General features: G+C 61.4%; 109 protein-coding genes, 2 tRNA genes and 2 pseudogenes. 51 read left to right on the forward strand and 62 right to left on the reverse strand.

The window, feature by feature from the left end; all coding sequences use genetic code 11:
- Window positions 1–147: 147 nt before the first annotated feature.
- From K7B09_RS05780 to K7B09_RS05790, 3 genes are all read right to left on the reverse strand, one after another.
- Window positions 148–528: a VOC family protein gene (locus K7B09_RS05780; RefSeq protein WP_223627781.1), complete on the reverse strand. Its 381-nt coding sequence runs from the start codon at window positions 526–528 to the stop codon at window positions 148–150.
- 91 nt (window positions 529–619) lie between these two features.
- Window positions 620–1,231 (reverse strand): FmdE family protein, encoded by a 612-nt coding sequence (locus K7B09_RS05785; RefSeq protein ID WP_223627783.1) that lies wholly within the window; start codon window positions 1,229–1,231, stop codon window positions 620–622.
- A 3-nt stretch (window positions 1,232–1,234) separates the two neighbouring features.
- Window positions 1,235–1,501, reverse strand: coding sequence for a DUF2249 domain-containing protein (locus K7B09_RS05790; protein ID WP_223627785.1), 267 nt, complete (start codon window positions 1,499–1,501; stop codon window positions 1,235–1,237).
- A gap of 254 nt (window positions 1,502–1,755) precedes the next feature.
- Between K7B09_RS05790 and K7B09_RS05795 the strand changes: the two genes are divergently transcribed.
- The 4 genes from K7B09_RS05795 (at window position 1,756) to K7B09_RS05810 (ending at window position 8,076) form a co-directional block, all read left to right on the forward strand.
- Complete coding sequence (locus tag K7B09_RS05795) at window positions 1,756–2,760, forward strand: class I fructose-bisphosphate aldolase (protein ID WP_223627787.1); 1,005 nt, start codon at window positions 1,756–1,758, stop codon at window positions 2,758–2,760.
- 161 nt (window positions 2,761–2,921) lie between these two features.
- The gene (locus K7B09_RS05800) at window positions 2,922–4,004 is read left to right on the forward strand and encodes an efflux RND transporter periplasmic adaptor subunit (protein ID WP_223627789.1); all 1,083 of its coding nucleotides are present in this window, start codon (window positions 2,922–2,924) and stop codon (window positions 4,002–4,004) included.
- A gap of 3 nt (window positions 4,005–4,007) precedes the next feature.
- Window positions 4,008–7,142: an efflux RND transporter permease subunit gene (locus K7B09_RS05805; protein WP_223627791.1), complete on the forward strand. Its 3,135-nt coding sequence runs from the start codon at window positions 4,008–4,010 to the stop codon at window positions 7,140–7,142.
- Complete coding sequence (locus tag K7B09_RS05810) at window positions 7,135–8,076, forward strand: TrmH family RNA methyltransferase (protein ID WP_223627792.1); 942 nt, start codon at window positions 7,135–7,137, stop codon at window positions 8,074–8,076. Before K7B09_RS05805 ends, K7B09_RS05810 begins: the two co-directional genes overlap by 8 nt.
- A 43-nt stretch (window positions 8,077–8,119) precedes the next feature.
- On the opposite strand, the gene K7B09_RS05815 is transcribed toward K7B09_RS05810, so the two are convergent.
- From K7B09_RS05815 to K7B09_RS05830, 4 genes are all read right to left on the reverse strand, one after another.
- Complete coding sequence (locus K7B09_RS05815) at window positions 8,120–9,535, reverse strand: M28 family peptidase (RefSeq protein WP_425507844.1); 1,416 nt, start codon at window positions 9,533–9,535, stop codon at window positions 8,120–8,122.
- A 68-nt stretch (window positions 9,536–9,603) separates the two neighbouring features.
- Complete coding sequence (gene mscL / locus K7B09_RS05820; protein ID WP_223627794.1) at window positions 9,604–10,017, reverse strand: large-conductance mechanosensitive channel protein MscL; 414 nt, start codon at window positions 10,015–10,017, stop codon at window positions 9,604–9,606.
- Window positions 10,018–10,049: 32 nt separating this feature from the next.
- Complete coding sequence (locus K7B09_RS05825; RefSeq protein WP_223627796.1) at window positions 10,050–10,775, reverse strand: fumarylacetoacetate hydrolase family protein; 726 nt, start codon at window positions 10,773–10,775, stop codon at window positions 10,050–10,052.
- Window positions 10,775–11,059 (reverse strand): hypothetical protein, encoded by a 285-nt coding sequence (locus K7B09_RS05830; protein ID WP_223627798.1) that lies wholly within the window; start codon window positions 11,057–11,059, stop codon window positions 10,775–10,777. Before K7B09_RS05830 ends, K7B09_RS05825 begins: the two co-directional genes overlap by 1 nt.
- Before the next feature lie 73 nt (window positions 11,060–11,132).
- On the opposite strand from K7B09_RS05830, the gene K7B09_RS05835 reads away from it, so the two are divergent.
- Window positions 11,133–11,501, forward strand: coding sequence for a Rieske (2Fe-2S) protein (locus K7B09_RS05835; RefSeq protein WP_374349073.1), 369 nt, complete (start codon window positions 11,133–11,135; stop codon window positions 11,499–11,501).
- Here the strand turns inward: K7B09_RS05835 and K7B09_RS05840 are convergent.
- Complete coding sequence (locus K7B09_RS05840) at window positions 11,498–13,336, reverse strand: SLC13 family permease (protein ID WP_223627800.1); 1,839 nt, start codon at window positions 13,334–13,336, stop codon at window positions 11,498–11,500. The two genes, K7B09_RS05835 and K7B09_RS05840, sit on opposite strands and share 4 nt — an antisense overlap.
- Window positions 13,337–13,375: 39 nt before the next feature.
- Entirely contained in the window at window positions 13,376–14,110 is a 735-nt protein-coding gene (trmB, locus tag K7B09_RS05845; RefSeq protein ID WP_223627802.1) for a tRNA (guanosine(46)-N7)-methyltransferase TrmB, read from the reverse strand.
- Between the two features lie 204 nt (window positions 14,111–14,314).
- On the opposite strand from trmB, the gene K7B09_RS05850 reads away from it, so the two are divergent.
- The 3 genes from K7B09_RS05850 (at window position 14,315) to aceE (ending at window position 19,413) form a co-directional block, all read left to right on the forward strand.
- Entirely contained in the window at window positions 14,315–16,249 is a 1,935-nt protein-coding gene (locus K7B09_RS05850; RefSeq protein ID WP_223627804.1) for an autotransporter domain-containing protein, read from the forward strand.
- A 70-nt stretch (window positions 16,250–16,319) separates the two neighbouring features.
- A tRNA-Gly gene (locus tag K7B09_RS05855) sits at window positions 16,320–16,393 on the forward strand.
- Window positions 16,394–16,725: 332 nt separating this feature from the next.
- On the forward strand, window positions 16,726–19,413 hold the full coding sequence (aceE, locus tag K7B09_RS05860; protein ID WP_223627806.1) for a pyruvate dehydrogenase (acetyl-transferring), homodimeric type: 2,688 nt from the start codon (window positions 16,726–16,728) through the stop codon (window positions 19,411–19,413).
- Between the two features lie 101 nt (window positions 19,414–19,514).
- Here aceE and K7B09_RS05865 read toward each other — a convergent pair whose 3' ends face one another.
- A complete protein-coding gene (locus tag K7B09_RS05865; RefSeq protein ID WP_223627808.1) occupies window positions 19,515–23,897 on the reverse strand; it encodes an EAL domain-containing protein in 4,383 nt (1,460 codons plus the stop codon).
- A gap of 220 nt (window positions 23,898–24,117) precedes the next feature.
- Between K7B09_RS05865 and K7B09_RS05870 the strand changes: the two genes are divergently transcribed.
- Window positions 24,118–25,401 carry an ATP-binding protein gene (locus tag K7B09_RS05870; RefSeq protein WP_223627810.1) on the forward strand — a complete coding sequence of 428 codons (1,284 nt, stop codon included), beginning with the start codon at window positions 24,118–24,120 and terminating at the stop codon, window positions 25,399–25,401.
- Window positions 25,402–25,420: 19 nt separating this feature from the next.
- On the forward strand, window positions 25,421–25,942 hold the full coding sequence (locus tag K7B09_RS05875; RefSeq protein WP_223627812.1) for a response regulator: 522 nt from the start codon (window positions 25,421–25,423) through the stop codon (window positions 25,940–25,942).
- 14 nt (window positions 25,943–25,956) lie between these two features.
- Here the strand turns inward: K7B09_RS05875 and aroB are convergent, their stop codons facing one another.
- Together aroB and K7B09_RS05885 are read right to left on the reverse strand one after the other, a co-directional pair.
- Window positions 25,957–27,051, reverse strand: a complete 1,095-nt coding sequence (aroB, locus tag K7B09_RS05880) for a 3-dehydroquinate synthase (RefSeq protein ID WP_223627814.1) — start codon at window positions 27,049–27,051, stop codon at window positions 25,957–25,959.
- Entirely contained in the window at window positions 27,048–27,578 is a 531-nt protein-coding gene (locus K7B09_RS05885; protein ID WP_223627816.1) for a shikimate kinase, read from the reverse strand. The genes aroB and K7B09_RS05885 overlap by 4 nt, the downstream gene beginning before the upstream one ends.
- A gap of 55 nt (window positions 27,579–27,633) precedes the next feature.
- On the opposite strand from K7B09_RS05885, the gene pdxH reads away from it, so the two are divergent.
- A complete protein-coding gene (gene pdxH, locus K7B09_RS05890) occupies window positions 27,634–28,230 on the forward strand; it encodes a pyridoxamine 5'-phosphate oxidase (RefSeq protein ID WP_223627818.1) in 597 nt (198 codons plus the stop codon).
- 63 nt (window positions 28,231–28,293) lie between these two features.
- On the opposite strand, the gene K7B09_RS05895 is transcribed toward pdxH, so the two are convergent.
- From K7B09_RS05895 to K7B09_RS05905, 3 genes are read right to left on the reverse strand one after another with little or no spacing between them, the layout of a single operon-like run.
- Window positions 28,294–28,779 (reverse strand): DUF4426 domain-containing protein, encoded by a 486-nt coding sequence (locus K7B09_RS05895; RefSeq protein WP_223627820.1) that lies wholly within the window; start codon window positions 28,777–28,779, stop codon window positions 28,294–28,296.
- Between the two features lie 16 nt (window positions 28,780–28,795).
- Window positions 28,796–29,617 carry a pyrroline-5-carboxylate reductase gene (proC, locus tag K7B09_RS05900; protein WP_223627822.1) on the reverse strand — a complete coding sequence of 274 codons (822 nt, stop codon included), beginning with the start codon at window positions 29,615–29,617 and terminating at the stop codon, window positions 28,796–28,798.
- Window positions 29,614–30,270 carry a YggS family pyridoxal phosphate-dependent enzyme gene (locus K7B09_RS05905; protein WP_223628696.1) on the reverse strand — a complete coding sequence of 219 codons (657 nt, stop codon included), beginning with the start codon at window positions 30,268–30,270 and terminating at the stop codon, window positions 29,614–29,616. Before K7B09_RS05905 ends, proC begins: the two co-directional genes overlap by 4 nt.
- Before the next feature lie 195 nt (window positions 30,271–30,465).
- Here K7B09_RS05905 and K7B09_RS05910 point away from each other — a divergent pair, with 195 nt between their 5' ends.
- From K7B09_RS05910 to K7B09_RS05930, 5 genes are all read left to right on the forward strand, one after another.
- The gene (locus tag K7B09_RS05910; RefSeq protein ID WP_223627824.1) at window positions 30,466–31,503 is read left to right on the forward strand and encodes a type IV pilus twitching motility protein PilT; all 1,038 of its coding nucleotides are present in this window, start codon (window positions 30,466–30,468) and stop codon (window positions 31,501–31,503) included.
- 23 nt (window positions 31,504–31,526) lie between these two features.
- A complete protein-coding gene (locus K7B09_RS05915; RefSeq protein WP_223627826.1) occupies window positions 31,527–32,657 on the forward strand; it encodes a PilT/PilU family type 4a pilus ATPase in 1,131 nt (376 codons plus the stop codon).
- A 40-nt stretch (window positions 32,658–32,697) separates the two neighbouring features.
- Window positions 32,698–33,264, forward strand: a complete 567-nt coding sequence (locus tag K7B09_RS05920) for a YqgE/AlgH family protein (RefSeq protein ID WP_223627829.1) — start codon at window positions 32,698–32,700, stop codon at window positions 33,262–33,264.
- Window positions 33,261–33,749, forward strand: coding sequence for a Holliday junction resolvase RuvX (gene ruvX / locus K7B09_RS05925; RefSeq protein ID WP_223627830.1), 489 nt, complete (start codon window positions 33,261–33,263; stop codon window positions 33,747–33,749). Before K7B09_RS05920 ends, ruvX begins: the two co-directional genes overlap by 4 nt.
- Window positions 33,750–33,853: 104 nt before the next feature.
- Window positions 33,854–34,795 (forward strand): aspartate carbamoyltransferase catalytic subunit, encoded by a 942-nt coding sequence (locus tag K7B09_RS05930; RefSeq protein WP_223627832.1) that lies wholly within the window; start codon window positions 33,854–33,856, stop codon window positions 34,793–34,795.
- Here K7B09_RS05930 and mgtE read toward each other — a convergent pair.
- The 13 genes from mgtE to K7B09_RS05995 all read right to left on the reverse strand — a co-directional run bounded on the left by mgtE (window position 34,779) and on the right by K7B09_RS05995 (window position 45,832).
- Complete coding sequence (gene mgtE, locus K7B09_RS05935; RefSeq protein WP_223627834.1) at window positions 34,779–36,140, reverse strand: magnesium transporter; 1,362 nt, start codon at window positions 36,138–36,140, stop codon at window positions 34,779–34,781. The two genes, K7B09_RS05930 and mgtE, sit on opposite strands and share 17 nt — an antisense overlap.
- 134 nt (window positions 36,141–36,274) lie before the next feature.
- Window positions 36,275–37,996, reverse strand: a complete 1,722-nt coding sequence (ptsP, locus tag K7B09_RS05940; RefSeq protein WP_223627836.1) for a phosphoenolpyruvate--protein phosphotransferase — start codon at window positions 37,994–37,996, stop codon at window positions 36,275–36,277.
- The gene (locus tag K7B09_RS05945) at window positions 37,996–38,265 is read right to left on the reverse strand and encodes an HPr family phosphocarrier protein (protein ID WP_223627838.1); all 270 of its coding nucleotides are present in this window, start codon (window positions 38,263–38,265) and stop codon (window positions 37,996–37,998) included. The genes ptsP and K7B09_RS05945 overlap by 1 nt, the downstream gene beginning before the upstream one ends.
- Window positions 38,266–38,301: 36 nt before the next feature.
- Window positions 38,302–38,694 carry a PTS sugar transporter subunit IIA gene (locus K7B09_RS05950; RefSeq protein WP_223627840.1) on the reverse strand — a complete coding sequence of 131 codons (393 nt, stop codon included), beginning with the start codon at window positions 38,692–38,694 and terminating at the stop codon, window positions 38,302–38,304.
- A 56-nt stretch (window positions 38,695–38,750) separates the two neighbouring features.
- Window positions 38,751–39,617, reverse strand: a complete 867-nt coding sequence (rapZ, locus tag K7B09_RS05955; protein WP_223627842.1) for an RNase adapter RapZ — start codon at window positions 39,615–39,617, stop codon at window positions 38,751–38,753.
- On the reverse strand, window positions 39,614–40,570 hold the full coding sequence (gene hprK, locus K7B09_RS05960; RefSeq protein WP_223627844.1) for an HPr(Ser) kinase/phosphatase: 957 nt from the start codon (window positions 40,568–40,570) through the stop codon (window positions 39,614–39,616). Before hprK ends, rapZ begins: the two co-directional genes overlap by 4 nt.
- A gap of 31 nt (window positions 40,571–40,601) precedes the next feature.
- Window positions 40,602–40,928, reverse strand: coding sequence for a ribosome hibernation-promoting factor, HPF/YfiA family (gene hpf / locus K7B09_RS05965; protein WP_223627846.1), 327 nt, complete (start codon window positions 40,926–40,928; stop codon window positions 40,602–40,604).
- Between the two features lie 59 nt (window positions 40,929–40,987).
- Window positions 40,988–42,415, reverse strand: a complete 1,428-nt coding sequence (locus K7B09_RS05970; protein WP_223628699.1) for an RNA polymerase factor sigma-54 — start codon at window positions 42,413–42,415, stop codon at window positions 40,988–40,990.
- An 83-nt stretch (window positions 42,416–42,498) separates the two neighbouring features.
- Window positions 42,499–43,218 carry an LPS export ABC transporter ATP-binding protein gene (gene lptB, locus K7B09_RS05975; protein ID WP_223627848.1) on the reverse strand — a complete coding sequence of 240 codons (720 nt, stop codon included), beginning with the start codon at window positions 43,216–43,218 and terminating at the stop codon, window positions 42,499–42,501.
- Complete coding sequence (gene lptA / locus K7B09_RS05980; protein WP_223627850.1) at window positions 43,218–43,751, reverse strand: lipopolysaccharide transport periplasmic protein LptA; 534 nt, start codon at window positions 43,749–43,751, stop codon at window positions 43,218–43,220. Before lptA ends, lptB begins: the two co-directional genes overlap by 1 nt.
- Complete coding sequence (lptC, locus tag K7B09_RS05985) at window positions 43,735–44,289, reverse strand: LPS export ABC transporter periplasmic protein LptC (protein WP_223627852.1); 555 nt, start codon at window positions 44,287–44,289, stop codon at window positions 43,735–43,737. Before lptC ends, lptA begins: the two co-directional genes overlap by 17 nt.
- Entirely contained in the window at window positions 44,286–44,834 is a 549-nt protein-coding gene (locus tag K7B09_RS05990) for a KdsC family phosphatase (protein WP_223627854.1), read from the reverse strand. Before K7B09_RS05990 ends, lptC begins: the two co-directional genes overlap by 4 nt.
- Window positions 44,834–45,832, reverse strand: coding sequence for a KpsF/GutQ family sugar-phosphate isomerase (locus K7B09_RS05995; protein WP_288969072.1), 999 nt, complete (start codon window positions 45,830–45,832; stop codon window positions 44,834–44,836). Before K7B09_RS05995 ends, K7B09_RS05990 begins: the two co-directional genes overlap by 1 nt.
- Window positions 45,833–45,886: 54 nt before the next feature.
- Between K7B09_RS05995 and K7B09_RS06000 the strand changes: the two genes are divergently transcribed.
- Both K7B09_RS06000 and murA read left to right on the forward strand, forming a co-directional pair.
- Complete coding sequence (locus K7B09_RS06000; protein ID WP_223627856.1) at window positions 45,887–46,120, forward strand: BolA family protein; 234 nt, start codon at window positions 45,887–45,889, stop codon at window positions 46,118–46,120.
- Complete coding sequence (gene murA / locus K7B09_RS06005) at window positions 46,120–47,376, forward strand: UDP-N-acetylglucosamine 1-carboxyvinyltransferase (protein ID WP_223627858.1); 1,257 nt, start codon at window positions 46,120–46,122, stop codon at window positions 47,374–47,376. Before K7B09_RS06000 ends, murA begins: the two co-directional genes overlap by 1 nt.
- 60 nt (window positions 47,377–47,436) lie before the next feature.
- Here the strand turns inward: murA and rlmM are convergent, their stop codons facing one another.
- The 3 genes from rlmM to K7B09_RS06020 are packed head-to-tail and all read right to left on the reverse strand — an operon-like array spanning window position 47,437 to window position 50,811.
- Window positions 47,437–48,501 carry a 23S rRNA (cytidine(2498)-2'-O)-methyltransferase RlmM gene (gene rlmM, locus K7B09_RS06010; RefSeq protein WP_223628703.1) on the reverse strand — a complete coding sequence of 355 codons (1,065 nt, stop codon included), beginning with the start codon at window positions 48,499–48,501 and terminating at the stop codon, window positions 47,437–47,439.
- Window positions 48,497–49,060, reverse strand: a complete 564-nt coding sequence (locus K7B09_RS06015; RefSeq protein WP_223628705.1) for a deaminase — start codon at window positions 49,058–49,060, stop codon at window positions 48,497–48,499. Before K7B09_RS06015 ends, rlmM begins: the two co-directional genes overlap by 5 nt.
- Before the next feature lie 11 nt (window positions 49,061–49,071).
- A complete protein-coding gene (locus K7B09_RS06020; RefSeq protein WP_223627860.1) occupies window positions 49,072–50,811 on the reverse strand; it encodes a glutamine--tRNA ligase/YqeY domain fusion protein in 1,740 nt (579 codons plus the stop codon).
- A gap of 92 nt (window positions 50,812–50,903) precedes the next feature.
- Here K7B09_RS06020 and K7B09_RS06025 point away from each other — a divergent pair, with 92 nt between their 5' ends.
- Both K7B09_RS06025 and K7B09_RS06030 read left to right on the forward strand, forming a co-directional pair.
- Window positions 50,904–51,167: a putative signal transducing protein gene (locus tag K7B09_RS06025; RefSeq protein ID WP_223627863.1), complete on the forward strand. Its 264-nt coding sequence runs from the start codon at window positions 50,904–50,906 to the stop codon at window positions 51,165–51,167.
- Window positions 51,164–52,081: a DMT family transporter gene (locus K7B09_RS06030; protein WP_223627865.1), complete on the forward strand. Its 918-nt coding sequence runs from the start codon at window positions 51,164–51,166 to the stop codon at window positions 52,079–52,081. The genes K7B09_RS06025 and K7B09_RS06030 overlap by 4 nt, the downstream gene beginning before the upstream one ends.
- A gap of 6 nt (window positions 52,082–52,087) precedes the next feature.
- On the opposite strand, the gene K7B09_RS06035 is transcribed toward K7B09_RS06030, so the two are convergent.
- The 6 genes from K7B09_RS06035 to ahpC all read right to left on the reverse strand — a co-directional run bounded on the left by K7B09_RS06035 (window position 52,088) and on the right by ahpC (window position 57,373).
- The gene (locus K7B09_RS06035; protein WP_223627867.1) at window positions 52,088–52,483 is read right to left on the reverse strand and encodes a hypothetical protein; all 396 of its coding nucleotides are present in this window, start codon (window positions 52,481–52,483) and stop codon (window positions 52,088–52,090) included.
- Window positions 52,480–53,466, reverse strand: coding sequence for a CapA family protein (locus tag K7B09_RS06040; RefSeq protein ID WP_223627869.1), 987 nt, complete (start codon window positions 53,464–53,466; stop codon window positions 52,480–52,482). The genes K7B09_RS06035 and K7B09_RS06040 overlap by 4 nt, the downstream gene beginning before the upstream one ends.
- Before the next feature lie 42 nt (window positions 53,467–53,508).
- A complete protein-coding gene (locus tag K7B09_RS06045) occupies window positions 53,509–54,156 on the reverse strand; it encodes a hypothetical protein (RefSeq protein ID WP_223627871.1) in 648 nt (215 codons plus the stop codon).
- 15 nt (window positions 54,157–54,171) lie between these two features.
- Window positions 54,172–55,077 carry a LysR substrate-binding domain-containing protein gene (locus K7B09_RS06050; protein ID WP_223627873.1) on the reverse strand — a complete coding sequence of 302 codons (906 nt, stop codon included), beginning with the start codon at window positions 55,075–55,077 and terminating at the stop codon, window positions 54,172–54,174.
- A 1-nt stretch (window position 55,078) separates the two neighbouring features.
- Window positions 55,079–56,665, reverse strand: a complete 1,587-nt coding sequence (gene ahpF, locus K7B09_RS06055; protein ID WP_223627875.1) for an alkyl hydroperoxide reductase subunit F — start codon at window positions 56,663–56,665, stop codon at window positions 55,079–55,081.
- A gap of 144 nt (window positions 56,666–56,809) precedes the next feature.
- Window positions 56,810–57,373 carry an alkyl hydroperoxide reductase subunit C gene (gene ahpC, locus K7B09_RS06060; RefSeq protein WP_223627877.1) on the reverse strand — a complete coding sequence of 188 codons (564 nt, stop codon included), beginning with the start codon at window positions 57,371–57,373 and terminating at the stop codon, window positions 56,810–56,812.
- Between the two features lie 165 nt (window positions 57,374–57,538).
- Here ahpC and prmC point away from each other — a divergent pair, with 165 nt between their 5' ends.
- The 4 genes from prmC (at window position 57,539) to K7B09_RS06080 (ending at window position 60,753) form a co-directional block, all read left to right on the forward strand.
- Window positions 57,539–58,369: a peptide chain release factor N(5)-glutamine methyltransferase gene (gene prmC, locus K7B09_RS06065; RefSeq protein ID WP_223627879.1), complete on the forward strand. Its 831-nt coding sequence runs from the start codon at window positions 57,539–57,541 to the stop codon at window positions 58,367–58,369.
- 132 nt (window positions 58,370–58,501) lie between these two features.
- Entirely contained in the window at window positions 58,502–59,446 is a 945-nt protein-coding gene (gene pip, locus K7B09_RS06070; RefSeq protein WP_223627881.1) for a prolyl aminopeptidase, read from the forward strand.
- Window positions 59,447–59,503: 57 nt separating this feature from the next.
- Entirely contained in the window at window positions 59,504–60,211 is a 708-nt protein-coding gene (tsaB, locus tag K7B09_RS06075; RefSeq protein ID WP_223627883.1) for a tRNA (adenosine(37)-N6)-threonylcarbamoyltransferase complex dimerization subunit type 1 TsaB, read from the forward strand.
- Between the two features lie 50 nt (window positions 60,212–60,261).
- Window positions 60,262–60,753 (forward strand): hypothetical protein, encoded by a 492-nt coding sequence (locus K7B09_RS06080; protein ID WP_223627885.1) that lies wholly within the window; start codon window positions 60,262–60,264, stop codon window positions 60,751–60,753.
- A gap of 37 nt (window positions 60,754–60,790) precedes the next feature.
- On the opposite strand, the gene K7B09_RS06085 is transcribed toward K7B09_RS06080, so the two are convergent.
- Window positions 60,791–61,678, reverse strand: a complete 888-nt coding sequence (locus K7B09_RS06085) for an energy transducer TonB (protein ID WP_223627887.1) — start codon at window positions 61,676–61,678, stop codon at window positions 60,791–60,793.
- Window positions 61,678–62,640 (reverse strand): glutathione synthase, encoded by a 963-nt coding sequence (gene gshB, locus K7B09_RS06090; protein ID WP_223627889.1) that lies wholly within the window; start codon window positions 62,638–62,640, stop codon window positions 61,678–61,680. Before gshB ends, K7B09_RS06085 begins: the two co-directional genes overlap by 1 nt.
- 157 nt (window positions 62,641–62,797) lie before the next feature.
- Between gshB and pilG the strand changes: the two genes are divergently transcribed.
- From pilG to K7B09_RS13295, 5 genes and pseudogenes are all read left to right on the forward strand, one after another.
- On the forward strand, window positions 62,798–63,199 hold the full coding sequence (gene pilG / locus K7B09_RS06095; RefSeq protein WP_223627891.1) for a twitching motility response regulator PilG: 402 nt from the start codon (window positions 62,798–62,800) through the stop codon (window positions 63,197–63,199).
- Window positions 63,200–63,219: 20 nt separating this feature from the next.
- Window positions 63,220–63,585, forward strand: a complete 366-nt coding sequence (locus tag K7B09_RS06100) for a response regulator transcription factor (RefSeq protein WP_223627893.1) — start codon at window positions 63,220–63,222, stop codon at window positions 63,583–63,585.
- Window positions 63,586–63,956: 371 nt separating this feature from the next.
- Window positions 63,957–64,502, forward strand: coding sequence for a chemotaxis protein CheW (locus K7B09_RS06105; RefSeq protein ID WP_223628708.1), 546 nt, complete (start codon window positions 63,957–63,959; stop codon window positions 64,500–64,502).
- A gap of 33 nt (window positions 64,503–64,535) precedes the next feature.
- Complete coding sequence (locus K7B09_RS06110) at window positions 64,536–66,551, forward strand: methyl-accepting chemotaxis protein (protein WP_223627896.1); 2,016 nt, start codon at window positions 64,536–64,538, stop codon at window positions 66,549–66,551.
- Between the two features lie 1,528 nt (window positions 66,552–68,079).
- Window positions 68,080–68,361 (forward strand): annotated as a pseudogene (locus tag K7B09_RS13295) (Hpt domain-containing protein); the annotation flags it as partial.
- A gap of 616 nt (window positions 68,362–68,977) precedes the next feature.
- Here the strand turns inward: K7B09_RS13295 and K7B09_RS13300 are convergent.
- Window positions 68,978–70,009, reverse strand: coding sequence for a pentapeptide repeat-containing protein (locus K7B09_RS13300; RefSeq protein ID WP_425507849.1), 1,032 nt, complete (start codon window positions 70,007–70,009; stop codon window positions 68,978–68,980).
- A gap of 77 nt (window positions 70,010–70,086) precedes the next feature.
- Here K7B09_RS13300 and K7B09_RS13305 point away from each other — a divergent pair.
- The 3 genes and pseudogenes from K7B09_RS13305 to K7B09_RS06135 all read left to right on the forward strand — a co-directional run.
- A pseudogene (locus K7B09_RS13305) lies at window positions 70,087–72,441 on the forward strand (response regulator); the annotation flags it as partial.
- Window positions 72,438–73,412, forward strand: coding sequence for a chemotaxis protein CheB (locus K7B09_RS06130; protein ID WP_223627898.1), 975 nt, complete (start codon window positions 72,438–72,440; stop codon window positions 73,410–73,412). The pseudogene K7B09_RS13305 and the gene K7B09_RS06130, both read left to right, overlap by 4 nt.
- Before the next feature lie 8 nt (window positions 73,413–73,420).
- Window positions 73,421–73,891: a chemotaxis protein CheW gene (locus K7B09_RS06135; protein ID WP_223627900.1), complete on the forward strand. Its 471-nt coding sequence runs from the start codon at window positions 73,421–73,423 to the stop codon at window positions 73,889–73,891.
- Between the two features lie 41 nt (window positions 73,892–73,932).
- Here the strand turns inward: K7B09_RS06135 and K7B09_RS06140 are convergent, their stop codons facing one another.
- Window positions 73,933–74,664 (reverse strand): 16S rRNA (uracil(1498)-N(3))-methyltransferase, encoded by a 732-nt coding sequence (locus K7B09_RS06140; protein WP_223627902.1) that lies wholly within the window; start codon window positions 74,662–74,664, stop codon window positions 73,933–73,935.
- A gap of 58 nt (window positions 74,665–74,722) precedes the next feature.
- Window positions 74,723–76,123, reverse strand: coding sequence for an adenosylmethionine--8-amino-7-oxononanoate transaminase (gene bioA / locus K7B09_RS06145; RefSeq protein WP_223627904.1), 1,401 nt, complete (start codon window positions 76,121–76,123; stop codon window positions 74,723–74,725).
- A 29-nt stretch (window positions 76,124–76,152) separates the two neighbouring features.
- Between bioA and nudE the strand changes: the two genes are divergently transcribed.
- From nudE to K7B09_RS06165, 4 genes are read left to right on the forward strand one after another with little or no spacing between them, the layout of a single operon-like run.
- Window positions 76,153–76,701 (forward strand): ADP compounds hydrolase NudE, encoded by a 549-nt coding sequence (gene nudE, locus K7B09_RS06150; protein WP_223627906.1) that lies wholly within the window; start codon window positions 76,153–76,155, stop codon window positions 76,699–76,701.
- Complete coding sequence (gene cysQ / locus K7B09_RS06155) at window positions 76,698–77,489, forward strand: 3'(2'),5'-bisphosphate nucleotidase CysQ (protein WP_223627908.1); 792 nt, start codon at window positions 76,698–76,700, stop codon at window positions 77,487–77,489. Before nudE ends, cysQ begins: the two co-directional genes overlap by 4 nt.
- Window positions 77,486–78,301, forward strand: a complete 816-nt coding sequence (gene mazG, locus K7B09_RS06160) for a nucleoside triphosphate pyrophosphohydrolase (RefSeq protein ID WP_223627910.1) — start codon at window positions 77,486–77,488, stop codon at window positions 78,299–78,301. Before cysQ ends, mazG begins: the two co-directional genes overlap by 4 nt.
- 54 nt (window positions 78,302–78,355) lie before the next feature.
- Window positions 78,356–78,556: a hypothetical protein gene (locus K7B09_RS06165; RefSeq protein ID WP_223627913.1), complete on the forward strand. Its 201-nt coding sequence runs from the start codon at window positions 78,356–78,358 to the stop codon at window positions 78,554–78,556.
- 18 nt (window positions 78,557–78,574) lie between these two features.
- Here K7B09_RS06165 and K7B09_RS06170 read toward each other — a convergent pair whose 3' ends face one another.
- Together K7B09_RS06170 and K7B09_RS06175 are read right to left on the reverse strand one after the other, a co-directional pair.
- A complete protein-coding gene (locus K7B09_RS06170; RefSeq protein ID WP_223627915.1) occupies window positions 78,575–78,985 on the reverse strand; it encodes a hypothetical protein in 411 nt (136 codons plus the stop codon).
- Window positions 78,986–79,058: 73 nt separating this feature from the next.
- Window positions 79,059–79,400 carry a DMT family protein gene (locus K7B09_RS06175; RefSeq protein WP_223627917.1) on the reverse strand — a complete coding sequence of 114 codons (342 nt, stop codon included), beginning with the start codon at window positions 79,398–79,400 and terminating at the stop codon, window positions 79,059–79,061.
- 110 nt (window positions 79,401–79,510) lie between these two features.
- On the opposite strand from K7B09_RS06175, the gene K7B09_RS06180 reads away from it, so the two are divergent.
- The 13 genes from K7B09_RS06180 to K7B09_RS06240 all read left to right on the forward strand — a co-directional run bounded on the left by K7B09_RS06180 (window position 79,511) and on the right by K7B09_RS06240 (window position 91,622).
- Entirely contained in the window at window positions 79,511–80,212 is a 702-nt protein-coding gene (locus tag K7B09_RS06180; RefSeq protein ID WP_223627920.1) for a response regulator transcription factor, read from the forward strand.
- A gap of 9 nt (window positions 80,213–80,221) precedes the next feature.
- On the forward strand, window positions 80,222–80,935 hold the full coding sequence (locus K7B09_RS06185) for a sensor histidine kinase (protein ID WP_223627923.1): 714 nt from the start codon (window positions 80,222–80,224) through the stop codon (window positions 80,933–80,935).
- Between the two features lie 112 nt (window positions 80,936–81,047).
- Window positions 81,048–82,607 (forward strand): efflux RND transporter periplasmic adaptor subunit, encoded by a 1,560-nt coding sequence (locus K7B09_RS06190; RefSeq protein WP_223627925.1) that lies wholly within the window; start codon window positions 81,048–81,050, stop codon window positions 82,605–82,607.
- Window positions 82,607–83,311, forward strand: a complete 705-nt coding sequence (locus K7B09_RS06195) for an ABC transporter ATP-binding protein (protein WP_223627927.1) — start codon at window positions 82,607–82,609, stop codon at window positions 83,309–83,311. Before K7B09_RS06190 ends, K7B09_RS06195 begins: the two co-directional genes overlap by 1 nt.
- Window positions 83,308–84,543: an ABC transporter permease gene (locus K7B09_RS06200; RefSeq protein ID WP_223627929.1), complete on the forward strand. Its 1,236-nt coding sequence runs from the start codon at window positions 83,308–83,310 to the stop codon at window positions 84,541–84,543. Before K7B09_RS06195 ends, K7B09_RS06200 begins: the two co-directional genes overlap by 4 nt.
- A gap of 137 nt (window positions 84,544–84,680) precedes the next feature.
- Window positions 84,681–85,067, forward strand: a complete 387-nt coding sequence (locus K7B09_RS06205; protein WP_223627931.1) for a diacylglycerol kinase — start codon at window positions 84,681–84,683, stop codon at window positions 85,065–85,067.
- Between the two features lie 15 nt (window positions 85,068–85,082).
- The gene (locus tag K7B09_RS06210) at window positions 85,083–85,832 is read left to right on the forward strand and encodes a TerC family protein (RefSeq protein WP_223627933.1); all 750 of its coding nucleotides are present in this window, start codon (window positions 85,083–85,085) and stop codon (window positions 85,830–85,832) included.
- 38 nt (window positions 85,833–85,870) lie between these two features.
- The gene (gene lgt, locus K7B09_RS06215; RefSeq protein WP_223627936.1) at window positions 85,871–86,752 is read left to right on the forward strand and encodes a prolipoprotein diacylglyceryl transferase; all 882 of its coding nucleotides are present in this window, start codon (window positions 85,871–85,873) and stop codon (window positions 86,750–86,752) included.
- A complete protein-coding gene (locus K7B09_RS06220) occupies window positions 86,752–87,546 on the forward strand; it encodes a thymidylate synthase (RefSeq protein WP_223627938.1) in 795 nt (264 codons plus the stop codon). Before lgt ends, K7B09_RS06220 begins: the two co-directional genes overlap by 1 nt.
- Window positions 87,547–87,591: 45 nt before the next feature.
- On the forward strand, window positions 87,592–88,623 hold the full coding sequence (locus K7B09_RS06225) for a glycosyltransferase family 2 protein (protein ID WP_223627940.1): 1,032 nt from the start codon (window positions 87,592–87,594) through the stop codon (window positions 88,621–88,623).
- The gene (locus K7B09_RS06230; RefSeq protein WP_223627942.1) at window positions 88,620–90,194 is read left to right on the forward strand and encodes an ArnT family glycosyltransferase; all 1,575 of its coding nucleotides are present in this window, start codon (window positions 88,620–88,622) and stop codon (window positions 90,192–90,194) included. Before K7B09_RS06225 ends, K7B09_RS06230 begins: the two co-directional genes overlap by 4 nt.
- The gene (locus tag K7B09_RS06235) at window positions 90,191–91,051 is read left to right on the forward strand and encodes a ChbG/HpnK family deacetylase (RefSeq protein WP_223627944.1); all 861 of its coding nucleotides are present in this window, start codon (window positions 90,191–90,193) and stop codon (window positions 91,049–91,051) included. Before K7B09_RS06230 ends, K7B09_RS06235 begins: the two co-directional genes overlap by 4 nt.
- A 73-nt stretch (window positions 91,052–91,124) precedes the next feature.
- A complete protein-coding gene (locus tag K7B09_RS06240) occupies window positions 91,125–91,622 on the forward strand; it encodes a dihydrofolate reductase (RefSeq protein WP_223627946.1) in 498 nt (165 codons plus the stop codon).
- Between the two features lie 149 nt (window positions 91,623–91,771).
- On the opposite strand, the gene K7B09_RS06245 is transcribed toward K7B09_RS06240, so the two are convergent.
- Genes K7B09_RS06245 through K7B09_RS06290 form a run of 10 tightly spaced genes read right to left on the reverse strand, consistent with a single transcriptional unit; the run spans window position 91,772 to window position 101,063 of the window.
- A complete protein-coding gene (locus K7B09_RS06245) occupies window positions 91,772–92,665 on the reverse strand; it encodes a symmetrical bis(5'-nucleosyl)-tetraphosphatase (RefSeq protein WP_223627948.1) in 894 nt (297 codons plus the stop codon).
- Between the two features lies 1 nt (window position 92,666).
- A complete protein-coding gene (apaG, locus tag K7B09_RS06250) occupies window positions 92,667–93,047 on the reverse strand; it encodes a Co2+/Mg2+ efflux protein ApaG (protein WP_223627950.1) in 381 nt (126 codons plus the stop codon).
- Window positions 93,048–93,102: 55 nt separating this feature from the next.
- On the reverse strand, window positions 93,103–93,909 hold the full coding sequence (rsmA, locus tag K7B09_RS06255) for a 16S rRNA (adenine(1518)-N(6)/adenine(1519)-N(6))-dimethyltransferase RsmA (RefSeq protein WP_223627952.1): 807 nt from the start codon (window positions 93,907–93,909) through the stop codon (window positions 93,103–93,105).
- The gene (locus K7B09_RS06260; protein WP_223627954.1) at window positions 93,906–94,244 is read right to left on the reverse strand and encodes a tRNA-binding protein; all 339 of its coding nucleotides are present in this window, start codon (window positions 94,242–94,244) and stop codon (window positions 93,906–93,908) included. Before K7B09_RS06260 ends, rsmA begins: the two co-directional genes overlap by 4 nt.
- Window positions 94,244–95,218 (reverse strand): 4-hydroxythreonine-4-phosphate dehydrogenase PdxA, encoded by a 975-nt coding sequence (gene pdxA, locus K7B09_RS06265; protein WP_223627956.1) that lies wholly within the window; start codon window positions 95,216–95,218, stop codon window positions 94,244–94,246. Before pdxA ends, K7B09_RS06260 begins: the two co-directional genes overlap by 1 nt.
- 5 nt (window positions 95,219–95,223) lie before the next feature.
- Window positions 95,224–96,648, reverse strand: coding sequence for a peptidylprolyl isomerase (locus K7B09_RS06270; RefSeq protein WP_223627958.1), 1,425 nt, complete (start codon window positions 96,646–96,648; stop codon window positions 95,224–95,226).
- Window positions 96,645–98,945, reverse strand: coding sequence for an LPS assembly protein LptD (gene lptD, locus K7B09_RS06275; protein ID WP_223627960.1), 2,301 nt, complete (start codon window positions 98,943–98,945; stop codon window positions 96,645–96,647). The genes K7B09_RS06270 and lptD overlap by 4 nt, the downstream gene beginning before the upstream one ends.
- A 53-nt stretch (window positions 98,946–98,998) precedes the next feature.
- Window positions 98,999–99,910: a histone deacetylase family protein gene (locus K7B09_RS06280; RefSeq protein WP_223628716.1), complete on the reverse strand. Its 912-nt coding sequence runs from the start codon at window positions 99,908–99,910 to the stop codon at window positions 98,999–99,001.
- A gap of 32 nt (window positions 99,911–99,942) precedes the next feature.
- Entirely contained in the window at window positions 99,943–100,494 is a 552-nt protein-coding gene (locus tag K7B09_RS06285; protein WP_223627962.1) for a cob(I)yrinic acid a,c-diamide adenosyltransferase, read from the reverse strand.
- Window positions 100,494–101,063, reverse strand: coding sequence for a DUF6580 family putative transport protein (locus K7B09_RS06290; protein WP_223627964.1), 570 nt, complete (start codon window positions 101,061–101,063; stop codon window positions 100,494–100,496). The genes K7B09_RS06285 and K7B09_RS06290 overlap by 1 nt, the downstream gene beginning before the upstream one ends.
- A gap of 42 nt (window positions 101,064–101,105) precedes the next feature.
- On the opposite strand from K7B09_RS06290, the gene ubiH reads away from it, so the two are divergent.
- Together ubiH and K7B09_RS06300 are read left to right on the forward strand one after the other, a co-directional pair.
- Window positions 101,106–102,338, forward strand: coding sequence for a 2-octaprenyl-6-methoxyphenyl hydroxylase (ubiH, locus tag K7B09_RS06295; RefSeq protein ID WP_223627966.1), 1,233 nt, complete (start codon window positions 101,106–101,108; stop codon window positions 102,336–102,338).
- On the forward strand, window positions 102,335–103,537 hold the full coding sequence (locus tag K7B09_RS06300) for an FAD-dependent oxidoreductase (RefSeq protein WP_223627968.1): 1,203 nt from the start codon (window positions 102,335–102,337) through the stop codon (window positions 103,535–103,537). Before ubiH ends, K7B09_RS06300 begins: the two co-directional genes overlap by 4 nt.
- Window positions 103,538–103,630: 93 nt before the next feature.
- Here the strand turns inward: K7B09_RS06300 and K7B09_RS06305 are convergent, their stop codons facing one another.
- From K7B09_RS06305 to K7B09_RS06340, 8 genes are all read right to left on the reverse strand, one after another.
- Window positions 103,631–105,034 carry a M48 family metalloprotease gene (locus K7B09_RS06305; protein ID WP_223627970.1) on the reverse strand — a complete coding sequence of 468 codons (1,404 nt, stop codon included), beginning with the start codon at window positions 105,032–105,034 and terminating at the stop codon, window positions 103,631–103,633.
- Complete coding sequence (locus K7B09_RS06310) at window positions 105,031–106,899, reverse strand: CHASE2 domain-containing protein (RefSeq protein WP_223627972.1); 1,869 nt, start codon at window positions 106,897–106,899, stop codon at window positions 105,031–105,033. Before K7B09_RS06310 ends, K7B09_RS06305 begins: the two co-directional genes overlap by 4 nt.
- A gap of 141 nt (window positions 106,900–107,040) precedes the next feature.
- On the reverse strand, window positions 107,041–108,273 hold the full coding sequence (locus K7B09_RS06315) for a cysteine desulfurase (RefSeq protein ID WP_223627975.1): 1,233 nt from the start codon (window positions 108,271–108,273) through the stop codon (window positions 107,041–107,043).
- Entirely contained in the window at window positions 108,270–109,511 is a 1,242-nt protein-coding gene (gene sufD / locus K7B09_RS06320) for a Fe-S cluster assembly protein SufD (RefSeq protein WP_223627977.1), read from the reverse strand. The genes K7B09_RS06315 and sufD overlap by 4 nt, the downstream gene beginning before the upstream one ends.
- A gap of 1 nt (window position 109,512) precedes the next feature.
- The gene (gene sufC / locus K7B09_RS06325) at window positions 109,513–110,277 is read right to left on the reverse strand and encodes a Fe-S cluster assembly ATPase SufC (protein WP_223627979.1); all 765 of its coding nucleotides are present in this window, start codon (window positions 110,275–110,277) and stop codon (window positions 109,513–109,515) included.
- Between the two features lie 54 nt (window positions 110,278–110,331).
- Window positions 110,332–111,777: a Fe-S cluster assembly protein SufB gene (gene sufB, locus K7B09_RS06330; RefSeq protein WP_223627981.1), complete on the reverse strand. Its 1,446-nt coding sequence runs from the start codon at window positions 111,775–111,777 to the stop codon at window positions 110,332–110,334.
- A 9-nt stretch (window positions 111,778–111,786) separates the two neighbouring features.
- Window positions 111,787–112,236: an SUF system Fe-S cluster assembly regulator gene (locus K7B09_RS06335; RefSeq protein WP_223627983.1), complete on the reverse strand. Its 450-nt coding sequence runs from the start codon at window positions 112,234–112,236 to the stop codon at window positions 111,787–111,789.
- A 171-nt stretch (window positions 112,237–112,407) separates the two neighbouring features.
- Window positions 112,408–112,500 (reverse strand) — tRNA-Ser (locus K7B09_RS06340).
- Between the last annotated feature and the right edge of the window lie 57 nt (window positions 112,501–112,557).

The raw sequence follows: 112,557 nt of genomic DNA on the forward strand, positions 1-112,557 counted from the left end.
ACAACCGCATCCGCATGCACTCGGCCCTGGGCTACCGGACACCGATGCAGGCGGAGTGGGATTACCAAACCGTCAGGACTGTATCCTGACTACCTGTCTGTGGAATGCGGGGCAGTCCATACCGTCCCCTTTTGCTGCGTTTGCGGGCTATTGCCCGCTTGGCGGCTCCCAGAGCTCCACTTTATTGCCTTCCGGGTCGATCACCCAGCCGAATTTTCCAAATTCGGACGACTCCGAATCGCCCAGCACATTGCAGCCCTCCGTGCGCAATGCGGCGAGTAATGCATCGAGGTCGGCAACCCTGAGGTTCAGCATGAAGGGCGCAGGGCTGGGATCCATTTTGTCCGTGCCCATGTCAAACAGGCTCCAGATAGTCATGCCTGGGGCACTGTCGGGGCCACCCCAATGGAAAATGGCACCCCCCCAATCGGTCACGTCAAAGCCAAGGTGGTCGCGGTACCACGCACTCAGTGCTTTCGGGTCTTTTGACTTGATGAAAATGCCGCCAATGCCGGTAGCGCGTTGCATGAATGTCTCCTGGCCGGAAGGCTTGCTCTGCTGATGGATGCATGAGTGTAGCCGTACCGTAAAGCAGCGTTGGCGTGGACGCCCCCCCCCGCTAGCGGCGCACCACCTTGATTACGCGGGCATCCTCCGCATGTTGCAGCAACAACTTGCGCACGCGGTCTTGCCACACCGAGGCAAAGGCGGCACGCTCAGCGTCAGTGGCATCTGCGGCCAAGGCTCGCCCCATCAGCATCCGCATCTGCGGCGCAGGCGATACGCTGGAGAGATCCATCGAGACATACACTGTATCGCCCGTATCACTGCGACAAAAACCAGCGATGCAGGATAAGTCGTTACTGCCGTAGCGCAGCAGGCCATGCCGCGCATGGTGCCCTCCAATCCCGTGAAATCCGTTATTGCCCGCAGCACCCGTGAGCAAAGTGAACACCTGCGCGATAACGCCGGTGGTACCTTCCTCTTCTGCCATGCTCATCGTTACCACCACACTGCCACGCTCTGGCACTGCATCGGGATACAGCGCGCGCAGGGCGGCGCGCGCCATCAGATACGCACCGGCCACCGTGGGGCAGGAATGCCCGGCCAAGCGCACCGCATCGGCGTAGCCATATTCAATCAAGCCACCTTCCGCAGCACCTAATAATTCCGCCAATGGATCGCGCAGGACGATTCCTGGTGCCGCGGAAAAAAAGGCGGGTAGCGCCATGACTTACTCCTCAGGCAAACCAACGATGCGGAAGTCGATCACTACGCCTGCTTGCTCACGCTGGCGATATTCAACGGTGACATGCTCGCCAAAGCGCTGCTGGATTTGGCCCAGCAACGGGATGGGGTCATGGTCGTTGATGAAGCGCATGGTTTCGCCATTACGCAGCGCCCCCAATGCGCCAAAGATGGCGGAATGCCGAAACCGACGGGCGACTCCGCGTGCATCGAATACATGCACATTCGGGGCTGGATCAAGTTGAAAAGACATCGCTGCTGACTCCTGTTTGCAACTACAACGCCATGCTACGCAACCCCAATCCCGCTGCCCTGACCCATGTCAAGGCGGCGCATGACCTTTGAAATTGGTCGCAGGCGTCATTGCTGGCAGCTGGCAGGCGTCCAGGCGCGAGCCATGCGAGCCATGACGTGGCAATCAGCGCGTACCCGGCATGCGTGGGGAAGTTGCAAGCGCAGCCCGGCTATAATTGGCGGATAACTCCAACCGCCAGCAGAGCCTACGCCATGAGTATCGAACAACTTGCCGAAACCGCCCGTGCCATGGTTGCCCCGGGCAAGGGCATCATTGCCATTGATGAGTCTTCCGCTACCTGCAAGAAGCGCTTTGAGGGTGTGGGCATCGAGTGCACGGAAGACACCCGCCGCGCCTACCGCGAGCTGCTGCTGACTGCGCCGGGCGCCAACCAGTACCTGTCCGGCGCGATCCTGTTTGACGAAACCATCCGCCAATCAACCAAGAGTGGGGTGCCGTTTGCCAAGTACATGCTGGACAACGGCATGATCCCCGGCATCAAGGTGGACAAGGGCACGGTGCCGCTGGCCGGCTTCCCCGGCGAACTGGTGACGGAAGGCCTGGACGGCCTGCGTGACCGCCTGAAGGAGTACTACAAGCTGGGCGCGCGGTTTGCCAAGTGGCGCGCGGTGATTACCATCGGCGACGACATCCCTTCCGGTACCTGCATCGAGGCCAACAGCCATGCGCTGGCCCGCTATGCCGCGCTGTGCCAGGAGTGCGGTCTGGTGCCGATGGTGGAGCCGGAAGTGTTGATGGATGGCGATCACGACATCGGCACCTGCTATGAAGTGACTGAAGTGGTGCTGCGTTCGCTGTTTGATGCGCTGTACAACCAGAGCGTGATGCTGGAAGGCACCATCCTCAAGGCCTCGATGGTGGTCCCGGGCAAGGCGTGCGATGAGCAGGCCAGCGTCGAGGAAGTGGCCGAATCCACGTTGATGTGTTTGAAGTCGGCGGTGCCGGCAATTTTGCCGGGCATCGTGTTCCTGTCGGGCGGCCAGAACGACCACGATGCCACCGCGCATCTGGACGCGATGAACAAGATGGGCCCGAACCCGTGGCCGCTGTCGTTCAGCTATGGTCGTGCGATGCAGCAGGCCGCGCTGAAGCTGTGGGCCACCGACATGGCCGGCAACTACGCCAAGGCACAGGCGACGGTGTTCGAACGCGCCAAGGCCAATGGCTTGGCTGCATTGGGACAGTGGCAGGGCTGATCGCCTCGCGCCATCGCCGTGAAATCGAGCGCCAGCCGAGTGCTGGCGTTCGTCTTTGTGGCGAAGCTTGACCGACGTCGTGGTTTGCCCCCCAGCCGATGGCACAGGAAGACGGTCATCCTCGCCAGTTAAAATCGGCAACCCCACGCTTGAGTCCCCCCATGTCACAGCGGTTCACTGGTCATTTCTGGGCTGCCTTGGTGGCCATGCTGATGCTCACGGCATGTGGCAAGCAAGACAAGCCCGGCAGTAGCGGCCCCGGCGGTGGGCGTGGCAATCAACCGGTACCCGTGGTGGTAAGCACGATTGCCTTGCAGGACTGGAACGACAACTTGCAAGCGCTGGGCACGGTGCGTGCGCACGAGGCCGTCACGGTCACCGCCAAGGTCAGCGAAACCGTGCAGCAGGTGCATTTCGAAAGCGGGCAGGACGTTGCCAAAGGCGCGCCGCTGGTGACTTTGAGTGGGCAACAGCAAGACGCGTTGTTGGCCTCGGCGCAGGCGCAACTGAAAGATGCCGAAGCACAATTGCAGCGGCTCACCCAATTGGGCGGTCAGCAATTGGTGGCACGTTCCGCGGTGGATACCGCCCGCGCTACCCGCGACGCGGCGCGTGCGCAGGTGGGCCAGATTCGCGCCAATCTGAGTGACCGGGTGATTCGTGCACCGTTTGCCGGTGTGTTGGGCATTCGCCAGGTCAGCCCGGGCGCGTTGGTGACACCGGGCACGGTGATCGCCACGCTAGATGATATTTCGCGCGTGTATGTGGATTTCCCGGTGCCGGAAACCGAGCTGGCGGACGTGGCGCCAGCGCAGGCGTTGACGGGTACTGCCGGGGCGTATCCCGGAAAACGTTTTGATGGCCGCGTGCAGACGGTGGCGGCGCGACTGGATGCCGGCTCGCGTTCGGCCACCGTGCGCGGCGAGTTTGCCAACCCCGAGCGCTTGCTGAAGCCCGGCATGCTGGTACGCGTGGCTTTGCTGCGCAGTACCCGCAAAGCCTTGGTGGTGCCCGAATTGGCGGTGCAGCAAATTGGCAACGAGACGTTTGTGTGGCGAGTAAAGGGTGATGGCACGGTGGAGAAGGCGGATGTGGTGGTGGGTGGCCGCATTCCCGGTCAGGTGATGCTGACCAGCGGCATTCAAGCAGGCGACAGCATCGTCACCGAAGGCACCGGCAAATTGCAGCCGGGAGCGAAGGTGGCTGCAGGTGCTGCACCCATGGCCGATGATGCGAAGCACTGAGCCATGAATCTGTCCGATCTTTCGATCAAGCGCCCGGTGCTGGCGGTGGTGATGAGCCTGCTGCTGATCGTGCTGGGGGTGATGTCGTTCCTGCGCCTGACCTTGCGTGAGTTGCCGGCCATCGACCCGCCCATCGTGTCGGTGCAGGTGGACTATCCCGGCGCTTCGGCGGGGGTGGTGGAGACCCGCATCACCAAGCCGCTGGAAGACGCACTGGCCGGCATCGAAGGCATCAACACGATTGATTCCAACAGCCAGAACGGCAGCTCGCGGATCAGTATCGAGTTCTATGCCTCGCGCGATATTGAAGCTGCGGCCAACGATGTGCGCAACGCAGTCAGCCGCGTGTCCGACCGCATTCCAACCGAGGCCACGCCACCTGAAATCAGCAAGGTGGAAGCCGATTCCGATGCGATTATCTGGCTGAATCTGCGCTCCACCACGATGGATCAAATGCAGATGTCGGATTACGCACAGCGTTATCTGGTGGATCGGTTTTCCAGTCTGCAAGGCGTGGCGCGGGTGTTTCTGGGCGGTAGCCAGCAATACGCCATGCGCGTATGGCTGGATGGCGACAAGTTGGCGGCGCGGGGGTTGACCGCCAGCGATGTGGAAAATGCGTTACGCCTTGAAAACGTGGAGCTGGGTGCGGGCCGGATTGAATCCACCAATCGCGATTTCATTTTGCGCGTGGCGCGTGACTACACCACCCCCGAGGCCTTCGCACGGATGCCGCTGGGCAAGGGCAGTGATGGGTATGTGGTGACGTTGGGGGATGTGGCGAAGGTGGCGTTGGAGTCCACCGAACGGCGCGCCTACTACCACAGCAATGGCGAACCGGCGATGGGCATCGGCATCGTCAAGACTTCCACCGCCAATAGTCTGGAAGTGGCGAAAGAAGCGATTGCAGAGGGCGACAAGATTCGCGCATCACTGCCCAAAGGCACTGATATTTATGTCGCCTACGACAGCACCACCTTCATTTCGGCGGCGGTGGAGCGGGTGTATGAAACCCTGATCGAAGCCATCGTGCTGGTGCTGGTGGTGATCTGGTTGTTCCTGGGCAGCGTGCGTGCGGCAATGATCCCGGCGGTCACCGTGCCGGTGTGCGTGATCGCCTCGTTCATCGCGCTGTATGCATTCGGGTTTTCGATCAACCTGCTCACCTTGCTGGCCTTGGTGCTGTGCATTGGTCTGGTGGTGGACGATGCCATCGTGGTGGTGGAAAACATCCAGCGCCGGGTGGACTTGGGTGAGCCGGCATTGGTTGCCGCACGGCGTGGCACCAAGCAAGTGGCATTCGCGGTGTTGGCCACCACGGCGGTGTTGATCGCGGTGTTTTTGCCGGTGGGATTTTTGCAGGGCAATACCGGGCGGCTATTTCGCGAATTGTCGGTGGCATTGGCGGCGGCGGTGGCCATTTCTGCCTTCGTGGCATTGACGCTAACCCCGATGATGGCCAGCAAATTGCTGCGTCCGCATACCGGCCCACATGCGGTGCATGAAAACAAGGTGAGCGAGTGGTTGAATGCCCGGTTCCAGCGGCTGGCCGGTGGCTACCGCGGCGTACTGGGGCGCAATGTGCATCGGGTCTGGCTGTTTGCCGGCCTGCTGCTGGCAGCGGTCATTGCGCTGGTGGCCTTGTTCAAATTGCTGCCCACCGAATTGGCACCGTCGGAAGATCGCGGGTCCTTCCAATTGATGATGGAAGGTCCGGAAGGCGCGGGCTTTGATTACACCGTGGGGCAGATGAAAAAAGTCGAAGCCATTTTGGCCAAAGACATCGGCCCCGATAAAACCATCCTGCGCGCCAACCCACGGGTGCCGGGCAGTTTCGGGGCCAGCGAAGAAATGCATACCGGGCGGGCCATGGTGTTTTTGCAGCCCTGGGATAAGCGCAGCAAAAGTACGGTGGAACTGGCGGCCGAGTTGGAAAAGAAATTTGCCGGGCTTGCCGGGGTGAAAGTACGCACGCAGGCCGGTGGTGGGCTGGTGCGCACGCGCGGGCAACCATTCCAATTGGTCCTGGGTGGGCCCGATTACAAAGAGCTGGCCGGCTGGCGCGACATCATGCTGGCCAAGATGGCAGGCAATCCCGGGTTCATGGGGCCGGATTCGGATTACAAGGAAACCCGGCCGCAGATGCGGGTGGTGATCGACCGTGCGCGTGCGGCGGATCTGGGCGTCTCCGCCACCGACATCGGCCATGCACTGTCCACCATGATGGGCGGCATCCGCGTGACGACCTTTGTCGATAACGGCGAGGAATACGACGTCAAGCTGCAAGCCGACCGCAAAGGCCGTGACTCGGTGGCGGCGCTGGATGCCTTGCAGGTACGCGGGCGCGGCGGCGTGTTGGTGCCGCTATCGAATTTGGTGACGCTGAAAGAAGTGGCCGAACCGGGCACCTTGAACCGCTTCAACCGCCTGCGCTCGATTACCTTGAGTGCGCGTCTGGCGCAGGGCTATCCGCTGGGCGAAGCGGTGGCGTGGGCGCAAAAAACCGCACGCGAAAGCCTGCCGGACTACGCGCAAATCAGCTGGAAAGGCGAATCGCGTGAGTTGCAGCAATCCGGCGGCGAGGTACTGGTGACCTTCGCGCTGGCGCTGTTGATTGTGTATCTGGCGTTGGCGGCGCAATTTGAAAGCTTCCTGCATCCACTGGTCATCATGCTGACCGTGCCGCTGGGTGTGCTGGGCGCATTGATCGGGTTGTGGGTCACCAAGGGCACGGTCAATTTGTTCTCGCAAATCGGCATCGTGATGTTGGTGGGCTTGGCGGCGAAAAACGGCATCCTGATAGTGGAATTTGCCAACCAATTGCGCGATGAAGGCCGCAGCATCCACGATGCGATTGTCGAGGCTGCCGCCACTCGCCTGCGCCCGATTTTGATGACATCGATTGCCACCGTGATGGGCGCAGTGCCGCTGGTGATTTTTGGTGGCCCGGGCTCGGCCAGCCGTGCCACGATTGGCATTGTGGTGATCTTCGGGGTGTCGTTCTCGACCCTGTTATCGCTATTCGTGGTGCCGGCGTTCTATGCGCTGCTGGCCAAATACACGCATTCGCCGGAACAACTTGCGCATACTTTGGAAAAACTGGAAGCGGAAACCCCGCAGGCAGGCGGTCATGCGTGATCACGATGGCAATTCCCCGTGGGGTTCCGGCTCCAAAGCGCGGGGCCCGAAAGCGCACAGCCCGCGCGCAACGGGTGAGGGCGCACCGCGCCCCTATCCTCCCAGAGAGGGTACGCCACGCCCTTATTCGCCACGCCACGCCCCCGCACGCGCCGCCGCGCCGCAGGAGGATGCAGTACCCGCACACTCCGCACGTGAGCGCCGTGATGCCGAGCTGCGCCTGTATGGCATGAACGCCGTGCAAGCGGTGTTTGCGCGCCGCCCGCAGGCATTGCGCAAGTTGTATTTGAGTGAGGCCCGCATTCCGCAGTTGCAGCCACTGTTGAAGTGGTGCGTGGCCAACCGCGTGGGCTATCGGGTGGTGGACGATGGCGATTTGCAGAAGCTTGCCGCCAGCGCGCACCACGAGGGCGTGGTTGCGGAAGTGCTGCGCGAGGAGCCGCTGCCGTTGTCGAGCTGGCTGCGCGATCTGCCGGCGGGGCCGCAATGTGCGCTATGGCTCGATGGTGTGGGCAATCCGCATAATTTTGGCGCGATCTTGCGTAGCGCGGCGCATTTTGGGGTCAGCGCCATGTTGCTGCCCAAGCACGCCACCTTGTCCCTGTCCGGCGCGGCGGCGCGGGTGGCCGAAGGCGGTGCGGAAACGCTGCCGATGGTGCGGCTGGGGCGCGAGGACAATAGTCTTGCGCAATTGCACGCCGCCGGGTTTCAGTTGGCGGCCACCGTGGTGCGCGGTGGCAGCGATGTGTTCAACATCACCCTGCCGCAGCGCTTGATTTATGTGCTGGGCGCGGAAGCGGTGGGCATGTCGCCGGAACTGGCGGCGGCCTGTGACTTGCGGGTGTCGATCCCCGGCAGCGGCGCGGTGGAAAGCCTCAATGTCGCTTCTGCCACCGCAGTGCTGTTAGCGCAGTGGGCGAGCCGCAACCGATAATTCGAAGTGGAAACGGGGCTGTGATTGGCCCCGTTTTGTAGCCTCACTTCTGCGCCGTCTCCGGCGCTTTCAGCGCGCTACCGAAATCCCCCTCGGCATCGGCGGCCAGGTAGGCAAACGCGACATAGGCGGCCACGTTTTGTGCCAATTCAGCCGGGTCGATTTTGTCCAGCGTGTCGTCCGGGGTGTGGTGATAGTCGAAGTATTTGCTGGCATCTTGCGCCAGCCCGGCGCAGGCCATGCCGATGGCATTGAACGGGGAGGTATCGGGGCCGCAGCCTTCGGTGTCTTCGCGATGGGCAATGCCCAGTGGCGCGAGGACTTGCGCAATCCGTGCCACGGCCGGCTTGGCGTAATCGGGCACCTTGGCATTGAAGGCGTAGATGCGGCCAGCGCCCAGATCACTTTCTGCGCCAATCTGGTGCCGGGTGATTTGCGCCTTGTGCGCATCCGCATAGGCGCGGCCACCAAACAGGCCCTGTTCTTCATTGGCAAACGCAATCACGCGAATGCTGCGCGCCGGGCGCTGCGCTTTGGGCAATTGGCCAATCAAATGACCGGCGGCCATGCTGATGCCGACGCCGGCACCGTCATCAATCGCGCCGGTGCCAAGATCCCAGGAATCCAGATGGCCGCCAATCACCACCACCTCATCCGGCTTGCTGCGCCCGGTGATTTCGCCGATCACGTTTTGCGAGGTGTACTCGCCATTCCAGCCGCAATCCAACGCCAGCCTCACGCGGATGCTGCCCAGTGCAGTCAGGCGCGCCAGTTGGTCGGCATCGGGCAACGACAGCGCCGCCATCGGGATCGGCGTAATGCCCGGCTGGAAGCGGCTGATCCCGGTGTGCGGATTGCGATGTGAGTCGGTGCCGGCCGAGCGCATCAGATAACCCATCGCACCGGCTTTGGCGGCGGCGGAAGGGCCTGCGCCACGCACATGCGAGCCCAGCCCATAGCCTTCTCCGGTTTGGCTGCGTGGCATGTGCACATCGACAAACGCAATTTTGCCGGCCAGCGAGCCCGGCGCTGCTTTTTCCAGCGCGTCCAGCGACTCAAAGCGCACCACCTCGGCCTCGACCGTACCGCCGGGACTGCCACCCAGGGCGGTCACCGCCAGTGCCTGCGCATGATCGCCGATGATGTGTGCCGATTCACTGCGGCGCTCCCATTTGGGGAACGTCACCGGCTCGGTCCACACCTTGTCATAACCCAATTGCTTGAACTTGGCCTTGGCCCATTCGACTGCGCGGGCATCGGCGGGGCTGCCGGCCATGCGTGGGCCGACTTCGGTGGTCAGCGATTCGGTGACTTGCCAGCCAGTGCGGTCGGTCAGGGCGGCATCGCGCAGTTGCGCCGCTTTGGCCAGTGCCGCATCGCTGATGCGAGTGGGTTGCTTGGCAGCCAGTGGCATGGACACCAGCACGGCGAGGGCGGCGGCAAGAACAGTGACGCGCATCGGCACACTCCGGAAACAGGAAACCCCGAGTCTAGGCCCGGGGCTTGCTGGAGTTCCTGTGCCGAAAGTTATTTTTTCAGCGCATCGCGGATTTCACGCAGCAACAGCACATCTTCCGATGGCTCAGCGGGCGCGGCTGGCGCGGCTTCTGGTTGTTTGTGCAGCTTGTTGATGACTTTCACCACCATGAAAATGGCGAACGCGACGATCACAAATTGCAGGAGTGCGTTGATGAACTCGCCATACGCCAGCATCACGGCGGGCACTTCCTTGCCGGCGGCATCCACGCTGGCAGCTTTCAGTACGACAGCCAATTTGGAAAAATCCACGCCGCCAATCAGCAGCCCAATTGGCGGCATGATGACCTTATCGACCAGGGCGGTGACGATCTTGCCAAATGCACCACCGATCACCACGCCCACCGCGAGGTCGATCACGTTGCCACGCATGGCAAATTCTTTGAATTCGGTGAGCATTCCCATTTGCGATTCCTTCTGTATGTATGGATGCAGCGCTAGTACGCAGGCGGTGCAATCTTGCCGTGAACATTCAGCGTATCACCGATGCGCGCATCGAATTCATCACCGGGTTGCAGTGCCGCCACGCCAGCAGGGGTGCCCATGAAGATCAGATCGCCGGCGCAGAGGGCGTAGAGTTTGGAGAGTTCGTGCAGGATCTCGGGTACATCCCAAATCAATTGATCCAAGGTGGAGGCTTGCCGGCGCACACCGTTGACATCCAGCGTGATCGGCAACGTGTCCAGCGCATCCAGCTCGGCCGCAGGCAACAGTGCACTGATCGGCGCGGAGTGATCAAAACCCTTGCCGGTATCCCACGGCAGACCCTTGGCTTTGGCTGCTGCCTGCAAATCGCGGCGGGTCAAATCCAGACCTACGCCAAAGCCGAACACCAAGCCCATGGCAGCAGTTGGCGGCAATACGCCGGGCGGCGCATCACTGCCCAGCGCCACCACCAGCTCCACTTCGTGATGCAGGTCACAGGTACCCGGCGGGTATGGCACCACACCATCGGTGACGATGGCATCGGCCGGTTTCATGAAGAATGTGGGGGTGCCGCGCTCGGCTTTGGACGCGGGCGCAATGGCACCCATTTCGCGGGCGTGGTCGGCAAAATTGCGGCCCACGCAGTAGATGCGATGCACCGGAAAACTACCCAGTTGGATGCCGCTGCGATCGCGCACCGGAACGCGCGGCGGCGCGGGTGCCGGGATCACGTCCATCAGTGGGTCAGTTGCGCTTTGCCAACCACACGGTAATCGCCGTCGATGCTGTCGGCACGCGCACGCCCCGCTACCGGCTTGCCGCGCTGCGCCCACAACCGCCACAACAGGCCAGCGGCCAACATCGCCGCACCTACAAACAGGCCCACCACCACCAATCCTAGCAAGAGTGCAATGCCAAGCACGCCTAGTGCGATGCGCAGCAATGGGTGGCGCGGGCGACGTGGGGTGTCGAACATGACGCTGCGGAAACGGCGAAAACGGCGGTGTTGGAAGATCGGCATCGTGATGCAGTCCTGTGGCGATAGGTGCCATGACACAATGGAGGCAAGTATCGACAGAACCGGTGGGGCAGGTGTGAGCAGTTCGTTAAACGAAGGGTCTGCGGGCACAGTGTTGGCGAATTTGCAGGACCTTGCGCCCGACAGTGTGCATGCGCGAGAGGTTTGGATTGATGGCGAACTGGAGGCGCTGATTTTGTACCGCGATGCAGCAGGCGATGTGCAAGGTTGGTTGAATATCTGTCCACATGCCGGGCGGCGATTGGACTGGAGCCCGGGGCAGTTTTTGCGCAGCAAGCAGGGCGAATTGGTGTGCGCGGTGCATGGTGCCACCTTCGCGTTGCCGCAAGGGGCTTGCGTGGCAGGACCCTGCCGTGGCGAGAGTCTGCGCAAAGTGGCGTTGCTGTGTGAAAACGGCGAAATCCGGCTGGTTGCGGCGGCTTAATAAAGCAGGTTGATCATCACCACGATGATGGTGGTGTAGATCAGGGTCAGCGGGCCACCGCTGCGCCACATATCGCGTGCGGTGTAGCCAGCAGGACCAGTGATCATTGAAATCGACGGGTTCGATGCGGTGATGAAATTGTTCGACGCTGACAATGCCACGATCAAGGCAAACGCCGTGGGATTACCACCCACCGCCAGCGCCAAGTTGATCGCCAGTGGCACCATGACAATCGTTGCCCCCACATGGCTGATCACCATCGAAAACGCAGTGGTGAACAGCGCCAGTGCCAGTTCGATCAGCCACGGCGGCATGCCCTGTGGCAATCGGTCGATGCTGTGGCCGGCCACCCATGCCGCTGCGCCACTGCTATCCATCGCCCAGCCCAAAGGGATCAGGCAGGCCATCAGGAATACAGTCTTCCAATTAATCGCGGCGTAGGCCTCGTCCATCTTCAAGACACCGGCCACCAACATGCCGGCCACGCCGGTCATCAGTGCGATCGAAGTGGGGATGCGCGAGGACAATGCCAGCAACATCGATATCGCAAAAATGGCCATGGCGATCTTGAACTTGTGTGGGCGTTGCTCGTCTTTCGGATAGTCGGTGACCACCACAAAGTCATTGCTCTTGGCGGCGTCGGCAAGATCGCTCCAGATGCTGTGCAGCACCAGCATGTCGCCGGCGCGGATCGGGAGGTTGCGCACATCGTCGCGCAAAACCTGCTTGTCGCGGTTGATCGCCAGCAGGCTCAAGCCGTGTTGTTTGCGCAGCCGGAGTTTCGATGACGGTTGGCCGATGAAGGTCGAATTCGGCGGCACCACCGCTTCGGAAATGCCAGCGCGGCTGGGATTGAACAAGTCAGCCAGCGCGCGCAAACGCGAAGACATGCGCAGAAAGTTTTTTTGTGCGAAATCGGAAATTGCATCACGCTGGCCCATCACGCCCAGCACGCTGCCTACCCAGATGCGGGTGTCACCGGGCGGCGCAAGCCGCGATTCGTTGCCGGTCAACAGTGCAAGTAACAACGGCGCATCCACTTGGCTTTCGGCATCCCCCACGCTCATGCCTACCAGGGGGCTATCGGCGGTCACGGTGAGCTCGAAAATGTCGCCATCAATTCCGTAAGCACGTGCGAAATAACTCTGGGTGCGTGCTGGTGTTACCGCATCCGGGCTATCTTGCGGGAGTAGCCGGCGGCCAAAAAAATGGAAATAGAGCAGTGATGCCGCCAGCAATATCAAGCCGATGGGCAGTGGGGCAAACATTTTCAGCGGCTGCAGCGATGCTGCGCCGGAGGGCATGTTGGCATTGGCCGAAACCAATAAGTCGTTGAGCAGGATCAGCGGTGAATTGCCGACCATGGTCAAGCTGCCACCCATGATGATGGCCGCCGAAACCGGCATCAGCAGGCGTGACAGACTGATGCCGGTACGTGCGGTCAACCGCGAGACCACCGGCAGATACAGCGCGGTGGCGGAGGTGTTTTGTATGATGGCCGAGTTCAGGCCAGCCACGGCCTGCGCCAGCAACAGTAGCCGTTGTTCCATGCCGTGCGCACGGCGCAGCAACCAGCTGGCCAAACGATTGAGTGCACCGGTGCGATCGAGGCCAGCACCCAGGATCATGGTGGCGATGACGTTCATCACCGCGTCCGAGGAAAAGCCGCCAAACAGGTCTTCAGGTGCCACCAGCCCGGTCAGCCCCAGCAGTACCAACACCACCAGTGACACCACGTCGGCGCGAATGCGTTCGAACAGGAACATCACCATGGTGAAGCACACCAAGCCCAGCACCCATTGCATATCGGTGGTAAGGGTGAGGGTGGTGTCCATCCGTCCGTTCAATGTCCTGATGAGTTGTGGCGCAGTGTCTCAATAACGGGTGTACAGCAAATCCCAGACGCCGTGGCCAAGGTTCTGGCCGCGAGTTTCAAAATGCGTCTGCGGCCGCCACGATGGGCGAGCCACATGGCCACGCGGGCCGGCCGTGTTGGAAAGCCCTGCGGTGGCCTCCAGTACGTCCCACATGTGCTCGGCATAGTCCTGCCAGTCGGTGGCAAGGTGCAAGCGGCCAGCGCTGGCCAGCTTGCGCACCAGCAGGGCGGCGAACGCATCGTTGATCAGTCGCCGCTTGTGGTGGCGCTTTTTGTGCCAAGGGTCGGGGAAGTAGATGCGCACCTCATCCAGCGTGCCATCGGCGATCTCGTGTTGCAGCACTTCCACCGCATCGTGGTGGTACAGACGCACATTGCCCGTATTGTCTTCCGCCAGTGCATTGAGCAGCCGCCCCACCCCCGGGGCGTGCACTTCGATGCCAATATGGTCGCGTGCGGGATCGTGCCGGGCGGAATAGCGCAAGGCTTGCCCATTGCCGAAGCCGATTTCCAGAATGCGCTTGGCGCTGCGCCCGAAGGCAGCGTCGAAGTCGCGCAGCGTGCCGGTGTAGTCCAGCCCGAAGCGCGGCCAGAGGTCATCAAACGCACGCTGTTGTGCTTCGGTGAAGCGGCCCTGACGCAGCACGAAGCTGCGCACCTTGCGCACGCCGTCGGTGACGGTAAAGGGTTTCGGCGGGGTCTTGGCGCCGGCGCTGGAGAAGGGATCGGTCAAGGGGGCTCACGCGACAAGGACTGCAACCTGCCTATTGTCGCCGGATCTTGACAAAATGTGACGCAGCGCAGCGTGAGAGCGTTATGATTTCATGAAATGATGCGCGCCATTCGCGGGCGTATGTCACGACGAAGCTGGCCCCGCAACCAGAGCCAGAGCTGCGACCACCTCCCCATGACTTTCCATGACTTTTCGAGGATACCCATGAAAACCCTGTTGCGTAGAACCCTGCTGTCGGCTGCCCTGGCTTTGGTTGCGCTGCCCGCAATGGCGCAGAGCACGCCTGATTCGCCGTTTACCAAGACCGTATTCTTTGGTGACAGTCTGACCGATGGCGGCTTCTTCCGTCCGTTGCTGCCTGCTGCCTCGCAGTCGGTGACTGGACAGTTCACCACCAATCCCGGTTATGTCTGGTCGCAATACATGGCCGATTACTTCCGCAGCAATGCGGATGTGGCGTGGAAGGCAACCGGTGCCACCCCCGCCAAGGCCAATGGCAATAACTGGGCCGTGGGCGGCGCGCGGATCAAAATCGATTCAGTAGGTGGCCTGGGCTATACCCCGTCGTTGGTGAGCCAGTACAACGCGTATTTGGCGGCCGGCAATACGGTCGATCCCAATGCTCTTTATGCCATCTGGGGCGGTGCCAATGACGTGTTCCAGGCGATCACCGATTACCAAACGGCCTATGTCACTACTCTGATGGGGGGGGGTAACCCGACCCAGGCCGATGCGGCTGGCCAAGCGGCTGCTGGCGCCACCATCAGCCCGGCAATCGCCGCGCAAATCGGGTTGATCGGTGCACTGAAAACCGCCGGCGCGCAGTACATTCTCGTGCCCACTTTGCCGGATATGGGGCTGACTCCGTCGGCCGCAGCCGGGGGTGCACAGGGCATCGCATTGGCGCATGGTCTGTCGACAAATTACAACAACGCGTTGTTCGGCGGCTTGTCCAGCGCCGGGCTGCACGTGATTCCAGTAGATACCTATCACTTCCTGCAGGAAGTCGTGGCCAACCCGGCCGCATTTGGCTTGACCAATGTGACGGGGGTAGCGTGCTTGACCCAGCCGCCGCCGGCAGGTGCTTCGTCGTTGTTCTGCAACCCGCTATCCACCGTACCCAATGGCGCCAACACCTACCTGTTTGCCGATGGCGTGCACCCGACCTCGGGTGCGCACAAGGCGCTGGCGGATCTGGCTGTCTCGATGATCGATGGGCCGCGCCAGATCGCCGTGTTGCCACATTCGGCAGCGATGGTGGGGCGTTCACGCGCCTCCATGGTGGAGACTACGGTCACCAGCATGGCGATGTCGAAGGGCGAGGGCATGCAATGGTGGGCTGATATCCGTGGCGATCAACAGCGCTTCAATCAATCGGCCGGATTTGATGGCTTGGGTGGTACCGGTTCATTCGGGATCGGCTGGCACACCGGGAATGTGGTGTACGGCGCATTTGCAGGTTATGGCCGGCAAAAACTCGACTTCGGGTTTGATCGCGGTGATTTCCGCCAGACCGATGCCAGTATTGGCGGGTTTGCTGGCTGGGCTGGCGACAGCGGGCTGTGGGCCAATGGCCAATTGAGCTGGACCAAGCTGAGCTACAAGGTGAACCGCCAAGTCAATTTGGGCCAAGCGGTGCGCGTGCATAGCGGCTCGCCGGACGGCACCAACCTCAGCGCGGGTGTCAGCGCCGGCTGGACCTTCAAGCACAACAAATGGCAGAGTGGCCCGGTGTTGTCCTTGCTGTGGCAGAACATCAGCGTGGACGGTTATGCCGAAAACAGCACCCAATCCAGCGCGCTGGCGTTTGCCAAGCAAGACGGTGATTCACTGATGGGTAGCGCAGGCTGGCAGGCCAGCTACAGCATCAACGAACACTTGCAACCGTATGCACGCGTGACTTGGAATCATGAATTCAAGGATGCTCCGGCGCAGGTGTGGGCACAGTCGCAGTCGATGGCCAATACACTGCCCTATGCAGTGCCGGGTGTGCCCTTCGATGACAGCTACGGCACCCTTGGCATCGGTCTGCGCAGCAAGCTGCTGGGGATGGATGTCACCGCCGGCAGCAACCTGAGCATCAACCAAAAGGGCGGTCACGACACCAATTTCTTCGTCACCGTGGGCGGCTCGTTCTGAGCAGTACTGCAATGCGCGTTCACGCGCGCATTGCATCTTCAATGGGCAAGGTCTTAGACTGGCGGCGCTCGCGGGTGTAGTTCAATGGTAGAACTGCAGCTTCCCAAGCTGCTAGCGTGGGTTCGATTCCCATCACCCGCTCCAAAACGCTTAAACCCCTGGTTTCCAGGGGTTTTTTTGTTGTCCGTGATTTATGCGGAACCGCCCTCTGGGGATCGTCCTGGGTATCGCGTCTAGTCCTGATCCGCCCCGAATCTGCTTCGGGATGCGTGATGGGCAGTTTGTTGCCTCCATTTTCAGTGGATGTGCCACGCCTAGCACACCCACTGCAGCACAGCCGGGAAGCCGAAGATGCGGAAATCAGCAAAAAATTGAAATACCCGGGCATAATAAAAATTGAGCTGCACTGCAGCATTCGGTTGCCTGCAGAGCTTGCTAGACTGGCGCTTCGAACTGAACCGGGAATGGAGCGCGCAATGAATTGGCTCAACGAAATGCTGCAAAACGACCCCGATCCGCAGGAGTCGCGGGAGTGGATCGAGTCGCTGAAGGCGGTCATCGACCATGATGGCCCGCAGCGTGCGCACCATTTGCTGGAAGGCATGGTGGAAATGACCCGGCGTGCCGGCGCGCATATGCCGTTTGCGCCGACTACCGCCTACATCAATACCATTCCCCCGCATCTGGAACCGATGATGCCGGGCGATGCGCATCTGGAATGGCGGTTGCGTTCGATCATTCGCTGGAATGCCATGGCGATGGTGGTGCGCGCCAACCGCAAGCCCGGCTCGCTGGGTGGGCATATCGCCAGTTTTGCCAGTTCCGCCACCCTGTACGACGTCGGCTTCAACCACTTCTGGCGCGCCCCGTCCGATCAACATCCGGGGGATTTGCTGTATATCCAAGGCCACAGTTCGCCGGGGATTTATTCGCGTGCGTTCATGGAAGGCCGGATCAGCGAAGACCAGCTGGAAAATTTCCGCATGGAAGTCGATGGTCGTGGCATCAGCAGCTACCCGCATCCCTGGCTGATGCCGGATTTTTGGCAAACCCCCACCGTCAGCATGGGCTTGGGCCCATTGGCGGCGATTTATCAGGCGCGCAGCTGGAAATATCTGGAGGCCCGCGGCCTGATGCCCAAGAGCGACCGCAAGGTGTGGTGCTTCATGGGGGATGGCGAAACCGACGAGCCGGAATCGCTGGGTGCCATTGGCGTCGCCGGCCGCGAAGGGCTGGACAATCTGGTCTTCGTGATCAACTGCAACTTGCAGCGTTTGGACGGGCCGGTGCGCGGCAACGGCAAGATCATTCAGGATTTGGAAGGCCAGTTCCGCGGTGCCGATTGGAATGTGATCAAGACGATCTGGGGCAGCTATTGGGATCCGCTGCTGGCCAAGGACACCAATGGCCAACTGCGCAAGATCATGATGGATACCGTGGATGGTGAATACCAGAACTGCAAAGCCTTTGGTGGCGCGTACACACGTGAGCACTTCTTCGGCAAGACACCGGAAACGCTGGCCATGGTGTCCAGTTTGTCGGATGACGATATCTGGCGTTTGAACCGTGGTGGGCACGACCCGCACAAGGTGTATGCCGCGTACGACAAGGCGGTGAAGACGGTGGGGCAGCCTACCGTGATCTTGGCCAAGACGGTGAAGGGTTATGGCATGGGCAGCGCCGGCGAAGCGCTCAACCCCACCCATCAGACCAAAAAACTGGATAACGATGCGGTGCGAGCATTCCGTGACCGCTTTCAATTGCCGATCACTGATGATCAGCTGAAAGATGGCGCGGTGCCGTTCTATCGCCCCGATGAGAAATCACCGGAAATGGAATACATGCGCGAGCGCCGCGCCGCCCTCGGTGGGCACCTGCCGCAGCGCCGCCGCAAGGCCAGCAAGCCGCTGGACGTGCCGCCACTGGCGACCTTCGAGCGCCTGCTGAAGTCCACCGGCGAGCGCGAGATCAGCACCACCATGGCGTTCGTGCAGATGTTCAACATCATCCTGCGTGACAAGCAGGTCGGCCCGCGTTGCGTGCCGATCGTGGCCGACGAGGCGCGCACCTTCGGCATGGAAGGGCTGTTCCGCCAGCTGGGCATCTATGCCCCGCAAGGCCAGAAGTACAAGCCAGTGGATGCCGACCAGCTGATGTTCTACCGCGAGGATGCGGCCGGGCAGGTGCTGGAGGAAGGCATCACCGAGGCCGGCGCGTTCGCCAGCTGGATGGCGCTGGCCACCGCCTACAGCAGCAGCGATTTGCAGATGCTGCCGTTCTACATCTACTACTCGATGTTCGGCTTCCAGCGCGTCGGCGACTTCGCGTGGCAGGCCGGCGACATGCGCGCGCGCGGCTTCGTGCTGGGTGGCACCGCCGGTCGCACCACGCTGAACGGCGAGGGCCTGCAGCACGAGGATGGCCATTCGCACGTGCAGAGCTCGCTGATCCCGAACGTGCGCAGTTATGACCCCACCTTCGCGTATGAAGTCATCACCATCATGCAGTACGGCATGCAGCGCATGCTGGCCGAGCAGCACGATGAGTATTTCTACATCACCCTGATGAACGAGAACTACACCCATCCGGAAATGCCGCAGGGCAGCGAGGAAGGGATCATCAAGGGCATGTACCTGCTGCAGGATGCGGGCAAAGGCAAGAAGACCGACTTGCGCGTGCAATTGCTGGGTAGTGGCACCATCTTGCGCGAAGTCATCGCCGCAGCTGAACTGCTGGACAAGGACTTCGGCATCAAGGCCGACATCTGGTCCTGCCCCAGCTTCACCGAGCTGGCTCGCGACGGCATGGATGCCGAGCGTTGGAATCGCTTCCATCCCGAAAAAGCTCAACGCAAGCCGTGGGTGACGCAGTTGCTGGAAGGTCGTCAAGGCCCGGTGATTTGTGCGACTGACTACGTGCGCACGTTTGCCAACCAGATCCGCGAATACGTGCCGATGCGTTACAGCGTGTTGGGTACTGATGGCTATGGCCGCAGCGATACCCGCGAAAACCTGCGTCGTCACTTCGAAGTGGATCGTTGGCATGTGGTACACGCCGCAGTGGCGGCGCTGGCCGCAGAAGGCAAGCTCACCGCCAAGGACGTGGCGCGTGCGATCAAGATGTACAAACTCGATACCGAAAAGCAGAATCCGTTGCTGGCGTGATGCATGGCAGGATTTTCTAATCGCGAGCGACTTCAAGCAGCACGATTTCGGCTGTGGGAACGGCATGCCAGCAAGTGCAGGTCAAGCAAGTGGCATGCCGTTTACGGTGTGGAATTTTGGCCATCATGGTGCAGAAATGCATCACGTACCTGTGCGCGCAGGTTGTCGTCGTCCCATGGTTTTGTCAGGAAGCGGAACACTGCGCCACGGTTGACGGATTCGGTGATGACATTCAAGTCGGTGTATCCGGAGAGCACCATGCGGATGGTATCCGGATACAGGATCTTGACTTTGTCGAGGAGCTCGGTTCCCGACAAGCCGGGCATGCGCTGATCCGAAATGATCACCTGGACTCGATGCATGGCAAGCATCTCCAATGCCTGTTCTCCACTGCCAGCCACCAGGATGTGGTATCCGTCGCGACGTAATAGGCGTGTCAATGCCTTGCCGATGCTGAGCTCGTCATCCACGATAAGCAGGCTGCGACCGTTGCTGGCAGCAGATTGTCGGCGATCCAGCCGCGGACGTTCCCGTAGCAATGTGGCGAACGTTTCTGAGTTCAAGGGGGCACTGAACAAATATCCTTGCATCTCGTCGCAGTGATTTTGGGCGAGGTAATTGAGTTGGGCAAAGGTCTCCACGCCTTCCGCCACTGAGGTCAAGCCCAGGCTCCTTGCGATTGCGATGACTGCCAGCGCGATGGTGGCGTCTTCAACGCTGCGGGTGATGTCGGTGATAAAGCTGCGATCAATTTTGACGCTGTGAATCGGAATTCGCTTGAGATAGGACAGCGACGAATAGCCGGTTCCGAAATCGTCCAGCGATAGCTTGATACCCAACTCGCGCAATTTTTCGAATGACTTTATTGCCCGGGTGACGTCCTGCATGGCCGCACTTTCGGTTAATTCAAGCCCAAGCCACTCGGGTTCGAGTCTGTTATCGTCCAGCGCTTCGCGTACGACGCGTATCAAATTGTCGCGGCTGAGCTGTGCGCCGGACACATTGGCAGCAACTGGGACTATCCGCAAACCAGCTGCTCGCCAAGCACTTTGCTGCTTGCAGGCCATGTGGATAACGCGTGCACCAAGCGGTGAGATCAGCCCTGATCGCTCCGCCAGCGCGATGAAGTCGGCAGGCGGCAACAAGCCGTGCTCTGGATGCTGCCAGCGAACCAGGGCTTCGGCGCCGACGATTTCGCCGCTGATGATATCGACCCTCGGCTGATAATAGAGCAGGAATTCATCTCTCTCGATAGCATCGCGTAGCTGCGATTCGGGAGATTTGCTGCGTGTCAGAAATGTATCATCCACCCGGGAATAGCGAACGATCTGATCACCCCAAATTTTTGCTGCCTTGAGTGCGCGAACCGCGTGATCCAACTCGACCGGATCATCATATGATCCGTCAGTATCGGGGTAGTCCGCGACACCTGTATGCACCAGTACCGGAATTTGATGGCCGTCCAATTCGAATGGCTTGCCAAAGGCATCGGATAAATGGTGGTCGAAACTAGCGGCATAGTCGGATTCCGCCGACAAATGAACGAGCGCGAAAGTATCGCCTCCAATTCTGCCGGCGATGAACGTTTCGCTGGACAGTGCTTGCAATCGTTCGCCAATGCAACGCAGCAGATGGTCGCCACCCTCCCGACCAAAACGTTCGTTGAATTGCGCGAAGTCATCAAGATCAATTGCACAGACGCACAGGTGTTGACCGCGCTCCCGTGCAACTTCAATGAATCTTGCAATTTGTTCGCGCACACCTTGTGCGTTGAACAGCCCGGTCAATGGGTCGTAATAAGTCAGATGCTGGAGTTGCTGCGAGGCGACGAGCTGATCAAGCGCAAACGACAGATCACTGGCCATCCATTCCAGCACATCCACCTCCTCGGCACCGAAGATATCCGGATCGGGTGACAACAACACCATCGCGTACAGCGTACGGCCCCCCAACCACAATGGGATTGCCGCTACCGAGCGAATGCGCGGTGCCGACCAGGGGCTATCAGTCGCCGTTGCAGTACGCAGATGGATCGGGTTGTTATCCAACACCGACTTGCCGGTACGCAATGCTTGCAGGATCAATTGATTGCAGGCGGTGATGGAAAAGCGGGCATCGGCTTCGGTCTGATTGTTGCCGACATCCCGCTGCTGTATGCAAAAGACATGGGAATTATTGCTGGCAGGGTCGAGTTCGACGATGGCCGCCAGTGTGAAATCGCCTTGGGCGACCGCGAGGCGGCAGGCATCGGTCAGCAGGTGGCTGCGATCGCTGTGGCGCAACATCGCAGAGTGGATGCCGCCGATCATGGTGCGCAGTCGCTCTAGGCGTGCGACTTTTTGTTGCTGGGCCTTGCGGGCGGAAATGTCCTCGAGCAGAACCATGATTTTGCCATCGACTTGGGTCGAATTGGCGCTGAAGGGAATGCTGTGGCCGTCGCGATGCAGCATGTCCCATTCCCCATGGTCTGGGTTTCCCGCAAGGATTTGGGTGATCACCGGCTCCACGCGGTGTCGATCTCTGGGGGCGACGGCGGTCGATACATACTTGCCGGTCAGGCCACCGGCGGGGTAGCCAAGTAGTTGATTCAACGTTAGGTTGCTATCGAGGAAAACCCCACTGGCATCCACTATCGCGATGCCGAGTGACGACGATTCGAACAGTCTGCGGTAGAGGTTTTCGGTTTGCTGGCGTGCGCTTTCTGCTTGGATGCGGTTGGAAATATCGATTCCGATGCCTACCAGGCAATCGACATGGTCGAACTGTGCCCGCCTGGCCGACAGCAAGTACGGATGTGGTGCGCCATGCTTGTCGATCAGGCTGGCTTCGACATGGTCGGACCCGTCAGCAAAACTGACTTCAATCATGGCCAGGACTCTGGCACGGTCATCGGCTGAAAAGAATTCCAGTGAATTCATGTTGCGCAGTTCATCGTCCGTATAGCCGGTTGCCACGCACATGTTTTGATTCCAGCGCAGGCAGCGGAGTTGGCGGTCGAACAGACAGACGATGCCAGGTGAGCTCTCGATCAGAGACTCAGTCAACTTGCGTTCTCGTTCCAGGACTAGGTTTGCAAGGCGTGTCTCCTCGGCCTGACGGAAGCTGGCAAGACCAATGCCGATGGCGCGCGCAACATCTTCAAAAACAGCGATTTCGGTGGCGCCGAAGTAACCCGCATGGCGCGCGTAGATGGCCAGGCTGCCGTATGTGCAGCCATCCTTTTCAATCGGGATCGCAGTACCCGCACGCAGGCGGGCTTTGCGCATTTGCTCCAGCCAAGGTCTCGCGGTGGGCTCGTTCAACAGGTCATTGCAGGTCTGGGTTTTTCCACTACGAAAGGCGAGTCCAGAGGGCCCGTTTCCTTCCGGACGATCATCGGCATAAACATGAATGCTATTTACATAGGCAACCTGCCGGCCGCTTGCTGCAACCGGGTTGAGGCGTTGGGTGGCGGGATCGATCAGCCCTATCCACGCAAGCGCTAGTGCGCCGTCTTGAGTCAGAATTCGACAGGCGTCATGCAATAGCTGCTCGCGGTTGGCCGCGCTCAGGACCAGCGCATTGATCTGACTCAGGGTGTTGAATAAACGAGACAGGCGCTGAGACTCACGCTCGCGCCGGATCAGTGGGGTAATGTCGTGGATGAATTTACTTGCGCCAACCACGTTGCCGCTGTGGTCGGTGATCGGTGCCGCGCTGATCAGTACGTGCAGCGAGCGGCGGGTCCGAGTCAGGCGAATCGACTCATAGGGTGCAATGGATTCTCCCTTGGCAACTGTCGAAAGTGTTTGATTCTCCTCGAACTGCCGCGATTTCGGAACGAGGCGATACACCGAGTCCCCCAGGATTTCATTCCGGGAGTACCCGAAAATGATCTCGGCACCTTCGTTCCAATGCGTGATCGTGCCGTTCAGCGTCATTCCCACGATAGCCGCTTTGGATACTTCGATGGATGCGAATAGCTTGGTTGCAGGCACACTGCCCGCATCGGACAGGACGGCCGGCTTACCGGTCGCTGATGGGGGGGGCGTGCAGTCGGTATTTGCGGCAATGCCGCGCGCCAGCACCGATAGCGAATCCATCACTTCTTTGCCAGGGGTGCCCTCAGCGCATAACAGGTTCAGGGCTCCGAGAATTTCGCCGGAAGGTGTGGCGATCGGTGCGCATATGAGGATTGCAGAAGGATAGTCGTCCGCTATGGACAGCTGGGCCAAAAAGTCGTGATCGTCAAAGCAATCGACGATATGCGCTTCGTCTTGGTCTGCAATGCCGGCAGCACCACGCTCGGCAAGCGCGAGCGCCTCAAATGGGTTCAGGCCGATCGCTGCGATGGGATGCACCCGGTCATCGCAATGCCAGGACATCACTGCAATGGGCGCGCGCGCCAACTGGGCCGCCATCATCAGATATTCCGCCGCTGTCGTCGCACACTGCAGACGCACGGGGCTGGGGCCGAAAGCCGCGGAGAGTTCGGTGGATGTCAACGACTTTCGCATCGTGTGACCTCGATTGTTCAAACCATATTTTTGCGCCGCACAAAACTGACCAAGCTGCTCCTGCCAATCAACAGAATAGACGAACCGGCATCAATCTGCATGGGGGGTTCCGGTTCCCGCGGCAGGCGAGTATTTTTTGTGATCGAGTGCGGATGAATTGCAGCAGATGTGCGTTAATCTGCATGCGCTTGCACAGGAGGCGGATGCGATGAAGCTGCATCAGCAGATAGGTGTTGATATGCCCGATCCGGTGGCTGTCACCGCGCCCGGGATGGATAGCGCCGCCGTTTCCGAGTACCTCACGCAATATATGAATGCTGCGCAGGATGCGTTGCTGTTGCTTGATGATGCTGGGTGTATTCAGTATTGCAATTTGCAGGCACGCCTGTTGGCACACTCCCTTAATCCCGATAAAAATCAGGATGAGTTGCTGCATCTCCGTGATTGGCAACCGGGCCTGCTGAGTGACTCGGCGATGCACACGTGCCGGGAGTCAGGCAGTTGGATTGGCGCGGTACGGATCGCCGGGGCGGTACTGCGGAATCGTATTGCACAGGTTCATCTGGTCGCGCTTGGGCCACAGCGAACCCAGCCATTTGCAATGTGTATTCGCGATATCACCCTGGAATATGCGCGGGAGCAGGAGCTGCATGAGCGCAATGCAGAACTGGAGATCGCCTATACCAAGCTCAAAAGCGCTCAGGAGATGGCCTTCCACACCGAGAAGTTAGCGTCAATCGGGCAGCTGGCGGCAGGGGTGGCGCATGAGATCAACAATCCGATCGCATATGTGAAATCCAACCTCAACATGCTTCGACTGCCGTTAGCTCAGTTGCTTAGGCAGGCGCGGATACCCGAGTGCGAGGATGATTTGCGACAAGCAGTCAGCGATGAGCTGAATGAAGATGCGATGAATGCGTGTGACGAGGCGCTGGCTATTGATGTTCGTGACCTGATCACGGAGTCCCTTGAAGGAGTGGATCGCGTTTGCAGAATAGTCAGTGACCTGAAGGATTTTTCGCATCAGGATCAGGCTGAGAACTGGACGATGGCGGATGTCCACGCCGGTCTTGATTCGACCCTGAACATCGTATGGAATGAAATCAAGTACAAGGCTCATGTGGTGAAGTCGTATGGCGACCTGCCTTTGATCGAGTGCATTCCGTCGCAATTGAATCAGGTGTTCATGAACCTGCTGGTGAATGCTTCGCAAGCGATCGATAACAACGGCATCATCACCATCACTAGCGAATGCAGTGGTGACCAAGTCAGAATTTCGATCGGGGACAATGGCAAGGGTATTCCTGCCGAGGCCTTGCCACGGATCTTCGATCCGTTCTTTACAACCAAGGACGTTGGGCATGGAACAGGCCTCGGGCTGGCCATATCTTACGGCGTCATCGCAAAGCATCACGGCGTCATCGAAGTAACTAGCGTGCCCGGGGAAGGTACTCTGTTCATGTTGAAGTTGCCGATTGCTCAACCGCGCTGATCGCGACAGGGAGAAACGAATGTATCGAGTACTGCTGCTGGATGACGAAGCCAATATTCTTCGCGCCTTGCGTCGCAACCTCGCATCGATTCCTTCGTCACGCCTGGGGGGGGAAGCGCTGATAATTGAAGTATTCACTGACCCCAACGCCGCGCTTGATCGCTGCGAGGATATGCAGTTCGATTTGTTGGTATCCGATTACCGGATGCCGGAAATGAGCGGTGTCGAGTTCCTGGCACGCTCCATTGCCAGTCATCCCAATACACCACGGGTCATCGTGTCGGGATTCGCTGATCGTGATGCCATTATCGCCGCGATCAACGAGGCACAATTGACGCGCTTTATCGAGAAACCCTGGGTTGATGCAGAGCTCCAGCGGATCGTGGTGGCTATCCTCACCTCTCAGGGGGGGCGCATTGCCGGAAAATTTGCTGCAGAAGCCAGTGCGCAACGGGAACGGGATCGACTGGAGCAGGAAAGCCCTGGAATCACCGAGGTGGACTGGAATCCGGATGGATCCATATCGATCGATCCGGATTGAATATCAAGTTCGGACTAGCCGCGCAACGCCTGTAGCACCGCAGCTTCATTCACATCCTTCACCACACTGGCCGTGCCCGGGCCGTTCCAGAGGATGAAGCGCAGGCCGCTGGCTTGTGCTTTCTTGTCCAGCCGCATGCGTGCAAGCAGGGCATCGGGTGCCAACCCAGTAGGCAGCTCTACCGGCAGGCCGAAGCGTTGCAGCAGGCTGCGTAGGGTGCTGGTATCGGCATCGCTGGCCATCCCCAGCAAGCCGGAAAGCTTGGCTGCCAACAGCATGCCTACCGCCACCGCTTCGCCGTGGTTGAAGCCGTGGGCATAGCCTTGCTCGGCCTCGATCGCATGGCCAAAGGTATGGCCGAAATTGAGCAGCGCACGCTCGCCGTGTTCGAACGGGTCGCGCTCGGTGATCGCTGCCTTGTGCGTGCAGCTACGTGCAATCGCGGCCGACAGGGCGGCATCGTCGGCGGCCAGCAAGGCATCGCAGTGCGCCTCCAGCCAGCGTAGGAATTCGGCATCCACAATCGCGCCGTATTTGATGACTTCGGCCAAGCCGGCGCGCAGCTCGCGGGGGGGCAGGCTGCGCAGGGTGGCGGTGTCGGCAATCACCGCGCGCGGCGGATGGAACGCACCCACCAAATTCTTGCCCTGCGGGATGTCCACCGCGGTCTTGCCACCGACCGAAGAATCCACCATGGCCAGCAAGGTGGTGGGCAGTTGTACCACGTCAATGCCGCGCATCCAGCACGCGGCGGCAAACCCGGCCATATCACCCATCACCCCGCCACCCAGCGCATAGATGCAGGCGTCGCGGGTGGCGCCCAGGGTGGCCAATGCATCGATCACGCCACCGAAATTGGCCAGCGTTTTTTCCGCTTCACCGGCATCGATGACATGACGCGCGATACGCAAGTCGGGTTGTGCGGCACGCAGCGCGGCCTCCACGCGCTTGGCATACAGCGGTGCCACATTGGCATCACTGACGATCAGCGCGTGGCGGCCACGCAGGGTGGCGGTGAGCAGCACGCCGTCATCCAGCAGGCCTGCGCCAATGTGGATGCGATACGGCGCGTTGCCACCGACAGCGACGATTTGCGGTGCAGTGCTCATGCGTGAGGATCCTTGAGGGCGTGCAGCCGCAGCACCAATGCCGCGGCCAGTTGTTCGGGCGTCTGCACGCTGGTGTCAATCACGAGATTGGCGATTTGCCGATACAGCGGTTCGCGCTGGCTTTGCAATTCGGCCAACCGCTGCGCGGGGGCGTCGCTGTCCAGCAGCGGACGATTACGGTCCCCTTCGATGCGCCGCAGTTGTTCTTGCGTCGATACATGCAAATACACCACGCAACCGACGGCCTGCATTGCGTCGCGGTTGGCTTGGCGCAGCACCGCGCCACCGCCGGTGGCAACCACCGCGGGCTGGTGGGCGAGTGCGTCGGCCAGTGCTTGCGCTTCGCGGTCGCGAAACCCGGCTTCGCCTTCGGTTGCGAAAATATCCGGAATCGACATGCCCGCCATCGCCACGATGCAGGCATCCACATCCACGAAGCCAAGCCCCAATCGCGCCGCCAATGCCGCACCCAGCGTGCTTTTGCCGCTGCCCATCGGGCCGACCAGGATGATGTGCTGTTTTTGCATCGCAACATGCTAACAGCAGGGTGCACCAAGGATGCGGACAGGGCACAATATCACCATGAGCACACTTCCTGACGATATCCTCGCGACCTTCAACACTCTGTTTGCCGAGGCCTTGGCCGCCGGCGAGCCTGACCGCACGGCGATGACCGTGGCCAGCGTAGATGCGCAGGGCCGGCCGTCGGCGCGGATTGTGTTGCTGAAAACATGGGATGCGCGTGGTTTCGTGTTCTACACCCATCTGGATGGGCGCAAGGGGCGTGAGCTGCAAGCCAATCCGCAGGCGGCGTTGTTGTTTCATTGGCCGCGGGTGCGCAATGGCGTGCAGGTGCGCATCGAGGGCGGGGTTGAAATCGTGTCTGCAGCCGAGGCGGATGCCTATTTCGCCAGCCGCCCGCGCGGTAGCCAGTTGGGCGCGTGGGCATCGCAGCAGTCGGAAACCTTGGATGCGCGTGAGACCTTCGATGCGCAGTTGGATAAATTCGACGCCGAGTTTGCTGGCCGCGACGTGCCGCGCCCGCCGCGCTGGAGTGGATTCCGGATCAGGCCACGGGTGGTGGAGTTCTGGTACGGCGCGCAATACCGCCTGCACGAGCGGCACCTGCACGAATGCGCCGCCGATGGCAGTTGGTCGCAGCGAATGTTGTATCCGTGAGCTGGCGATCAGCGGTGCAGCTCATCCGGGTCCAGTAGTTGCGCTGAGCGTTGGCGTCGAGCCTCAGCGCTGAAGATCCACCGTGGTGGTCACTTCGCTGCGCTCCGTGCCGCGTTTGGCCACCAACTGGAATTGTACGCTGGCGGGCGCATTGGCCTGCACCACGCCGATGTAGTCGGTCATGCCTGCGGTTTGAATGGCGCGCAGGGACAACGGCTTGGGCGGATCTGGCAACACGCTGGTCGTGGCACTGAGCTGCAAGTCGGCAGGGCTTAGTGAATTGCCGGCGGCATCGCGCACGGTCACCAACCACAGAACCCCTTCCTTGGTGGTGTCGATGCCGTAGTGCTTGGCGGTGGCTGCATTGATTGACGATAACGGCACGGTTTGGGTTTGCAGCACGGCATCACCAACCTTGGCCTGATGGATGGCGGCGCTAAGGTTCAGCGGTTTGGCAGGGGTGGGGGCAGCACCTTGGCTGCACGCGTCCAACGCGCCGACCAAAACGACAACAAAAGCGCTAGCCAAATAACGATAAAAGGTGGCCATGCGCATATTCAGATCCTTAATCATTGGCCGCAGATAGTTCCTGGCCGCGGCGGCGGGCGGCGTGGATGGCGGCCTTGACAAGGCCACGGAAGCCGCCGGCTTCCAACATTTCGATTGCCGCCTGGGTGGTGCCATTGGGCGAAGTCACGCGGCGGCGTAACTCGGCGGCATCCACATCGGATTCCGTCAGCATCCGCGCTGCGCCCAACACGGTTTGCAGCGCAAGGCGGCGCGCCGCATCGGCAGCGAGCCCTTCGGTGATGCCAGCATCGACCATCGCTTCAGTCAGCAAAAACACATACGCCGGGCCGCTACCCGACACCGCGGTCACCGCATCCATCTGGGCCTCGTCGGCAAGCCACACGGTCTTGCCGGCGGCCGACAGCAGGCGATCGGCGAAGTCGCGGCCGGCTGTATCCACGCGTGCGCTGGCGTACAGGCCGGTGACCCCGGCGCCGAGCAGCGCAGGGGTGTTGGGCATTGTGCGCACCACTTTGATGCCTCCACCCAGCCAACGCTCAATTTGCGCGGCCGTGATCCCGGCGGCGATTGAAACCACCAGCGGCGCACTGGTTTGTGCGTGGCTTGCCAGTGCCCCGCACACTTGGCGCAGTACCTGCGGTTTGGTGGCTAGCACCCAGGTATCGGCACCCGCGACCGCCTGTGCGCCATCGTCGAACACCGCCACGCCAAAGTCGGCGCGCAGTGCATCGCGTAGCGCAGGCACGGGTTCAGCAACGTGGATCGATGCGGGTGCGTGGCCCTGTGCCAGCAGGCCGCCAATCAGGCTGCGCGCCATATTGCCGCCGCCGATAAAAGCGATTGGGTGGTCATTCATGCTGCGGGCTCCGTCTTGGGTTGGCGTGCGCCAAATAGCGCGCTGCCGATGCGCACCATGGTCGCACCTTCTTCAATGGCGGCCACAAAATCCTCGCTCATTCCCATCGACAGGGTATCGATGCCGGGGTGTCGCATGTGTACGGCGGTGAACAATGCAGTCATCGCCCGAAACGCTGATCGACGGCGCTGCATATCAGGCGCAGGGGCGGGAATGGCCATCAAGCCACGCAGGTGCAGGCGCGGCTCATGGGTGATGGCAACCGCGAGCGCGGCGACTTCATCGGGATGGCAGCCGCTCTTGCTGGCTTCATCATCGATATTGACCTGGATCAGCACATTCAGTGGTGACAACGAATCTGGGCGATGCTTTGCCAGTGCAGTGACCAGCTTGAGTCGATCCAGTGTTTGCACCCAGTCGAACGCAACAGCTGCCTGCTCCGCTTTGTTGGATTGCAGGTGGCCGATGAGATGCCATTCCAGCCCGAGTCCGCGCAGTGCCTCGATTTTAGGCAGGGCTTCCTGTACGTAATTTTCGCCAAACGCCTGCTGGCCACAAGCCGCCATGGCGGCAATCGCTGCAGCTGATCGGGTCTTGGAGACCGCCAGCAGGCGAGCGTTTGGCCTGCCGCAGCGTTGACTTGCGTTGTCGATCAAGGACACGGCCGAATGCAGGGCTGTGCATGCGTTGGTTTCGGAATTTGGCACGGTGGTAGTTGTACGCGGGCAGGGGTGACGCTCATACTGCCTGCGGGGCGCGGGCGGTGCCAGCGGTTTAGCGAAGGCACGAGTCGTTACACAAGGGACTGCACGCCGGCTGACAATTCACATTCGGGTTGGGGAGTACGCATGGATATCGCTGAACTTCTGGCATTTTCGGTCAAGAACAAAGCATCGGACTTGCATCTGTCGGCAGGTTTGCCGCCGATGATTCGTGTGGATGGCGACGTGCGCCGCATCAATATCCCCGCTCTGGATCACAAGCAGGTGCATGCGCTGGTGTACGACATCATGTCGGACAAGCAGCGGCGCGACTTCGAAGAATTCTTGGAAGTGGACTTCAGCTTTGAAATTCCGAGTCTGGCGCGCTTTCGTGTCAATGCATTCAATCAGAACCGTGGCGCCGGTGCGGTGTTCCGCACCATTCCGTCGGAAGTGCTGACGCTGGAAGACTTGGGTTGCCCGCGCATCTTCAAGGAACTCATCGAGCAGCCGGTGGGGCTGATTCTGGTGACCGGGCCGACAGGGTCCGGCAAATCCACCACGCTGGCAGCGATGGTGGATCACATCAACAAAACCGAATACGGCCACATCCTGTCGGTGGAAGATCCCATCGAATTCGTCCACACCTCGCAGAAGTGCTTGATCAACCAGCGCGAAGTGCACCGCGACACCCACGGCTTCAATGAAGCCTTGCGCTCGGCCCTGCGCGAAGACCCCGACTATATTCTGGTCGGCGAATTGCGTGACTTGGAAACCATCCGCTTGGCACTGACCGCCGCCGAAACCGGGCATTTGGTATTCGCCACCTTGCATACCAGTTCGGCGGCCAAGACCATCGATCGCATCATCGACGTGTTCCCCGCCGGCGAAAAGCCGATGGTGCGTTCGATGCTGTCCGAATCATTGCGTGCGGTGATTTCGCAGGCGCTGCTGAAGAAAGTCGGCGGCGGCCGTACTGCCGCGCACGAAATCATGGTGGGCACCCCCGCCATCCGCAACCTGATCCGTGAGGACAAGGTGGCGCAGATGTATTCGTCGATTCAGACTGGCCAAAACGTGGGCATGCAGACGCTGGATCAAAACCTGCAAGAGCTGGTCAAGCGCGGCATGGTCAGCCGCCAGCAGGCACGTGAATACGCCAAAGACAAGCGCTTGTTCGAGTAAGCACCGGGCCGCAGGAGAGCGCCATGAGCAGCATTGATTTCACCTCGTTCCTTAAACTGATGGCGCACCAAAAGGCGTCGGATCTGTTCATTACGGCCGGTATGCCGGCGTCGATGAAGGTCAACGGCCGCATCAGCCCGATCACCCAGAGCCCGCTCACGCCGCAGCAGTCGCGTGATCTGGTATTGAACGTGATGACGCCGCTGCAGCGTGAGGAATTTGAAAAAACCCACGAGTGCAATTTCGCGATCGGCGTGGCCGGGGTCGGGCGCTTCCGTGTCAGTTGTTTCTATCAGCGCAACCAGGTGGGCATGGTGCTGCGTCGTATCGAAACCCGCATCCCCACCGTGGAAGAACTCAGTCTGCCCCCCATCATCAAGACCTTGGCAATGACCAAGCGCGGCTTGATTATCTTCGTGGGCGCCACGGGTACCGGTAAATCCACCTCGCTGGCGGCGATGATTGGCTATCGCAACGCCAATTCCACCGGGCATATCATCACGATTGAAGACCCGATTGAGTTCGTGCACAAACACGATGGCTGCATCATTACCCAGCGCGAAGTCGGCATTGATACCGACAGCTGGGAAAACGCGCTGAAGAACACGCTGCGGCAAGCGCCTGACGTGATCATGATCGGCGAGGTGCGCTCCCGCGAAGGCATGGATCACGCCATTGCGTTTGCCGAAACCGGCCACTTGGTGTTGTGCACGCTGCACGCCAACAATGCCAACCAGGCCATGGATCGCATCATCAATTTCTTCCCCGAGGAGCGCCGCAGCCAGTTGCTGATGGACTTGTCGCTGAACCTCAAGGGTGTGGTCGCGCAGCAATTGATCCCCACCCCGGATGGCAAAGCGCGGCGGGTGGCGATGGAGATCCTGCTGGGCACCCCGCTGGTGCAGGACTACATCCGCGACGGCGAGATCCATAAGCTGAAGGAAGTGATGAGGGAATCCGTGCAAATGGGCATGAAGACCTTCGATCAAAGCCTGTTTGAGCTGTATCAAGCGGGTGAAATCAGCTACGAGGACGCGCTGCGCTTCGCTGACTCCAGCAACGAAGTGCGCCTGCGGATCAAGCTGGCACAAGGTGGCGATGCGCGCACCTTGGCGCAGGGCCTGGATGGGGTGGAGGTGGCCGAAGCGCGCTGAGCCCTTCGGCCGTCGCCCACGGCGCGCTAAAATATGCGCTATGGACGAGTCACGGCAAAACTTTGGCAATCACCTGTTGATCGCGCTACCCGCGTTGCGAGACTCGCAGTTCGAGCGCAGCGTCACCTTGATCTGCCAGCACGATGCTGACGGCGCGATGGGGGTGATCGTCAATCGGCCCTCCGATTACACCGTTGGCGAAGTGCTGCAACAGATGGGTGTGGCCAGCGACAACGACGCATTGAAGGCGCAGGTGGTGCTGGCGGGTGGGCCAGTACATCCCGAGCGCGGTTTTGTGCTGCATGAAGGCGATCGCACTTGGGATTCCAGTTTGGAAGTGGGTAATGGTTTGTATCTGACCACCTCGCGCGATGTGCTGGAAGCGATGGCGCGCGGCGAAGGTCCCGCCCAAGCACTGGTGGCATTGGGATGCGCCGGCTGGGGCGCAGGTCAATTGGAACAAGAGCTGGTGGATGACAGTTGGCTGTTGGTACCCAACCGCCGTGACGTGCTGTTTCAGCTGCCGATGGCATTGCGTTGGCAATCCGCTGCCGGCAGCATTGGCGTGGACTTGCTCAACCACGCCAGCCACAGCGGCCACGCATGAGCGAGCCGAGCGCGGCCAGTTTCACCTTGCGTGCCGATGGCACGGTATTGGGGTTCGATGTCGGCGCACGTCGAATCGGGGTAGCTGTTGGCAATGCGTTAACCGGCAATGCCACTGCGATTGCGGTCATCGATGTGCATGCAGGCGGCCCGGACTGGGTGCTTTTCGACAAACTCCTGCGTGAATGGCGACCCGACGGCTTGATCGTGGGTGACCCGATGACCTTGGATGGCGGTGATCAACCGATCCGCAAAGTTGCCAAGGCATTTGCCCAGCAAATCCACGCCCGCAGCGGCCTGCCCGTGGCGATGATCGACGAACGCAACAGCTCACAAGAAGCCGCTCGCCGTTTTGCCGCCGCCCGCGCCGCCGGTACCCGCAAACGTCGCGATGCGGATGTGCTGGATGCCGTAGCGGCTGCAGTGATTGTCGAGCGCTGGTTGTCTGCAGGTACCCAAGACCGACTGTCGCCTCCACGCGATTGAACTGCGGCAGGAGGTCGTGCACTGGGAGGGCGAGGCCGCAGGCAGGATCATTTTGTGGGTGCCTGGAATAAAATACGAATTCGCCCCCTTTTCTGACGCTGCCCATGAGTCTGCATCTCGACGCCAACGGTCAATTTCGCCACTTGCTCGATCTGGAACATCTGCCGGTGGATGGGTTGGATCGCTTGTTGCGCCGCGCCCAAGCTTTTGCCGACGGTGCGCAGGCCGCACAGGCGCTGGCTGGGGTGGCGGTGTGCACGTTGTTCTTCGAGCCGTCCACCCGCACCCGCTTGAGCTTTCAATTGGCGGCGCAGCGGTTGGGGGCGCAGATCCTCAATTTCGATGCTTCCACATCATCGGCGACCAAGGGCGAGACCGATATGGACACCTTACGCACCATCCAGGCGATGGGTGTGCGCGGGTTTGTGGTACGGCATAAACAGGATGGTGCGGTGGCGGCGCTGGCGGCGGTAGCCAATCCTGGCGTGGCGGTGGTCAATGCCGGCGATGGCCGCAGCCATCATCCCACCCAAGGCCTGCTGGACATGTTGACGCTGCGGCAAGCGCACGGTGACGATTTTTCCACGCTCAAAGTGGTGATGGTGGGCGATGTGAAGCATTCGCGGGTGGCGCGGAGTGACCTGCATGCGTTGCGTGCGCTGGGTTGTGGCGAAATCCGGGTGTGCGGGCCGGCGGCGTTGTTGCCGGATGACGACACCTTGCATGGCTGCGTCGTCACCGATGATTTTGATGCCGCGCTGGACGGTGTGGACGCCATGATGATGCTGCGCTTGCAACGCGAACGCATGACCGAAGGGCTGGTGGATTCGATCGAGGATTACCACCGCGACTATGGGCTGACCAGTCTGCGCGTGCGGCGTGCGGCGGTGAACGCCATCGTGATGCATCCGGGGCCGATGAATCGCGGGGTGGAAATCAGTGACGAGGTAGCCGACGGTGCGCAGTCGCGCATTTTGCAGCAAGTGGCCAACGGCGTGGCGGTGCGCATGGCGGTGCTGGAGTCGCTGCTCAGCGCACCAGAATAAGCGTCGCCAGGCCGAGGAAGGACAAGAATCCCATCACATCGGTGACGGTGGTCAGGATCACCCCGCCGGCCAGGGCCGGATCGAAGCCAAAGCGTTTGACCGTCACGGGCACAAACACACCGGCCAGCGCAGCGGAGGTGAAATTGACGGTCAGTGCCAAGGCAATGACCAGCGACAGTTTGGCATCGTGGAACCACGCCAGCACGATCAGCGCCAGCAACAGGCCAATGCCGATGCCGTTGATGATGGCGATGCGCACTTCCTTCCACACCAGCACGCCGATATTGGTGCCACCAATCTGGCCCAACGCCAGCCCGCGTACCATGAGTGCGAGGACTTGCGTGCCTGCATTGCCGCCCATGCCGGCCACAATCGGCATCAGCACCGCCAGCGCAACCAGATGCGCGATCGTGTCCTGGAATTGGTTGACCACCGATGAGGCAAGGAAGGCGGTGGCTAGGTTGATCGTGAGCCACAACATGCGGCGGCGAAATGCGCGCCGTACCGGTGAGAACAGGTCCTCGTCCTCGTCCAGGCCGGCGGCCGACATCACCTGGTGCTCGGCCTGCTCGCGGATGATGTCGACCACGTCATCGATGGTGATGCGGCCCAGCAGGATGTTGCTGTCATCCACCACTGGCGCACTGATCCAGTCGTGGTCGGAAAATTGCCGGGCGACTTCCGCCGAGGTTTCGTTGACGTCAATCGCAGGTTGTTCGTCATCCAGCAGTTGGTTGATCGGGGTGCCGGCCTCGTGGGTCAGCAAGGCTTGCAGTGCGATCCGCCCCAGATACTGGTGACGCTTGCTGACCACATACAGATGGTCGGTGTGGTCGGGCAGTTCACCGCGCAGGCGCAGGTAGCGCAGCACGACGTCGATGGTGGTGTCGGCGCGGACGGTGACTATATCCGGGTTCATCAAGCGGCCGGCACTGTCTTCGGCGTAGGACAGCACCTGTTCGAGGCGCTCGCGGTTTTCGCGGTCCATCGACTTCAACACTTCGTCGATCACCGTGTCTGGCAGGTCTTCCACCAGATCGGCCAAGTCGTCGATGTCGAGGTCCGAGGCCGCAGCCACCAGCTCGTCCTGATCCATGTCGGCAATCAGGCTTTCGCGCACTTCCTCGCCAACATGCACCAGCACTTCGCCGTCATCCTCGGCGTCCACCAGCCCCCACACCACGCTGCGCTTGCCCGGCGGCAGCGATTCCAGCAGGTTGCCGATCTCGGCCGGCGACAGCGTGTTGACCATGCGCCGCACCGGCCCCAGCCGACCGCTGTCCAGCGCATCGGACAGCAGGCGCAGCTGGCGCGCAGTCTTGTCGTGGCGAATGGGCTCGGCCATGCGTGGTTCCGGCGGATAAGAGGGACGCCGCGATGCAGGGCACGCAGGCGAGGGGTCAGGCGTTCATGATGCGCACATTATCGCTTGTGCAGATGACAACTGTCCAAGCATGATGTCGCGCGCAGGGCGCGCTCCTACGGTTGGGAATGGGTGTTCAGCCAGCGCAAAATCGAAGCACGGTTGCGCGCACGCAGCAAGCTGGGGGCAGCGGCCCGCAACTGTGCATGCATGCTGTTGCGAATGGTCTGGCGAACTTCCAGCAAGGTTGCTGGATGCAAGCTGAGTTCGGTCAGGCCCAGCGCCAGCAGCAGTGGCACGAAGGTGGGATCGGCCGCGATTTCCCCACACACCGTGACTGGAATCCGTCGCCGCAGGCCGGTGCGGATCACATCGTGCAATACCCGCAACACCGCAGGATGCAGTGGTGAGTACAACTCGCCCAAGGATTCATTGGTGCGGTCGGCTGCCAGCAGGTATTGCACCAGGTCATTGGTGCCTACCGAGATGAAATCACAGCCACCAATAAAACTTCGCAGCGCCAGTGCCGCCGAAGGCACTTCGATCATCGCCCCCAGCGGAATGTGCGCGGCTACTTCAAGCCCTTCGGCGCGCAACTCTGCCAGTGCCGCATGCAGCGCGCTACGCACCGCTTGCAGTTCTTCCGCAGCAGTCACCATCGGCACCAGAATGCGGATTGGTCCATAGCCAGACGCCCGACCGATGGCTCGCAGTTGTGCGCGCAGCAATTCCGGGCGCGCCAACGACAGTCGGACCCCGCGCAAACCCAATGCCGGATTGGGTTCATCGCGTAGTGCCAGCCCGGTTTTGTCGGCCTTGTCTGCGCCCAGATCCAGCGTGCGAATGGTTACGGTGCGCCCGGTCATCGCCAATACCGCGTCACGGTAAGCACGGAACTGGGCATCCTCATCCGGCAATACATTGCTGCCCAGGAATAAAAATTCAGTGCGATACAGGCCGACACCCGCTGCGCCTAGGGCGTGCGCTTCGCTGACATCGTCACGGGATTCGGCATTGGCCCACAGCTTGATATCGATGCCGTCGCGGGTGCGCGACGGTTCACGCCGTAGCCGATTGAGCTGGCGGCGTTCGCGCCGCGCTTCGGCCACGCGGGCATGGTGCGCGCGCAGGTCACCGGCATTGGGCTCCAGCACTACCAACCCGGTGCTGCCATCGATGATCAACACATCACCATCGTTGGCTTTTTGCAGCAGATGTGGACTACCCACCACCAATGGCAGATGCAGACTGCGGGCCAGGATGGCGCTGTGCGAGAGGGGGCTGCCGCCGGCGGTGACCACGCCGACCACGCCCTGCGATTGCAGCAGTGCCAACTCGGCGGGGGCCACGCTGTCGGTCACCAGAATTTCGCCCGACACGCCTTGCAGCACTGCATGCTGGCTGTGCAGTGCCGCATGCAAGCGGCCGATGACTTGGTCGATGTCGTCGATGCGGCTGCGCAGGTACGCATCGTCCATGCTTTCGAATACCGCAGCCAAGCGGTTGCGTTGCAGGCGCAGGGCGTAGTCGGCCGAATAATGGCCGGTGCGAATCAAATCATCAATGCCCGAGAGCAGCTCGGGGTCATCCAGCAACAGCGCATGCAGGTCGATGAATTCACCAACCTCGTGCGCCAATGCGCCGTGCAGGCGGTCGCGCAGATCGCGCATTTCCGCACGCACCGTGGTCACTGCAGCGTGAAAGCGTTGCAGCTCAGCCGCAACTGCCTCGGTCGCGATTTTGGTTTCTTCGACATCCAACGCATGCGGTAAACGCACGCGTGCTTGCCCGAGTGCGCAACCGCGCGCGGCAGCGGTTCCGGGCAGCAGTTGGCGCATCAGCTGTCCTCGTCGAAGCGGCACTCGAACAGGGCAGCCACCGCCTCGGCGGCGGCCTCGGCATCCTCCCCATCCACTTGCAGGATCACCTGCGAGCCAGGGCCGGCGGCCAGCAACATGACCCCCATGATGCTTTTGGCGTTGACCTCGCGACCGCGTGCTTCCAGCGTGGCTTGGCAGCGGAAGGTGGACAGCAACTGCACCAGTTTGGCGGTGGCACGCGCGTGCAAGCCCAAGCGGTTGCTGATGGTCAGCTCGCGACGAATCATGCACGGCCTCCGCGGCGGGATAGTGCTGGGGTGTGCTCAAGCATCATCGGTAATCGCTCCATTGCGTGCACCTGCGGCGGCCACCGCAGGCAGATCATCCAGATCCAAATCGGCGTAATTCATCACGCGCAGCAACATGGGCAAGCTCAGAGCGGATACCCGCCGCACCGGTGTCCCCAGGCGTGCCAAGCGCGCTGCGATATTGCTGGGAGTGGCGCCGTACAAATCGGTCAATACCAGCACGCCACTGCCGCTATCGACGCGGCGCATCGCTGCGCTGGCTTGTGGCAACAAGCTGTCCGGATCACCATCGAAGGGGACATCGAAGGCTTCGCAAGCCAGGGGCAAGTTGCGCATCAGACGCAAGGCAACCGCCAGCAAGGTGCTGCCAATGCCTTCATGGGTGATGAGGAGAATGCCGACGGCCATGCTGCAAACTTAACAGACGCAGAGGATGCTGCGAAAGCACATTGCGCAATTGTGGGTTAATCCAGTTCCCGATGGTGCACCGCCACTTCCGGCCAATCAGCGCTGCGGAAGTGCTGCGCCAGGCGTTCGGCCAGATACACTGAGCGATGCCGCCCGCCGCTGCAACCAAATGCCACGGTGACATAACTGCGGGTTTCCGAGCGCAACTTGGGCAGCCAACGATCCAGGAACGTCTGTACTTGCTCGACATAGACGCTGACATCGGCCTGCGCGTCTAGGTAGTGGCGTACTAACTCGTCGCGCCCGGACAGCGGGCGCAGTCGGGCATCCCAATGTGGATTGGGCAGCACGCGGGCATCAAATACGAAATCGGCATCGATCGGTACCCCGTGGCGATATGCGAACGATTCAAACATCAGTGCAACGCCGGCACCTTCCAGCCCAAACTCGGCCAGGATCCGGCGGCGCATCTGATGTACGTTCATCTCGCTGGTATCCAGCAAAATGTCGGCAATCTTGCGCAACGGGCGCAGTGCTTGCCGATCCAAGGCAATCGCATCGGCCAAGCCCAGGCCAAGGTGGCTCAATGGATGCCGACGCCGGGTATCGGCATAGCGACGCAGCACGACCTCGTCGCGGGCTTCCAAAAACAAGAGTCGCGGATTGGCACCCAATGCGCCGATCTGCGACAGGGCTTGCGGCACCTCCGATAAATCCCCCAGGTTGCGGGCGTCAATCACCACCGCGATTCTGGACGGCGCCGAATCATTGGCCAACATGCGGCGAACGAAGTCCGGCAGCAATTCTGCCGGCAGATTATCCACGCAGTAATAGCCCAGATCTTCCAGTGTATGCAGGGCGCCGGATTTGCCCGAGCCGGACATGCCACTGACGATCAGCAGGCTGGGCAAGGTGACGCTCATGACGCGGCGCGTTCCAGAAAATGACTGTGACGGGCCATGAATGCGGCGGCCGGGTCGATGCCTTTACTGCGCAGGATATGCATGCGGGTGGCAGCCTCGGTCAACACCGCCAGGTTGCGGCCGGCCATCACCGGGATGGTGATCATGGGCACGTCCAAATCCAGTACGCGGCGGCTGCCAAGATCGCCGGTGAGTCGCTCCATACCGCTGCTGCCTGGGGTAGGGGATGGCTTGCTCAGATGCACGATCATGCGCAGGTATTTATTGCGCTTGACCGCCGTATCACCAAACATTTGCCGGATATTGAGCACCCCAAGGCCGCGCAATTCCAGCATATCCTGCAGTAATTCAGGGCAGGTGCCATCCAGCACATCGGGTGCGATTTGGGTGAACTCGGGGGCATCGTCGGCCACCAAACGATGGCCACGGGTGACCAACTCCAGCGCCAACTCGCTTTTGCCTGAACCCGACTCCCCGGTGATCAATACGCCGATGGAATAGATCTCCATGAACACCCCGTGCAAGGTGACGCGCGGGGCCAAGGTGCGTGCCAATACATATTGCAGGTGGTTGAGCAGTTCATGCCCGCGCCGGGGCGATAGCCACAGAGGCGTGTCGGATTCTTCGGCGGCACTGCGCAGGTCTTCCGGGCAGCTTTGGTTTTTGCTGATGACGAGCGCCAGCGGGCGAAAGTCGATGATCTTGTGAATGGTCTCCCAACGCTGACGCGCATCCAACCCGTCCAGCCATTCCAATTCTTCGGTGCCAAGAATCTGCACCTTGTTCGGATAAATGGCATTCAAGTAACCCGCCAGCGAGGGCCGACGGGCGACGGTGTTGACGGCTTCCAGTATCCGTTGGTCGCCGCGTTCCTGTCCGGCCAGCCAGCGCAGCGCCAAGCGCTCCTGCTGGCTGGCGAACAGTTCACTGGCGGTAATCCGCGTGGTGCTCACGCAGCCACCCGGTGCTTACGGAGCCCAGTGTTCACTCGAATACGCCACTCTTGGCCAGACCATCACCCTTGCGTTGTTCCAGCTGTTTTTCCTTGTGCTTGATCAGTTGCCGGTCCAGCTTGTCCACCAGGATGTCAATCGCGGCGTACATGTCCGGGCCCACCGCATCGCCATGCAAGGTGCGGCCGGCCACATTGATCGTTGCAATCGCCTTGTGCAACGGCTTCTCCAGCGCCAACTGCACACGGATTTCGCAGTCGCCTTCGAAATGCCGCGCAAGGCGTTCAAACCGGGTTTCCACGTGGCTGCGCAGGGCAGGCGTGACATCCATTTGCTGGCCATAGGTTTCGATCTGCATCTTGACCTCCTTCTGCTGATGCTGCGGACGGGTGCCCGCAACGGGTGCACGGAACGGTGTCAGCCGATCCGCACGCGCTCATGCGAAGCTGGAATTTGCAATGCTTCGCGGTACTTCGCGATGGTGCGCCTAGCCACCGGCACACCCTCGGCCTTCAACGTATCGGCAAGTCGTGCATCCGACAAGGGCTTGCGTGGATTTTCAGCGGCCACCAGTTGCCGAATGCGGTCCTGGATGGCGGTACTGGAGGTGCTGCCACCGGCGTCGGTATCAATGCCAGAGGCGAAAAAATCCCGCAAGGCCAAGGTGCCGCGAGGGGTGCGTACATACTTGCGCGCCACTGCCCGCGAGATCGTGGATTCGTGCAAGCCCAAGGTGTCGGCCACGTTGCGCAAGGTCAGTGGGCGGAGTGCCTGCGGGCCAAATTCCAAAAACCCGGCTTGCTCGGCAACCAGACAACGCACTACGCGCTGCAGGGTGTCGGCGCGCGATTCCAAGCCTTTGAGCAGCCACCGCGCTTCTTGCAGATGCCCGCGCAAATAGTCGGCATCGGCACTGCCGGCATGCCGAATCATTTGCTGGTAATCGCGCTGGATGGCCACCTTGGGCATGGCTCCGGCACCCAGCGCCACGTGCCAAAGCCCTTGCTGCCGCCAAATCACGCAATCGGGGATCACATAACTGCCGTTGGGCAGCGCGCCGTATTGTGCGCCGGGCCGTGGGTTCAGTGACCGCAGCAGGTCTACCGCGGCCTGGGCTTGTTCCTGGCTGCAGCCGACCTCTTGGCAGATGCCTGCGATCCCTAATTTGGGCAGGCGTTGCAGACTGTCTGCCGCCAGCTGCAGAGCCACCGTGCGCCCGACGGTATCGGCGGGCAGCGCACGCAATTGCAGGCTCAGGCATTCACCCAGATCGCGTGCCCCCACCCCCACCGGGTCAAATTGCTGGATGCGGTGTAACACCGGCAATGCATCCTCCACCCGGGTGTCGATCTCCGGGCGCAGGCTGCTCAGCAAGTCGCCAAGGTCTTCGCGCAGGTAGCCATCATCATCAATGGCATCGATCAGGGCGATACCGATTCGCGTGTCGCGTGGGCTGAAGTGCCCCAGATGCAATTGCCACAGCAGGTGGTCGTGCAGGCTGTCTGCATCCTCCGAATGCTCGAAGTCGTCGTTGTTGCGTGCGCTGTGGCTGCCTGCCTGTTCGGCCCATGTATCCGGTGCTGACTCCCAACTGTCCTCAGGAACCTGTTGGGGCTCTTGTGGCTCACTGCTTGCCGCAGGTGCAGCGGCGGAAAACTCGGCATCACCGGTGGCATTGCCGTGGTCGGCATCTTCCACCCAGTCCAGCAACGGGTTGCTGGCCACCGCCTCGGCTACTTCGGCTTCCAGCTCCGCGGTGGACAACTGCAGCAAATGAATGGCTTGACGCAGTTGCGGCGTCAGTACCAGTTGCTGTTGCGTGGTGGCGGATAAATGCGGCTTCATCATCTGCAGCATAGCGCCAGTCGCGCGAAAATTGGCTGTCTCTGACGCTTCGATTCTCTCCGCGATGGGCGCGTCACCAAAAGTTACAAACGGAAGTCTTCACCCAGATAGACGCGGCGTACGTCTTGGTTTTCCAGCAGCTGGGCAGGCGCGCCCTGGGCCAGTACACCGCCCTCGGCAAGAATGTAGGCACGATCGCAAATGCCCAGGGTTTCGCGCACGTTGTGGTCGGTGATCAAAACGCCGATGCCGCGTTGTTTGAGGTGGCGCACGATGCGTTGGATTTCGTTGACCGAAATGGGGTCCACACCGGCGAATGGTTCGTCCAGCAAGATCATGCGCGGCTTGCCAGCCAAGGCGCGGGCAATTTCCACGCGCCGCCGCTCGCCGCCCGACAAACTGGCACCTGGCTGCTCGGTGACGTGACCAATCTGCAATTCATCGAGCAGTGAATTGAGCTCGTGTTCGCGGCCATCGTCATCCAGATCCGGACGCAACTCCAGCACCAGACGGATATTGTCGGCCACGCTCAATTTGCGAAAGACCGACGGCTCCTGCGGCAGATAGCCAAGCCCGAGGCGCGCGCGGGCATACATCGGCAGGTCGGTGATGTCGGTGTCATCCAGCAGGATGCGCCCGGCATCGGCGGCCACCAAACCCACGATCATGTAAAAACATGTGGTCTTGCCGGCACCGTTGGGGCCCAGTAAACCGACCACTTCCCCCGCGTTTAGCTGCAGACCGAAATCGCGCACGACTTCGCGTGAGCGATAGCGTTTGCGCAGGCCTTCGGCGACCAGCATCAGGGCGTGCCCTTAGCGCTGCTGGGTGCAGCTGGAGCAGCGGTATCCTTGGGCAGAATCCGCATCTTGACCCGCCCACCACCTTCGCCACCGCTTTGCAGCTGGCCGGACTTGAGGTTGTACACCACCCGTTCGCCATTGATGCTGCCGCGCGATTGCTTGATCACCACGTTGCCGGTAAACACCATGGTTTCATTTTTCATGTCGTAATCGACATTGGTAGCGGCGGCGTCGATGCGATCACCATCGTCCATCTCCTGTTGCAAGGTCACCCCGCCACTGAGCAGGGCGCGGCTGGGGTTGCCGTTGGCTTGTTGGATCACGGCCTTGGCCGATTTCACATGCAAGCTGCCTTGGTCAATGGTGACATTACCGATCAGGGTGCAGCTGGCGTTGGCGCCCAGGCTGCTGCAATCGCTGCTATTGGAATTGATATCCATCGGCTGGTTGCGGTCGGTGCTGCGGGCACTGGCGGTACCACCCACGGCGAGCAGAACCAGCAAAGAGGCGCACAGATCAATGTTGCGGGACATAGCGGGCCTTAACCTGTGAAAGAAGGGAGACGTGCTGGCGATCCAAATCCGCGCGCATGCCAATGCCACGCATTGTAAGACCGGGTTGGGTAATGGTCACGGCATCGCTGGTTTGGGCGTGGTGTTCGCCCAGCAGGAGGGTCAGTGATTCGGTTTCGATGCGGGTGGCGGGTGGTGATTGTGGCGGACTGATGGCAATCACCTCGCCGGTCAATTGCAGCTGGCCGCCACCGGCAGGAACAAAGCCGCGCTTGGCATCCACATTCCAGTAATGCCCCGTCCGATCCGGAACTTCGAAGTGTGGCGTGTTCAATGTCATGGTTTTATCGGCCGGGTCGCGTTGCAATTGCGGCCCGCGCAGGGTGAACGATTCCTTGCCGAGTTTGTCCAGCGATACGATTTCGTAATCGTGCAGCACATAATCGGGGCGGCTTGTGAGCACCACATCCTGGTCGGGGTGATATTGCCGCCACACCGACCAGCCGGTGACCCCTGCCGCCAGCAACAAGCACAGAATCATCCCGGTGCGCCAGTTCATGGGTGCTCCCCGTGCTGCAGAATGGCCTGCACCCGATCTTGTGCATGCAACAACAAGTCGCAAGCATCACGTGCGGCCCCGTGACCGGCCGTGCGTGGGGTGACCCAATGGGCGGCGGGCATGACCCAGGCATGCGCATCGGCAGGCACGATGGCCAACCCGACGGCGCGCAAGGTAGCCAGATCCGGCAGGTCGTCGCCCATGAATGCCACCGCATCCATGCTTAGCCCTGACTCCGCAGCGAGCTTGCGTATGCAGTCCAGTTTGCGGGTTTCGCCAATGTGCAGATGCGGGATCTTCAATTCACGCCCCCGCGCAGCTGTGACCGCGCTGTTGCGCGCACTGACCAGTGCGGTGGCAATGCCGGCATGGCGCAGCAGCACCAGCCCCAGCCCGTCCTGCACGTGAAAGCATTTTTGTTCGTGGCCATCACTGCCAAACAGCAGACCGCCATCGGTCAGGGTGCCATCCACATCAAACCCGATCAGGCGGATGTTGGCAGCGCGTGCCAGCACATCGGCGGGATAGTGAGGAGGTTGTGCCATCACACCACCCGCGCCCGGAGCAGGTCATGGATGTTGAGCGCGCCCACCACCTGGCCTTGCCCATTGGTGACGAGGAGGGCGTTGATTTTGTGGGTTTCCATCAATTGCGCGGCTTCCGCGGCCAGAGCATCGGCATCAATGGTGCGGGGTGCGCGGGTCATCACTGCATCAATGCGGGTGTGACGCAGGTCCACGCCGGCATCGTCCAGGCTGCGGCGCAGGTCGCCATCGGTGTACAGGCCCAGCAAGTGATCCTCGGCATCCACCACTGCGGTCATGCCCAAGCGCTTGCGGCTCATTTCCACCAGCGCCGCGCTGATGCTGGCGTCCGGACCGACTTTCGGCACGTCATTGCCTACATGCATGACATCAGTGATATGCAACAACAAGCGGCGGCCCAAGGCTCCCGCCGGGTGCGAACGAGCGAAGTCGTCGGCGGTGAAGCCGCGAGCCTCCAGCAAGGCGACCGCCAACGCATCGCCCATCGCCAGTGCGGCGGTGGTGCTGGAAGTGGGGGCCAGTTGCAGCGGGCAGGCTTCCACCGGCACTGCCACGTCGAGATGAACATCGGCTTCACGCGCGAGGGTTGATTGTTCGCGCCCGGTCATCGCCAGCACCACATTACCTTGGCGCTTGAGTGCCGGCAGCAACAGCAAGACCTCGTCACTTTCACCCGAATATGACAGCGCCAGCACTACATCGGCGTCGGTCACCATGCCCAAGTCGCCGTGCGCAGCCTCGCCCGGATGCATGTAAAACGCGGGGGTGCCAGTCGAGGCCAAGGTGGCGGCGATCTTGCGCGCCACATGCCCGGATTTGCCCATCCCCGTGCAGACCACGCGCCCGCGACAGGCCAGGATGGCCCGGCACGCGGCACTGAAGGCACCATCCAGGCGTGCAGCCACGACAGTCAGCGCATCGCCCTCAATGGCGAACACGCGGCGACCGCTGGCGGCGAAATCAAAATGGTCAAAACGGGCAGGATGGGCGGGGGGCACGTGGGTTTCCGCTAAACTTGTCCGTTCAGTTTACTTCAGTCCCCCTGCCAGCCCATGAACGCCGACCAGATTCGCCAGATGATAGAAACCGGCCTGCCCGGCGCCCACGCCAACGTCAGTGGTGAAGACGGAGTGCATTTCGAGGCCGTAGTGGTCTGCGCGGCGTTTGCCGGCAAGTTGCCGTTGGCCCGCCACCGGATGGTCAACGCGACTTTGGGCGAGTATATGGGCCGCGAGATTCACGCCTTGCAACTCAAAACCCTCACCCCGCAAGAGGCGGCCGCCTGATGCAGAAGATTCTGGTGGAGGGCGGTGCCCGGCTGTCCGGTGAAGTCCGTATTTCGGGTGCGAAAAACGCGGTACTGCCGATTTTGTGCGCCACTTTGTTGGCCGATGCCCCCGTGCGCATCACCAATGTGCCGCGCCTGCACGATGTGCTGACCACCGCCAGGTTGTTGGCTGGGCTGGGTGCCGCCGTTGTCCACGCGGGTGATGTCATGACGGTGGATCCGCGCAGCGTGAACAGCCACGTGGCCCCGTATGAGTTGGTCAAAACCATGCGCGCATCGGTGCTGGTATTGGGACCGTTGCTGGCCAAGTTTGGCGATGCCGAAGTGTCGCTGCCCGGCGGCTGCGCGATTGGTTCACGGCCGGTGGATTTGCATATCAAGGGCTTGCAGGCGCTGGGGGCCGAGATCGTGGTGGAGCATGGTTTCATCAAAGCACGCAGCCATGGCCGCTTGCAGGGCGCACGCCATGTGTTTGAACTGGTCAGCGTGGGGGCCACCGAAAACGTGATGATGGCGGCGACCCTAGCCGAAGGCACTACCGTGTTGGAAAACGCGGCGATGGAGCCGGAAATCGTGGATCTGGCTGAATGCCTGAACGCGATGGGCGCGAAAATCACTGGTGCGGGCAGCCCGCGCATCGTGATTGAAGGCGTGGATGCCCTGCACGGCTGCGAACATGCGGTGGTGGCCGACCGGATTGAAGCGGGCACCTTTCTGGTGGCTGCGGTGATGACAGGGGGTAGCGTGACACTGACCCACGCCCGCCCCGACACCATGGATGCGGTACTGGACAAACTGCGCGAAGCCGGTGCCGGCATTCATAGCGAAGGCGACCGCATCCACCTCGACATGCACGGCAAACGCCCGCGTGCGGTCAACCTCACCACCGCGCCGCACCCGGCGTTTCCCACCGACATGCAGGCGCAGTTCATGGCGCTCAATTGCATGGCCGACGGGGTCGGCGTGATCAACGAAACCATCTTCGAAAACCGCTTCATGCACGTCAATGAGTTGCTGCGCCTGGGTGCGGACATTCGTGTGGATGGCCACACGGCGGTGGTACGCGGTGTGGCATCGCTCAGCGGCGCACCGGTGATGGCCACCGATTTGCGCGCCTCGGCATCGCTGATTCTGGCCGGGCTGGTGGCCGATGGCGAAACCACCATCGACCGTATCTATCACCTCGATCGCGGTTACGAGAACATCGAGGCCAAGCTGTCCGGCTTGGGGGCAAGGATTCGGCGGGTGGGTTGAAGCAGGCCGAAATTTAAGAGCGCAGGTTTCCGATAATCGATGGTTCGCGATTCCGCGCAGTTAGCTGCGCCCGGCTTGCATCGCCAATACCGTGATTTCTTCACGGTCGTGATACAGCTGCTTGGCGCGAACCGTCAGCGGCTTCTGGGCTTGCTGCGCAAATAGATCCAGGCACAGTTGGGTTTCTTGCCAACGTTTTTTCATCGGCAATTTCAGATTGAAGATGGCGTGCCGGCACCAGCCTTCGCGCAACCAGGTGGCCATGCGTTCGGCCACCCGGCGTGGTTGTTCCACCATGTCGCACACCATCCAGTCCAGTGGGTGTTGTGGCTGCCAAGCAAACCCATCGGCACGCAGGTGTTCCACCAAGCCGCTGTCCAGCACATGCTGGCGCAGCGGGCCGTTATCCACCGATTGCACGCGCAGGCCGTGGCGGGTCAATACCCACGTCCAACCGCCGGGGGCGGCGCCCAAGTCGGCGGCGCGCATGCCTTCACGCAGAATTTTTTTGCGCTCCTCATCGGTCAGCAGCACCAGCAGTGCCTCTTCCAGCTTGAGCGCCGAACGCGAGGGGGCATCGGCATGCATGCGCAGACGCGGGATACCCAGCGGCCACGGCGCGCTGTCGGCCGCCACGCTGCGCGCCAGCAGCGCGTGATCGCCGGCCAGCAGGCACACGTGCAGGCGCGGCAGGCTGGGGTTGTCCTTGGCGGTCAGCACCCCGGCCTTGCGCAAGGCGGGGCGCAGCGCATTGCCCAGGCTGCGCGCCAGCCCTGCAAACGGTTTGCCGGCATCGCTGTCGGGGTGTTCCATCACCAGTTCGCCAAAACGCATCTTTTCGAATGCGGGGTCCGCCAGCGCTTCCAGCATCGGCGCGATGCGATCGGCAGGATTCAAGCCGCGCAACTCGGCCAGCAGGCGCAATTTTTGCCGCGCAAAAATCAATTGCGAAAACGGCAAGGCATGATCCAGCGGGATGGCGTCTTCGCTGAAAAACATCACCACGCTGCTGTCGCGCTCGGTGCGCGCATACCCGGCGATGCCGACGCGGGCGGCGCGTTCACTCAGCTCGCCGGCAAGCTCGGGTTCGAAGCCTTGGCGGCAGTAGCACAGCAGGCCGTTAATAATTCGGCCCGCCCAATTCGCCATACATCTTCAATACGGCGCAGGCGGCGTCGCGTTCGAGGTCGCGCACCACGTCAATGCCGCGCTTGTCGAGTTCGCCCACCCAGTCGGCGGGCAGCGGGCCTTCATCGAACGGCGTCAACGCCATCACGTCTTCGGCGCGGGCACCGATCAGCAGGCGGTCGATGCCGGCCCACATGGTGGCGCCGTAGCACTGGCAGCAGGGCTGCGCAGAGGTTGCCAGGGTGACCGGGCTGCCCAGTTCGTTCAGTCGGAATTGCTGCAGGCGTTGCTGAGCCAGCATGTAGGCCATGGTTTCAGCGTGCGCCAGCGAACAGCTTTGACGCACCACCCGGTTGACGCCGACCGCGATCAACTGGTGCTGCGCACTGAACACCGCCGCCCCGAACGGGCCGCCGCTTTGGCGCTCGATATTGTGTTTGGACAGCTCGATGGCGAACGCGACCTTGGCCGCATCGGTGGAAAAATCGCGGCCGGCAATGTCCAGCTCCATCACCCAGATCGGCAGGGTGATGTGCAGTTGCACGGGCAGCGGCATTGGCATCGCCATTACGCCTTTTGTGCCCAGGTATCCCGCAATGTCACACTGCGGTTGAACACGGGTGCATCGCTGCGGTGGTCGTAGCGGTCGGCCACGAAATAGCCCAGGCGTTCGAACTGGAAGCCTTGCTCCTTCGCCGCCTGCGCCGCTGCCGGTTCGACGTAACCCGTTACCACCTTGCGCGAATCGGGATTGAGGTAGTCGACGTAGGTCTTGCCGCCTTCGTCGTTGTCCGGGTCCGGAACCGTGAACAGGCGGTCATACAGACGCACTTCCGCCGCCACCGCGTGCTGCGCGCTGACCCAGTGGATGGTGCCCTTGACCTTGCGGTTGGCGCCTTCCATGCCGGGGCGCGATTCCGGGTCCAGCGTGCAGCGCAGTTCGACCACGCGGCCGTCGGCATCCTTCACCGCCTCGTCGCAGCGGACGATGCCGGCGCCACGCAGCCGGACTTCGCCACCCAGGGTAAGGCGCTTGAAGCCCTTCGGCGGCACTTCCTCGAAGTCCTCGCGCTCGATCCACAGCTCGCGCGAGAACGGGATGCTGCGCTCGCCCTGCGCCTCGTCCTTGGGATGGTTGGCGAAGGTGAGGGTTTCCTCGAAGCCGGCATCGAGGTTGGTCAGCACCAGCTTCAGCGGATCGATCACCGCCATGCGGCGCGGCGCGTGCGCGTCGAGGTCGTCGCGCAGCGCGCCTTCGAGGATGGAGATGTCCAGCAGCGAGTTCTGCTTGCTGATGCCCACGCGCTCCACCATCAGCTTCAGCGCCGAGGGCGTGTAGCCGCGGCGGCGGATGCCCTGCAGGGTGGGCATGCGCGGGTCGTCCCAGCCGTCCACCAGCCTGTCGGTGACCAGCGCCATCAGCTTGCGCTTGCTCATGACGAGGTAGTTGAAGTTCAGCCGCGAGAATTCGATCTGGCGCGGCTTGCCGGCTTCCTTCGGCAGGCCCCGGGCGACCAGCGGTTCCAGCAGCTCCGGGTTGCCGGCCAGGTCCACGTTGTCGACGCACCAGTCGTACAGCGGGCGGTGGTCCTCGAATTCCAGCGTGCACAGCGAGTGGGTGATGCCCTCGACGGCGTCGCCCAGCGCGTGGGCGAAGTCGTACATCGGGTAGATCGGCCATTCGCTGCCGGTGTTCTGGTGCTCGACGTGCTTGATCCGGTACAGCGCCGGGTCGCGCAGGTTGATGTTGCCGCTGGCCATGTCGATCTTCGCGCGCAGGGTGCGCGCGCCGTCCGGGAACTCGCCCGCCCGCATGCGCCGGAACAGGTCCAGGTTCTCCTCGACGCTGCGCTCGCGGAACGGCGAATTGCGGCCCGGCTCGACCAGGCTGCCGCGGTATTCGCGCACCTGTTCGGCGGTCAGGTCGCAGACGAAGGCCTTGCCGTCGCGGATGAGTTTCTCGGCGGCAAGGTAATAGACGCCGAAGTAGTCCGAGGCATGGCGCAGGCTGTGCCAGTCGAAGCCCAGCCAGCGCACGTCGTCCTGGATGGCGCGCACGTATTCGGGGTCTTCGCGCGCGGGGTTGGTGTCGTCCAGGCGCAGGTTGCAGACGCCGCCGAATTCCTGCGCGACGCCGAAATCCAGGCAGATCGCCTTGGCGTGGCCGATGTGCAGGTAGCCGTTGGGTTCGGGCGGAAAGCGCGTCTTGATCGCGCTGTGCTTGCCGGAGGCGAGGTCGTCGCGGACGATCTGGCGGATGAAGTCGGTACGGATAGGGGCGTCGGTGCTGGTGGCAGAGTCGGACACGGCGTTATCGCAATTCAAATGCAATCGCGCATTCTAGCGGAGCTGCGGGCGTATGCTGATGGCCCGCTCCATTCCGATGTGGTCGCCCTTCCATGCGCACCGTGTACGACGCCGAAAATGTGATTGATGCCCACTTGATCAAACAGGCGTTGGAGGCAGAAGGCATTCCTGCGTTTGTGCGTGGCGAGGCGTTGATCGGCGGGATGGGCGAACTGGGGGTGTTTGGCCTAGTGGCGGTGATGGTGCCCGAAGCGGCATGGCCACAGGCGCGCAGCGTGGTGGAGGCGCTGCACTTGGGCGAAATTGCGGCATTGCCGGAGGATGACGCGGCATTGCCGGGCGCATTGCCCGCATGAGTCTGGCGCAGTCCAGGCAAACGGCCACGCTGGAGTTGTTGATCGGGGCGGCCATCATCGGCAGCAATGGCTTGATGGTGCGCCTGACCGCGATGCCGCCGACGGCGGTGGCGTTCTGGCGGATGTTGCTGGCGGGTGTGTTACTGGCGTTGTTGGTCAGTGCGCGGCATGGCTGGCAGCCGTTATCGCGCACAACATGGCGGTGGCTGCTGGTGCCGATGCTGGCTTTCGCGATTGATCTTTGGATGTGGCACAAAAGTATTTTGCTGGTGGGGCCGGGGCTGGCCACCCTGCTGGCCAATACGCAGGTGTTTTTCATGGCGCTGGCCGGCGTGTTGCTGTTTGGTGAACGCTTGGGCCTGCGGTTTATTGCCGGGGTGCTGTTGGCATTTTTTGGGCTATGGCTGCTGCTGGGTGCGGACTGGGCCAGTTTGCCCGCGCAATACCGCTGGGGGATGTGGCTGGGGTTGACCACCGGAATGGCTTATGCCGCCTACAACGTGGGGATCAAGCGCTCGCAGCATGCGGCCGGCATAGGTCGTGCCCGCGCACCGGTGGAGCAGGTGCTGTGCATGGCTGCGTTTGGCAGTGCGCTGTGTTTGGGCGCAATGGGCTGGGCCGAAGGTGAGGTGTTTACGCCGCCATCGCTGCAAGTGTGGGGCTTGCTGTTGGCATTGGCGGCGGTTGGCCATTGCCTGAGCTGGATCTTGATTTCGCGCTCGATGGTGGTACTGCCGGTGGCGTTGGCGGGCTTGCTGTTGCTGGCGCAGCCCATCGTGGCGTATGTGCTGGATGTGCTGGTGTTGGATCTATCGCCCAGCCCGCGCCAGTGGGCGGGGCTGGCGGTGAGCCTGGCCGGGATTTTTGTGGCTGGGATGAAGTCCAGGCAAGCCGGCGCCGCGCAAGAGGCGTGAGTGTGGCTATGCTAGGTATTGGCACCAATACTGGAGTTCACTGCCTTTGCTGGGTTCATACACGTATTGAAAGCCGGTGAAGCCCCAATCTGCATTGCGGGCATCGAACGGCGGCCGATACGAGGCTTGATGGATGAGTACTGGATCACCGCTGCTCATGGCATAGGTGTAAATACGCACGAAACGGCCGGTGTTGGACAGTTCGGCATTGATGAGTTTGAATTCGAAATAGCGCCCGATTTTCTGGTTGCGAACTTGATACGGCGACGTGGTGGGTGCGGCATCCAGCGTCCAGGTTTCACCGCCGTAAATCACATGGCAGCGCACGCTGTCGGCGGATGCCGAGGCACTGGCCGCAACACCCACGAGGGCAACCAAAATGTGCATCGTGCGACGGTTCATGGTGCCCCCTTGCATTGCTGAACCACGGTATCGCCGGCGTGGCCGCACGGGCTGCTGGCAGCGCTGGCAGGATGCGGCACCCCGTCCGCATCCAGTCTGGCCACATGGGTGCGCCACTGCCGCACGCCTTCCGGCCCAAGCTTGGCCGATAGCACCCAGCCGGTGGTAGTGGCCACGGTGTCAAAGCTGTTGAACAGGAAATTGCCCAAGCTGTAGATGATTGGCTTGCCCTTGTACACATCGGCACCTTGGGTGACGTGTGGATGATCGCCCACCACCATGTCGGCACCGGCGTCGATCATGCGCCGGGCAAATTCACGCAAGCGCGGGCTGGGCTGGGCTTCTTCTTCCCAGCCCCAATGCATGAACGGGATCACGATGTCGGCATGCTGCACGCGGCGCGCCGCGATGATGTCTTCGATCACCTGCTCGTCTTCACCACTCCAGGCCACGCCGGGGTGGGTGGCATCGGCTTCGAACGCACGTGGCTTGAACTCCACATAGCCCAGCAGTGCGATACGCAAGCCGTTGCGCTCCAGGATCAGCGGCCTGTGTGCTTCTTCCAGCGTGTGGCCGCCCCCGAACCACGGCAGGCCGGCTTGCTGCATCAGGCCCAGCTGTTCGGCAAAGGCGGTCTTGCCGAAGTCGCCCGAGTGATTGTTGGCCAGCGAGACCGCGTCGAAATGCCGCTTCAGCACCGGCAACACCTGCGGGTCGGCACGGAAGGTAAATGGTTTGAGCAAGGCATTGCCGCCACGTGCCACCACGCATTCCAGATTGCCGATACGCAGGTCGTGCGCATCCAGCAGCGACTGGAACGGTTGGAAGGGGTCGGTGCCGCGCGCAATCAGCTCGCCGGGGCGTTCGGCCACCATGATGTCGCCGACGAACACGATGGACACTTCACGCGAGGGCGTTGCTGCATGGGTCGGCAACGCGGCCAGCAGCGCGGGCAAGACCAGCAAGGGGAGGGTGCGTTTCATTCATGCATCTTGACCGAAACCGGTGCCGCCTGCATGGCGTGTTTATTCCCGCGTGATGGCGCAGGTATAGACCAGCTCGCAAGCGCCATTGCCGCTGTCATCGCGGCTCAAGGAGCTGACCCAATGCCAGCCGTTGTCGGCATCCAGCCGCACCAGCCAGCCGTCGATGCGCACGCTGTCATCCGCGTGGATGGTGTCGAGTACGCGGGCCACTTCAGGTGTCGCCGGGATGATGTGCATATTGCTGGCGCTGCGCACGATTTCAGCGGGCGGAATGGGCGGCGTATTGCGCCAGCGGTAGTAAAAAAAGCGGCCCCCTTGGCTGATCGCAAGCTTGTCCAGTACCGCATCCTCGCGCATGCGGCCCCAGCCCAAGGCCAGATCGGCAGGGGAAAATTTGGCACCGGCATCGGCAAAATAATTTTCACGGCCCAGCACCCGCGCTTCCACGCTGAAGCCGGCCAATGGCGTGATCCGCACCTGATGCAGTGCGGGCAAGACCAGCCCATCGGGCACGTTGGTTTGCAGCGGTACATCGCCGCGTGCCACATGCGGCGGCATCGGGCAGGCCGCGTTGGCCAGTGCCGTGCGGGTGTCTTGCGACAGTTTGGTGCCAGGTGGATGCGCTAGCCACCACGCCAGCAGCAAGCACGCGGCGATGCATAGCACGATGGCATGACGTGGCCGCATTGGGGCGTCCGGTAATCAGGGGTGCGTCAATTGTGCCTGTGCCAGTTTGCCAATGGCATCGCCCAAGGTTTGCAGGAAATCATCCCGTGCCGAGGACTTGCGCCAGACCAGTGCAATCTTGCGGCTGGGCACCGGGGCGCGAAACGGAATCAGTTGGATATTGGGCGATGCGGCAATCGGTGCTTGCACCGAGAGGGCAGGTAGCAGGGTGACACCGACACCTGCGGCCACCATCTGCCGCAAGGTTTCCAAGCTGGTGGCGCGAAAGCCGGATTTTTCCTGCGCGCCGGACAGCCGGCACACATCCAGGGCCTGGTCACGCAGGCAGTGGCCGTCTTCCAGCAGCAGCAAGGTTTCGTGGCCGAGTGCATCCATCGCCATGCTGGGCTGCTTGGCCAAGGGGTGAGTGCTGGGTGCGGCAAACAGGAAGGGTTCTTCAAACAGGAATTGCGCGTGCAGTTGCTCGTCGTGCAACGGCAATGCCAACAAGGCGGCATCCAACTTGCCGTCGCGCAGGCGTTGCAGCAACACATCGCTTTTTTCTTCCACCAGCAACAGCTCCAACTGCGGAAAACGCTGATGCAGCGGCGCAACCACATGCGGCAACAGATACGGGCCCAAAGTGGGGAACACACCCAGCCGCAGGCTGCCGGCTTGTGGGTCGCGGCTGCGGCGCGCGGCTTGTTTCATTTCTTCCACTTCCGCCATGATGCGGCGCGCACGCTGCACGGCATCCTGCCCGGCGGGGGTGAGCATGACCTTGCGTGGCGCACGTTCGATCAGGGCCACACCCAACTCGTCCTCCAATTTTTTGATCTGGGTGGACAAGGTGGGTTGGCTGACAAAGCACGCCTGCGCGGCCTTGCCGAAGTGGCGTAGGTCGGCCAACGCGATGAGGTAGTTGAGGTCGCGCAGGTTCATCTCACGCGGCCTTGGCCTCAGTGGGTGCCGAAACACGAATCAGATGGTCGAAGGCTGACAGTGCGGCAGTCGAACCTGCGCCCATCGCCACCACGATTTGTTTGTACGCTTCGGTGGTGGCATCGCCCGCCGCAAACACGCCTGCCACATTGGTGTGGCCGCGGTCATCGATGATGATTTCGCCACGCGGGCTTAGCGCCACCGCGCCTTGCAGCCATTCGGTATTGGGTAGCAGGCCGATCTGCACGAACACGCCGCCCACTGCCAAATCCCTGGCCTCGCCGCTGCTGCGATCGGTGAAGCGCAGCCCGGTGAGCTTGCTGCCATCGCCCAGCATTTCGGTGGTTTGCGCGTTCAGATGTACGGCTGTGTTGGGCAAGCTGTGCAGCTTGCGTTGCAGGACGTCATCGGCGCGCAGCTTGCTGTCAAATTCCAACACCGTCACATGCTCGACCACGCCGGCCAAGTCAATCGCCGCTTCGATGCCGGAATTGCCGCCACCGATCACCGCCACCTGCTTGCCTTTGAACAGCGGGCCATCGCAGTGTGGGCAATAGGTGACACCCTTGGTGCGGTAGTCGGCTTCGCCGGGCACGCCGGTTTGCCGCCAGCGTGCGCCGGGAGCCAGGATCACGGTCTTGCTGCGCAAGGTGGCGCCGCTTTCCAGGGTTATGCTGGCCAAGCCATCACTCCCGGCGGCGTGCAGGGTCTTGGCGCGTTGCGAGGTGATCACCTCCACACCGTAGCTGCGCACATGCGCTTCCAGCGATGCGGCCAGTTTCGGGCCTTCGGTGTATTCCACCGACGGAAAATTCTCGATCGCCATGGTGTCTTGCACTTGGCCGCCAAAGCGCTCGGCCAGCAAGCCGGTGCGGATGCCTTTGCGTGCGGCATAAATCGCTGCCGCTGCGCCGGCGGGGCCGCCGCCTACGATCAGCACATCGTAAGGCGCACGATCATTGAGTGCTTCTGCGGCGCGTGCGGCTGCGCCGGCATCAAGCTTGCTCAACACCTGCTCGATACTCATGCGGCCCGCATCAAATTCCACACCGTTCATGTACACGGTGGGCACCGACAAAATGTGTTTGGCCGCCACTTCCGCTTCAAACAGCGCGCCATCGATGGCGATATGGCGAATGCGCGGGTTCAGCACGCTCATCATATTCAGCGCTTGCACGGTATCCGGGCAGCTCTGGCAATGCAGCGACATGTAGGTTTCAAACTGATAATCACCTTCAAGCGCACGCACTTGCGCGGCCAGCGCCGCATCGATTTTCATCGGATGGCCACCCACATGCAGCAGCGCCAGCACCAACGAGGTGAACTCGTGGCCCAGCGGAATACCGGCAAATGCCACCGCAACATCGCTGCCGATGCGGCGAATTTCAAACGATGGCTTGCGTGCGGCGTCGCCGTTGCTGCGGGAAATCTTCGGCGATAGCGCGGCGATTTCGTCCAGCAATGCATCCAGCAATGCATCCAGCTCGCGTGCGGCATCGGAATCGTCCAGCGAGGCAATCAAGGCGATCGGCTGCTGCAGTTTTTCCAGGTAAGCGGCAAGTTGGGTTTTGAGCGTGGCATCCAACATGGGGGCTCCTTCGAAATTGAGGCGCAGTTGCCCGTTCTGCGCATCAGGCAGAGGGGTGGAAGAGAACAGGGCTGCGGGAAAGTGACGCGCGGCATCGCTTTCACGCAACCCTCTCCGAAGGTGGAGAGGGTGCGTTGTAAAGGCTTAGATCTTGCCGACCAGGTCCAGCGACGGCGCAATGGTCTTGGCACCTTCCTTCCACTTGGCCGGGCACACTTCGCCGCTGTGGCTGGCCACGTATTGCGCGGCTTGCAGCTTGCGCACGGTTTCGGCCACGTCACGCGCAATCGCGTTGTCGTGCACTTCCATGGTCTTGATCACGCCATCGGGGTTGATCACGAAGGTGCCACGCAGGGCCAAGCCTTCTTCCGGGATATGCACGCCAAAGGCGTTGGTGAGCTGATGGGTGGGGTCGCCGATCAGCGGGAACTGCGCCTTGCCCACCGCCGGGCTGGTTTCGTGCCACACCTTGTGGCTGAAGTGGGTGTCGGTGGTGACGATATAGACCTCGGCACCGGCTTTCTGGAACTCGGCGTAATGCTCGGCGGCGTCTTCGATCTCGGTCGGGCAATTGAAGGTAAATGCGGCCGGCATGAAGATCAGTACCGACCAATGGCCTTTCAGGCTGGCTTCGGTCACTTCGATGAACTTGCCATTATGGAAGGCGTTGGCCTTGAACGGCTGCACTTGCGTGTTGATCAGGGACATGAGAATGCTCCGGTGTGGTGTGGGTGGGTTGGATCGGAAGTGGAGCCAGCTTAGGGTATCCCTATCAATAATTGAAATTGATTATAGATATCCTATCGATAGGCAGGGACTATTATCATGCCGGCAAGGCCCCGGCGCTTCGGCGCGGCCAGCTACCATGCTGCGATGACTGCCACTGCCCCCACCGTTGCCAGCCTGCTGACTCAGGCACGTACCCGGATTGATCCTGTCGATGCCGACTATTTGCTGCTGCATGTCTTGCACCAGTCGCGCAGTTGGCTGTTTGCGCATGCTGACGACGGCGTGAGCGCAGCCGATGCGGCGCATTTTGAAGCGTTGGTGCAGCGGCGCGGGATCGGGGAACCGGTGGCGTACCTGACCGGCAGTCGTGGGTTTTGGACGCTGGACTTGGCAGTGTCACCGGCCACCTTGATTCCGCGCCCGGAAACCGAGTTGCTGGTCGAGCAAGCCTTGCTGCGTATCCCCAACGATGCCGCCGTGCGGGTGGCCGATCTTGGCACCGGTAGTGGCGCGATTGCGCTGGCGTTGGCCAAGGAGCGCCCGCAGGCGCAGCTGGTGGCCACCGATGCCAGTGCAGATGCCTTGGACGTGGCGCGCGGCAATGCGCAGCGCAATGCCATCGGGAATGTCGAATTTCGCCAAGGCGATTGGTTGGCGCCGGTGCTGGGCGAGCGCTTCGATGTCATCGTCAGCAATCCGCCGTACATCGCGGAGCATGACCCGCATCTGGACGCCGGCGACCTGCGCTTTGAGCCGCTGCTGGCACTGGCCTGCGGCGTGGATGGGCTGGATGCCATTCGCATGATTGCAGTCGCCGCCCCAGCGCATCTGCGTGCCGGGGGGTGGTTGTTGCTGGAGCACGGGCTCGACCAAGGCCCGGCAGTGCGCACCCTGCTGCGCGACGCCGGGTTTTATGGGGTCAAAACCGTGCGCGATCTGGAGTCGCGTGATCGAGTCACATTGGGGCAACGATGACGCTGATGGCGAGCGCATCGGGTAGATCGCGCAGCCTATGAGCGATGTAGCGATTGCCCTGCGCCAGGCGCCAACACCGGCCCGCACCGCGACCGGGTTAAAATGAAAGCCAACACCCCCGCTGGAACCCGCATGCGCGCGCTGTATCCCGAAATCACCCCGTACCGCACCGGTAGCTTGGCCGTTGATGCCCGCCACACCTTGTATTGGGAAGAATGCGGTAACCCCCACGGCAAGCCGGTGGTGATGCTGCACGGCGGGCCGGGTGCGGGATGCACCCCCAATATGCGGCGTTTTCACGACCCTGCGAAATACCGCATCGTGTTGTTTGATCAGCGCGGTGCCGGGCGCAGCACCCCGCATGCGGATCTGACCGACAACAGCACATGGGATCTGGTCGCCGATATCGAACAATTGCGTGAACTTCTGGGAATTGTGGCATGGCAAGTGTTCGGCGGCAGCTGGGGCTCCACCCTGGCGTTGGCGTATGCGCAAACCCACCCGCAGCGTGTGACCGAGCTGGTGCTGCGTGGCATCTTCATGCTGCGCCGCTGGGAATTGGAATGGTTCTATCAAGAAGGTGCATCGCGCCTGTTCCCGGATGCATGGGAGCACTACATCAATGCGATCCCGATGGTGGAGCGGCACGATTTGATTTCCGCCTTCCAGCGCCGCCTCACATCCAGTGACGAGGCCACCCGTCTGGCCGCCGCACGTGCATGGGCGATCTGGGAAGGAGCCACCAGTTATCTGCATATCGATCCCGATTTCATGGATAGCCACGGTGACGCAGCATTCGCCTTGGCTTTTGCGCGGATCGAAAATCATTACTTCGTCAACGGTGGTTTTTTTGAAGTAGAAGACCAGTTGCTGCGAGATGCGCACAAAATTGCGCATATTCCCGGGGTGATCGTGCATGGCCGTTACGACGTGGTGTGCCCAATCCAGAACGCATTCGATTTGCACAGGGCGTGGCCGAAGGCTGAGCTCATCGTCAGTGCCGCCTCCGGGCATTCCGCATTTGAAGCGGAGAACGTGGCGGCATTGGTAGCGGCCACCGATCGCTTTGCTGCCTGACCTGCAGCGAATGTGCGTGGTCAGGGCAAGAACGTCAGCAGCCGCTACACTCGGCGCATGAACTTACTCGCCTTTGAAACCGCTACCGAAGCGTGTTCGGTCGCTATTTGGGTCGATGGGCAGGTGCGCGAGCGCTTCGAAATCGCGCCGCGTCGGCACACCGAGCTGGCTTTGCCTTGGGCCGAAGCGTTACTGGCCGAGGCTGGCATCAAACGCGCGCAACTCGATGCGATTGCGGTGGGCCGTGGACCTGGCGCGTTTACCGGTGTGCGCCTGGCGATTGGTATTGCGCAGGGCATCGCCCTGGCACTGAATCGCCCTGTCATCGCAGTATCGAGTTTGGCGGCGTTGGCGTTGCGTGCCAATGCGCCCGGCCGATGCCTTGCGGCGATAGACGCACGCATGGGTGAGGTCTATCTGGGTGCGTTCGAATGTGATGGTGATGGTGCACGGGCACTTGCACCGGAGGCCGTGATCAAGCCCGAGCTTGCACAGATTCCCGAAGGCGACGGCTGGCATGCGGTAGGCACCGGGTTTGCAGCGGTCGATGGTGCATTGCAACTACGTTTGCAGGGGCGTTTGCTGGGGCTGGATGCCAGCGCCTTGCCGCACGCCGGCGATGTGGTCCGCTTGGCTGCGCAGGCATTTGCGCGAGGCGAAGGGCAGGCACCCGAGCGCATCGAGCCGGCATACTTGCGCAATGATGTGGCGCTGACCTCGGCTCAACAGCAGGCGCTGCGCAAACAGGCATCCAGCACGGCCTGATTTTTTTTCGCTATGCTCCCGCGTATGGTGTCTGTTACAGGGGAGGATGCGTGAAGGCTCGTAATCTGTTGCTATCAGGCGTTTTACTGGCTACGCCGGCATTTGCCGAAGATGTTGCCTATGGTGGCCGAACCTTGGATGTGGCGCTCGATCAAGAGGCAAAGCCCATTCGCAGCATGCAAGGCTCGCACTATTCCATTTCATTGCCGCCCGATCAGCTCATCAGCAAGGCGCAAACCTGCCTTGCTGCACAAAGTGGCATGCATGTGGACTCCTCAGATCAGGCATCAGGTCAACTGCAGGCGACTGTCAAGCTTTCCTACCGCGCTCGATTTTCGTCTTTCACGGTCAGTAGCCGGTTGACCTTGCTGGCCGCAGGAGGGGGGTTTCAGATCACTGAAACCGGGCTTGGAGTCGCTGCAGCGGGTAGCGAAGCAGCGGCTGACGTGCAGCCGTTGTCGCAAAAGGAAAGCGGCTGGGAAAAGTCGCTGGATGCATTGATCCTGGGCGAAAATGCATTGGTCGATTGCCTGTATCGCTGAGTGGTGCGGCGCCATGCTGGCGCTTCACGGCCATTGCTTAGCGATCGACTAATTCGCCACCGGGCATGAATTGCCAAGTGCGGGTGATGTGCAAGATGTCGGGGTCTTCCGGCGTTTTCGGCAGTGGCGCGAACGGAATCGAGAGCTTGACGATGCGCAGGGCAGCATCGTCGAGCATCGGGATATTGCTGCTGCGGATGATGCGCATGCTTTCCACGCTGCCGTCACGGCGCACGGCGACACTGATCACCACCAGTCCGCCAATGTGACGGCGGCGTGCTTCATCCGGGTAGTTCAAGTTGCCTACCCGCTCAACCCGGGTCACCCAACTCCGCAGGTATTGCGCCCACGCGTATTCCTTGGTGCTGGCCGAAACAAACTTGCGTTTCGGGCGTTTGGCGTATTCGGCCGAACGCAACTGGATTTCCGCTGCCAGCCGCGCCATTTCAATGTCACGGTCGATTTTTTCGCGCCCCGGCGGTTGTCCATTGCTGGTGGCTTCCGGGGTTGGTGTGGGTAGCGGCAGACTCGTGTTGCTTTGCGTGGAGGTCACCAAGGGTGCATTTTGCGGTGGACTGGGCGTAGGCGACTGCGCATGCAGCGGTCGTGGAGCCAGCCCGTCCACCGGCTGTGGCAACGGGCCGGCTTGTGGCGCACTGGGGCGGTTGGCCTTGTCGTGTTCACCTCCACCCTGATTGTTCGCTTGCGCAAGGAAATCCGCTTGCGCCGGCGTGAGCGGTGTTTGGGTACGGGTTTGGATCACGTCAAGGGTCGGTACCAAGGGTGCGGCATCTTCAATCGTGAAGCCAATCCCAAGGATCACCAAGGCATGCAGGAGTAGCGACAGCACAACGGTTGCACGCATGCGCTCCGTGTCGCCGATTCGAGACGGGGCCGGCAGGGCAGGGGCGGTACTGGCGACCATCAGGACAGGGCGAGGGCTTCGATGCAATCGAATAATTGCGCGGCGATATTCAGGCCGAATTGCGCATCCAACTCGCGGATACAGGTCGGACTGGTGACGTTGATTTCAGTCAGTGAATCACCAATCACATCCAGGCCAACAAACAGCATTCCGCGCCGGCGGAGTTCAGGGCCGACCTGTGCCGCGATCCAGCGGTCGTGCTCGGTCAGTGGCCGGCCTTCACCGCGGCCACCAGCGGCAAGATTGCCGCGGAATTCATCACCTTGCGGAATCCGTGCCAGGCAGTAATCCACCGGTGTGCCATCCACCAACAGTATGCGCTTGTCGCCATGCACGATCTCCGGCAAATAGCGTTGCGCCATCGCCAGTTGCCGGCCACCTTCGGTCAGGGTTTCCAGAATGACATTCAAGTTGGGGTCGCCGGCGTGGCTGCGGAAGATCGAGCGCCCGCCCATCCCATCCAATGGCTTCAGTACAACTTCGCCCTGTTCACTGGTAAATGCTTTCAGTGCCTTGTTGTCGCGGCTGACCAGGGTCGGCGGGCAGCACTGCGGAAACAGCAGGGCTGCCAGTTTCTCGTTGAAATCGCGCAGACCCTGCGGATTGTTGACCACCAGAGCGCCCTGGCGTTGCGCAAACCCCAGAATCTGGGTGTCATGCAGGTAATTGGCGTCCACCGGTGGGTCGGTGCGCATCAGCACGGCCTGGCCGGGGCCAAAGGTCAGGGTTGACCAATCGCCCAGCATGAAATGCTCGCCCGGGATGTCGTGCACTTGCAGTGGCGCCACTACCGCAGTCGCTTGCCCGTCGCGCAGGGCCAGGCCGCCGGGGCGCACATAGTGCAGGCGGTGGCCACGGTGCTGGGCTTCCAGCAGCATGGCAAACGTGGAGTCTTTGGCCGGCTTGATGGCGCCAATCGGATCCATGACCACCACCACATCAAGAGCTGCGGAAACTGGCATTACGAAGAGTCCATACGGGGGGGCGAAGCATGGTAGCAGGCAGACAAATCGAACATCAGATGCGGTAAATGCTTGACACGCTGCGCATAGACTGGGATATAGAGAGCTGTTGTCGCCGCTGGGTGCGGCACTCAGGATTCAAGCGCAAGGGGAACACATGGCGCAGCAAGACAGTGCAGATAGCAACCTGAAGGGATTGCGGGTGATGGTCATTGACGACTCCAGAACAATCCGACGCACGGCGGAAACCCTGCTTGCGCGCGAGGGTTGCGATGTCGTTTCGGCAACCGATGGGTTCGAGGCGTTGTCGAAGATCGCAGATCACAATCCGCAGATCATTTTCGTCGATATCATGATGCCGCGACTGGACGGATATCAGACCTGTGCCCTGATCAAGAACAACCAAACGTTTAAAAACGTGCCGGTGATCATGCTTTCGTCTAAGGACGGTTTATTCGACAAGGCAAGAGGCCGTATTGTCGGCTCCGAGCAATACCTGACCAAGCCGTTCACGCGAGATGAGCTGCTTGGTGCAATTCGGACGTACGTTAACGCCTGACCGGGGGGGACAGGATCAGCATGGCACGCATACTGCTTATCGAAGATTCACCGACTGAGACTGCAGTCATGGTGCAGTTGCTGGAACGCAACGGTCACCAGGTCACGACGTCGGGTAGCGCGGAAGACGGCATTACTGCCTGCAAGCGCGACAAGCCCGATCTGGTGCTGATGGATGTGATTCTGCCCGGAATGAATGGCTTTCAGGCCACCCGTGCACTGTCGCGGGATAGCGAAACCAGCCATATCCCGATCGTGATCGTCAGCACCAAGGGGCTGGAAACCGATCGCGTATGGGGCATGCGCCAAGGGGCCAAGGATTACATCACGAAGCCGCCGCGCGAAAGTGAGTTGGTTGCGCGCATCAACGCATTGATTGGGCACTGACTATGGCCAAGCGCGGCAAGCAAAAGCAAAAAGGCAAAGCCCAGACCGAAGCCGCCAAGGCGGCACCAGTACCGGTCGTGCATGACAGCGCTGCCGAGAGGGTCGATGAAACCCGTGCGGCCAATGCTGTTGCCGCACTGCCGGAACCGCAGGCTATGGCCGACGATACGGCTGAGGCAGCGGTGCCTGCCAGCGATGCGGCGGAAGAAGTAGAAACGGGGCACGTAGAAATAACGGCAGCAGTCGCGTCGGGTCCGGATGCCGATGCCAGTGCCGTTATTGCCGAACATGATGTTTCACAGGCCGCGGCGGAAGCGGCCGTGGTTGACGTCCAGGTGGCGCAAAAACCCAAGCGCCCACGGCGTGCGCCAGTGCGCCCACGTGAGCAACGGCCCCCATTCCTGGTGTTGGCCGATTACGAACAGCGCAGCCTGTCGCACGTCGCTGGTTTGCCCGAGCAATTGGACGCGCCGGGGTTGTGGCGCGGAGTTGCCTATCGTGTTGGCGCGCATCGGCTGGCATCTGGGTTTGGTGAGGTGATTGAAATCCTGCCATTGCCGGCGCTAACCCATGTGCCAGGTTCGCAAGCGTGGATGCTGGGGGTTGCCAATATTCGCGGCACCTTGCTGCCGGTGGTCGACCTCAAGCAATTTTTGGAAGGCGAGCGTACCGTCCTGCACGAACGCCAGCGGGTGCTGGTGATGCGTCAGCCGGGCGGTGATGTCGCCGTCACGATTGATGAGCTTTATGGTCAACGCAGTTTCGTCGACGCGCAGGGCATCGCCGCCGATGCGATCAGTGAAGGGCGCTATGCGCACTTTATCGATCGCGCCTATCGCATCAATGATCAAGATTGGGGCGTTTTCAGTTTCGAACGCCTCGCCCGTACTCCCGAATTCCGCCAAGCCGCCGCCTAACTGGCGGAACCCCAAGCAAGCCGAGGTCGCACGATGAGCACTTTGATGGATTCCGCCGCCGGTAAAGGCCGCAATCTCAGCACCAACTTCTGGATCTGGTTGCTGATCGGTTCGCTGGTCGTATTTGCCGGCAACACTCTGTATGCCACGACCAAGGCATCGCGCTTGGGCGGTGCCAGTACTGCGGCTTCGCGCTTGCAATTGAACTCGCAGCGACTGGCCAACCAAGGCCGTGAAGCGATCGACGGTAAAGGCCAGGCGTTTGATGCGCTGAAGGCCACCAAGGGCGAAATTGACGCGGATATCAAACTGCTGAATGACCGCTTCGGTGATGCCGCGGGCGTGGCGGCACCGATTCGCACGGTCACCAATACGTGGGATCCGCTGGCAAAGCGTTCCGACGAAGTCATGGGCTCGCAGCAGGCGGTGCTGGCGCTGGCCGGTCACGCGGATAGCTTCACCGGTAAGATTCCGCAGCTGCAAGCGCAATTGAACGAAGTTGTACGCGGCCTGGCCTCCGGTGGTGCCAGCTCGGCACAGGTGTTCACTGCGCTCAACCAAGTGGTGACCTCGTCCACCATGGCGCGTCGAATTGCCGAACTGCGTGCGGGTGGTGCGGGTGCGCAGGTCGCTGCCGATGCGCTGGGGCGCGATGCTGCGGTGTTCGACCGGCAGATGAATGCGTTGGTCAGTGGCAGTGCAGATATCGGCAAGGTCAGCGCCGCTGGCGCGGTGGGCCCGCTGAATCAAGCACATGCCATGTGGCAGGGCATGAAGAAGGATCTCGACGCGATCGTGGGGGACTCCAAGCGTCTGATCGTGGCGCAGGCGTCGGCCAGCGCCCTTGCCGCAGGCTCGGACAAGTTGTTGTCCGACAGTGAGGGCCTGTTTGCGGCATTCACCTCGTTTGGCTCATTGAAGGACACCAGCGTCATCGGTGGCGTCTGGGTCAGTATCCTGTCGGGTGCGGTGGCGCTATTCTCGATCGTCGGCTTGCTGTGGGCACTGGGGCGTGCGCAGCGCGTACGCTACCAGACCACCAAAGAACTGAATGACCGTAACCAGGAGGCGATCATGCGCCTGCTGGACGAAATGGGTTCGCTGGCGGAAGGCGATCTTACCGTGAAGGCGACCGTGACCGAAGACATGACCGGCGCGATTGCGGACTCCATCAACTTCGCCGTCGAACAGTTGCGTACCTTGGTGGCCACGATTAATGACACCTCGGTGCAGGTGGCGGCCAGTGCGCAGGAAACCCAGGCTACCGCGATGCATCTGGCCGACGCCGCGGAGCATCAGGCGCAGGAAATCAACTCCGCGTCCGGTCGAATCAGTGAAATTGCGACCAGCATTAATCAGGTGTCGCGCAACTCCGCCGACTCCGCCGAGGTGGCGCGCCGCTCCGTGCAGATCGCCACCAACGGTGCGGGCGTGGTGCGGCAGACGATTGCCGGCATGGACAGCATTCGCGACCAGATTCAGGAAACCTCCAAGCGCATCAAGCGACTGGGTGAAAGCTCACAGGAAATCGGCTCGATCGTGGAACTGATCAATGACATTTCCGAACAGACCAACATCCTGGCGTTGAACGCGGCAATTCAGGCGGCCTCGGCCGGCGAAGCCGGCCGTGGGTTCGCGGTGGTGGCCGACGAAGTGCAACGCCTCGCGGAACGCTCTTCCAGCGCCACCAAGCGCATCGAATCGCTGGTGCAAACCATTCAGGCCGATACCAACGAAGCGGTCAGCTCGATGGAACAGACGACATCGGAAGTGGTGGCCGGTGCCCGTTTGGCCGAGGACGCCGGTACTGCACTGGGCGAAATCGAAAAGGTGTCATCCGACTTGTCGGGATTGATTGAAGGGATTTCGGTGGCTGCGCAGGAGCAATCCTCGGCAGCAACCAATATCACCCAAGCGATGAACACGATTCAGTCGATCACCGCACAAACCTCACAAGGTGCCAGCCAGACTGCGGCATCCATTGGAAATCTGGCGCAGCTTGCCGCCGACCTTCGCCGTTCGGTCGCCGACTTCAAGCTGCCTGCCTGACGTCGATTGAGACAAGGATCAGGATGAACAGCATCCTTCAGGGCAGAATCGTTTTGCTTGGATTTAGCGGAGCCTCGTCATGACCACGGCACAGCGAGACGCCATCGACCATACCGCGTTGGGTTGGGTAAAACCCGAGATCGATGAGGCCTTGCGTCAGGCCAGGATCGAGCTCGAAGCGTTCGCCGACGCCCCCAACGGTGAAAATTCGATGCAGGCGTGCATGGGGTATCTGCACCAAGTGCAGGGCACCTTGCGGATGCTTGAATTGCAGGCACCCACCATGGTGTCGGTGGAAATGGAGCAGGTGGCAGCAGCATTGCAAGCAGCGGCCACGCCCAATCGAGATGATGCCCTGGCTGCGCTGATGCGCGGTTTGGTGCAGTTGCCGGACTATCTGGAGCGTTTGCAGGGTGGGCATCGCGACATTCCGATCGTGTTGCTGCCGCTGATCAACGATCTGCGCGCCGCACACGGGGCTGCCCCGATGTTGCAAGACCAATTGCCCAGCTTGCTGGTCGCGCCCAGCGATGCCGAAATCGAACATGCACGCGGCAGCTTGGCCGGGCGCAACCGTGCACTGCTGGATACCGTGTCTTCCGCGATCAAGGAAGACCTGCTGAAGGTCAAAGACGCGCTGGATCTGTATCTGCGCGGCAATCGCGCAAATGTGCAAGATCTGCTGCCGCAGGCCGAAGCGCTGGATCGAATTGGCGACACCTTGGGTATGTTGGGGTTGAGCAGCGCCAGCGGTGTGGTGCAAGAGCAGCGCGCAGTTGTGCAGGCCATTGCCAGCGGCGAGCGCGCATTGCAGGAAAGTGACCTGCTGGACGTGGCTGGCGCGCTGATTTACATCGATCATTCGCTGGATGATCAAGTTGCGCATTTGGGTAGCGGTGCTGAAAGCGGCGATTTGCTGGCGCAGGAATCAAGCAAGGTCATGGGGGCACTGACTCAGGCCACCATCGGCAATTTTGCGGAAGTGCGCAATGCCTTCATAGCTTTTGTCGAAACCAATTGGGATCACGCACACGTTGCCTCGGTGCCGCGCCTGTTGGCAGAGGTTGCCGGGGTGCTGCACATGGTGCAGCAAGACGTCCCCGCAGATTACTTGCAAGCCCTGCAGGTCTATACACAAGCCGAGCTGATTGACCGCAAACGCGTTCCCAGTGGACGCCAACTAGATACTCTGGCCGACGCGCTGACCAGCTTGGAGTACTACCTGGAATCCCTGCATGACCCGTTGGGTCAGCGTTCGGATTTGCTCGACAAAGCGCGCGCGTGTTTGGAAGCCTTGCAGTATTGGCCGATCCCGCAAGTGGGTACGCGCACGGCAGCGCCGGCCGACAGCCATATTGCACCTGCATTCGTGGAGCAGGCGCCACCTGCGCAGGCGGATCATGGCACCCCGCCAGTAGTGGAGGGGGCAAACGTCAGCGAACCACAGGCTGTGGTGGTCACCGCACCGGCTGCAGCAGCTGCCGTAGTATCCGGGAGTGCGCAGCCAGTGGCGGCTGGCTTCGAGTCGATGGGTGAAGAAATCGATGATGAGATCCGTGAAATCTTCCTTGAAGAGTTCCAGGATGAAATCGCCAATCTGGATGAACTGATGCCAGCCTGGCGCATGGCGCCGGAAGATGCAGAACGCCTGCGCCCAATTCGCCGCGTGTACCACACCCTCAAGGGGAGTGGTCGCTTGGTCGGGGCCAAAGTGTTGGGCGAGTTCGCATGGCATGTCGAGAGCATGTTCAATCGCGTGCTGGATGGTTCACGCCCGGCCAGCTCGGCCGTGGTCGGGTTTGCCGGCTTATCGCGCGAACTATTGCCGCAATTGCATGCCGCCTTGCTGGGTACTGGCAAGGTCAATGTCGATATTCCCGCCATGGAAGCCGCAGCAGATCGCTTGGCTGCCGGCGAAGACGTCTTGATGTCAACGCTGCCGCTAGTGCAGGCGGGCGCGGTTGCTGCGCCGGCAGAGCCGGTGGTTGAAGTCGCAGCCGATGCAGCTGGCGAGGCGCATACCACGTCGGTCAGCGTGGATCCGGTGTTGCTGGAAATCCTGGGTACCGAAGTTGGCAGCCATTTGGAAACCGTGGATGCGTGGTTGGCCGCTGCCCGCAATGGCGAGGCCGCCATCAGCGACCGGCTGATCCGTGCCATCCATACACTCAACGGCGCTTTTGCAATGACCGAAGTGGTGTCGGTCACGGCATTTACGGCGCCGGCCGAAGGCTTTGTGAAGCGCTTGATGGGGGCGAGCACGGTTGCCGATGAGGCAGGCATCGCAGCGATTGCTGACATGTCAGCGGCTATCAAGGCTTCGACACACGCACTGCAAACAGCACCCGATCAGGTGCCGGTGCATTCGAGTTTGGCGGCACGCATTACCGCTTTGCGTGATGCATTGCCAGAATCCAGTCTGCCGTTTATCGATGGCCTCCACCGCGAGGAAACCGAACGCGTCGAAGCCGAACGCGTCGAAGCCGAACGCGTCGAAGCCGAACGCGTCGAAGCCGAGCGCGTCGAAGCCGAGCGCGTCGAAGCCGAGCGCGTCGAAGCCGAGCGCGTCGAAGCCGAGCGCGTCGAAGCCGAACGCGTCGAAGCCGAACGCGTCGAAGCCGAACGCGTCGAAGCCGAACGCGTCGAAGCCGAACGCGTCGAAGCCGAACGCGTCGAAGCCGAACGCGTCGAAGCCGAACGCGTCGAAGCCGAGCGCGTCGAAGCCGAGCGCGTCGAAGCCGAACGCGTCGAAGCCGAACGCATCGAAGCCGAACGCATCGAAGCCGAACGCATCGAAGCCGAACGCATCGAAGCCGAACGCGTCGCGGCAGAACGCGCCGCGATGGATGAGGCCGAACGCGCCGAAGCGGAGCGCCTTGAAGCGGAGCAAGCCAAAGCTGCACGCGTTGAAGCCGAGCGTCTTGAAGCGGAGCGCGTGGAAGCTGAGCGACTTGAAGCCGAGCGTGTTGAAGCAGAACGCCTTGAAGCTGAGCGTCTCGAAGCCGAGCGTGTTGAAGCAGAACGCCTTGAAGCTGAGCGTCTCGAAGCCGAGCGTGTTGAAGCAGAACGCCTTGAAGCTGAGCGACTCGAAGCCGAGCGTGTTGAAGCAGAACGCGTCGAAGCCGAACGCCTTGAGGCTGAACGCGTCGAAGCCGAACGTCTCGAAGCAGAACGCGTCGAAGCCGAACGTCTCGAAGCCGAACGTCTCGAAGCCGAACGTCTCGAAGCAGAACGCGTCGAAGCCGAACGCCTTGAAGCAGAGCGTCTCGACGCCGAACGCGCGGAAGCACAGCGTCAGGAAGCAGATCGGATTGTCGCTGCGCGTGTCGAAGCCGAGCGCCTGGAAGCTGAACGGGCTGCGGCTGCACGTGCCGAAGTCGAGCGGCAACAGGCCGAGCGTCGAGTTGCCGAAGCGCAGGCGGCAGCCAAGGCACGCGAATTTGCTGCATTGGCGGCATTGCAGGCGACGGCTGCAGCTGCAGAAGATCCGGACGAAGCGCTGGATACCAGTGATTTGGACGTGGAACTGGTCGATATCTTCGTCGAAGAAGGAGGCGATCTGCTCGATCATTCCGATGGCTTGCTGTCGCAATTGCGTGAGCAGACCGAAGATCAGGAACTGATCGTGGGCCTGCAACGCGACTTGCATACGCTCAAGGGCGGCGCCCGCATGGCTGGCATGATGTCGGTCGGTGAATTGGGCCACGCCATGGAGTCGCTGCTGGAAGCTGCCGCGGCACAGAAGGTGGAGTTGGGCGAAGCCGGAGTGTCATTGCTGGAGCGCGGGTTCGACCGGTTGCACGGCATGATTACCCGCGTTGCGGCACGTCGTGCAGTCGGCATGCCGGAGGCGTTGATCGAAGAGTTCGCTGCGCGCGCGGAAAATCGTGCGGTGGCTGCGCCGGAGCCGGCGGAGTTGGCCGAAGTCGGGGCTGCAGTTGGTGCCGAAGCTGCGGCCCAGGCAACAGCACCCAAGGCGACCACCAAGGTGGTGCCGCTCAAGCCGTTGTCCATGCCGATCAACCCGGATGCTGGTTTCGACGACGACGATCTGGGCGTTCGCGCACCGCAGGAGCAGGTGCGCATCCGTGCGGATCTGCTCGACCGCTTGGTGAACTACGCCGGCGAGGTGGCGATCTATCGCGCACGTCTGGAGCAGCAGCTGTCTGCGTTCCGCAGTACCGCGCAGGAAATGGAGCAAACCAACCTGCGTCTGCGCGATCAGTTGCGGCGTCTGGATTCCGAAACCGAAGCGCAAATCATCGCCCGCTACCAACGCGAAGGCGATGCCGGGAGCGAGACCTTCGACCCGCTGGAACTCGACCGGTTCAGCACCTTGCAACAGCTCTCGAGGGCACTGGCCGAGTCCGCCGCCGACTTGCAGAGCTTGCATGGGTCGATGGAAGACCTGACGCGTCAGTACGAAACCCTGCTGACTCAGCAGTCACGCGTCAGTTCCGAGTTGCAGGAAGGCCTCATGCGCACCCGCATGTTGCCATTTGATTCGTTGGTGCCGCGTTTGCGCCGCGTGATCCGTCAGGCCGCCAGCGAGACTGGCAAGCAAGCCCAGCTCAAGCTGGACGGGGCTCAGGGCGAACTGGATCGCAATGTGCTGGAGCGCATGACCGCGCCGTTGGAACACATGCTGCGCAATGCCATTGCGCACGGTCTGGAAGTGCCGGATGTGCGCCGTGCCGCAGGCAAACCGGATGAAGGCAGCATTCGTGTGGCAGTTCGCCGCGAAGGGTCGGAAGTCGTTTTGCAGATTTCCGACGATGGTGCTGGCCTCAATCGCGATGCAATCCGTGCACGTGGCATCGAGCGTGCGTTGATCCAGCCCGATGCGGTGTTGTCCGAGACCGAGTTGGACGAGTTGATCATGCAGCCCGGGTTCTCCACCGCCGAGACCGTCAGCCGCTTGGCTGGGCGCGGCGTCGGCATGGATGTGGTCGCCAGCGAAGTACGCCAGTTGGGCGGCACCATCGACATTGCATCGCGCCCGGGGGAAGGCACCACCTTCACCCTGCGCCTGCCGCAGACCTTGGCGGTCACGCAGGCAGTGTTCGTCAAGATCGGAGATACCGAATACGCGGTGCCGATTGCCTCGGTGCGCGGCGTCGGCCGGATCAGCCGCGAAGATTTGGTCAAGTCCGATGCCAGCTATCGTTACGGTGGCGAAGACTATGCCCTGCACGATTTGGGTGCGCTGGTCGGAACATCGACCGCCAAGGCTGAGGGTCATCTGCAGATGCCGTTGTTGTTGGTGCGGTCAGGTGACCTGCGCGCTGCAGTCGCGGTAGATCAGGTGGTGGGTAGCCGCGAAATCGTGGTGAAGTCGGGCGGCCCGCAGCTGTTGTCGATCCCCGGTATCTTTGGCGCCACCATCATGGGTGATGGCCGCGTGGTGGTGATTCTGGACGTGGTGCCGTTGGTGCGCCGCTTCGCGGCTGCACCGCGCGAAACGGCTCCGGTGGTATCGGCAGTCGAACAGCGTGGCGTGCCCTTGGTCATGGTGGTGGACGACTCGGTCACCATGCGCAAGGTCACCGGTCGTGTACTGGAGCGTCACAGCTTCGAAGTGGCAACCGCGAAGGACGGCCTGGATGCGCTGGAGCGGATGGCAGACTTCGTGCCTGACCTGATGTTGCTCGACATCGAAATGCCGCGCATGGATGGCTACGAGTTGGCAACGGCGATGAAGGCCGACCCACGCTTGCGCAATGTGCCGATCATCATGATCACCTCGCGCACCGGCGAAAAGCATCGCCAGCGCGCGATGGATCTGGGTGTCGAGCGCTATCTGGGCAAGCCGTATCAGGAAGCCGAACTCATGCGCAACGTGTTCGACTTGCTCGGGGTTGAACACACGGGCGATGGAAGCCTGCAATGAGCAGGCCGCGTGTGGTTGTGTTGGCGCGCCCCGGTGCGGGGCGCGACCGTACCGAGGCGGCGGTGCAGGAGGCCGGGGCCGCACTGGTGGCGGTGTTGGATCCTTGCAGCGTGGGTGTCGATGCATTGCAGTCTGCCGCACCCGACGTCGTATTGGTGGTGCTCGACCCGGTCATCGAGTCCGCGTTGGGCAGCTTCGATGCGGTTCTGGCTGATCCAGCGCTGCGGGTGATGTTTGATGATGCCGACGTAGCCAGCAAACGCGATGGCTGGGAGGCAGCCCGCTGGATGCGCCATTTGGCCGCCAAATTGCATGGTCATGCGGATGTCCTGCCCGTCGCGCCGGACCCGGATGCGCCACAAGGACTGCAACAGGAAATGGAAGCGCTGGCGCTGCAGGTCGCGGCCATGCCTTCGCTGAAGCCTGCACCATTACAAGCACCTGATCAGGGTCAGGGTGCCGTGGTCATTTCGGCCGGGGTAGGTGGTCCGGATGCCGTACGCCAGATTCTGGGCGGCTTGCCGCAAGACTTCTCACGCGCGGTGTTGCTGCATCAGCGCGTGGCGGGTGGTCAATACGACAAACTGGTACGTCAGATGCAGCGTGCCACCACGTTGACAGTCAGCCTTGGGCAGCCCGGTGAAGTGCTGGTGCATGGTCAAGTGTACGTACTCCCGGATCTGGTGGATGTGCAACAGTCTGGTGACAGCTTGGTGTTGGTGGCCACCGATGGCGCGGCACGTTTTGCCGGTTTGCGCGCCGCCGATACCGCCATGCTGCTATTGAGTGGCGCCGATACTGCGCTGGTTGATGTGGCGCTGTCGTTGCGGCTGGGTGGGGCGTTGGTGTATGGCCAGGCGCCCGATAATTGTTTTGATCCTGCCACCAGCAAATTGTTGGTGGCACGTGGTGGTGAGGCGCGTAGTCTTGCCGAAATTTCCCGTCTGCTGCTCCAGCGCTGGCCTGCCTGAGGTATCCCATGTCCGACATTGCCCACATCATCCGAGGCGTGCTGATCCAAGTCGCGCAGGCGCGCTTGCTACTGCCCAATGCCACCATCGCCGAAGTGTTGTCGTTTGCGCCGCCGGAGCCGGTGGCCGATGCCCCGGATTGGTTGCTGGGGCGGATCCGCTGGCGCGGCTGGCAGTTGCCGTTGGTATCCTTCTCGCGGTTTGCCGAGTTGGCTGACGAAGAAGGCGGCTTGGGCAGCAAGGTCATTGTGCTGAAAGCATTGGGCGGCGATGAAAAGCACCCCTATTTCGCAATGCTGACGCAGGGCTTCCCGCGCTTGGTAACGGTGACCGAGACGTCGATGGTGACCCTGGAGAGTGGCGGCGAGTTACCGGCAGGGGTGTTGGCGCGCGTGCGCCACAATGAAGACGATGCGATGGTGCCGGACTTGGCCGCACTCGAAGACAGTCTGCGCGAAGTGATGGCGCAGGCGGCTTGAAGTCAGGCTTGCTTGCGGTGTGAGTTTGGGCCGTACTTGACTCACCCAAGATCACCCAAGATCACCTGCAGCGCGGCAATCGCGGCGATACCGGCGGTTTCGGTGCGCAGAATGCGTGGGCCCAGGCGCAGCCCTGCATACCCTGCGGCTTGCAATTGCTCACGGTCGCGCGGTGACCAACCGCCTTCCGGGCCAATGGCCAGTGTGCATTCGCGTAGTGCAACACCCTGCAGCGCAGTCAAGGCGGCCGTGGCCAGCGGATCCAGGATGAACCCGCGCCCGGTGCGCATGCCTGCCGCCTGCGGCAATGGCTGCGGCGGCAACACCTCGGGAATGCAGGCGCGGCCGCTTTGCTCGCAAGCGGAAATCACCACTTCGCGCCAATGCGCCAGCCGTTTGTCGGCGCGCTGCGCATCCAGTTTCACTTCGCTGCGTTCGCTCATCACCGGCACGATGCGGGCCACGCCCAGTTCGGTCGCTTTTTGCAGGATCAGATCCATCTTCTCGCCGCGTGCGATGCCTTGCAGCAGGCTGATGCGTAGCGGTGATTCATTGTGGATGGGGCGTGCTGCGGTTACTTCGGCTTGTGCATCGCGTTTGCCGACCGTGACAATGCGGGCATCGTAATCAACGCCGTCGCCGTTAAACAGCACGCAAGCATCGTCCACTTGCAGACGCAGCACCCGCAGCAAATGTGCAGCCACATCATCGGGCAAGGTCAGTCGTTGGCCGACGGCCAGCGGGGCATTCACAAAACTTCGGGTCAGGCGCATGCAAGGACTCCGGGGGTGTGGTGATGGGTCAAGCGCAGCATGGCGGTAAGAGCCGTATTCACCCCGCAGCCGCGTCCAATACGTCTGCCGTCACCTGCGCCAACAACTGCAATTGCGCGGTATCGATGCAATACGGCGGCATCCAATACAACACATCGCCCAGTGGACGCAACAACACGCCGGATGCCAGAGCCTTGCGGTACAAGCGCAGGCCGCGCCGTCCGGAAATTTCCACGGCGTGGCCGTCCTCGACATTGTCGGGCTCGGGTTTGAGCTCGATGGCGAGGATCATCCCGGTCTGGCGTACTTCAAGCACGGCCGGATGGCTGGCAAATGGCGCGGCCAGCGCCGCCATGCGCTGGGCTGTGTCGCGGTTGCGTGGCAACACCGCATCGCTGTCGAAAATCGCCAGCGAAGCCAGCGCTGCCGCACAGGCCAGCGGATTGCCGCTGTAACTGTGCGAATGCAGGAAGGCACGCTCGCGCGAATCATCCAAAAATCCGTCGTAAATTTGCTGGGTGGCCAGCACCGCGCACAGTGGCAAGAAACCACCGGTCAGGCCTTTGGACAGGCATAGCAAATCCGGTTGAATGCCGCCTTGTTCACAGGCGAACAGCGTGCCGGTGCGGCCAAAGCCCACCGCGATTTCGTCGGCAATCAGAAGAATACCGTGCGCGTCGCACAGCTCACGCACGCGGCGCAGGTAGTGCGGGTGGTGCATGCGCATGCCGCCGGCGCATTGCACCAAGGGCTCCAAGATAAAGGCACAGATTTCGCCGGCATGGGCCGCGAACAACGCTGCCAAGGCATTGGCAGCGGCCTCGGCACAGGCGCGCGCGCCGGCGTCATCCTGCGTGCCAAATGCATCCGGCGATGGCGCAAACAACACGTCCAGCAGCAGCGGTGCGTACACCCGCCGATACAGCGGCAAATCGCCCATCGACAGCGCACCCAAGGTTTCACCATGGTAGCTGCCTCGCAAGGCTACGAAGCGGGTGCGGCCAGCGATGCCTTGGTTATGAAACCAGTGGTAGGCCATTTTCAGGGCGACTTCGACCCCGGCCGACCCATTGTCGGCATAGAACACCTTGGCCAAGGGTGCCCGCCCCGCTTGTTGCGGGGCACACGCAAGCAAGCGTTCGGCCAACTCCACCGCTGGCGCGTGTGAGCAGCCGGCCAAAATCACTTGCTCCAGCGTGCGGGCCTGCTGGCCAATGGCTTGCGCGATGCGCGGCTCGGCGTGGCCATGGATATTGGTCCACCAACTGCTGACCGCATCCAGTACGTGGCTGCCGTCGTGCCCCACCAGCCACGCGCCCTCTCCGCGTGCCACCGGGAACAGCGGCAGTGCATCGGGGTGTTCGCGCATTTGCGTGCAGGGGTGCCAGAGCACGGCCAAATCGCGCGCACGCCAAGCGTCATCGGCGGCTATCATGGGGGTATCGTGAAGTCCTTTCATCCTGCCATTATCGCCGTCGGGACGGTCGCATGAGCCACCGTTTGCCCATCATCCACGGCATTACCGAGCACGACGCCGGCCCGTACCGGTTGGAGCGGCTTGATCTGGAGTTCTCCAACGGCGAACGCCGCCAGTTCGAGCGCCTGCATGCACGTGGGCATGGCGCGGTGGCCGTGGTACCGATGCTGGATGCCGACACCGTGCTGCTGGTGCGCGAATATGCGGCCGGCGTGCACCGCTATGAGTTGGGGCTGGTGAAGGGGCGGATTGACGCGGGCGAAACCCCCGAGCAGGCCGCCAATCGCGAATTGATGGAAGAGGCTGGCTACGGTGCGCGTGATGTGCGCGTGCTGCGCACCCTGACCTTGGCACCCACCTACATGAGCCACCGAACACATCTGGTACTGGCGCGGGAGTTGTATCCGCAGCGTTTGCCCGGGGATGAGCCAGAGCCGCTGGAGTTGGTGCCCTGCAAACTGGCCGAGTTGGATCGGTTGATTTTGCGGGAAGAGTTTTCCGAAGGCCGCAGCATTGCGGCGCTGTTTATTGTCCGCGAATGGCTGAAACAACAACGATGAACCTGGCCCCTTCTTTGCGCGATGGCGTGATTGCGATTGCCCGCGCCGCTGCGGCAGAAATCTTGAATGTGTATGACGGTGAGTTCGCGGTGCAGCACAAAGACGATGCGTCGCCGCTCACCGCCGCCGACCTGGCCGCGCATCGCTGCATCAGCGATGGCCTGCGCGGATTGACGCCGAACATCCCGGTGCTGTCGGAAGAATCCAGGGACCTCGACATTGCCCAGCGCAGGCAGTGGCAAACATTTTGGCTGGTGGATCCGCTGGATGGCACGCGGGAATTCGTCAAGCGCAATGGCGAATTCACCATCAACATCGCCTTGGTCGAACATGGCGCTGCCACCTTTGGTGTGATCCAGCAGCCCGTCACGGGCGGGTTATGGCACGGTGCACCGGGTCAGGGCGCATTCCGCCGCGACGGAGAAATCGATACCGCCATCACCTGCCGCATTCCTGCGGCCACACCGCTGCGGATTGCCGCCAGTCGTTCGCATCGCGATGCACGCACGGAAAACTTGTTGGCCGCGATTCCCGATGCCGATGTGCAGGGCTATGGCTCGGCGCTGAAGTTTTGCAAACTTGCCGAAGGACTGATTGATCTGTATCCGCGCTTTCATCCCACCAGTGAATGGGATACCGCGGCCGGGCAAGCGATTGTGGAAGCGGCAGGTGGCGTGTTGCTGGATTTGCAAGGCCGGCCATTCCGCTACAACCAGCGCGACAGCTTGCTCAATGGCGATTTCATCGCAGTGGGTGACCGTAGTTTGCTGGCGCGCTTGCCGGCATGAGTGGCGGCATCGACCGTTTGCTGGCGATCATGGCCAAGCTGCGCAGCCCCGACGGCGGCTGCCCGTGGGATGTGCAGCAAACCTTCCAGACGATTGCCCCCTACACCATCGAAGAAGCCTACGAAGTGGCCGATGCCATCGACCGCGGCAACATGGCCGACCTCAAGGACGAACTGGGCGACTTGCTGCTGCAGGTGGTGTTTCATGCGCGCATGGCCGAAGAGCAAACGGCCTTTGCATTTGCCGATGTGGTGGATGCCATTTGCGACAAGATGACCCGCCGTCATCCACATGTGTTTGGCGATGCGTACTTTGCCGATGCGCAGGCGCAGTTGGCCGATTGGGAGGCGCGCAAACAGCTCGAACGTGCGGCCAATGGCGATGCCGATACATCCGCGCTGGCCGGTATCGCACGCGGTCTGCCGGAATGGCAGCGCGCCGTGAAATTGCAGAAAAAAGCGGCCAAAGTCGGCTTCGATTGGCCCGGTCCTGCACCGGTATTGGAGAAGTTGGCCGAAGAAATTGAAGAGGTACGCGTGGAGTTTGACGTGGTCGCCGCAAGCCCCGGTGATGCCGCCGCGCGCGACCGGCTGGAAGACGAGCTGGGCGATATTTTGTTTGTCTGCGCCAACCTGGCGCGACATGCCCAGGTGGATGTGGGGGCCGCCCTGCGCCGCGCCAACCGGAAATTCGAACGCCGCTTCCGGGCAATGGAGACACTGGCAGAAGCAACCGGTGGCTTGGCGGGAAAGTCGCTGCAAGAGCAGGATGCGTTTTGGGAACAAGCCAAAGCGATGGAGCGGCAAGGCTGATGGCGAGTGGCCTGCAGATCCGGTGCAAACAGCCCGCATAGGGGAAAGATAACGATGCGCGCACAGTGGACGGGGTTGCTGATTGTCTTGCTATTGGCACTGCTGCCGGCGCATGCGCAGGTACAGTTGGCGCGCTACCTCAAGCAGGATGCGTATCTCAGTATCAAAATTTCGCCTGACCGCCAGTATTACGCCGTCACCGTGTCGCTGCAACATCGGGTGGGGTTTTGTGATTTTGTGCAAGTCGGATGGTAAGCCAACCTACCGTTTAGATCAGGGACGATAGTTGCCAATATAAGTCGCACCGTCTGGCTTGACTGCATACATTCGACAATCGTGGGCAGCCTCCGAGCAAGCCATGGCAAACTGCAGGCTTGCATCACTGGCGGACAGGGTGCCGGAAGCCGAGCCGTTTGCTGTCTTGGCTACTGGGTGGGCTTGCAAGGCGTCACTCTTGGGGCGGTTGTAGTGGCCAACCACGCGGCATCCGGAATAGTCACAATAGTTCACGGTGCACATGGTGGCATTGCAGGTGATGATTGTGCACCCTGTGGAGCAATTCGTCACTGGTCCTGTTCCCGGTGGGTTCGGGCTGGTTTGTGCAGCGGCGGGCGGTGATGACAAAAACAAAGAGAGCAGCAAGAGCATCGCGCAAAACCCGACAAACTTCGATGCGATATTCATTGTTGATCATCCATGTTCAGGGTTGAGTGGCAAAACTAGCATGTTCCGGGAGGGGGGGGGCAATGCCTTCGCATCACTCCAGAAAAATCAACCACGCCGCGACCAGAATCAAACCAAAACCGGCCCAGTGGTTCCACTTCAATGCCTGCCCAAGATAGAGCGTGGAAAACCCGGCAAACACCAGTAAGGTGATGACTTCCTGCAGGCCTTTGAGCTGCGGCGCGCTGTATACCGTGCTGCCCATGCGGTTGGCAGGCACCATCAGCAGGTATTCGAAGAACGCGATCCCCCAGCTGATTAAAATGACCTTGGGCAGGGCAACACTGCGATACTTCAGGTGCCCATACCAGGCAAAGGTCATGAACACGTTGGAGCAAACCAGCAGCAGCGGGGTGAGTAGGCGGGCGTAAGGCATATGCGGTAGTGAAGGCGGCAGGGAGGCCAAAGCTTAGCCCCTTCACGCGGCTGCAACCGGCGTGCAGGCATGGTGGGCAAAAACTAGGAATTCGGAACAGGTAGGCGTGTATGCGCGAACAAGAACCGGCAGGGCTGATCCTGATTGTGGAGGACAACCGCAATATTTCAGAGATGGTGGGTGAGTATCTGGAGAGCCGCGGCTTTGAAGTGGATTTCGCCAGCGACGGATTGGACGGCTATCGGCTGGCGACCAGCAATCCGTATGACGCTGTCGTGCTGGATTTGATGCTGCCAAGGATGGATGGCATGGAGGTGTGCAGGCGGCTGCGTGAGGACGCTCGCAAGACCACGCCCATCCTGATGCTGACAGCACGTGACACGTTGGATGAAAAACTCAATGGCCTGTCATCCGGGGCGGATGACTACCTGACCAAGCCATTTGCCATTCGCGAGTTGGAGGCCCGCTTGCGTGTGCTGATTCGGCGTGATCATCGGATGATTGGCGCTGAGATCCTGCAGGTGGGAGATTTGCGCCTGGATCCGGCGACGCACCGGGTGTCGCGTGCCGGGCACACCCTGCAGTTATCCCCCACGGCGATACGCTTGCTCGGCATTTTGATGCGTGAGTCGCCGCGGGTGGTGAGCAGGCAGGATATCGAGCGTGAAATCTGGGGTAATGATTTGCCTGATTCAGACACTCTGCGCAGCCATCTTTACAACTTGCGCAAAGTGGTCGACAAGCCCTTTGAACAGCCCTTGCTGCATACCGTGCAAAGCGCTGGCTATCGGGTCGCGGCGCTGGCTGGTTGAGCCGTCACGATGGCGATACCAGAGCAACACATCGTTGCCACATCCGCTTCGCAAGATGCAGTGAGTGCGGTACGCGAACATGAATTCACGCATGCCGCCAGCCATGAATTACGCACGCCCTTGACCGTGATTCGGGTGGCTAGTGACCTGTTGGCGCATGACCATGGGTTGTCGTGTTCGTCGCGACGCTCATTGGAGAGAATTCAGGCGGCCGTCGGGGATATGGAGGCCATCCTTGATGCCTTGCTGTTGTTGGCGCGCGCGGAAGATTGCGCGTTGGTCTATGTCGATTTTCCTGTGCGCGAGGTGGTGCAACAGGAGTTGGAGCGTGTGCGCCCCGCGCTGCAGGCCAAGGGTCTGAATCTGCAATGGGTCGAGGAGGCGACGCCCAGCGTGCACGCGCCACCGCGTGTGCTGCAAGTGATCTTGGGCAATCTGTTGGCCAATGCGGTGCGGTTCACCGATCTTGGTGAGGTGCGGGTGCGGGTGTGCGCAGACCGGGTGCTGGTGGAAGACACCGGCATTGGTATGGACGCACAGGCACTGGCACAGGCGCATGCAGCGTTTTTCTGTGCGCGTGCGGGGGTCGCCGGTGGGCCAGGCTTGGGGCTGTCGGTGGCGCATCGGCTGGCGGTGCGCTGCGGCTGGTCGATCCGGCTGGAAAGCACGCTGGGTTGCGGGACCCGCGCCAGTATTGTATTTGCGCCTTCCGTGCTGGCCTGACTACCCGGCGGCAAGGGTTGGGAGACGGGCGCGTGGCAACGCGCTGTCAACCAAATGCATACTGGTGCGTTCTGATTCCAGATACCCTCCCCAAACCCTGTCCAAAGCCCGCATGAGCCAGTCATCACGTTCCAGGAGTTTTTCCCCTTTGCGCAAGATTGCCGTGGCTGCGGCCGTAGTCGCAGCGCTGGCAGCGGGCGGCTATTACTGGAGTAAACATAAAGCTGCCGATGCTGCCGGCGGTTACCGCACAGAGACCGTGCAGCGCGGTGATATTCGGGTGGCGATTTCCGCCACCGGTACGCTCAGTGCCATTACCACGGTGACGGTGGGTAGCCAGATTTCCGGGCAGGTGACCGATGTGCTGGTGGACTTCAATTCGCCAGTGAAGAAGGGCGACATCCTTGCCAAAATCGACCCGTCCACGTATCAGGCCCAGCTGGAGCAGGGCAATGCGCAGATCGCCAGTGCGCGTGCGCAATTGGCGCAGGCGCAGGCCACCTTGCGCAATGCCAGCGCGGACTTTCAGCGTAAATCCGACTTGGCAGCGCAAAAACTAATCGCTCGCAGTGATCTGGATTTGTCACGCACTAGCCGTGATCAGGCGCAGGCGCAGGTGAACTCGGCGCAAGCGCTGATCCGGCAACAATCGGCAGCGTTGAAGACCACCGAGGTCAATATCGGACGTGCGGTGATTCGCTCGCCAGTGGATGGCGTGGTGCTGACCCGCACCATCGACCCTGGCCAAACCGTGGCCGCCAGCTTCTCCGCGCCGGTGTTGTTCACCATTGCCGAAGATCTTTCCAAGATGAAGATTGAATTGGCGGTGGATGAATCCGACATCGGCCAAGTCAGAGAAGGCCAGACGGTGAGTTTTACCGCCGATGCCTTCCCGAATCGGCAATTTGCCGGCGTGGTCAAGCAAGTGCGGATGGCGGCGACCACCACCAATAACGTGGTGACCTATGCGGTGGTGGTCAGCGTGGACAATAGCGATGGCACCCTGTTGCCGGGGTTGACCGTCAATGCACAGATTGAAGTCAGCAAGCGCGATGGTGTGCTCAAGGTGGGCAATGCTGCCCTGCGTTTCAAGCCGGCTGATGGCTCGCCGTTGGCGGACATGAAGCCAGACGGTGCGGCACCCGGCGGCAGTAATGGCGGACGCGGCGCGGGGATGGGCGAAGATCTGCAAAATCTGGCCGCCACGTTGAGTTTGAAGCCGGAGCAGAAAGCCGCGTTTGATGCGGCCTTGGAAGAAATGCAGCGCAAGCAAGCCGAGCGTGCCGCGCAGGTGCAATCAGGCAGCCCTCAACAAGGGGGAGGCAGCCGCTTGTTTGGCGGCGCAGGCATGGGTGGGCCGCGTCGCAGTGGTGGCGGCGACGCCAACATGATGGCGCAGATGCGTGCCCGCATGCGTGACCGCATGAGCCAGCAATTCTCGGCATTTGCCGCGACCCTGGATGATGCCCAGCGTGGCAAATGGAATGCTGGCATGGATGCGCAAATCAATGCCAAACGAGTGATGGCCTACAAACTGGTCAATGGCAAGCCGCAGGCAGTGATGCTCAAGGTGGGGGCCAGTGACGGCACTGCTACCGAAGTCTCGGGGCGCAGCATCAAGGAAGGCGACACGCTCATTTCTGGCGAACGTGCGGCGACGGAGAGCAAGTGATGGCTGACACCGTTCCGGTGATCTTGACCCACCAACTTGGCAAGGTGTATGCCGCCGGTACCGAGGCGGAAGTGGTGGCCCTGCAAGACGTCAATCTGCGTATCGAGCGTGGCGAGTTTGTGGCCATCATGGGGCCGTCTGGCTCGGGCAAGTCCACCTTGATGAACTTGTTGGGCTGCCTGGATACACCCACCAGTGGCCGCTGCGAATGCGATGGTGTGGATGTGGCGACGCTGGATGCCGAGCAATTGGCAAAGCTGAGGCGCGACAAGATTGGATTTGTGTTTCAGGGCTTTCATCTACTGCCACGCATGAATGCCACCGACAACGTGGCGATGCCAATGGGTTACGCGCAAATCCCGCCGGCCGAGCGGCGGCGGCGTGCTTTGGCCGCGCTGCAGGCCGTGGGTCTGGGCGCCCGTGCCGACCATTTCCCGAATGAACTCTCTGGCGGCCAGCAGCAGCGCGTGGCGATCGCCCGCGCGCTGGTCAACCACCCGCCGATCCTGTTGGCCGATGAACCCACCGGCGCGCTGGACAGCAAGACCGGCGAGGAGATCCTGACCCTGTTCAAACGTTTGCGCGATGACGGCCATACCGTGATCCTGATTACCCACGATGCACAAGTAGCCACACATGCCGACCGTACCTTTGTGATGCACGATGGTCGGTTGCAAGCGCAAACAGAGGCGGAGGCCGCATGAGCTTCACTGACATCCTGCGCACTGCGTTTTTCGCCCTGCGCGGCAACTGGATGCGCAGTGCGCTGACTTCGCTGGGCGTGATCATCGGTATTGCGGCGGTGATCGTGATGGTGTCGATTGGGCAGGGCACGCAGGCCGAGATCGACAAGATGGTGTCAGGCCTTGGCTCGCAGCGGCTGGATATCGGCAGTGCCGGCGGCATGGGGCCGGGTGGCGCACGCATGGCGCAGGGTAGCCGCTGGTCACTCAACGAAGGCGATGTGGAGGCCATTCGCAATGAAGTACCGGAGGTGCAATACGTGGCCGGTTCGTTGCGCGGCGGCAGTCAGGTGGTGTTTGCCGAAAACAATGCCTCTACCCAATGGCAGGGCGTGCAAGCCGATTGGTTTGCGATCAACGATTGGCAGATTGTGCAGGGTCAGGGCTTTGATACCCCCGACTACGGCGGCAGCAGCAAGCCGGTGATTCTGGGCGAAACCGTGCGCAAAACCTTGTTTGGCGATGAAAGCGGGATCGGTCAAAGCATTCGCCTGGGTCGGGTTCCGTTCACCGTGGTCGGCATCCTGGGCAGCAAGGGGCAGGGCGGTTTCGGGCAGGACCAAGACGATATCGTGGTCGTGCCACTGGAAACCGCACGCCGCCGGTTGTCCACCGCGCAAGGCATGCCGCCCGGCGCCGTGCAGTCAATTGCCGTGGGGGTGGACGACGCCAAGCATCTGGATGCCGCGCAGGCCGCGATCGAGGATTTGCTGCGTCAACGGCACAAGATTCAGCCGGGCGCGGACGATGACTTCGCGGTGCGCAATATCAGCCAGATCGTGGCCACCCGTACCGCCACCACCAATCTGATGTCCAAGCTGCTGGGCGCAGTGGCCGGCATCTGCCTGATCATTGGTGGCATCGGCATCATGAACATCATGTTGGTCTCGGTGACAGAGCGCATCCGTGAAATCGGCTTGCGCATGGCGGTGGGCGCCGGCCCGCGCGATGTGCGCCTGCAATTTCTGGCGGAGGCCATGCTGATTTCGCTGATCGGCGGCATTATCGGCATTGGCATCGGTGTAGTCGGTGCATTGTTGGTCGGCAAATTCGGTGATTTGCCGGTACAGCTCAATGCCAAAGTGATATTGCTCGCGGCTACGTTCTCCATTTGCACGGGGCTGTTTTTTGGCTACTACCCAGCGCGCAAAGCCAGCTTGCTCGATCCCATTGATGCACTGCGGTCGCAGTAATCGCGTGGCCTTTGCAATTCCTTAACGGACGGCGGGTGTGGGGCTTGTGGCAAAATGACCGCTTGCCCCGCCGGATCTGATCCATTCCATGCCCGATTGCAAGCCTGCTTCAGTTGCCACCACGCGAGTGTTTGCACGTGGCTGATCTCTATGGGCACCTGCCGCGCGGGCCTGCGGGCGTGTTGCGCGCTGCCAAATGGTCAATGTTGGGTCTGCGTGCCGCATGGCTGCACGAGTCCTCTTTTCGCCTTGAGGTCTGTCTGTTCGCGGTGCTTGGCCCGGTGGGCTGGTACTTGGGCGCAACCGGTGTCGAGCGTGTGCTGCTGATCGGCAGTTGCCTGTTGGTGCTGGCGATGGAGCTGATGAATTCTTCGATGGAGGCGGTGATCGAGCGCTATGGCTCTGAACACCACGAACTGGCCGGTCGCGCCAAGGATATGGGGTCGGCAGCGGTGTTTGTGCTGATGATGAACGTAGTGCTGGTGTGGGCGGTGTTGTTGGGCCCGCGCGTATTGCACGGTTGACGGGATGAGTAGCACATGGATCTGAGTTTTCTGGCTTCCCCTGACGCATGGCTCACCCTCGTCACCCTGAGCGCATTGGAAATCGTGCTGGGCATTGATAATTTGGTGTTCATCTCCATTGCCGTCAGTCGCCTGCCCGAGCATCGCAAGCCTACTGCTCGCAAATTGGGTATTGCGGTCGCTTGTATCACCCGCATCCTGTTGCTGGTGACCTTGGCGCACCTGGCACGCATGGGGAAAGACCTGTTTGCGTTGTTTGGGATGGGGATTTCGATTCGCGATCTGGTGTTGATCATCGGGGGGGCTTTCTTGTTGGTGAAGGGGGCTTTGGAGATCCATGATCTGATTACCGGCGGTGATGACGAAGACCCGCGCACCACCAAGGCATCAGCGGTATTTGGCATGGTGATCGCACAGATTGCGGTGATTGACATCGTGTTCTCGCTGGATTCGGTCATTACCGCTGTCGGCATCGCACAACACATTCCGATCATGGTGTTCGCAATCTTGGCCGCGGTCGCCATCATGCTGCTGGCGGCCAACCCGCTGGGCGCATTTATTGACGCCAATCCCACCGTAAAAATGCTGGCGCTGGCGTTCATCCTGCTGGTCGGTGCCGTGCTCATCCTGGATGGACTGGAAGTACACGTACCCAAGCCATACATCTACTTCGCCATGGCCTTCTCGGTATTGGTTGAATGGCTGAACCTGCTGATGCGGCGCAAAGCGGCTTCGCATCACGTGCCGGGTGCGGGCGAGTGGTAAGCCCCCGCGGCGTTACTTGATCAGGAACCAGGATGCACATGCCCTATCTGCACCAGATTGACCCCATTGCCGTCTCGCTGGGGCCGCTGAAAGTCCATTGGTATGGGCTGATGTACTTGCTTGGTTTTGTCGTGGCATGGTGGCTGGGTCGGCGGCGCGTGCGTGCAGGGCGGTTGCCCGGCGTGGATGACAACGGGTTCGGCGACTTGATGTTCTATTCGATGCTGGGTGTGGTGCTGGGTGGGCGCATTGGCTACATCGTGTTTTACGACCTCAGTGAGTTCCTCAAGGACCCACTGATGATCGTGCGGGTCTGGCAAGGCGGCATGAGCTTCCATGGCGGCCTGCTGGGCGTGTTGGCCGCCGTTGCTTGGTGGTCGCGCAAGCATCATCTGCATTTTTTCGACACCGTGGATTTCATGGCACCACTGGTGCCGGCCGGCCTGGGGTTTGGCCGAATCGGCAACTACATTGGTGGCGAGTTGTGGGGCAAGCCCACTGCCGGAACCGTGTTCGATGGCTGGGGTGTGATCTTCCCGCGTGCGCTGCCCGAGCCGTTTGCGTCGATGGATGCGGCGACACTGCGTAGCTATTTCGAAAGTGGTGCCCTCAATGGGTTTGCGCGCCATCCATCGCAGTTGTATCAAGCGGCGCTGGAGGGCTTGGTGATGTTTTGCGTGCTGGTCTGGTTCTCGGCCAAACCGCGCCCCCGTTATGCAGTCTCTGGCATGTTTGCACTGCTGTATGGCAGCTTCCGGTTCTTGGTCGAGTTTGTGCGTGAGCCAGACGCGCAATTGGGTTATTTGGCCTTCGGTTGGGTGACGATGGGACAGGTGCTGAGTACGCCGCTGATCTTGCTGGGTCTATTCTGGCTGTGGCACTCACGCCGTGCGCCCACCTTGCAACCTGACGTGCGCTGATGCAGGCCTACCTCGACCTGTTGCGGCATGTGCTGGAGCACGGCAGCGAAAAGGCCGACCGCACCGGCACCGGCACGCGCAGCGTGTTTGGCTGGCAGATGCGCTTCGATCTGAGCCAGGGCTTCCCGCTGGTGACTACCAAGAAACTGCACCTGCGCGCGATCATCCACGAGCTGCTGTGGTTCTTGCAGGGCAGTACCAATATTGCGTATCTGCGCGACAACAAGGTCAGCATCTGGGACGAATGGGCCGATGCCGATGGCGAGCTGGGCCCGGTGTATGGCAAGCAGTGGCGCAGTTGGAAGGGTGCCAATGGCCAGACCATCGACCAAATCCAGTGGGTGGTGGATGAAATCCGCCGCAACCCGGATTCGCGCCGCTTGATCGTCAGCGCATGGAATGTGGCCGACTTGCCGCAGATGGCGCTGATGCCCTGCCATAGTCTGTTCCAGTTCTACGTGGCCGATGGCAAGCTCAGTTGCCAGCTCTACCAGCGCAGTGGCGACATCTTCCTGGGGGTGCCATTCAATATCGCCAGCTATGCTTTGTTGACCCACATGGTGGCGCAGGTGTGCGGTTTGGGTGTGGGTGATTTCGTACACACCTTGGGGGATGCGCACCTGTATTCCAACCATTTTGAACAGGCGCGTGAGCAGCTGGCGCGGGCACCGCGTGGGTTGCCGCAGCTGAGATTGAATAACGAAGTGGAGAATATCTTCGCTTTCCGATACGAGGACATTGTGATCAAGGGGTATACCCCGCACCCGCCGATCAGGGCTCCGGTAGCGGTGTAACTCATTCCGCTGGCCTCGTGCGTCCCTCCCCCCCCGAGGTGCTGAATGTTGACCACCCAACCGGCGATGGCTGCGCATGCGGACCGCATGCGCGAGACCCATTCGACAACGGGCCATGCACGCCTATCGCGCACACTGCATGCACTGTCCTGCATCGTGCCTTGCTACAACGAAGCCGAAAATCTGCAACGGTTACTGCCGCTACTGCAGGCACAACTGGCACAGGTGGCCGAGCGTTGGGAAATCGTGCTGGTGGATGACGGCAGCACCGACGCCAGTGCGCAATTCATGGCGCAATGGGCGCAGCAAGACGGGGTGCGGGTGGTGCAACTGTCGCGTAATTTTGGCAAGGAAGCTGCGCTTACCGCAGGCCTGCAAGCGGCGGCGGGCGATGTGGTGATGATGATGGATGCTGACATGCAGCACCCGTTATCACTGATCGAGACCTTCGTGCGGCATTGGTGTGCAGGTGCCGATGTGGTGTATGCCGTGCGCGAGCACCGCGATGGCGAGAGCTGGTTCAAGCGCATCGGATCGGGTTGGTTTTATGGCATGGTCAACCGCAATAGCCGTTTCAGGGTCCCGCCAAACGCTGGTGATTTCCGCTTGATGGATCGCACGGTGGTGCAGGCATTGCTTGCCATGCCCGAGCGCAACCGCTTCATGAAAGGCCTGTATGCCTGGGTTGGGTTTGAGGCGGTGGCGGTGCCATATCTGCCCGAGCAGCGTGCGCATGGGCATAGCCATTTCAGCAAGTTCCAGCTGTTTCGATTGGCATTGGATGGCCTGTTTGCATTCACCTTGTGGCCGCTGCGGACGGTGATTTTTCTGGGGTGTCTCATGGCATTGGCAGCCTTTGCCTACGGCGCGTATTTGACCGGCGTGTATCTTGTTTTTGGCCATCAGGTGAGCGGTTGGACCACGATTGTGGTGAGTCTGATGCTGTTTTCCGGCATTCAACTGGTATCGCTGGGCGTGGTCGGCGAGTACGTGGGGCGTATTTATGAGGAGGCCAAGCGCCGCCCTATTTTTGTAGTCAAACGTGCACTAGGGCAGGGCTTGCGAGGTGAATCATGAGCACGCCGCCGCTGAAGCGATGGGATACGGCGATCGTGCTGGGGATTGTCCTGTTGTGGCTGGCCGCCACCGCATGGATGCGGCCATTGATGCATCCGGATGAAGGGCGCTATGCCACGGTTGCGTGGGAAATGTTGCGCTCGGGCGATTGGCTGACTCCCACCCTTGACGGCATGCCGTTCTTCCACAAGCCGCCGTTGTTTTATTGGATCACGGCTGCGGCATTATGGTTGCTTGGGCCGATCGAAATTGCAGCCCGGACGGCATCGTTATTGGGTGCCAGTTTGGGTGCGATTGCGTTGTATCTATTTACCCGGCGGTGGTGCGGGCTGCTGCTTGCACGGCGCAGCTTGCTAGTGCTGCTGGTCTTGCCCATGTATTTCGCGGCAGCCCAATTTGCCAACCTGGACATGTTGGTGGCCGGCTGCATCACGGCCACCATTCTGGCATTGGCGGATGCCGCGCTGTGCTTCGAACAAGGGTGCAGCTACCGGCGCATGTTGTGGTTGGCCTATGCGCTGGCTGGCTTGGGATTGCTGGCCAAGGGGCTGATTGGCTTTGTGATTCCAGCGATGGTGATCGGCCTGTGGGTGTTGCTGCGCTGGCGCTGGCGAACGCTGTGGGCACTGGTTTCGGTGCCGGGGCTTATGCTGCTGTTGGTGATCACTGCGCCGTGGTTTATCGCCATGCAGCAGCGTTTCGATGGATTTTTGCACTACTTCTTCGTGGTGCAGCACTTCCAGCGATTTGCGGCGACCGGATTCAATAATGTGCAGCCGTGGTGGTTCTATCCAGCGGTGTTGGCACTTTGCAGCTTTCCTGCAGTGTTGTGGTTGCGGCGCATGCTGACGCGTGACTACTTCACCACTACTGACACACCGGGCGCGGTGCGCTTGTTGATGGGGTTGTCAGTGGGGTGTGTGCTGCTGTTCTTTTCGATTCCGCAGTCGAAATTGCTGGGTTATATCTTGCCAGCGCTACCTGCACTGGCTTGGCTGATCGCCGATGCAAGCTACCTTGCGGTTGAAACCACTGCACGCAAGCAACGTTGGGTCATCACCTTGGCAGTCAGTGCGCTGGTAGGGTTGATCGCTGTCATTGGGTTGAGCATTGACAAAAAGCATTCCTCCAAACCGCTTGGCGTGGCGCTGCGCGCGCATTACCAGACGGGCCAGTCGGTCTACATCCTCAAGGATTATTTGTATGCGGTGCCGTTCTACGCGCGCTTGCAACAGCCGGTATTTGATGTGGACGATTGGAACGACCCTGAGATTGCACGTCGCGACACTTGGCGCAAGGAAATTGCAGATGCGGGTAGTTTTGCACCCGCGTTGGCGAAGCGGCTTCTACTGTTCCCGCAGGCATTGCCAGCCGCGTTATGTCACGGTGGCGTGGCGTGGGTAGTGGGCGCAGAGGATGCAATCAAGGACTATCCGTTTCTCGCGCAAGTACAGGTGATCACTACCAATAATCGGCAAGTCGTTTGGCGGGTGGATCCTGCGCAGCATACGCAGTTTGTGGCATTGGGTTGCCCGCGCGGCTCGCTGGCAGGCCATGGATCTGCGCAATGAATGTGGCTGTTGCACAGGATGCCAATGGGCCGCGAGTGTGCCTGTGCGTGGATGATTTTGGTCTGCATGATGGAATCAATCATGCGGTGTTTGCATTATTGCGTTTGCAACGGGTGCAAGCAGTATCCGTGATGGTAGGCGGTAGTACTTGGGAGCAGGGTGCACGCGCATTGCGCCGGTATGATCCGCAACAGTTGGACGTGGGCTTGCACTTGGATCTGACCGAATGCCCGCTGCCGCCGATGGCGAAGCAAACGCATCGGCATTTGTTGCTGCGTGTCTACTCCAGAAGTTTGGATGCACACGCTCTGCGTGACCAGATCGACGCCCAACTGGATGCCTTCGAGCAGGCGATGGGGCGTGCCCCCGTGTATGTGGATGGGCATCAGCATGTGCATCAATTGCCGATGATCCGCGACGCATTGTTGCAGGTCATCGCGCATCGCTACCCGGTCAACCCGCCGTGGTTGCGTTCTACTCGAAGTCCGCAGGCCGCGGCCCATTTGGATTTGCGTACCCAATTCAAGAGTCGGATCATTGATTTACTGGGCAATCACGCGCTCAGTGCAAGGGCGAAGCGGATCGGCGTGCAGCAAAATGCAAGATTGCTGGGTGTTTATGATTTTCGCGGAGATGCCGCGAGTTATCGCCGACGGGTGCAATACTGGTTGTCTGCTGCCGAAGATGGTGATGTATTGATGTGCCATCCTGGCCTGCCATCGCATATGCAAGATGCCATTGCAGCTGCCCGGCATGTGGAGTTTGCAATGCTGCTGGCGCCCGAATTCGAAGCAATGCTGGCGGCCGCACAAGTACGCCTGCTACCGATGAGTCGGATTTTGGCCAATCCCCGCTAGTCGCAACTTGGCGCAGGGTTGTTTATGTTGTGCGGCTTGCCCGATCTGGGGCGTCGCCCGCATGATGTCTGCAATGCCAATCCTCTCGCTTGTTGCCGCACTCGATACTCACTATGCCATCGGCAAGGGCAATGCCCTGCCGTGGCATTTGCCCGATGACTTGCGCCATTTCAAGGCACTGACCTTGAACAAGCCGGTGTTGATGGGGCGCAAGACCGCGCAGTCGCTGGGGCGTGCTTTACCCAAGCGGCGTAACCTGGTACTGACCCGCAGTGGACGGATGCCGTTCGATGGGATGCAAGCAGTGGCCTCGCTGGAGGAAGCGCTGCACTTGATCACTGCCGATGGCAGCCCCGAGTTGTGCGTGATCGGAGGGGGGGAACTCTATACGCTGGCACTACCGCATGCACATCGCCTGCATCTGACCCATGTAGAGACCACGGTGGAGGCTGCCGATGCCTATTTCCCGCAATTTGCGCAGGATCAGTGGCGTATCACCCGGCAGATGCACCATCCCTCCGATGCGGCTCATGCATTTGCCTTTAGCTACGTGGATTACGAGCGTCAATGAGCATAGTTGAAGACCTGTCGATTCCCGCTAGCGGTGAGGCGCTGACGTGCGATTGACCGTGATGCCACGCCCGAAACGGGAGACCTTCACGTGTGTGTGCAAGTCCATCCGCGCAAGCGTGGATGTGCCGCCGCAGATTATCTCGGTACCTAGCCGCCGTTTTGGCGTTGCGATGGGTGTGGCTGCTTGTACTTGGCGTGACGCTGTTTCGGCATCGGGGCAGGTACGTCGCGGCCCGGCACTTGTACTACATTGAGGCTTTCGGCATCCAATTGCAGTGCGGTGAGCTTGCCGCTCCATACTGCGCCGGTGTCGATGGCATGGATCCCGCTGCCGATATGCAGGCCCAGCGCACTCCAATGTCCGCAGACGATCTTCAGATCACGTGCGGCATGGCCGGGAACCGAAAACCACGGGTACAGGCCCGGCAGTTGGCTGCCAGGCGGGCCTTTGTGTTCGAACGCGATGCGGCCGCGAGGGCTGCAATAGCGCATGCGAGTGAATATATTGATGATGGCGCGGTCGCGTTCCAGCCCTTGCAGGCGTGGTGACCATTCCGGGCTATCGCCATACATATTGCGCAGCAGCCGGCGATAGTTATCACCATGCAGGCGAGATTCCACTTCGCGCGCATGTTTTTCAGCAAGGAAGGTGGTCCACCTCGGTGCGAGCCCGGCATGTATCATCATCCAGCCCAGCGAACGATCCACATGGCAGAGCTTGCGCTTGCGCAGCCATGCCAGCAGTTCGGCGGCATCCGGCGCAAACAACACGCCCTGCAGGTCGGCGTTGACCCGGCGTTGTTCCTCGGGGGTGCGTTCGGCCACCGCCAGCAGCGACAAGTCATGGTTGCCCAACACCGTGTGGCTGACCTCGCGCAGCGAATGCACCAGCCGTAGCGTTTCGATTGACTGGCCGCCACGATTGACCAGATCACCGCAGAACCACAGCCGATCTGCCGCCGGGTCGAAGCGGATCTTCTCCAGCAAGCGCTGAGTGACGTCGTAGCACCCTTGCAGGTCGCCAATGGCCCAGACCGCCATCTCAGTGCAGCGTGCGCGGAATGGACAGGGTGAATGCCGGGATCGGTGCGGCAAACCGAGTGCCATCATCGGCCAGCATGTCGTAGCTACCGCGCATGGTGCCGATGTCGGTTTCCAGTACCGCACCCGAGGTGTATTCGAAACCTTCCCCGGGGCGCAGCCACGGCTGTTCGCCTACCACGCCTTCACCAACCACTTCGCGTACCCGGCCGTTGCCGTCGGTGATCAGCCAATGGCGGCCCAGCAAGCGTGCCGGCTGCTTGCCTTGGTTGCGAATCTGGATGGTGTACGCAAACACGAAGCGGCCCTCTTCCGGTACCGATTGGTCATCCAGGAAGTGGGCATTCACCGCGATATCGAATTGGTAATCATTGTTGCTCATGCCGCCATTCTAGCGGTGGGCGGCAGGCTGCGCCCATGCTTTTGGCAATCAGATATCAACCGGCGGCAAGTAAATTGGCAAGCTGCACGAAATCAGCCACGGCCACCTGCTCGGCACGCGCTTCCGGGCGCAGGCCGGCGGCTTCGAGGGTGGCACTATCGGCCACCCCATGGAGGGCATTGCGCAGGGTTTTGCGGCGTTGGCCGAAGGCGGCACGCACCACGTTGGCAAAGCTCGCGTGATCGGCAACCTCGATTTTTCCGTGTGGTTTTGGCACCAGCCGTACCACTGCCGAGTCCACTTTGGGTGCGGGGATGAAGGCACCAGGTGGCACGATGAACAGCGGCGTCACGCTGCAATAGGCTTGCAACATCACGCTGAGGCGGCCATAGACCTTGCTGCCGGGGCCGGCGGCCATGCGTTCTACCACTTCTTTTTGCAGCATGAAGTGCATGTCGCGGATGGCGTGCGCATGATCCAATGCGTGAAACAGGATCGGTGAACTGAGATTGTAGGGCAGGTTGCCGACCAACCGGATTTGGCCTTGCGCATCGCTGCGTTGCGCGGCCAATTCGGAAAAATTCACGCTCAGTACATCACCTGCGATCAGGTGCAGCTCGCCGTGCTGGCGTGCGGCGGTTTGCAGTGGCGCGTGCAGGTCGCGGTCAAACTCAATCGCGGTAATGTCACCGTGCTGTTTCAGCAGGGGAAAGGTCAGGGCGCCTTGGCCGGGGCCAATTTCGACGATCACATCCCCCGGCTGCGGGGCAATCGCCAGCACGATCCTGTCGATGACGCTGGTGTCGCGGAGGAAGTTCTGGCCCAGGTGTTTCTTGGCCGGTTCGGTGAATCCTGTGGTCATAGCAAGCGTGTTCCCAATGGCACGTCCCTGTCCGGCACGCATAGCGCCACCGCGCCGTCGGCGTCGTGAAAGCCCGTCACCAGGCATTCCGACATCAGCGGGCCGATCTGCTTGTGCGGGAAATTGACCACGGCGACCACCAGCCGGCCGACCAGTTCCTCCGGCGTGTAGTGCACGGTGATCTGCGCACTGGATTTGCGCACGCCCAGCTCCGGGCCGAAATCGACGTGCAGGATGTAGGCGGGCTTGCGCGCCTGCGCGAAGGGCTCGGCGGACAGCACGCGGCCCACGCGCAGTTCGACTTTCAGAAAGCCGTCGAAGCTGATGGTCTCCATCACCCGCGCTTCCGCTGCGCCGCCAGCTGCGTGCAGGTCCGGATGGCGGCATACAGGCTGGACGGATCGGCCGTGCCCTGGCCGGCCAGTTCCAGCGCGGTGCCGTGATCTACCGCCACACGCGGGTAGGGTAGGCCCAAGGTAATGTTCACTGCGTGGGCGAAATCGGCGTGCTTGAGTACCGGCAGGCCTTGGTCGTGGTACATCGCCAGCACCGCGTCGAAGCCCTGCAGCTTGTTTGGCAGGAACGCGGTATCGGCTGGCAACGGGCCAACCAGACGCAGCCCTTCGCCGCGCAGGTGGTCCAAGGAGGGAATGATGATGTCCAGTTCTTCCCGGCCCAGATGACCGTCTTCGCCAGCGTGCGGATTCAGACCCAGTACGGCGATGGTGGGCACAGCAAGTCCAAATTGGGTGCGCAGTGCCGTATCTACGATACGCAGGGTGCGCATCATGGCCGCGGGGGTGATCGCATCAGCGACTTCGCGCAGTGGAAGATGCACGGTTTGCAAAGCCACTCGCAGGTGTGAGTTGGCCAGCATCATCACCACCTCGCAGCCGGCTTGTTCGGCCAACAGACCGGTGGTGCCGGTGAAAGTGATCCCGCCTTCGTTGATGACCGCCTTGTGCACCGGGCCGGTCACCAAGCCATCCAGCTCACCGTCGATGCAGGCGCGGGCGGCGCGGCTGATGGCCGCGATCAACGAGGCCGTATTGGCCGGATCAGGGTGCCCGAAGCGGGTTGCCACCGGGTGCGGGATGTCGACGATGGCCAAACTACGCGGCTGCGTGGCTGCCTCGCCATGCCGGTGCAAATGCAGCGGCAGACCAAGTGCGTCAGCCGCACGCAGCAAACTGGCGGCATCGCCAAACACCACCAGCTCTGCGTCCCAGTCCTGCTGGGCCGCACGCACCACCAGTTCGGGGCCAATGCCGGCAGGCTCACCCGCAATCAGGGCAAGGCGTGGGCGCATTGAAATCAAAACTCCCGACGGGTTCCTTCCGGATGCACGTCAACCGGGGTCACCTTGTGCTGCTCCTTGGGGGTTTCCGGCAGCGCCGGACGCGTGGACTTGCCTTGTTCATCGCGAGTATCCACATAGGCTTCGCCACGCATTTCACGTAGCCAGCGGTTCCACTCTTCTTCCAGCTTGCGGCGACCAATGGTCTCGCGCACTTGCGCACGCAGATTTTCGTCACCGGCAGCGATCTCGCGGGTGCCAATACGCTGCACAATCACCCAGCCGGCATCGGTTTTGAACGGTGCGGAGGTCTGGCCATCGGACAGGGATGCCAGTTGCATGCCAAAGGCGGTGCCGTAGGTATCCGCACCCACCCAGCCAAGATCACCACCACGGCGGCGGGTGGTGGCATCGTCCGAGCTTTCGGCGGCGACCTTGGCAAACTCGGCTCCGCCAGTTAGGCGCGCAGCCAGCGTATCGGCTTTGGCCTTGGCGGCGGCATCGTCGGTCTTGTCATCCACTTTGACCAGAATCTGACGCGCCGAATATTGGGTAACTTTTTCACCACTGCCGGCAGCTTGCGTGCGGCTGCCAACCAGTTGCACCAATTGGAAGCCGCTGGAGCCGCGGATCGGGCCGATGACCTGGCCATCCTTCATCTGCGTGATGGCAGAGGCAAATGCAGGCGGGATTTCATTCAGGCCACGCCAGCCCAGATCACCGCCTTCCAGCGCGTTGGGGCTATCGGAATAACGCACCGCAGCGGCGGCAAACGTCATTTCGCCTTTTTCGACCAGGTTCTTCACGCCTTCGACTTTTTTCTGCGCGGTGGCGATCTGCTCGGGGGTGGCTGCTTCGGGTGTGCCAATCAGGATGTGGGCCAGGTGGAACTGCTGGCTGGCTGCGGCCGAGGCATTGGCCATCGCGGCGTCCACCTCACCTTCGCTGACATTGATGCGGCCTTGAGCAAAGCTCTGACGCAGTTTCTGGGTGATGATTTCATCGCGCAGGTTGTTGCGAAAATCAGCGAAACTCATGCCGTCCTTGCCGATGCGCTCGCGCAATTGATCCACGTTCATGTTGTTTTGCTGCGCCACGCCCTGCACCGCGCGCTCCAAATCCTCGTCACTGGCCGTGATCCCGGCATCCGTGGCACGCGCCAATTGCAGACGCATCAAGATCAGGCGTTCCAACACCTGGCGCTGCAGCACATCGGCCGGTGGGAGTTGGTTTTCGCGACCGGCGTATTGGGTGCGGATATTGGCAATCGCGCGCTCCAGCTCACTGCGCAAGATCACGTCTTCGTTGACCACGGCCGCGATGCGATCCACTGGCTGTGGAGTTGCGTAGTCCTGCGCCTGTGCACCAGAAGTGAACAGCAGCACCGGCAACACAATCGCCAGCAGGGAGTAAGGGGCACACAAGCGATGGCTGGAGGTCATGGAATTTTCGTGTTGTCCTGCGTGGAAGGCTGGCCCGTCGCAATCTGCGGCGGCACCAAGTACAAATCATCGCGATTGTAGCCGAGGATGGCCCGGCGCAAGGCGCGCTGGGTATCTTGGCCGGCTGAGCCCAGGCCCTTCAGCTCGATTTCGAACATCAGGGTATTGCCGAGATCGCCAGCGCGATTTTGCACGTAGCGGCGGGCCACAACCCGAACGGCAACACAACAGCTGTCCCATTGCACGCCAGCCAGGCTTTCCAGCGTTTTGCTGTCGCGCAGTGAATAGTATTGGCGACCGACAATGCTCCAGCGCTCGTTGATCGGGTACAGGAACGATGCGTCTACCTGTTCCAGCAGTGCGCGCCGATAGCGATAGCTCAAGTTGAACACACCTTGGTTGGGCAGCAGATAACGGGCGCGCACGCTGGCCAGATCGGTGCGGTTGAATTTGGGATCGCGTTGGTAGGAGGCACCAATCGTCCAGCGGTCGGTGGGGGCGTAATTGGCGTCCACCACCCAGGCTGAGCGCCCTTGCTCAGTGATCGGCTCATTCGGCAGGCGCACGCGCGAGTCTGCGAAGTAGCGGATTTGCCCGAGGCTCAGCGAGAGTCGCTCATGGCCATCCGATTGGCGAATCATGCGGGTGCTGATCGCCAGAGTGAGCTGATTGGCATCGGCCTGACGGTCGGCACCGGAATAGCGATTGTCGCGGAATAACTGATTCCAACTGAAGGTCAACGGTTGGGTATCGAACACCGGCATATCGGCCTGATTGACGTAGGGCACGTTCAGGTAAAACAGGCGTGGCTCGATGGTTTGCAGATAGTCCTTGCCTTTGACCTGCATGTCGCGATCAAAGAACAGGCCGGTGTCCAGACTGAAGATCGACTGCCCACGCGAAGGCGAGTTGTCGCCCAGCGTTTGTCCCAGTGAGTGATCGAGTGAATAGCCGGTAAAACGATAAGCCAACGTGGGACGCAGGAACCAACTATCCCCTTCCAGTGGTGCGCTGATCCACGGTTTGAGATCCAGGCGTGAACCGGCGGCGTACACCGGGTGATGGAACCGCACGGCCTCGGCATCAACACCGAACTGTAGCGCACTGTTCATGTGCCGCTCCCAGCTTGCGAAGGCGCGTGGCAGGCGGTCATAAGGCAGGATGTTTTTGCCCAGTGTGAAATCGGCCAGCTGCCAGTGATCGGCACTCACCCCGGCGCTCCATTCCTGACCGCGGCCATACGCACCGACCGAACTGTAGGAGGTGACTTGTGATAGCCCGTCAATATTGTTGTTGAAGTCTTCGTAGTAGCGCGGATCGCTGATCCAATTGATGTCGGCACGGAATTGCCAGTTGGGCGACAGATTCTGGATACCGTCAAAATGCCCCAACCAGCGGCTGCGATCACGCAGCTTGTCGTTCGGCATCCACAGTGCCTCCACGGTGCCGTTGCCGGCCTCGTTGAGATAGCGGAACTGCCCGCTCATTGCGCCGCCGCGTTTGCTCATCCAGCGCGGCATCAGGGTGGCATCGTAATTCGGTGCAAGATTCAGATAGATGGGCTGACGATAATCGAACCCGTTGCGGTTGGAATTGGACATCGACGGCAGCAACACACCGGTGCGGCGATCCTCATTGGTGGGAAACATGAACCACGGCAAATACAGTACCGGGATCTTGCCAATCCGCAGCGTGGCACCATGCGCCACCGCCATATTGGTGTCGGTATTGATGTCGATACGGTTGGCGCGCAGCTCCCAATTGCGCTCCTCCGGCGGGCAGGTGGAGTAAGTGGCACCGTACAAGCTGCCAATATCTCCAGCCATGTTCAGGCTCTGGGCTTTGCCATTGCCACGTCGCGACAGCAACTGGTATTCCAGATTCTGCATGGTGTGCGTATTGGAGTTCTGGTCGCCTTCGGCACGCGCTGCCCGCATGCGCAAGCCCGACGCTTGATAGCGCACGCTGCCTTCGGCGCTGTAGCGGTTTTGCGCTTTGTCGAAAGTCAGTTGATCGGCCCCCATGAACTGATCGCCCCGGCGCATGGTGACATTGCCGTTGAACACCGGGTTGGCTTCGGTGCCAGAGAGCAAGTCACCCTCCAAATCGGTGGGCAATTGGTTGTTGTTCAGTATGTTCAGGCCTTCCGGTGCCTTTTGCACATCCTCGAATGCAGGCACCGCATCCACCAGCGGGCACAGCTTGTAGGTCGGTGCTGATTTGCCATCCGCGGCATGGGCTTGCAGCGAAACGGCGATGCACAAAGTCAGGGGTAGCAGGCGCAGGGCTGGGCGCACGGGCGATCCAGAAACGAAAAACGGGTGTCTAGCTTGCCGGAAGCGGCAAACGGTTACCAGCGCAAGCTGTCGACATGGGCCACACTGCACTCGGCCAGTGCGGTCAAATCGTAGCCGCCCTCCAGCATCGAAACCACCCGGCCGCCGCAATGGCGGTTGGCAATCACGACCAGTTCGCGGGTGATCCATGCGTAATCGTTGGCATCCAGCTGCAAATTCGCCAGTGGGTCGCGCTGGTGGCCATCGAAGCCGGCAGAAATCAGCACCAGTTGCGGCTTGAAGGCATCCAGAAATGGCAGCAGCTCGGTTTGCCACGCGGCGCGAAACGCGGCGCTGCCTGCGCCCTCTGGCAGGGGGGCGTTGGCGATATTGCCGATGCCGGTTTGGTTGTGTGCACCGCTGCCGGGGTAGAGCGGCCATTGGTGGGAACTGGCAAAGCGCAGCTGGGGTTCCTGGGCAAAGATGGCTTGCGTGCCATTGCCGTGGTGGACGTCGAAATCGGCAACCACCACCCGTTCCAACCCGTGTTTATCCAGCGCATGACGCGCGGCCACGGCGATATTGTTGAATAGGCAAAAGCCCATCGCGGCACTGGCGGTAGCGTGATGGCCGGGCGGGCGCACTGCGCAGAATGCGCGCTGGGTGCGGCCTTCCAGCACGGCATCCACCGCCGCCACGCCGGCCCCGGCGGCGCGCAAGGCGGCCTCCCCCGACCCGGGGGAGAGTATGGTGTCTGGATCAAGCGATATCAAGCCGTGTGGCGCGGTTTCCAGCACGGTGGCCAGCAGCGCTTCATCGTGCACGCGCAGCAATTGCCCGCGGGTTGCGCGCGGGGCTGGTTGCCAGTCGATGTCGGGGTGCGCGGTTTCCAGTGCGCGCAAGACGGTGCTCAGGCGTGCGGGGCGCTCAACGTGTTCGGGGCCTGTATCGTGTGCGAGGCACGCGGGGTGGGTGTAAACCTGAATCACGAGGCTGGCGCAGGGCTTGGATTGGGGGATTACTTGCGGCGCTCGTGCTTCCACAGCACTTCGCCATGGCCACTGGCGCGTGCCAGCACGCGGCACAGTACAAACAGCAAGTCGGAGAGCCGGTTCAAGTATTGCACTGGCTGCGGGCGTACGTTTTCCAGCCGCGCCAGCTCCACCGTGCGGCGTTCGGCCCGGCGCACCACGGTGCGGGCGATGTGGCAACGTGCGGCCGCTTCGCCGCCACCGGGCAGAATGAATTCTTTCAGCGCCGGCAGACCTTCATTGAACTGGTCCAGTTGCGCTTCCAACGCATCGATATCCGCATCAAAAATCGCCGCATGGCCGGGGATGCACAGCTCGCCACCCAGATCGAACAACTGGTGCTGGATGCGGGTCAGCAAGTCACGCACGGTTTCCGGCATGTCCGTGGCCAGCAGCAGGCCGATGCAGGCATTGGCTTCATCAACGGTGCCATAGGCCTCCACCCGCGCCGAATCCTTGCCCACGCGGGTGCCATCCCCCAGCCCGGTGCTGCCATCGTCACCGGTGCGGGTGTAGATCCTGGAAAGCCGGTTGCCCATCAGACCGTCTGTGCGCGCAGCGCCGGGTTGGCACGGCGCAGCAGCTCGAAGCCACCAAACAGCAGGCCGGCGTAGAACAAGGTGCCCAGTACAGTCCACTGGAAGAACGGAATGCCGGCCACATACGCTGCCAGCAGGCCCGCCGCGTTCTGCGGGTACATGCTGCTGCCCAGCCAGGTGGCGAAATTGGTGACCACGAAGAACAGCAGCGACCCCGCCAGTGCATAGCCCAGCACGCGGCCACCAGCAACCTTGCCGCGCAGGCCAAAGCCCAGCACGGTGGACAGCGCGATGCAGGCATACACCGTCAGATAACCGGCGCTGGCGAAATAGCTCCAGTAAATACCGCCGTTGACCAGCCCCAGCACCAAATCGGAGGCAAACATCGCGACCAACGGTACGATCAGCGCCCAGCTGCGTTTGGCGAAATACGCGCCGCCAAATAACGCGACCGCTTCAATCGGCGAGAAATTCGGCGGATGCGGCAACACCCGGGTCAGGGCGGCAGCGAAGATCAGCGCAGCCAGCACCAGCGGGCCGGAGGCAGTCATTGAAGCGGGACGGTTCATGGCGGTATTCGTTGGTTGCAGCGAAGCCGTTAGCATAGCGCAATGACTCAAGACCTTCGTAGTGATTCCCCGGCGCACGACGTAGTGATTGTCGGTGGTGGTTTGGTGGGCGCCAGTTTGGCCATCGCGCTGGATGTGCTGGGGTTGGATGTGGGCATGGTAGAGGCTGCTCCAACGGGCGCGCTGCCGCCGGTATTCGACCAGCGCAACCTCAGTTTTGCCGAGGCCACGCTGCACGCGCTGGAAGCTTTGGGTGTGCTGGCCTTGATGCGCGCGCCCACCGGCAGTATTCGGCGGATCCATATCAGCCGTGCGGGTGATTTTGGCCGTATCCAATTGCAGGCCAGCGCCTATGGCCGCAGTGAATTCGGACGGGTGGTGGTGGCGCGTGATTTTGGCGAGGCGCTGGAAGCGCGCTTGCAACAGCTGAAGCAATTGACCCGCTACCGTCCGGCGCGGTTTTTGGGGGTGGGGCCAATCGACGCTGGCCTGCGCAGCGTGCGGATTGCCGATGCCGCGGGCGAGCGCGAGGTGCGTGCCAAGCTGCTGGTGGCCGCCGATGGCAACCGCAGTGAAGTGCGCCGTGCATTGGCGATCGGCACCCAGGATCACGACTACGGCCAAACCTTGTTCGTGGCCCGCCTGCGCGCCCGGCGTGCGCCGGATGGCAGCGCCTTCGAGCGCTTGACCGAGACCGGCCCCACCGCATTGTTGCCACGTGGTGATGGCTATTACGGCATGGTGCATGGGGTGGCCAGTGCCGATGCGGACGCCGTGGCCGCCTTGCCGGACGCCGCGTTTCTGGCGCGTGTGCAGGCTGTGTTTGGCTGGCGCGCGGGGCGCTTGCTGGAGGTGGGTCCGCGTAGCGCCTATCCGATACAGCGCTGTGTGGCCGACGCCTTGGTGGCGCCGCGTGCGGTGCTGGTGGGCAATGCTGCACAAGCCATTCACCCATTGGGTGCGCAAGGGTTCAATTTGGGCCTGCGGGATGCGCTGACCTTGGCCGAATGCATTGCCGATGCGCAACAGGATCCGGGCGATGAATCCGTGCTGCGACGGTATGCGCTGCGGCGTACGGAAGACCGCACGCGCACCTTGGCGTTCTCCGATGGCTTGGCAAAATTCACCTCGAATGATGCCGCTTGGCTGCGTCCACTGCGCAGCGCCGGCTTGTTGGCCGGGGATGCCATCGGTGGCTTGCAGGGCTGGCTGGTGGGCGGCGCGATGGGCTATCGCGGTGATGTGCCCGCACTGTGCAGGGGGAAGGTGGCATGAGCCGGCGCGGCAGATTGGATGCGGTGGTCGTGGGCGGCGGCGTGGTTGGTGCCGCCAGTGCCTTGATGCTGGCCCGCGAAGGCTTGCAGGTGGCGTTGGTGGAAGCACAGCGCCCCACCGCATGGACACGTGAGCAGCGTGATCTCAGGGTGTTTGCGTTCGCGCCAGATAACGCTGCCTTGCTTGCGCGCTTGGGCGTGTGGGCGCAGGTGTTGGCTGCGCGTGCGCAGCCGTACCGCGGGATGCGGGTGTGGGATGCGGCAAGTGGTGATCCATTGGTGTTTGATGCCGACGCACTGGGCGAGCGGCAACTGGGTTGGATTGTCGAAAATGCGGTGCTGGTGGATGCACTCTGGCAGGCACTACCGGGCGCAGGCGTGCGCGTGCACTGCCCGGCGCGGGTGGAGCAGCTGGAGCAGCTGGATACAGGTGTGCGCATCGGGTTGGATGATGGCTTGGTACTGGAGGCACAGTTGGCCATCGCCGCCGATGGCGGGCATTCGGCGTTGCGCCGGCTCGCCGGCATCGAAGCCCCTGTGCACGATTACCAGCAGCGTGGATTGGTGGCCTTCGTCGCCAGTGAGATTCCGCATCGGCGCACCTGCTGGCAGCGTTTTTTGCCCACAGGTCCGGTGGCATTTTTACCGTTCTCAGCCGATGGCGATGCCGTGCTGGATGCGCGATTGGGCTCGATCGTATGGACATTGCCCACTGCGGAAGCGCAGCGGCTGCTGGATACACCGCCAGCGCAGTTCGAGAATGAATTATCGACTGCATTTGGCGGCGAACTGGGTGCGCTCAGCTTGCAGTCGGCGCGTGCGGCATTTCCGCTGCGCCGGCAGTTGGCGCACACCCAGGTCAAGGACCGGGTGCTCTTGGTGGGGGATGCCGCGCATGTGATGCACCCATTGGCAGGGCAAGGCGTGAACCACGGTCTGCGCGATGTGGCTGCACTGCAGACCACGCTTGGCGCCGCCCAAGCCAACGGTGGGGATATCACCTCACCGGCGCGACTGGCACGCTGGGCGCGCACGCGGCGAAGTGAAAATGCGCTGGGTGCGCATGCGTTTGAAGCCATCAATCGCGTGTACAGCAACGATGCGCTGCTGCCCACCTTGTTGCGCGGCTCACTTTTGGGTATCGCAGGCCGATTGCCACCGCTGACCCGCGCGCTGTGGCGGCATGCGGCCGGGAAGTGATGGCGCGAACCATCACCTCACCTTCGGATAACCACCATCAGTTGCAGTTGCTGCGCCACATGGACTGCAGCAATGGCTGGGATGGCAGCATGTTCAGCGATCCAAGTACGCTGCCAGTTCACCATTGTCCTGCTTGTCCACGGCATCCATGCGCTTGTCCAGTGGCGGGTGGGTTTTGTACAGCGTTGCCATGGCAGGCGACGCCGAACCCAGTGCCGCCATTTTTTGCAGCACGGCCAGAAAGGCCAGTGGATTGCCGCCAGAGCGCGCCAGATAAATGCCGGCGGCGTGATCGGCGCGGAACTCGGCACTACGGTCGAGACCAGTGAGCATGATTGCTGCACCGTTCTTTTCGATGTAACTACGCGCAAGGCTGCCTGCGACACCGCCGCCGGTATGAATTTGACTGGAGGCGATGGCACCGGCCGCGCCCAGCTTCTCCTGCTTGCGAATGACCTCGTAGTGGTCGCGTTGCACCACGTGGCCGATTTCATGGCCCAACACCCCGGCCAGCTCCGCATCGGAGGTCAACAATTGATACAGGCCACGGGTGATCAATACATAACCCCCTGGCGCAGCGAAGGCATTGATTTCGTTGTCTTCGATGACGCCAAACGTCCACGGCAGGCCAGGCCGGCTGGTGCGTGACGCCACCCATCGGCCAACCAGGTTGACTCGTTTTTGCATCGCAGGATCCTTGACCAACGGTGCTGCGCCAAGCACGCGGCCGGCGATCATCGGGCCGAGTTCGAGCTCTTCCTGGCTCACCTCTGCATCCGATTTGCCAATCAACGCATCGCCCGAGGCGGCCGTGTTGGCAAGCCCGGGATTTACAAAGCCCAACAAATTGCGCGCCGCCGCGAAACGTTCGCGCTTTTCGGCCTGGGTGGCCTTGCTGCTGCCGTCATCCGATTTGAATTTCCCGAAGAACCCTTTTTTCTTCGGCTTGCTACTCTCCGGCTGGTATTCCTCGGCGTAAGCCACGTCGGTGATTTTCCAGCCTTGTTTGGTGGCTGCTTGCTCGGCGGCCTCCGGGCTGGCGCGGTAGGACTCCATCTGCTGCAGTTGCACCGGGTTGAACGCGGCGGCTTTCAGTGAACTTTCATCCAGCCCGCGCACACTGGCGGTTTCGGTGACTCGGCCCTTGCCAGCCTTGCCTGTGAACAACGCCTTGCCTAAGCCGCCGGTTTCCTTGCTGCCGTAGGCCACCCGAATCTCATTGACCCGCACATAGCCGGACTTGCCGCCGTCTAACCCCAGTTTGAACCACAGGCCTTGCTGACCGGTGACGTTGACTTGTGCGTTCTCGGTCAGCGTCGTAACTGCCGGGGAGGCGAAATCCGGTTTGCTGTGCACCTGCACACTGGGTTTGACAATGGTGGCCGGTGTTACCTGTGGCGTGGGCGTAGCCGCAGCCAACAAGCCGCTCAGCAACAGAGCGGCCAAGGCAAGTGCAAACCGGGAGGATGGATCGCGCGGGCGCTGGAGGTTCTTCATGGAAGATCCGGTTCTGAGGTGTCGTCGATGACCAAAGTATGCGCTGGATCGAGTGCTTCGCGATTATCGGCACACAGGGCAAATTCGTCAGTAGCGTTGAGGTCCTGCCCCAATAATTCACGCAGCCGCATGCGTTCGCCGCGAGTAGTATCGTCGTGATGGTCGTCGATTTCGGCGACCGAGATGCACAGCATGACTTGACCGTGCTCATCCAGCGGGTGTTCGCCCTGATTCAACGACTGATGCAGACGATCCAGGTCCGACTTGACCTGCTCCAGAACGCTGCTGCGGTCGGCCCCGCTCCAGATCAGCAGCATCAAGTCGTCGAGGATTTCGTGGAGCCAACTCTTGCGCTCCACGATGCCTTCAATCATCACCGCATCCCCACCGGCATACAGCTGCCTGCGCAGCAGACGGCGGTATTCGCGCTTGCCGCGCACGGCTTCGAAGGGAGTCAGGCCGTCGGCTTTGACATATCGCAAGCGCACCATCGCCAGCCACGGGTAGCGATCGGGGTCGTATTCATCACGAAAATCATTATTGCCGATAGCGCGACCGCGTTGGATCGCCGCATACATGCGGCAAACGCCAAAACAAAGACTGACAAAGCCGATACTGGCGAAAATATCGACGAACACGCCAAAAAATGTCAGGCCGATCACCGCGCCGGTCAACAGCAGGCCATTGACAGCGACGAACACGCCGTCCACATCTTCATGCGGTTCGCCGCGCCAAAACGCATAGGTGGTCAAGATCAATAGCAGCGAGGCCAGCAGGTATTTGAAACTGCTGGGCGGCATCCAAACCACGCCACCGTGCAATAGTGCATCGGTGGCTTCGGCCCAGACTTCCACTCCGGGCATCGCCGCGTTTACCGGAGTGGGTTTGGTATCGCTGATGCCGGCGGCGGTATAGCCGACCAGCACCACGGAGCCGCGCAAGTCTGGAAGCTTACTGCCTGGCGCTTCACACACGGGTTTGCCAGCCAGTAAATCGGCTGCACTGATGTAGGGCATGCGGCTGTTGCGGCGCCAATTCACCCGAACATGATCGGGTAGCGATGCCGCGCGTTGTCGTGTCAGTTGCGACACCAGCCGTGCCGGCAGTGTCGGCAGCGCCCAGTCATCCACCACTTCGCGCAGCGGCACATCGCGCAATACGCCGTCCTGGCCACGGCTGACATTGGTAATCGCCGAGTGCTTGGCCATGGACGCACCAAACGGCAGATACACCGCCACCGGCGGGCCGGGAGCATGCGCCTTTGCATCCAGCGCATAAGCCCCTGCAATTTGCGCAGCATGCAGAGGTGAGGCGGCATCAAAATCCGCCGCTTGGCGCGATGCCGCAAACATGAAACGTCCATTCCCGCCGGCTGCCACCGCATCCAGCATGGCATCCCCATCCGGGTCGTCCTTGTGCGGGTCGAGGAACATGACATCCACTCCCACCGCGCGCACGCCGGCACGATCCAGCGTATCCAGCAAGTCCGCATGCACTGTGCGTGGCCATGGCCAGCCACCAATGCCTTGCGCCCGGGTCCACTCCAGCGAGCAATCATCAATTTCCACGACGAAGGTCCTGCCCGAGGGCTGCGGCTCCACCGGCCGCCACTGCACGATGCTGTCGAACACGCTGTCTTCGGCCGAATCCAGACTGCGGCCATGCGTCCAATCCCAGCTCAGCCAACCCAATGCAGCGCAGGCCAGCAGGGGATAGAACGCGAACTTCAACTTGAGCGCCACCCACGTCAAGGGCCGCCGATAGCCGCGTTCGATTTTGGCCCATTGATCCATGAACCACACCGCAAGGGTGGCCATGGTGGCGTCCAAATGGGCTTGTGCCGCGCGCAGCCGCTTGCGTCCCATGCAATTTCATCCCCTGTTGCCGGCCGGTTCGCCCAGTGTCCCTGATCCGGTGTCCCCGATCGAGGTTGCAATGCGTGAACAGGGGCCGTGAGCGGACATCTTGCATGCATGGGCGGTTGCGGCCAAGCGGCTAGCCGAAAATCAACCCAGCAATTTGCGCACCTTGTGCAATGCCACGATGAAGGCGTCGATTTCCTCGTGGGTGTTGTAGAACGCAAGCGATGCACGGCAGGTGGTGCCCACGCCCAGCCACTGCAACAGCGGATGCGCGCAGTGCTGGCCGGAGCGGACTGCCACGCCTTCCAGATCCAGCAAGGTGGCCAGATCGTGCGAGTGGGTGCCGTCGATGGCAAAGCTCACTACCGCCGCCTTGCGCGGCGCACGGCCGAAGATGTGCAGGCCGTCGATGCCGTGCAGCGCCTCGGTCAAGTACGCCAGCAAGGCTTGCTCGCGCGCTTCGATATGGGCCATGCCCAGCTGCGAGAGGTAATCCACCGCCGCGCCGAGGCCCACGAAACCGGCAATATTGGGCGTGCCGGCCTCGAATTTGTGCGGGCCTTCGTTGAACACGGTGCCATCGAAACGCACCTCCTTGATCATCTCGCCGCCCCCCAGAAACGGCGGCATGGCGTCGATGTGTTCGCGTCGTGCCCACAGTGCACCGGTGCCGGTGGGGCCGCACATCTTGTGGCCGGTGATGGCATAAAAATCACAATCCAGCGCGGTGATATCCACCGGCATGTGCGGTGCGGCCTGCGAGCCGTCGATGAGTGTGATGATGCCGCGCTTGCGCGCTTCCTTGCAGAGATGCGCCACCGGGTTGACGGTACCCAGCACATTCGAGGTGTGCGCCAGTGCCAGCACTTTCACGTCGGGCGTCATCGCCGCATACAGTGCAGGCAGATCCAGTGCGCCATCGGGCAGCAGTTCAGCCACCTTGAGCGTAGCGCCGGTGCGCTGGGCGATCAGCTGCCACGGCACGATATTGGCGTGGTGCTCCATGCGCGTGACCAGGATGCGGTCACCGGGTTGCAGGCGCGGCAGTGCCCAGGAATACGCCACCAGATTGATGGCAAAGGTGGTGCCGCTGCACAAGATCAACTCGTCGCTGCGGACATTGAAAAAGCGCGCCAGCTTGCTGCGTGCGCCTTCGTACGCCTCGGTGGCCTCACTGCCCAGCGCGTGCACTGCACGGCTGACATTGGCATTGTGATGGCGATAAAAATCGTCGGTGGCGCTGATCACGCACGCCGGTTTTTGCCCGGTATTGGCCGAATCGAAATAGATCAGCGGCTTGCCGTGTACTTGCCGGGTGAGCAGGGGGAAGTCGGCACGCACCGAGGCCCAGTCGATAGCGGCGGCATCCATACTCATGCCCCTACCCGTACCAATGCCCGCTCCAGCGCCGCTGCACACGCGGCATGCGTGCTGCTATCGGCAATCCCGTTGACCACTTCGTGGCAGAACGCGCCGGTCAACAACGCCCTGGCCTGTGCTTCCGGCAGGCCACGCGAGCGCAGGTAAAACAGTGCAGTGGCATCCAGTTGCCCCACGGTGGCGCCATGTGCCGCTTTGACCTCATCGGCATGAATCACCAGCACCGGCTGGGTGTCGATTTCCGCATCGGCAGACAGCAGCAGGTTCTTGTTCGCAAGCGCAGCTTCGCTGCCGTCCGCGCCGGCATGGATGGTGATGCCGCCATGAAATACCGCCTTGCCGCGCTGCCCTGCCAGCCCGCGCCAGGTCAGATTGCAGCGCGTGTCGCGGGCAATATGGTCGATTCCCAGCCGGGTATCCACATGTCGGCGGCCATCGGCCAGCAGCACGCCATTGGCGTTGAGTGCGGCGCGGTCGCCTTGCAGCTGCACATTCAATTCATGCCGCGACAAGCCGGCGCCAAGTTCAAGATCAATGCGTTGATAACCCGCATCCTGCGCGAGTGTGGCATCGGTGCGGGCAAACACGCTGGCACGTGCCGGCGCATCTTGCAGGCGCACGTGGCCCAGTTGTGCACGTTCGGCCAGCTGCACCTGGATCACGACATTGCCCAGATGGGCATGTTCGCTGACCGCCAGCTCGTGTTCCACCAGCGACAACGATGCGCCTTCGCCCAGTGTGATGCGATGGCGCAGATGCCACGCCGCATCGCCATTGCTTTGCGCGCTGCCGACATGGACAAGATGCAGTGGTGTGTCCATGTGCGCATCGGCATCCACGTGAATCGACACACCTTCGCGTGCCAACGTGGCATTGAGCCGGGCAAATGGCTCGTCGCTGCGCGCGGAGAGCGGCATGACGTTGCCGGAATCGGGCTGTTGCGACAACGCCTGCACCTCAATGCCGCCGATCAACCCGGACAGGTTGCTGAGTGTGGCATCCAATTGCCCATTGACGAACACGATGCGTGGTTCGGGGATGGCGGCCAGTTGCATGGCCTCTACTGCAACGTGCTGTGCCGGCACGAAGCTGCGCCGCTCCAACTGCCGCAGGGAAGTGTATTTCCAGCTTTCCGCGCGCTGCGGCAGACCGTCGTGCAGCAAGGCATCCAGCGCAACCCGCTGGGAGACATCGCCTTGAAAATCCGCGGCCAGAGAGTCCAGAAGCGCACTCATTTCAGGCTGCCGTTTCCGGCGTCAGCCGGTTCTTGATCCAGTCATAGCCGTGCGCTTCCAGCTGCAAGGCAAGCTCTGGCCCGCCGGTTTCCACGATGCGGCCATCGGCCAGCACATGCACCACATCGGGTTTGATGTAGTCCAGCAAGCGCTGGTAATGGGTGATGACGAGGAAGGAACGTTCCGCCGAGCGCTGCGCGTTGACGCCATCGGCGACGGCTTTCAATGCATCGATGTCGAGGCCGGAATCGGTTTCATCGAGGATGGCGAGCTTTGGCTCCAGCAGTGCCATCTGGAAAATCTCATTACGCTTCTTTTCGCCACCCGAAAATCCTTCGTTGACGGCGCGATGCAACAGCTCATCTTTCAAATGCAATACCGCGAGCTTCTCGCGCACCTTCTTCAGGAATTGCATCGAGTCGAGTTCAGGTTCGCCGCGGGTTTTGCGCTGCGCGTTGTAGGCGGCGCGCAAGAAATAGGTGTTGTTGACGCCAGGGATTTCCACCGGGTATTGGAAGGCCAGAAACACGCCGGCGGCAGCGCGCTCTTCGGGTTCCAGTGCCAGCAAGTCGTTGCCGAAAAACGTGATGCTGCCGGCGGTCACGGCATAACCATCACGGCCCGCCAGGATATTGCCCAGCGTGGACTTGCCCGCACCATTGGGGCCCATGATGGCGTGTACTTCGCCGGCGTTCACGTTGAGGCTCAGACCCTTGAGGATTTCCTTGCCCGCAACGGTGGCATGGAGGTTTTCAATTTTCAGCATGGTTGTTTCCAGTGTGTTCTTGTGTGCAGATGTCCGAGTGGGCCTGTGGCGACATCAGCCAACGGCCCCTTCCAACGTGACGTCCAGCAGTTTCTTGGCCTCGACTGCAAACTCCATCGGCAATTCGCGGAAGACTTGTTTGCAGAAACCATCCACGATCATCGATACCGCGTTTTCCTGGTCAATGCCGCGACTGCGGCAATAGAACAGCTGGTCGTCCGAAATTTTCGAGGTCGTGGCCTCGTGTTCCACCGTGGCGCTGGGGTTCTTCACCTCGATGTAGGGGAAGGTGTGCGCGCCGCAGGTCTTGCCGATCAGCAGGGAATCGCACTGGGTGTGGTTGCGCGCACCGTCGGCGCCGGCGGCCACCTTGACCAGGCCGCGGTAGGTGTTCTGGCCGCGCCCGGCGCTGATGCCCTTGCTGACGATCTTCGACTTGGTGCGCTTGCCGATGTGGATCATCTTGGTGCCGGTGTCGGCCTGCTGGTAGTGGTGGGTCAGCGCGACCGAGTGGAACTCGCCCACCGAGTCGTCGCCGGTCAGCACGCAGCTGGGGTACTTCCAGGTGATCGCACTGCCGGTCTCCACCTGCGTCCAGGTCACCTTGCTGCGCGCGCCGCGGCATTCGGCGCGCTTGGTGACGAAGTTATAGATGCCGCCGACGCCGTTTTCATCGCCGGGATACCAGTTCTGCACGGTGCTGTATTTGATCTCGCCATCGTCCAGCACGACCAGCTCCACCACCGCCGCGTGCAACTGGTTTTCATCGCGCATCGGTGCGGTGCAGCCTTCGAGATAGGAGACGTGCGCGTTTTCTTCGCAGATGATCAAGGTGCGTTCAAACTGCCCGGTGTGGCCGGCATTGATGCGGAAGTAAGTGGACAGTTCCATCGGGCAGCGCACGCCCTTGGGGATGAACACGAAGCTGCCGTCGGAGAACACCGCCGAGTTGAGCGCGGCGAAGTAGTTGTCGCCCACCGGCACCACGGTGCCGAGGTACTTCTTCACCAGCTCCGGGTGGTTGAGGATGGCATCGCTCATCGAGGTGAAGATCACCCCGACTGCGGCCAGTTCCTTCTTGAAGGTGGTGCCCACGCTGACCGAATCGAACACCGCATCCACCGCCACCCCGGCCAGCTTGGCGCGCTCGTGCAGCGGTACGCCCAGCTTGTCGTAGGTGTCGAGCAATTCCTGTGGCACCTCGTCCAGCGACTTGTACTTCGGGCCCTTGGGCGCGCTGTAGTAGCTCAGCGCCTGCAGGTCGATCGGGCCGATTGAGAGCTTCGCCCAGTCCGGCTGTTTCATGGTCAGGAAGTGGCGGTACGCAGACAGCCGCCACTGCGTCATCCATTCCGGCTCATGCTTTTTTGCGGAAAGCGCACGGATGATGTCTTCCGACAGCCCCGGCGGCAGCGAGTCGGTTTCGATATCGGTAATGAAACCGGCATCGTATTTGCGCCCAAGCTGTTCATGAATTTGCGCGTTTTGTGCTTCGGTCATCGGAAATCCTCAAGCCTGCGCCAGCTGGGCAGTCATCTGCCCGCGCACAGGGGGTTGCGGTGGCGCCAGCATCTGCGCCAGCGAGATGCCGCGCAGGGCGTCGGCCACCACGTCGTTGATACGGCGCCAGTTGGCGCGTACGCCGCAGCTGTGTTCGATGCCGCATTGGCCGCCGGAGATGCTGCATTCGGTCATCCCCAGCGGGCCTTCCATCGCCTCGACAATCGCAATCAGGCTGATGGCCTCGGCCGGACGCGCCAACCGGTAGCCGCCATTGGCACCGCGAAAGCCCGACACCAGCCCGGCGGCGGCCAGTGGTTTGAGTACCTTGGCCACGGTGGGCGGCTCCAGACCGGCGCGTTCGGCCAACTCCGGTGCACTCAACACCACGTCCGGCCGCGCAGCAAGCACAGTCAGTACAACGGTGGCGTAATCAGTGAGCCGGGTGACGCGAAGCATGGCGGCGGGGCGTAGCGGGGGAATCGGTACTGAAATTGTACGTTTTCACGCCCCGGCCGCCAAGTTGGCTGGGCTGACTTGGGTCAAGTGACGGGAAGAGCGGGTGAGAAGCCGCGGTGGGTTTGCATCTCCGCACAATAAAAACGCCCCGTAAGGGGCGTAGTTATGATCTGGCGGAGAGAGGGGGATTCGAACCCCCGAAGCGCGGTTTAGACGCTTACACACTTTCCAGGCGTGCTCCTTCAACCACTCGGACACCTCTCCGGAACCGCCCATTCTAGCGGGGTGTGGGCCACTCCACAACAAATTCCGTGGAACTGC

It is taken from the genome of Thermomonas beijingensis, from assembly GCF_020034655.1.
GTDB lineage: Bacteria > Pseudomonadota > Gammaproteobacteria > Xanthomonadales > Xanthomonadaceae > Thermomonas > Thermomonas beijingensis.

Coding starts and splice junctions, on each gene's coding strand:
- K7B09_RS05780 (WP_223627781.1), bottom strand. CDS start 528: ATGCAACGCGCTACCGGCATTGGCGGCATTTTCATCAAGTCAAAAGAC.
- K7B09_RS05785 (WP_223627783.1), bottom strand. CDS start 1,231: ATGGCGCTACCCGCCTTTTTTTCCGCGGCACCAGGAATCGTCCTGCGC.
- K7B09_RS05790 (WP_223627785.1), bottom strand. CDS start 1,501: ATGTCTTTTCAACTTGATCCAGCCCCGAATGTGCATGTATTCGATGCA.
- K7B09_RS05795 (WP_223627787.1), top strand. CDS start 1,756: ATGAGTATCGAACAACTTGCCGAAACCGCCCGTGCCATGGTTGCCCCG.
- K7B09_RS05800 (WP_223627789.1), top strand. CDS start 2,922: ATGTCACAGCGGTTCACTGGTCATTTCTGGGCTGCCTTGGTGGCCATG.
- K7B09_RS05805 (WP_223627791.1), top strand. CDS start 4,008: ATGAATCTGTCCGATCTTTCGATCAAGCGCCCGGTGCTGGCGGTGGTG.
- K7B09_RS05810 (WP_223627792.1), top strand. CDS start 7,135: ATGCGTGATCACGATGGCAATTCCCCGTGGGGTTCCGGCTCCAAAGCG.
- K7B09_RS05815 (WP_425507844.1), bottom strand. CDS start 9,535: ATGCGCGTCACTGTTCTTGCCGCCGCCCTCGCCGTGCTGGTGTCCATG.
- mscL (WP_223627794.1), bottom strand. CDS start 10,017: ATGGGAATGCTCACCGAATTCAAAGAATTTGCCATGCGTGGCAACGTG.
- K7B09_RS05825 (WP_223627796.1), bottom strand. CDS start 10,775: ATGGACGTGATCCCGGCACCCGCGCCGCCGCGCGTTCCGGTGCGCGAT.
- K7B09_RS05830 (WP_223627798.1), bottom strand. CDS start 11,059: ATGCCGATCTTCCAACACCGCCGTTTTCGCCGTTTCCGCAGCGTCATG.
- K7B09_RS05840 (WP_223627800.1), bottom strand. CDS start 13,336: ATGGACACCACCCTCACCCTTACCACCGATATGCAATGGGTGCTGGGC.
- K7B09_RS05850 (WP_223627804.1), top strand. CDS start 14,315: ATGAAAACCCTGTTGCGTAGAACCCTGCTGTCGGCTGCCCTGGCTTTG.
- aceE (WP_223627806.1), top strand. CDS start 16,726: ATGAATTGGCTCAACGAAATGCTGCAAAACGACCCCGATCCGCAGGAG.
- K7B09_RS05870 (WP_223627810.1), top strand. CDS start 24,118: ATGAAGCTGCATCAGCAGATAGGTGTTGATATGCCCGATCCGGTGGCT.
- K7B09_RS05875 (WP_223627812.1), top strand. CDS start 25,421: ATGTATCGAGTACTGCTGCTGGATGACGAAGCCAATATTCTTCGCGCC.
- aroB (WP_223627814.1), bottom strand. CDS start 27,051: ATGAGCACTGCACCGCAAATCGTCGCTGTCGGTGGCAACGCGCCGTAT.
- K7B09_RS05885 (WP_223627816.1), bottom strand. CDS start 27,578: ATGCAAAAACAGCACATCATCCTGGTCGGCCCGATGGGCAGCGGCAAA.
- pdxH (WP_223627818.1), top strand. CDS start 27,634: ATGAGCACACTTCCTGACGATATCCTCGCGACCTTCAACACTCTGTTT.
- K7B09_RS05895 (WP_223627820.1), bottom strand. CDS start 28,779: ATGGCCACCTTTTATCGTTATTTGGCTAGCGCTTTTGTTGTCGTTTTG.
- proC (WP_223627822.1), bottom strand. CDS start 29,617: ATGAATGACCACCCAATCGCTTTTATCGGCGGCGGCAATATGGCGCGC.
- K7B09_RS05910 (WP_223627824.1), top strand. CDS start 30,466: ATGGATATCGCTGAACTTCTGGCATTTTCGGTCAAGAACAAAGCATCG.
- K7B09_RS05915 (WP_223627826.1), top strand. CDS start 31,527: ATGAGCAGCATTGATTTCACCTCGTTCCTTAAACTGATGGCGCACCAA.
- K7B09_RS05920 (WP_223627829.1), top strand. CDS start 32,698: ATGGACGAGTCACGGCAAAACTTTGGCAATCACCTGTTGATCGCGCTA.
- ruvX (WP_223627830.1), top strand. CDS start 33,261: ATGAGCGAGCCGAGCGCGGCCAGTTTCACCTTGCGTGCCGATGGCACG.
- K7B09_RS05930 (WP_223627832.1), top strand. CDS start 33,854: ATGAGTCTGCATCTCGACGCCAACGGTCAATTTCGCCACTTGCTCGAT.
- mgtE (WP_223627834.1), bottom strand. CDS start 36,140: ATGGCCGAGCCCATTCGCCACGACAAGACTGCGCGCCAGCTGCGCCTG.
- ptsP (WP_223627836.1), bottom strand. CDS start 37,996: ATGCGCCAACTGCTGCCCGGAACCGCTGCCGCGCGCGGTTGCGCACTC.
- K7B09_RS05945 (WP_223627838.1), bottom strand. CDS start 38,265: ATGATTCGTCGCGAGCTGACCATCAGCAACCGCTTGGGCTTGCACGCG.
- K7B09_RS05950 (WP_223627840.1), bottom strand. CDS start 38,694: ATGGCCGTCGGCATTCTCCTCATCACCCATGAAGGCATTGGCAGCACC.
- rapZ (WP_223627842.1), bottom strand. CDS start 39,617: ATGAGCGTCACCTTGCCCAGCCTGCTGATCGTCAGTGGCATGTCCGGC.
- hpf (WP_223627846.1), bottom strand. CDS start 40,928: ATGCAGATCGAAACCTATGGCCAGCAAATGGATGTCACGCCTGCCCTG.
- K7B09_RS05970 (WP_223628699.1), bottom strand. CDS start 42,415: ATGAAGCCGCATTTATCCGCCACCACGCAACAGCAACTGGTACTGACG.
- lptB (WP_223627848.1), bottom strand. CDS start 43,218: ATGCTGGTCGCCGAAGGCCTGCGCAAACGCTATCGCTCACGCGAAGTC.
- lptA (WP_223627850.1), bottom strand. CDS start 43,751: ATGTCCCGCAACATTGATCTGTGCGCCTCTTTGCTGGTTCTGCTCGCC.
- lptC (WP_223627852.1), bottom strand. CDS start 44,289: ATGAACTGGCGCACCGGGATGATTCTGTGCTTGTTGCTGGCGGCAGGG.
- K7B09_RS05990 (WP_223627854.1), bottom strand. CDS start 44,834: ATGGCACAACCTCCTCACTATCCCGCCGATGTGCTGGCACGCGCTGCC.
- K7B09_RS06000 (WP_223627856.1), top strand. CDS start 45,887: ATGAACGCCGACCAGATTCGCCAGATGATAGAAACCGGCCTGCCCGGC.
- murA (WP_223627858.1), top strand. CDS start 46,120: ATGCAGAAGATTCTGGTGGAGGGCGGTGCCCGGCTGTCCGGTGAAGTC.
- K7B09_RS06015 (WP_223628705.1), bottom strand. CDS start 49,060: ATGCCGCTGCCCGTGCAACTGCACATCACCCTGCCGATCTGGGTGATG.
- K7B09_RS06025 (WP_223627863.1), top strand. CDS start 50,904: ATGCGCACCGTGTACGACGCCGAAAATGTGATTGATGCCCACTTGATC.
- K7B09_RS06030 (WP_223627865.1), top strand. CDS start 51,164: ATGAGTCTGGCGCAGTCCAGGCAAACGGCCACGCTGGAGTTGTTGATC.
- K7B09_RS06035 (WP_223627867.1), bottom strand. CDS start 52,483: ATGAACCGTCGCACGATGCACATTTTGGTTGCCCTCGTGGGTGTTGCG.
- K7B09_RS06040 (WP_223627869.1), bottom strand. CDS start 53,466: ATGAAACGCACCCTCCCCTTGCTGGTCTTGCCCGCGCTGCTGGCCGCG.
- K7B09_RS06045 (WP_223627871.1), bottom strand. CDS start 54,156: ATGCGGCCACGTCATGCCATCGTGCTATGCATCGCCGCGTGCTTGCTG.
- K7B09_RS06050 (WP_223627873.1), bottom strand. CDS start 55,077: ATGAACCTGCGCGACCTCAACTACCTCATCGCGTTGGCCGACCTACGC.
- ahpF (WP_223627875.1), bottom strand. CDS start 56,665: ATGTTGGATGCCACGCTCAAAACCCAACTTGCCGCTTACCTGGAAAAA.
- ahpC (WP_223627877.1), bottom strand. CDS start 57,373: ATGTCCCTGATCAACACGCAAGTGCAGCCGTTCAAGGCCAACGCCTTC.
- prmC (WP_223627879.1), top strand. CDS start 57,539: ATGACTGCCACTGCCCCCACCGTTGCCAGCCTGCTGACTCAGGCACGT.
- pip (WP_223627881.1), top strand. CDS start 58,502: ATGCGCGCGCTGTATCCCGAAATCACCCCGTACCGCACCGGTAGCTTG.
- tsaB (WP_223627883.1), top strand. CDS start 59,504: ATGAACTTACTCGCCTTTGAAACCGCTACCGAAGCGTGTTCGGTCGCT.
- K7B09_RS06085 (WP_223627887.1), bottom strand. CDS start 61,678: ATGGTCGCCAGTACCGCCCCTGCCCTGCCGGCCCCGTCTCGAATCGGC.
- gshB (WP_223627889.1), bottom strand. CDS start 62,640: ATGCCAGTTTCCGCAGCTCTTGATGTGGTGGTGGTCATGGATCCGATT.
- pilG (WP_223627891.1), top strand. CDS start 62,798: ATGGCGCAGCAAGACAGTGCAGATAGCAACCTGAAGGGATTGCGGGTG.
- K7B09_RS06100 (WP_223627893.1), top strand. CDS start 63,220: ATGGCACGCATACTGCTTATCGAAGATTCACCGACTGAGACTGCAGTC.
- K7B09_RS06110 (WP_223627896.1), top strand. CDS start 64,536: ATGAGCACTTTGATGGATTCCGCCGCCGGTAAAGGCCGCAATCTCAGC.
- K7B09_RS13300 (WP_425507849.1), bottom strand. CDS start 70,009: ATGCCGCCAATGCAGCAAATTCGCGTGCCTTGGCTGCCGCCTGCGCTT.
- K7B09_RS06130 (WP_223627898.1), top strand. CDS start 72,438: ATGAGCAGGCCGCGTGTGGTTGTGTTGGCGCGCCCCGGTGCGGGGCGC.
- K7B09_RS06135 (WP_223627900.1), top strand. CDS start 73,421: ATGTCCGACATTGCCCACATCATCCGAGGCGTGCTGATCCAAGTCGCG.
- K7B09_RS06140 (WP_223627902.1), bottom strand. CDS start 74,664: ATGCGCCTGACCCGAAGTTTTGTGAATGCCCCGCTGGCCGTCGGCCAA.
- bioA (WP_223627904.1), bottom strand. CDS start 76,123: ATGAAAGGACTTCACGATACCCCCATGATAGCCGCCGATGACGCTTGG.
- nudE (WP_223627906.1), top strand. CDS start 76,153: ATGAGCCACCGTTTGCCCATCATCCACGGCATTACCGAGCACGACGCC.
- cysQ (WP_223627908.1), top strand. CDS start 76,698: ATGAACCTGGCCCCTTCTTTGCGCGATGGCGTGATTGCGATTGCCCGC.
- mazG (WP_223627910.1), top strand. CDS start 77,486: ATGAGTGGCGGCATCGACCGTTTGCTGGCGATCATGGCCAAGCTGCGC.
- K7B09_RS06165 (WP_223627913.1), top strand. CDS start 78,356: ATGCGCGCACAGTGGACGGGGTTGCTGATTGTCTTGCTATTGGCACTG.
- K7B09_RS06170 (WP_223627915.1), bottom strand. CDS start 78,985: ATGAATATCGCATCGAAGTTTGTCGGGTTTTGCGCGATGCTCTTGCTG.
- K7B09_RS06175 (WP_223627917.1), bottom strand. CDS start 79,400: ATGCCTTACGCCCGCCTACTCACCCCGCTGCTGCTGGTTTGCTCCAAC.
- K7B09_RS06180 (WP_223627920.1), top strand. CDS start 79,511: ATGCGCGAACAAGAACCGGCAGGGCTGATCCTGATTGTGGAGGACAAC.
- K7B09_RS06185 (WP_223627923.1), top strand. CDS start 80,222: ATGGCGATACCAGAGCAACACATCGTTGCCACATCCGCTTCGCAAGAT.
- K7B09_RS06190 (WP_223627925.1), top strand. CDS start 81,048: ATGAGCCAGTCATCACGTTCCAGGAGTTTTTCCCCTTTGCGCAAGATT.
- K7B09_RS06195 (WP_223627927.1), top strand. CDS start 82,607: ATGGCTGACACCGTTCCGGTGATCTTGACCCACCAACTTGGCAAGGTG.
- K7B09_RS06200 (WP_223627929.1), top strand. CDS start 83,308: ATGAGCTTCACTGACATCCTGCGCACTGCGTTTTTCGCCCTGCGCGGC.
- K7B09_RS06210 (WP_223627933.1), top strand. CDS start 85,083: ATGGATCTGAGTTTTCTGGCTTCCCCTGACGCATGGCTCACCCTCGTC.
- lgt (WP_223627936.1), top strand. CDS start 85,871: ATGCCCTATCTGCACCAGATTGACCCCATTGCCGTCTCGCTGGGGCCG.
- K7B09_RS06220 (WP_223627938.1), top strand. CDS start 86,752: ATGCAGGCCTACCTCGACCTGTTGCGGCATGTGCTGGAGCACGGCAGC.
- K7B09_RS06225 (WP_223627940.1), top strand. CDS start 87,592: ATGTTGACCACCCAACCGGCGATGGCTGCGCATGCGGACCGCATGCGC.
- K7B09_RS06230 (WP_223627942.1), top strand. CDS start 88,620: ATGAGCACGCCGCCGCTGAAGCGATGGGATACGGCGATCGTGCTGGGG.
- K7B09_RS06235 (WP_223627944.1), top strand. CDS start 90,191: ATGAATGTGGCTGTTGCACAGGATGCCAATGGGCCGCGAGTGTGCCTG.
- K7B09_RS06240 (WP_223627946.1), top strand. CDS start 91,125: ATGCCAATCCTCTCGCTTGTTGCCGCACTCGATACTCACTATGCCATC.
- K7B09_RS06245 (WP_223627948.1), bottom strand. CDS start 92,665: ATGGCGGTCTGGGCCATTGGCGACCTGCAAGGGTGCTACGACGTCACT.
- apaG (WP_223627950.1), bottom strand. CDS start 93,047: ATGAGCAACAATGATTACCAATTCGATATCGCGGTGAATGCCCACTTC.
- rsmA (WP_223627952.1), bottom strand. CDS start 93,909: ATGACCACAGGATTCACCGAACCGGCCAAGAAACACCTGGGCCAGAAC.
- K7B09_RS06260 (WP_223627954.1), bottom strand. CDS start 94,244: ATGGAGACCATCAGCTTCGACGGCTTTCTGAAAGTCGAACTGCGCGTG.
- pdxA (WP_223627956.1), bottom strand. CDS start 95,218: ATGCGCCCACGCCTTGCCCTGATTGCGGGTGAGCCTGCCGGCATTGGC.
- K7B09_RS06270 (WP_223627958.1), bottom strand. CDS start 96,648: ATGACCTCCAGCCATCGCTTGTGTGCCCCTTACTCCCTGCTGGCGATT.
- K7B09_RS06285 (WP_223627962.1), bottom strand. CDS start 100,494: ATGGGCAACCGGCTTTCCAGGATCTACACCCGCACCGGTGACGATGGC.
- K7B09_RS06290 (WP_223627964.1), bottom strand. CDS start 101,063: ATGAACCGTCCCGCTTCAATGACTGCCTCCGGCCCGCTGGTGCTGGCT.
- ubiH (WP_223627966.1), top strand. CDS start 101,106: ATGACTCAAGACCTTCGTAGTGATTCCCCGGCGCACGACGTAGTGATT.
- K7B09_RS06300 (WP_223627968.1), top strand. CDS start 102,335: ATGAGCCGGCGCGGCAGATTGGATGCGGTGGTCGTGGGCGGCGGCGTG.
- K7B09_RS06305 (WP_223627970.1), bottom strand. CDS start 105,034: ATGAAGAACCTCCAGCGCCCGCGCGATCCATCCTCCCGGTTTGCACTT.
- K7B09_RS06310 (WP_223627972.1), bottom strand. CDS start 106,899: ATGGGACGCAAGCGGCTGCGCGCGGCACAAGCCCATTTGGACGCCACC.
- K7B09_RS06315 (WP_223627975.1), bottom strand. CDS start 108,273: ATGAGTATGGATGCCGCCGCTATCGACTGGGCCTCGGTGCGTGCCGAC.
- sufD (WP_223627977.1), bottom strand. CDS start 109,511: ATGAGTGCGCTTCTGGACTCTCTGGCCGCGGATTTTCAAGGCGATGTC.
- sufC (WP_223627979.1), bottom strand. CDS start 110,277: ATGCTGAAAATTGAAAACCTCCATGCCACCGTTGCGGGCAAGGAAATC.
- sufB (WP_223627981.1), bottom strand. CDS start 111,777: ATGACCGAAGCACAAAACGCGCAAATTCATGAACAGCTTGGGCGCAAA.
- K7B09_RS06335 (WP_223627983.1), bottom strand. CDS start 112,236: ATGCTTCGCGTCACCCGGCTCACTGATTACGCCACCGTTGTACTGACT.